Source organism: Pseudomaricurvus sp. ABR4_320 (genome assembly GCF_056159445.1).
Window position 1 is genome coordinate 1 of the sequence record NZ_JBSWVF010000009.1, and the last position, 115,343, is coordinate 115,343.

Here is a 115,343-nt window from a genome sequence, read left to right on the forward strand (position 1 = left end):
GAATTCTCCTTAGAGTCAGTCTATAGTTAATACACTTACATCGTTAAGTCGATAGTAGCAGGGTAGAAACAGAGGGAGGTTTGAGCTTCCCGCTGATTGAGGCGCCGATAGTTACAGGGCTCTGGAGGCGATTTGGGCGGGGCGTATGATGAAAAAATGCCATCGGAGGATTGTTTGAGATGAGAATCGTGGCATTCCTCGGATGATAGAATAGTAACGTGCTAAGCGGGTGTTGGGTGTACGGGTCAAGAGTGTTCCAGAAAGTACTTATTTTATTACTTTTCTTGTCCTATGACGCTTTCGGCCAAGAGATCTATAAGTATAAGAACGAAAATGGCAAGTGGGTATTTACCGACAAGCGGCCTGTACATCTTGAAGACGATACTTTTGAGAGTATTGAATACGAAAGAGCAAAGCGAAAGCCAAGTCCGCGAGTCTTTCATCGCTATTCAAAGGGTAAATACACGATTGTCGCAGATAATCCACTCTATGCTCCCGTCGAGTTTAAAGTAAAATCAAAGGAATTTTCTGAAGGCTTTAAAGGCTTCGTTGTGCCTTCAGCAAGCCAAAAAGTCCTATTTGAAAGCCAGAGTAGAATTGACGGATTTCGCTATGGTTGGTGTCTCGGAGATCCCAGCGCGGTCGAGGATGAATATATCTACAAGGTGCCGATTTCATCGATGGCTTCTCATAAAATCACCCAATCGTTCAACGGGCGTTTTTCACATTCTGAACCGCCAAATCAATATGCTGTCGATATCGCATTACCGGTTGGTACGGATATTAGCGCAGCCAGAGGCGGCACTGTTATTTGGGTGAAGGATGATTATCACATGGGTGGCAGAAATGACTTTTTTCTCGATAAAGCCAATTTTGTCAAAGTACTTCATGATGATGGCACCTACGCCACTTATGCACATATTCTCAGTGGTACGGCTAAAGTAAGTGCCGGAGGAGTGGTCGAGACTGGTGATCTCTTGGCGAGATCGGGCTCATCCGGATATTCGACTGGCCCTCATCTTCATTTCGTCATTCGCAAGAATTCGAATTTTAAAAGTATCTCCACGCCATTTAAATTTGGCTCAAATGAGGGCGACGTGTTTATCCCAAAGGCGGGTATGAAAGTTGAAGGCCTGGGTAAGGGGTTTTGATTTGCCAGCAAAAAAGTAGTCTGGTCCAACATTACTAATGTCTTTAGTAGCAATGGTCTGAAAAACTTCTTAAGCAAGGAGGCAACTGATTGAGAAATGTAAACGCTCTTGTGCTGATGGTGATGTCGTTCTGTTGTATGGCGAATGACAGCAATCAGCCGGTTATCCCGATTGAAATTGATGAGGTAATCTCAACATCATGGCCAGAAGGGGGCGGCTTTTTTCGTGCCATCGTGAGTAATTCTGAGATCAATCCGTGCATTGTGATCGAATCACTCAGTCTATTAGAGGGTAAACGGATTGCGTTTGCTCAGCTATGTCCTACCGATATACAGATCGCAGATTATTATTTTGAGGGAAAAGACTTAGTCATTACAGATGACTATGCAGGCTTTTATGAGGAGGGGACTTACTTTAGGGACGATTCGTTAATTGTCAGGTTTGAAGTATTCCTAAATAGGGGCCCAAGTTTTCTCGGTCATTGTAAAATTCCCTTAGCTCCCGCCACCATCGGTGTGGCCCAATGTGAAAAGGGGAGTACTGAGCAATAGAGATGGTAGGTCATCCGGCGCTGTTTGATTTCTGCGAGAGGTTTGGTGGCATAAGGTAGCTACCCATGGTCATCTGACGTTGGTGGTGGAATTGCCGCTCTAGAGCTTCGTTCCAATGAGGACGCCACTGCCGGGGCTGCAAGAATCACGTTCGCTTGTCGCTGGGAAAGCATCAACTTCGGATGTTTCATTATCAGCCGGAGCTCTAGGGGCTGCGCTTTTCCCCGGTGAAAAGCGATTGACTGGCTCGCCGTCCGGTGTCTCAAGGGTGATAGGTAGGCATACTTTCATCGATACGTTGTATTTTTATGTGCCTGCCGTGACAATGCGGCTCCGCTTATTGTCAAAACGTCGCTTTTCCTGGAGTTATCCTTGACGAACGCTACCGATAACCGCGCTACCCAGATTGGCGTAATCAGTGCTATTGCTGCCTACTTAATGTGGGGGCTCGCACCGCTGTATTTCAAGCAGCTGGGAGCAATGCCGGCAATGGATGTCCTGATGCACCGCATTGTGTGGTCGGCCGTGGTGCTTTTTGTTTTGGTGATCGCGCTTGGACAATGGCTAAAGGTCAGGGCGGCGCTGGCGTCGTTCCAGGTCATGAAGGTGCTTTTCTTTGCCGGGTTATTGTTGGCGTCAAATTGGCTCTTGTTTATCTGGGCGATAAACAACGACCATATCCTGGACGCCAGCTTAGGTTATTACATCAATCCGCTCATTAATGTGTTTTTTGGTCGGGTTTTTCTTGGTGAAAGGCTTCGGCCTTTGCAACAGATTGCGGTAGGGTTGGCGCTCATTGGCGTGGCGATTCTAATCCTGTCGTACGGCGAAGTACCCTGGATTGCACTGGTACTGGCGTTTACGTTTAGTATCTACGGCCTATTAAGAAAGCGTGTGGCGGTTGAGGCTATGCCAGGGTTGTTTATTGAGAGCCTGATATTATTACCCGTTGCGCTGATTTATTGGGCTGGATTTGCCAGCGAGCAGAGTAACATGTTGGCGAATACGATGTCCTTCAACGCCTGGATCTTCGCTGCTGGTATTGTGACGACGGCCCCGTTGCTGTGCTTTACGATCGCCGCGCGACGAATCTTGTATTCCACTTTGGGATTCTTTCAGTACATAGGTCCGTCATTGATGTTTATGTTAGCGGTCTTTCTTTACGGGGAGCCGCTGGATGAGTCTCGGTTGGTAACCTTTGGCTTTGTGTGGTGCGCCCTAATCTTGTTTAGCGCTGATTCTCTGCGGGCCTATCGAATGCAGAGAAGAACCCTGCAGCCACTGTGATTCAACGCTTAGCGTTTGCTAGTAACTTAACGTCACAAAACGATTCATTGGAAGTTCCCATGTTTGAGCCTCTGATAAGCGAAGAGCATTATCCACTAAGCGTTAAATTGGTCGAATGTGACGGTATAGTCACGTTTGAGGATCAAATCGACGATATATCTCAACGTGATCTCGAATTTCTGGGTAGTATTCGTGACTGCTATTGTGCTTATGGTGCTATGGATAGCAGCATTCTCCCGTTTACATGCGGGTTAGCTCATGCCCTCGAGAGGAATTTGCCGACCTGTGAACAGGTGTTGCATTCCCTGTCGGTTACTCATTTTAAAAGTCAGCATATTTCACACCTAGCTCAGGTAAATATTGATTATCCCGGATATCAGCCAAATACCGAGAACGATGAAATCCATACGGATAGTGTTAATCAGTATATTTTTAATTACGAAAACCCTGAGGAATACAGCTTTCGTTTGCACCAGAAATTAAAGGACTGTGTTATTGACGAACATTTGTATTATGTGCTGATTCACGATCTGGTGAAATACGAGCGGTCTGTTGGGGCGCGGTCCAATGAACGTTTAGGCTTCAGCAGCGGGGTGGTGCTTTTTGCTGTTGGAGTCTCGAAACGCTCGGGCCGTTTGATGGGCGTTGTTACAAGTCAGGCTTGCCACAACTTATGTGATTAACCGATGAACACCTCTTAATGTAAGCCTTTTGGATTTTGGCTCTGGCGAGGTGGTACACGCGAAGACTCTTATTTCAGTATATGGTTTGCTCACTGTACGCAGTCGCTCCTTGTCGACACTATCTTTCAGCATTTCTCTAATACCCATTTGCATGAGTCAATAGATTGTCCGTCTACTGTATTGATTGAAAGTCACCATTTGCAAAACCATAGAAAATTATGATCGAAGAACGTATCAAAAAAGACATTATGGCGCGAATCCGCGCTGCAGAAATGGAGCATGGAGTTCGGGTTCTATACGCAGTGGAATCCGGCAGTCGGGCGTGGGGTTTTGAGTCTCCGAACAGCGATTATGATGTCCGATTTATTTACGCGCATCCAAAGGATTGGTATGTCGCTGTTGATCTTGAGGAAAAGCGAGACGTTATTGAATATGAGATTATCGACGAAATAGATATCAGTGGTTGGGATGTTAGAAAGGCTCTCAGATTATTTTGGAAATCCAACCCTGCGTTCATAGAATGGCTGCAGTCACCGATTGTGTATGTTGAGGAGGGGCGTTTTGCGCAAATGGCTCGTAGTCTGGTTCCTGCGACCTATTCCACGGAAAAGGGAATTTACCATTATCGAAGTATGGCTAAGACGAATTATCGTGGCTATTTAAAAGGCGATATGGTGCCCTTGAAGAAATACTTTTACGTGCTTCGTCCGCTGCTCTCGATCCTGTGGATTGAGCGGTACGGCTCACCTGCACCGATTGAGTTTCATCGCTTAAAAGCCCTGCTATCGGATGATAAAAGCCTTAGCGCGCGAATCGACGAGCTGCTACTGCGGAAGAAGCGCAGCCTTGAAAAAGAAACTGCACCTCCGATTGTGGAGCTTAACGAATTTATCGAAGGCGAACTGGCTCGCCTAGACGACTACCGTGAGCATCCCGGCTCACGAGACCAAGAAATGTCGATGTTGAACTGCTTGTTCCACGATGTCTTGGAGGTGTAAAACGTGCGTTCGAGCCGAAAGTCTAAGCTAATGGCAAGAATAACGACAAATTTTGCATGGATATACTGACCATTGCTTAACTCCGCTTTTTCGTTTTACCTTGCACTGATTTGAAGCGGGGATTGGATTTACAGATAACGTATATGCGACCTCTGCGCTTTACCACCTGACAATCTGGATGCCTTGATTTGGCGCTTTTGAGCGAGCTTAAAACTTGCATTACCGTTTCATCCCTCGATTAAATCGTTTTTTGAATTTGGCGATTCGGCCATCGTTTTGAGCAATCCGCTGTTTCCCTGTGTAAAACGGATGTGATTCGCTTGAAACATCAAGCGTCATATAGGGGTAGGTTTTACCCTCGAACTCCGCAGTGTGTGACGTTTTTAAGGTGGAACCTATAACAAAGTAACTATCAGACGTAGTGTCGTGGAATAAAACATCTCGATACTCCGGATGAATATTAGGTTTCATGAGTTAATCTCTGACCGTAAAAATGAAACATTATAACATTACGCCACTTAATGCAAATGTCTCTCATTAGCATTAAATTTGAAGAGGGGTTTGCTTCGAAAATAAGAGGCTATTTAAATTGAACTGGGAAGTACCAGTGCCTTCTGATGATGAAATAAAAAGATTGCCAGTTTAGGGCGCGGTTTCTGACCTGTTCATGGATGCAGAGCTGGACGATATCGACGATTATTATGTTGACCGTATTACAGGGGCATCCGGCTACTCACTCGAAGACATCAATGATCCCTTTAGGAATGAGCCGTTTCCCGTCTGTGGCGACAATCTGCAGATTATCGCTGGCGAATGGACTGGGCTCCGACCCGTTTAGCTGAGAGAAAGCATCTTGTCCATCCTATCGCGAAAGAGTACGCCTTTACTTGATGCTGGAATTATTTCAAAAGACGTAATTGTCGAAATGATGATGCAAGAGCTGGTTAACCTGTGCCAGTAATTTGCCGAAAGCCTATAGTGAGGCTGTGTTTCATGAAGGCAAACCGGTATCTATAAAAACGGGTCTGTCATCTTGGCGATTTAGGCGATTTCCCTATAAATATGAGTCCCGCTAATGCTTTGATGAATTAATACCACTTTTTTTCATGGTTCAGTCCCAGTATAAAGCATCTGCCGCTTTTAACTGGATACGATTGTTCTTCGGTTGCTTTGGTCGCCACGAAGTCAAACGTTGTGGATAAGGTGAAATCGAAGGAATAGCAGATCCAGAAAAAGCCATTACGACATTCATATTTTCTTAGACACAGTATACGTGATCACTATGAAAAAAGACTTTGTGTTTTCCATAAAAAAAATGTTTTCGATGAAAACTATCAGCCATCGAACAGTACACGCATTACGACGAACTTTGCTAATCTAGCCCGGGGTGATATGCGGAAAGAGAATCTGCGCAATACCTTGAGGATGATCGACAATCGTTTTAACGCTTTGGCAGCTTGGGATAATCCTAAAGGTGATCGCTATTCTCTCCAGTTAGAAATTATTTCCGTTGATATGGATGTTGAGGGCAGGGGCTATACCTTCCCATCAATCGAATTACTTAAAACCACTATTGTTGATCGCAAAACCAATGATCGTATAGAAGGCATCTTAGGCAATAATTTTTCATCTTACGTGCGGGATTATGATTTTAGCGTATTGTTGCTAGAGCATAATAGGGGTAAATCAAAATTTAGTGTTCCAGATAACTTTGGTGATCTCCATGGAAAGCTCTTTAAGTCTTTTGTGAGTTCCGAAGTTTATAACCAGCATTTTAATAAGCCACCGGTAATATGTTTGAGTGTTTCGGATAATAAAATTTATCATCGTATTGAAAATCAGAATCCAGTGTTGGGTTTTGAATATCAGCCAAATGAATCTTCGTTAACTGAACAGTATTTTAAAAAATGGGGTTGCAGGTTCGTTATTTTATGCCGCCCGATACCGCTGCACCTTTAGCGTTTTATTTCTTTGGTGATCTACTCAATGATTACGCAAATCTAGAGTTGATTAGCACCATCAGTACTATGGAGACTTTTCAAAAAATCTATCGCCCTGAGATTTACAACGCGAATTCTGTTGCTGGACATCGATATCAACCCAGTTTAAATAATCGGGATCATTCGTTAACTCAAATAATATATGATCGAGAAGAAAGGAGCACTCTGGCTCTAAAGCAGGGACGTTTTGCCGAAGAGAACTTTATCAAACCATACCAAAGAATATTGGAAAGTTGGTCTGAAAATTACGTTCTTTAGTTCTGGTTATCACTTTAAATATCCACTTTTTGCAATCAAATCTCACCAGTTTCTAGGTTAGGGCGTCTTGGGTACTATCTTCCATTCACTTCATTTTGCAACAGCATCTACTATGAAAAAACTATTACCGACATCGACGGCAGGTAGCCTGCCTAAGCCGTCTTGGCTTGCTCAACCCGAAACACTTTGGTCGCCCTGGAAATTACAGGGCGATGAGTTGATCGACGGCAAAAAGGATGCGCTCATTTTGGCATTGCAGGATCAGCAAAGGTCGGGTATCGATATTGTTAGTGATGGCGAACAAATACGGCAACACTTTGTTACAACGTTCATCGAACACCTCAACGGCGTAGATTTTGACAGGCGTAAAACCGTTAAAATTCGCGATCGCTATGACGCGAGCGTGCCGGTAGTTGTTGACGCTGTTTCTCGTCAAAGACCAGTTTTTGTCAACGATGCTACTTTTTTACGCCAGCAAACTGAGCAACCTATTAAATGGGCACTTCCTGGGCCAATGACTATGATAGACACGCTTTATGATGATCATTATAAAAGCCGTGAAGAGTTAGCTTGGGAATTTGCAAAAATCCTCAATGAGGAGGCCAGAGAGCTCGCAGCGGCTGGTGTTGATATTATTCAATTCGACGAGCCTGCTTTTAATGTCTTTTTTGATGATGTGAATGACTGGGGTATTGCTGCATTAGAGAAAGCTATTGAAGGTTTGGAATGTGAAACAGCGGTACATATTTGCTACGGCTATGGTATCAAGGCTAATACAGAATGGAAAAAAACTCTGGGGTCAGAGTGGCGGCAATACGAAGAAATATTTCCGAAACTACAAAGTTCTCATATCGACCTGATCTCTCTGGAATGTCATAACTCCCGTGTACCGATGGAACTCATTAACCTTATTCGTGGTAAAAAGGTGATGGTTGGAGCTATCGACGTGGCAAACAGTTCTATTGAGACTCCAGAGGAGGTTGCCAATACGCTGCGGCATGCGCTTGAGTTTGTCGATGCGGAAAAGCTCTATCCATGTACCAACTGCGGAATGACACCATTGTCTCGCAGGGTAGCATCTGCCAAGCTTAATGCCCTAAGTGCCGGCGCTGATATCGTAAGAAAGGAGCTTAATTCCTAGTAGGAAAGAAGAGCGTTGAGTAAATTATTGAGATTTTAGCATTCAGGCAACTAAAGGCTGAGCAAGCGCAGCCCTTAGTCGTCAGCAATCTAAAGGGGAAGGTATTCGATACCTTATCTCAAACTGGCCAAAATACCTTCAATCATCTCTTTCGCCGCTGTATCCTCAGCAGGGTAGCTGTATCGAAAGGTGATGCGAAAATACTCTGAGTCAGTATAGGAATATTTGAAAGCCAGGGCGCTGGCCTCAATCTGTTTAGCCCCCTGCTGGCTAACCGTAATATAAACTGGAGAGGGGCCAGTCCAATGTAAAAGGTCCGCCATAGACTAAAGGGATTGTTCAATGTAAAAGCTTTAAACTGTGGAGGACATACTCATGCAATGCCGCCGTTTGCGTAAATGGCTTGTCCGTTCACCCGATAAGACTCTTTGTCGCAAAGTTGAGCAATCACCTGGGCGATGTCCTCGGGTTCACCCAAGTGGCCATGTGGGGTGCGCTGGATAAGGGGCGCTATCTGCTCCTGAGTTTTGCCATCCGTAAACAAGGTGGTATTAACAACCCCCGGGAGGGCGTTCAAATTTTACGATTGGGCGTATCATCGTTGGCGATAGGCTGCTCTTGTTCGGCTTGTAGCGCAGCCTCGGTGATCTGCTTGATCAGAGGGGTGAGTAAGCCATCCTTGCCGTTGAGTGGCTTTCCAGCTTTGATATGGGCGATGGCTTCTTCAAGGTCGAAGGGCTGGTCTGTGTTGGGCATGTGTCGTCTCCTTTGGAGTCCAGTCTAAGGGATGACACAGAAATTTGAACACTACCACCCCCGGCGCTACCGCATTGACGGAGATATTCCGTCCGGCGAGCTCCTTGGCCAACACGGTTGCGTAGATCTCCTGAGCCATTTTGGACGCGGCATAGGGGCCGTAGTTTGCGGTACGAAATTTATTGATGGCCGACGAGAGGGTAATGATTCTGCCGCCATCACGAGTTCGTCTGGCAGCTTCTCTCAGAGTTTGAAAGCTGCCCAGAATATTGACATCCATCATGTGGTGGAATTCTTTATCGGTCATCTCTGCGAAGGGCGCTAAGTGCATGACGCCGGCATTGGCGACGACGACATCGATTCCGCCAAAGGCTTCCTCTCCTGCATCAAAGAGCGCCTTTACTGCCTCGGGATCTCGCACATCGGCTTGTCGCCAGATGGCGTGACTTCCACTGGCTTTAATCTCCTCAACCACCTGTGCCGCCAGATCCTTGTTAACTTCGCAGTTAACCACGACCCGATAGCCCATGCGACCCAGATGCTTCGCGGTAGCCGCACCGATGCCACGGGAGGATCCGGTGACGAGTGCGACCTTATCTTGTCCGCTGTCTGCGGATGTATTGGTTCCTTGCTTCGTGCTAGCGTCCGCTCCCGCAGTACGTGCCATTGCAGCTGTTGTCGCAATGGCGCTTGCACCTGCTAGAACATTTCGACGCGACAGTCCGTTCGTTTTGGGTTCATTCTCGTTTTTGGTCATGGTAGATTCCTCTCTACGTTTGGTTTTGCCATGGCGTGAACTCGCCCAATACCAAAGAAATATAATCGCTCATCGCGCGCTCGCATCGGTAACACTGAGCGATTTATGACATTCTGGCCGGTGAGCTCTTAAGAGCATTTTTATCCTTCTGGTGGTGAAAAGCTTGCCAGAGACTGCGTAAAACTTGCCTTTTTCTGCGGCTTTGAGAGGCGGCCTATGCGAGACTGCGAATGTCATTCTGAAGTTTTAAAGAGATCGCCATGAAGATGCTAAAACACAAAGTCAGCCGCTATGGACGTCGTCACCGGAATCGGGATGGGTTGACGTTTACGCCCGTGTCAGGCTTGAGAATGATGGTTGTGGATGCGCCGGGCAAGAGCATGCATTCTGTCTATCGGCCTCTAATCTGTTGTGTCTTGCAAGGCGCGAAACATATGGTTGTCGGTAACGAGGAGCGGGTTTTTCACGGTGGTCAAACGGTCATCGTCGGTGCGGATATGCCGGTTGTTGGTCGTATTGTTGAGGCGAGTGTCGATCTTCCTTATCTCGCGGTGGCCGTGGAGTTGCAAATGACGTTACTGCGTGACATTGTCATGGATGTGCAAGCTCACAAGGATGTAGACACGTCATTTGGTGTCGATACGCTATTCTCTGAGCCGACAGAAAACGAAGTGTTAGATTGTCTGTTACGGCTGATAAATCTATTGGATCGTCCTTCTGCGGCGCCGATCCTGCAACCGTCCATCATGCGTGAATTGCACTATTGGCTGCTGGCGGGTCAGCATGGTTCAGCGTTAAGGGATCTTTCTGACCCCGCTAGTTATTCTGGTCGTCTTGCCGCTGCGGTTTTGATGCTGCGTGAAAACTACCGCTCCCGCCTCTCCGTGGATGAACTCGCAGAGGCGGCGACTATGGGAGTGACCGCTTTCCATAAGAACTTCAAAAAAATGACATCGCTGACGCCTGGGCAATTTCAAAAAGATTGCGTCTGGTGGAAGCTCGTCGCTTAATGTTTGAGGAGGGCGTTTCGGCCAGCAACGCGGCTTTTGATGTAGGCTATGAAAGTGTATCTCAGTATACTCGAGAATATCGACGGCTCTATCAAAGATCGCCGAAGCAGGATGCCTTACAGCATCGATCAGACAGCACACTGAAGAGAGAATCGTCTGAGTCTTAATGTTCCATAGTCCCTTTATCACCTTATTACTAAAATCTTTAGCTTAACGTTATTGTTTTTCAGCCCTAGCATCACGGCGTTGAGTACTGCACATCGAATACAGCAGTTTTACGTTACCTGAAGGCATATCATGGGGCTAAGGACACTCTCCACAGTGGTTATGAGATCTCGTATATTTACATCGGTCCGGAATAGAGCAGTGCTTTCTGATGATGATATTGAAAAAAGGCTGCCGGTTTGGGAGGCGCTTTCTGACCTGTTATTGGATACAGAGCTGAGCGATATCGACTATCAACATATCGGCCGCACTATAGTGGCATCAGGCTACTCACCCGAAGAGATCAGTGATCTGTTTTGGAATGAAGTGTTTCCCGCCTGCGGCGACAATTTACGCAGCATCGCTGGTGAATGGGCGGGGTTTAGTCCCGATTGGTTACGAGAGAGGATCTTGTCCGTCCTATCACAAGACAGAGTGCCTTTACTTGATGCCGGCATTATTTCGAAAAATGCAGTCGTTGAAATGACGAAGCAAGAGCTGTTCAAGCTGTGGCAGTATCTGCCGAGAGCTTACTGTGAGGCCCTGTTGGCCGGTAGCGAACCGGTGCCTGTAAAAACGGCTTTGTCATTTAAGAAGTGGTGGCGCTTTTGGTAGTCTATTCAATGAAAAGTGTTTGTTCGGGCGCCGTTGGCTTGGATGATTGCAAGCACCGTTTACAAAAAAATATACGCAGGAAAGCCGGTAAGCAATTGAGAGCGATATTGGTTAAACATCTACCACGGAGCCTTTACGAAAGCTGCCTTAGTTGCGATCCCGACATCAGTCTTCTTAGTCATGTATCTTGCAGTCAGTAAAACCGGCTTGGATTTTCTCTCTGCGTAAAATTTTCAGGTATAAATTCCAGAGTGCCTTTTCAGCGGCTGACCACAAAGCGCTAAACAGTTGAATCCTTCATGGTTAGCACTTTGCTGGCTATTTTTACGCCACTGTTTATCTCAAACTGGCCAAAATACCTTCAATCATCTCTTTCGCCGCTGTATCCTCAGCAGGGTAGCTGTATCGAAAGGTGATGCGAAAATACTCTGAGTCAGTATAGGAATATTTGAAAGCCAGGGCGCTGGCCTCAATTTGCTTAGCCCCTTGCTGGCTAACCGTAATATAAATAGGGGAGGGGCCCGTCAAATGTACCTCGTTGGTCAGCTCCAGGTCATGCGGAAGCGCTTTCTTCTGCTTCTCGTTCAACGACGTCGCTGGTGACTGACAGCCATACATTGCCCATTGACCCCTCGTAGGCGTAGGAAATATCAGCACTTCTTGCGTTGGTTTGTTCGCCGGCTTCTTCTTGAAACGGAGTGTCTTTAAGACGCATACTAAATAGGGGCAAAAATCCTCTACCGCCTGCGTAGACGTCAATGTACGGGTCCCGCCATAGACTAGCGGGATTTGTGGCGGGGGCGAGAGACTCAACGGTTGATTCCAGAATGACCTTGTCATTCGGATTCATGACTTTGACAACGTCTTTCAGCTTGTTGAGTACTTCGTCTTCACTGTGTTCTCCAAAAGGGATGCCGATCTGGCCAACGAATTGGCCGCGCTGAAAAAAATACTGTAGGTACTTCTGAGTAGTTTGATTGATATAAACGGCTGAATTGCTACTGTCGGCTTTCGTGACTAGTTGGGTTTCTGTCAGATAGGATGAATCCCGCTGATAGATGCTATTTGCTCCACTAAAAACAACGTTTCCAGAAACAGTTTCACTTTCGCGAAGAAAAAGGGGTTCATAGTCATACAACAGCATACCGTGAACGAAGAGTTCCCCTCAGGTGGGATCTTGGTAAACAACCGTTTCCTTTTCGTAATAGTCGTTTGGTTTATCATGTTTTGACTCAGAATTGAAGGTATCTGAGGCGTTGCGAAATTTGCCCAGGTTTGGAAAAACATTCTCGATGTTAGTGATGACGATTCTGTCTTTGTCGCCTTCATCTGGTCGCCATTCATTGGCAAAGGGGGCGTTCCGTAGAAATGCTGCAAGATCCGTGGTTGCGGCTGGTGGTGTGGGTTCCGCGGGTGTAAACGTTCGGCTTGGCTCCTTTGAGCAGGACGCCGTAACGATAATTAAAAGTAGGACGATCAGTTGTTTCATTTATAACCTTTCAATAAACGTGCAGTTGATCTGTTTACAGTTTTCCAGAGACGAAAACTGTGCGGTGATTCAGGAGTGAGGTGATTTGTTCAATAAAGCCTTCACTCAGGGGCGGCCAATTCCAGAATTCGAAACCAAGACAACCAAACCCCCAGGCCGGATCGTGTTACCAGTGATCTATGGGTTTATCTGCGCCGCAGTGAGGGCATGGCAAAATTCCTGGGCCTCGGTTGCTGTACCATTCATCCACGGCGTAATCCCAGCTTTTAGTTCCCACTTCAAATCGAGTACCACAGGTGGAACAAACAGCGTCACCACCACCCTGACCAGGATGAAACAGGCTACGCGTTGTAATGACGGCAAGTCCATTTGTGAGAAGTGATAGGAAGTGTGAATCTTGGCCGGTGGTTGCCAGATGGTAAGCTTGGCCGGGCGGGTAGCCCAGTTCTGTTTCGCTGAGGATATTGTCCATTTTATGCTTGCCCATGATCTGTTGGTCAAGAAGCCAATGGCACACGCGCTGGCTCAACATTGCAGCTTCGCTTTCCGAAGCATCACAGTCAACGATGGTCTGAAAGAAGTCACCCATGGTTTGCTGCCTTATTCGTATCTCTAACTTTGCTGCAGTGTAGGCCCATTCATTACTCTGCTCGCTTCAACTCGCGGCTGTTAATATGAACGACCTTTAGTACTGAGGTGGGATGGTTGAATCTGGGTCTTCATGTTGAAGAGAAAACTCACTGCTGTCTTAAACATTTACTCTATACAATAATAGTCTGAACGTACTTTTACGTGGCAGGTATTTTAAACATGTTTCACGATAGGCGCCTATTCTTTGACGAAAGATTTCGCTGAAACAGTCCAAATCGCCGATAACCTTCGTTTATTGACGCTTTCTAAAACGGATATATTTTAGCATGTTGTACTCTAAGGTTTGACTGCCGACATAACCTGCCGTACCACATGGCGGAACGCTCATCCTTTTTCGTTCCATTGTTGAAAGCCACAGATATATGACCTATCGCCCAAACCAATTAGAGATAGAAAATAACCCTATATGGGCTTATTTGGAGGCTTCGGAGATTCCCTGGTTAGAAACCAAGCAATCTCTGATTGAGCGCTTCGGTGTGTCTGAAGAAAGGGTATCGAAGCGACGTAAAATAACCATCGCCCATTCAGCGAATGTCTTCAAGAAAATGTATCTGGATTTGAGCTTTACTGATTCGGCAGCGCTGTTGTATTTGCCTCCCAGTGAATTCGATGGGATTTTTAAGAAAATCAAACCGACAGCTTCTGAAGAATTCGATTACTGGCAAGCACAGGTGAGTAAAATACTTGGCCCGCCAACTCATTCATCTGGGGCTGATATTGATACCATAAATACCAATGTGTTTAGGTGTGAATGGCATTATCCGCCGGCTCGTCTTCAGTTGATCATTTGGCCTAAAATTCTACAAGACAAAAACACAACATACGCTTGGATTGATCGCAAGCGGGAAGAGGCATGTCATGTAAAAATCGAAACGGGCTTGACGAGTTTTGCCAGTCCACAGGACTTAGCAGAATTTGCAGGATCCTCCGCTCTTGAGCTGCCTTATGTCATTGGGGCTAATTACCAGGCGAGGGCGTCTGCCTATATCCGGCAAAGTCCCTTCTGGCGAAGCTTTCGTGATCAAGACCGGGAGCGAGATATACATGTGGTCCAGCCTGATTCGCCGATACAATTGTATATAAGCCGCGATAAGGAGAGCCTCTTTTTATTACAGGATTGTGGCTTTCAACGATGCGACGTTAATCGCATTGAGAAGGTTGCCGTTGGCCGAATTTTGCCAGCCAAGGGAGGTGGAGGCAGCTATCTCTACCTAAAGCTCAAGCCGGATTTGAGTGAGGGTCAGACCTGCACTATCGCGAGTTGTAGCCATCCAGATGGTTTCAATACCATTGCTGAAACCCTTGCCAAAGCGCTAAATTGTCCGTATGAACTCGGTGAATACCAGTATGATTGTTAGGCGCGAGCGTGTTGTAATGAATATATTGTGTCATGAGCACGCCGTAACGACATTCATGTAGACTTGGGGCGCTAGCCCTACTGCATTGGGTTTGGCAATTTGCGTATTCGTTTATCCTAGCTGCATCAATCGGCGACAATCATTCCATCAAAAAATAAGCGAACCTAGCTACTTTCTTGGATACGCGTTTATGCGCATAAAATTGACTATCAACGAATAAAATAGCCATGATCAAAGACACTATTGAAAGAACCTTCCATCTTGGCCAGCGATTGCCAAAGGCAATCGTGCATATTTGTGAGTATCTGGACATTCATGGCTATCCGATCAGCGGCTGTTTCGAGCTATCTGACTTCGGGATGAGTGATTTGCGTCTCTGGTTTAAAAAGCATCCTGATTGTGTTGATCGCTTCATGCCGTTTGGAAGGGGAGCGTGCGGTGATGTCTATGCGATCTGGCTCGTTGACGACTTGGATCCGGAAGAGGCTCCAATTGTCATGTTCGGATCCGAAGGTCAATTGACGGTTCTGGCACTCAATGCCCGGGAATTTTGTATGCTGTTATGCCTTGGGTATACCGAACTTGGGCTGGAGGATCATACCGAGGTGGGGGAGGATTATGATGAGACAGAACCCTTTCGGTGTTTTGTTCAAAAGATCTACAATTTTCAGTTGCCGGAAACGGCGGAGGAAACGATTCGACGCGCGAACTTATCTTATCCTGGTTTTAAGGAATGGGTTGAAAATCATTCATGGTAGCCTGAAGGTTGAGGATCGCCGAATTTTCCAGTTTCTCTTTGATGTGCAATATGTTCAGTAAATTGGGTCAATTTTTCACTTACCTACTGGGTAAAAGGTCGGAAGTCAAAGATCTCGAAAAAAAGGATCTTTTGTTAGCGAAAACGGTGCTCGACATTCATCGAACGAAGATGTCCTCTTCCTACAGTATTATTCCGTTATTTTCTATAAAACAGATTCATGCGATTGACCGTGAAAACGCTATCCGTGCAACAGAGCATAGAGCCCATATTTTACGCCAGTCAAAATCAGAACTATTGCGAAAAAAGGTGTTGACCAGAGAGGTGTTGTTTCACTACATCCCTTCTGTTTCTGGCGTGAAAGTGGTTAAAGATCGTGATGGTAGCTACATCGCATTCGAAGGCAATGGACGCCTCGTTGCTCTACAGCAGGTTTTCACGCCCAGTGATGATATGTCTATTGAGGTGGAAGAACACCATTTCAATCACTCTAAAAAGATACTTCGGCGGATGAATCGAGTAAGAAAGTATAATAAACTGCAATGACCTTTCGTTCTGTTGAATTCCCTGACAAGAACCAATCGCTCGGGAATTCGATGGAGAGAGGTTCCTTAGTTTTGATTTTATAGTCGTTCTATTGGTGAAAGGGAGGTGCCATATTATGGGAAAATTAAGTGCTCGTGAGCGTCAGACTCTAGAGCGAGTTATGGACCGCTTACCTTCCAACAATCAAATACGGATACAAATGCGCCTGTATTCGACGTTTCTCGTATTTGGCGGACTCGTCTCGATAGCGGGGATCATCCTTACCCTTCAAAACTTTCATCAAGAGTCGTTGACGTTTATTTTGGTTCCTACGGCGATTGTTGGATCACTGATTGTTTTTATATCGTCGATTGGCTTGTACATGTCGAAGAGAAACAGAGAACACGCCGTATTAAAAGGCATATTACGTAAGCTGGTTCCCTAGGGGGGCAGCTGTATCGTCAACCCACGTTAAATCCCTTACAGGCTGCGCGTTATCGGACGTTTCTTATGGCTCTGTAATAACGCAGTCGTATCAGCAGCGAACGCAAGGGTTCAAAGAACGAGTAGGGCTTGCGTTCACGACGAATGTTGCAACTCTTCGTCCGATCTCTCGATCCTTTTTGGATTCTGTCCGTCGTACCATAAATCTGGCATCTAAAACAGCCTGTATATTCGTTTTAAGAAGCTCTACAGTTGCGCCTGCGATGGGGCGAGCGCCCTGTTTTGAAAGGATTGAGGTAGAAAAACAATCATGGAGTTTTCTCTGGAAGCCGTACAGGATCTCGCTCCTGATCAGGCTTCACTAAATGCCGCAAAAAAACTGTTGAAGCCAGGCAAGTGGCCGGTGTTAGGCCAGTCTAAAACCGTCACGTCAATATGGGGCCAGTGTCAGGGATCTGGCTCCAACCCTTATTTGACCATGGCGGATGTCGTGGATCGGGGATACAAATGTACCTGCCCCTCCCGTAAATTTCCGTGCAAACATGTCTTGGCGTTATTGTGGCAATTCGCCGACCGGCCCGACGATTTTGGTGAGGGCGAGCCGCCAGAATGGGTTCATGAATGGTTGGGACGTCGCAAGAAAAAGTCGACCAATAGTGATACCGAACCCGCTAAGTCGATCCGGGGAGCCAGTATCGCACGGGCAGTGGAGCCACAAACACCGGAGCTTTCTGCTGAGGAGCAAGCAAAGAAAGACCTGGCTCGCCAACGTCGCGCAGAAAAAACACGAGCGGAAACCGATGCACAGATTGCCGAAGGGTTGGTTGAACTTCAGCGTTGGGTGTGTGACCAATTGCGTGTCGGTATTGGCGCTCTGTTAAAAGAGGTGTCCTCCAAATGTCGCCAGATTGCTGCTCGCCTGGTCGATGCGAAGGCCATCAATTTGGCATCGCGGCTGGATGAATTGCCCGCTCAGGCGCTGTCTCTAGAGAGCCAACGGCAAGCCAGCTTTGTGATGAAGGAGCTGGGCCAATTGGTGTTGCTCGCGGAAGCTTGGTTGGCCAATCGTGAGGATGCTGATGCCCGTCGTGGTGTGGGTGCCACTGAGCCAAAAGATCAACTTATTGAGGCTGAGGGCGCAACGCCGGTTGCCGGTGTGTGGCAAAAGGTTGGTGAGAAAATACAAACTCGACGCGATGGTTTAATCAGTCATGAAAGCTGGTTTCTGAAGTTGGACAACAAGCCAGGCGAGGCGCCCGTATTTGCGCAATTGCTCGATTTTTATCCTGCCTCTGCGGGGCGTAGAGAATCGGCCGGGGGCATCGGGCAATGCTTGCAAGCAGACCTGCTGTTTTATCCCAGTCGTGTACCCTTGAGAGCCCTGCCGATACAGCAATCGATACTCTCTGAATCCCAACTTGAATGGCCGCCGGGCCAGCAGTCGGTAGCAAAGGCGTTGACCAGTGCCCTGTCGACGTTACCTTGGATTCGTCAGCTGCCCTGCCTGTTGGGTGCCGGGCGGGTGCTTGGTGACGGGGAGGGGCGCTATTGGTGGCGTGATGCGTTCCAGACAATTCCCCTCGCAAACCAGGAGTTGATGCCGTTAATCCTTGGCAGTCAACTGACGGGAGCGGTGGTGTTATGGAATGGTCACCAGGGCGAATTGTTGAGTGTTCTGGCCAATCCATGGGGGATGCTGCAATGTTAACACCTGTAGATGTCTCCGAATTGGAAAAAGAAGCGCGGCAAATCGCCATTCTACAGCGACGTTGGATGGTCGGCGCTGCCGACGCCTTGCCGATCGACCAGTATCCCGCCAGTTGGCAACCTCTGTTGACAGGGGCGGATGCGGAGCGTGCGCTGCTGGTGAGTTTGGCGCTGGCCAGTCAGCAGTCGGCCTTTTTAGAATCCCTCACACAACCAGCGGGTTTGACGGAGTTTACCGAATTACCATCGCTGCCATTACCGACACTACCCGATTCTCTGCGAGGTGCCTTTCGACGTGCGCTGAGTGGCTTTACCGGCGGTGAGTATGGGGTGGATGTTCGCTATTTGTTGGCAATGTTAGAGCGCCGAGGCGTGGTGGCGCATCCAGCAGATTGGATGCCGACGGGTATGCAAACCAATTTTCCAGAAATCTATTTGCCCTGGAGCAGTTGGCAGCAGAGCAAAGCGACCTTGTCGCGCTCCCAGGATGTGTCGCTGACAGAAGAGAATTGGGATGATTTTTACCCGGCTGAGCGGTTATTTTTATTGCGCCAGATGCGCTTGCGAGAACCCGATCTCGCTCGGGAGCTTATCTCTGTGTGTGCTGCAAGAGAGTCTGCCGACAAACGCCTCAAAATTATCGATGTGCTATCGATTCGATTGTCTGAAGCGGATGTTGAATTTCTGCAAGGGCTACAGGGTGATCGTTCGAAAAAGATTGCCGGGTTGGCCGGGAGCTTTCTCGCCCGATTGGGCCAGCCGACATCAGTTCTACAAAACCCGTCGAATACTGAGGCTGCGGCAACTTTGGCAGGGTGGCTCTCAATTTCCGCGGCGGGCGCTGTGGAATCCGTCAAACTCAAAAGTGGCAAACAACGCAGCCAGCGCGCGGAGCTACTAGAGCTGTTGCCTCTAACCATGGTTGCTGCAGAATTAAAGCTGCCGTTGGACGCACTGGTGGTCGGCTGGAGCTTTACCGCCAACTCAGCTGCGGATAACAGTGCGTTTGTGCAGAACGCCAGTCAAACGCTGAACGATGACCTGATCGCCCGTCTACTGGCGTCGCTGCTGCAACAAGACGTGCCTGGTACCCATTTGCTGATGTGGAGCCTGCCGCTGTTAGAACGTCTCGACGTCAGTCATAACACGCAGGCCGCTCAGCGGTTGCTTTTACAGGCGTCCGCGGAATTTGATTTCTTTCAGTGCCTGCGTATGGCTCAGGGTGAATTGCCGGATTTGGATCTCGTGACACTACAGTCAACCTACGCCTGGCAAATTCTTTCTGACCAATTGCGAATCGACTTGTCGGAAGGCGGCTATGTCAATAACAGCTTTTCTGAAAAACAACTGGTGTCGCTTGGCGTGTTGGCGACCAGGGAGTTGGCGGAGGCGCTGTTGGCGCCGCTGCAGGAGCTGGGCATGCTGCTGGCAGATCCAGCACTGGAAACGCTACGGCTCAACAGTCAGTTATCAACGTGTGAATTAAGGACCTCATAAATGCAAGAGATACTTCGCCAGCCGGCAGAGGTGAGCTATCGCGCGGAATTGGATGCGCTCAAGGAAAATGACAGCGGCAACAAGCCCACTAATTGGTATCTGTCGCCGCAGTCGGTTGTGACCTATTTGATGGGCGGTGCCACGGTAAATGGCGTTGAGATATCCGCCAAATACGTGGGTAATCGTCGTTTGATTGAAACGGCGGTAGCGACTCTCGCAACGGATCGCGCTCTGTTACTTTTGGGTGTTCCCGGAACGGCGAAATCCTGGGTAAGTGAACACCTCGCCGCGGCGATCAGTAACAACAGTACCCAGGTGATTCAATGTACTGCGGGTACCGACGAGAACCAGATCCGGTACGGTTGGAACTATGCACAGCTGTTGGCGAACGGCCCCAGCAAAGAGGCTTTGGTGGCGACGCCGTTGTTCCGCGCGATGGAAGCGGGAACTCTGTGTCGACTGGAAGAGTTAACCCGCATGGGTTCCGATGTGCAGGACACGCTGATTACTGTTTTGTCGGAGAAAATGTTACCGATCCCCGAACTCAACGAGGCGGTTTTTGCCCAGCGTGGTTTCAACATTATCGCGACGGCCAACAATCGCGACAAAGGCGTTAACGAGCTGTCGTCTGCGCTAAAACGTCGCTTCAATGTGGTGGTGCTGCCGCTACCGGATGATCGCGATGAAGAGGTGAGTATTATCAGTCGTCGGGTCGAGCAAATGGGCGATTCTCTCGAGTTGCCGGTGCCCACCAACACGCGTGAAGAAATTGAAAAAGTTGTCACCATATTTCGGGAGTTGCGCGGTGGCGAAACCCAGGATGGCAAAGTGGTTCTGAAAAGCCCGTCCGGAAACTTATCCACTGCAGAAGCCATTGCGGTGATGGTTGGTGGCATCAGTCAGGCCAATTGGTTCGGTGGCGGCACGCTGGCAGCCGAGGATTTGTCTGCAAATATTGTCGGCGCGGTTGTGAAAGACCCCGTACAAGATAAGGCGGTGCTGGAAGAGTATCTCGAAACCGTGCTGAAAAAGCGTCCGGAATTCGCTGCCTATTATCGATCTCTGAATGATGCGCTCTAATCGGTACCTGTCGCATGTCCGCTGATCAGATTCACTATTTCGGAATTCGCCACCACGGACCCGGCTCGGCAGAGCGTCTGGTCGCCGCGTTAAATCGACTGCAACCGGCGGCGGTGCTGATTGAGGGCCCTGCCGATTGTACGGAGCTGTTTGCTGAGCTGGCGAACCCGCATATGGTGCCGCCTGTGGCGCTGTTGTCCTACGTCGCTGATGACGCCAGCCTGTGCAGCTATTTCCCGTTTGCGGAATTCTCTCCGGAATATCAGGCGTGTGTTTGGAGTCAGAGCAACAACGCTCATCTGGAGTTAATCGATCTGCCCGTCGCCATTCGACTCGCCGCGGATCAGGCGGATGCGACCCTCTCCCTCGACGCAGAAGAGGATACCGAAGAGGGTGCTAAGCAAGCCGAGACTCTCGCGGCGGAGTCTGCGGATCCAAAAATGACCGCAATCATTAATGATCCCATTGGCGCTATTGCTCAATTAGCGGGGTACGACGATGGTGAGTCCTGGTGGAATGATGTTATTGAACAGAATCGCGATGACGACGCGAATCTGTTTGAGACGGTCGCCATGGTCATGTCGGCGTTGCGAGACGAAGTTCAGCAGCAACCCGGTTACGAAAGTCATCCTGCAATGCAGCGAGACCTTCCCCGCGAAGCCCACATGCGGTTGGCGATTGCGAAGGCTGCCAAAGATATTGACGGGCCCATCGCCGTGGTGTGTGGCGCCTGGCACCTTCCCGCTCTGAAGGAAAAGCATACAGCGAAAAGTGATCGCGCGCTATTGGCGACCTTGCCGAAAAAATTACCGCCCAAAAAGTTACGTAATACCTGGGTGCCCTGGACGTTTCCCCGATTGGCCAGTCGGTCTGGTTATGGTGCCGGTGTGGATGCGCCCAAGTGGTATCAACACCTCTGGCAATACCGAGGTCAACACAACGGGTTGGAACACTGGTTGGCGGCGGTTGCCTGGGCGTTACGATCGGCAGGACACATTGTATCGACGGCGTCCATCATTGAAGCTGTACGCTTAAGTCAAAGCCTTGCCGCTTTGCGAGGACGGCCAGCGGTGGGGTATGAAGAACTTCGCGAGGCGATCGTCGCCTGTTTGTGTTTTGGTGAAACGCTGCTTTGGGAGCAGCTGGAAAACACAATATTGCTGGGCAATGAAGTCGGGGAGATTCCACCGGATTCTCCTCTTATGCCGCTGCTAGAAGACCTTCAGAAGTTGCAGAAAACGCTTAAGATGAAACCGGAGGCTCTACCAAAAGAGTTAGCTGTCGATTTACGCAGTCAAGCGGGGACGGCCAAATCTGAGCTCTTGCATCGCTTAAATCTATTAGGTGTTCCCTGGGGAAAACTGCAGGATAGTGGCAGCAGTCGCGGTACTTTTCGGGAGCGTTGGTCCCTATCCTGGGAGCCGGAATACGCCGTCGCCCTGGTGGATAATCTGGTGTATGGCGGCACCATCGCTCTGGCGTCCGCGGCCAAGTTGTGCGAAAGGCTGCGCACGGAAACTCAGTTGGGCGAGCTCGCACTGGGTGTGCAACAGGGATTCGATGCCTGTCTCGATGAGGCCATTGATGTTGGCCTGTCGCGTTTAGAAACCGTGGCGGCAGAAACAGCGGATTGTCTATCACTATTGAATGCGATTGCACCGCTGGTTGCGATTAGCCGTTACGGCACTGCGCGTGCAGTCTCTCGACAGCAGGTTGCCACGCTCGTTCAGCGTCTGGGTATTCAGGCGGCGATTGCGCTGCCTTACGGTTGTCGCAGTCTCAATGAGGAGGAGGCGACCCGGCATCGTCTTGCCCTGGCTGATGCTCATCAGGCCATATTATTGGCGGAGCTTGACGACAGCTTTATGGAGGGCTGGTGGCAAGCGTTTATGGATGTGGTTGATAGTCCGTTATCCGCCCAACAGTGTGCGGGTATTTGTGCGCGATGTCTGTATCAGGCGGAACGCATAGACGCGGAACAGCTGCAGACACTGTTACAAAAAATGTTGTCCCCGGCAATTCCGGCTGTGTCTGCAGCGGCCTTTTTCGAGGGCTTCTTTGATGGGGCTGTGGATCGATTGCTTTATGATGACATTCTTCGCCATGCAGTGGAGGACTGGTTGGTTGCCATCGACGACGAAGACTTTAGTCAGTTCCTGCCATTGTTGCGCCGTACGTTTGCGTCACTGGATGCCATGGAGCGTAAACGTTTGATGGATGCGGTGGCCCGTGGGCGGTCTACTTTACATGACGATTCTACCCCGATTATCAACACGCAGGCGATTGATGACTGGCAGAGCCAACTGCAGCGCTTGGCCAAGCTATTGAATAGAGAAAAGACGTGGAACCTGTAAATTCCGATGCCGATACGGCGGCAGCCGACGGCACCTCAACACCTATCGACCCGATGGAAAGTGATCGCCGTTGGCGCTTGGTTTTAGGCGAGGACAGCGAGCAGCTGGCGTCTGACCGAGATCGGCGCTTAAACGCGTGTCTACAGGCTTTGTATAACACGGATGTCCGGCAGACCCAGAGACGGGGAGGTTTGGGAGGTTCTTCGCCCAAGCTATCGCAATGGTTGGCGGACATTCGAGAATTTTTCCCGAGCTCGGTGGTACAGGTGGTACAGCGTGATGCCTTTGACCGCCTGGGACTAAAGCAAATGTTGATGGAGCCGGAGTTTCTCGCAGCGATCGAGGCCGATGTGCATCTGGTGGCGGATTTGGTCAGCCTGCGTGCGGCCATGCCTGAAAAAACGCTCGATACCGCACGGGAAGTGATTCAAAAAGTCGTGGCAGAGTTGATGGCTCGTCTTGAATCCAAAACCAGCGAGGCGATACGCGGAGCGATCAACAAAAGTAAACGCACTTACCGACCACGTTTTAATGATATCGACTGGCATCGCACCATTACAGCGAATTTGCGTCATTATCAACCTGAGTTGAAAACCGTTGTACCGGAAAAGCTCATCGGGTTTATGCGACAGCAGCGCCGACTGGTCGATCTGGATGAGGTCATTCTGTGTGTTGACCAAAGTGGCTCCATGGCGTCTTCGGTGGTTTATAGTTCGATTTTCGCCGCCGTGATGGCATCGATCCCAGCGGTGAAAACCAAGTTGATTTGCTTCGATACGGCCGTGGTGGATTTCACGGAAGATTTGGCGGATCCGGTGTCGGTATTGTTCGGTATTCAACTGGGCGGAGGAACCGATATCAATCAGGCGGTTGCCTATTGCGAGTCTAAGATCGAACGGCCTTCGAAGACCCATTTGATTTTAATTACCGATCTGTATGAAGGTGGGGATGAAAGCGAGCTGAAGAGGCGCATCGCCAACCTGATTCGACAGGATGTTAACGTCATTACGCTGTTAGCGTTAAACGATGATGGAAAGCCCAGCTTTAGTGCAGAGTTGGCGGCAGATTTTGCAGCGATTGGTTCACCCGTCTTCGCCTGTACGCCAGATCAGTTTCCTGACTTAATGGCGACGTCCTTAAAGCGAGAAGATATTCAAACCTGGGCGGCGGATCAGGATATCAAGACAGTATTGCCTGGCGTTGACAGCGCGTTATGATTAAAGCCTGAACGAGGGTTAATCAGAGGTTCTCCAGCCTGAATACAGGAGACTGTCATGGAACCAAAAGCGGTTGTTGAGGCCTGGGTCGATGCGTTTAATCGGGCCGATGCCGATTTGATAGCCAGTTTTTATGCAGACGACGCCATAAACCATCAAGTCGCCAATCGAGAAGTGAAGGGACGAGAAGCGATTCGCTCGATGTTTCTGGATGAATTTGCCGAGGCAGAGATGGTCTGTATTGTCGAACAGTTGCTTCAAGATGGCGAATGGGCCATTTTAGAGTGGAAAGATCCCCTAGGACTCAGGGGGTGTGGTTTTTTTCAGATTCGCGACGGTAAAATCGTTTTTCAGCGAGGTTACTGGGACAAGCTGTCGTTTTTAAGACAGCATGGGCTTCCGATACCCTCTTTGTAGCTTCATTTCTAACCGCTGGAGCCTAAGGTGCCTACTGAAAACTCGTTTTTTGACATGAACCGACAGGGATGGGATCTGCGTGCGAGAGTTCATGCCGATTCCGCCTTCTATGATGTTGAAGGTTTCTTGGCTGGCAAGTCCTCTTTGAATAATCTTGAGTTGGCCGAGCTGGGACCTGTAGAAGGTAAACGATTGTTACATCTCCAGTGTCATTTTGGTTTGGATACCTTGTCTTGGGAAAGGCTTGGAGCACAGTGTACTGGCGTTGATATTTCCCCTGTTGCCATTCAGAAGGCGCAGGCACTCGCTGCACAGGTCGACAGTAATGCGGAATTTGTCTGTGCGGATGTCTATTCTTATCAGGCGTCAGCACCATTTAAGTATGACATTGTCTTTACGTCTTATGGTGCCTTGTGCTGGTTGCCAGATCTAACCCGTTGGGCAAATGTCATTGCCAGTAACCTGGCAAAGGGAGGGAGGTTTTATATCGTTGAATTTCACCCAATCTACGATATCTTGGCAGGCTACTCCTATTTTACTCAAGCTAAGCCAGACATAACCAAAGAAGGTACCTATACCGAAAATGGAAACGATGTGCTTGTAGATTTGGCAACCTGGGCACATCCGCTGTCCAGCGTGGTAAATGCTCTGATTCGGGCGGGAATTCGTATTGAGCAGGTGAATGAATTTCCCTTTAGCCCCTACAACTGTTTTGACGGCCTGGTCGAGCGTGAAGCGGGGCATTATTATCTAACCCACAAAGGTCAGGATGTCCCTTTGGTTTATAGCATTTTGGGACGCAAAGAGTAAATGTGGTTCGACGTGGGGTAGGCGCCCCACGTCGTACGCAATCCCGACCATTAGCGTGGCTTAAGTGATTCCAACTCGGTTAGGCGCTTCATGGCTGCCTTTTGCTCGATGAGTCCATAGTTAATATTTCCTGCATTCAACGATGAACCGGCCTGATAAGGGTATTCGCTGAAATCCGAAAAGAAATCTTTAATCTGCTGTTGAATGGGGACCAACAACCACATTTGCTGTGCGTACCAAGTCCAATAGCCTCCACCTTCCTCCATGGCTTTTTCATAAGGATCCATACGTAGGTTGGTGATGCCAGCCCAGTTGGTAACCTCCCGACTACCTGTCGCGATATTCCCTTTTTGCACCGCGAAGCTAACCTTCCAATCGTTCCAGCGCACGGCATTTAAATTGCCAGATTGATCGAAATAAAAAATTCTCTCTCTAGGACCTTGCTCCGCTTTGCCCGTCATGTAGGGCATGAAATTATATCCGTCGAGCTTTACGTTGTACTTTTTGCCACCCAGCCGTGTTCCCGATGCGAGATCTTCTTTGATTGTCTCATTGCCGCTCGCCGCCAAGAGTGTTGGAAACCAATCGAGGTTTGAGATGATCTCATTGGACACACTGTTAGGCTTAATTTTGTCCGGCCAGCGAATCATCATGGGGATGCGGAAGCCACCTTCCCACGTGGAGCCTTTTTCGCCGTTAAACTGGGGCATGGCGCCATCTGGCCAGAGAGCCAGTTCCGCCCCGATATCTGTGCTGTAAATAACGATAGTGTTGTCCGCGATCTTTAATTCATCGAGAAGATCTAAAAGCTCTCCAACATGGCCGTCGTGTTCAACAATGCCGTCGGCGTGCATGCCTTTTCCTGTCACGCCAAGAGACTCGGGTTTTAGGTGCGTAAAGACGTGCATGCGTGTCGCATTGAACCAAGTAAAAAAGGGGCTTTCCTTCATCGACCTTTCGTTCAATAAAATCTTTGGCGGCGGCCAGGAATTCTTCATCGACAGTTTCCATCCGCTTGGTGTTGAGTGGACCCGTATCTTCAATATCGCCATCAGCTGCAGACTTTATCACGCCACGCGGGCCGTATTTTTCTCTAAATTCAGGGTCTTTGGGGTAAAAATAACCTTCGGGTTCCTCTTCGGCGTTTAGGTGATATAAGTTGCCAAAGAATTCATCAAAGCCATGTTGTGTGGGCAGATGTTCATCTTGATCGCCAAGATGATTCTTGCCGAATTGACCGGTGGCATAGCCTTGCTCTTTCAGGGCCTCTGCAATGGTTGGCATCCAATCTGCGATGCCATGAGGATCACCGGGCATACCAATGGTGAGTAGCCCTGTCCGAAATGGCTCTTGGCCGAGCACGAAGCTGGCCCTACCCGCAGTGCAGCTTTGCTGACCGTAGGCGTCTGTAAACATCATGCCTTCATTGGCAATTCGGTCGATATTCGGAGTTTGATATCCCATCATTCCTCTGGAATAAGCACTGATTTGAGGAATTCCAATATCGTCGCCCCAAATTACAAGTATGTTGGGCTGAGTTGGCTGTGCATGCGTGCCATGGCTACAAAGAATTGTGAATAGAAGGGTGGCAGAAACAAAATTAAGTATCCATTTGGGTGATCGACAACGCGTTTTCACGTTAGCTCTCCTTTAACCTTTTAAAAAAGCAGACAAGGTTCTATGAAAAGGTTTTCGTGTTTCCGATGTCTGCGACAAAAAGGTCTTGTCGATTTGAATGCTCTATTGAAAGGCAATCTCTGTTAAGTTTGCCACTGAGTATGCGCGTACCGGCGTAACTTAGACGAGCGTTAGTCATTGTTGTTACGCCTTGCATTTCCTCCATATCTGGTTTGCAAGTAGGTCGCTGTCGGAAAGAGTACCTGCATCATGGCGAATCGCCTATGCAGATCACGACAATAAGAAAACGGGAATTTTAAAATCAAAAAGCTGTCGGTTGGCACGCAGGTTTGCAGACAATGCCGATATTTTAAGATAGCTTTTGTTGTCGATATCACTGCCACGGTGATTTACAGTTTGAATGTATAACAGGGAGGTTTACGTGACTGGCATGGCGCTCGGCAGTCAATGGGATAGAGTCCACGCCAAACGTATCGAGCAACTCAACAGTGTCATCCAAACATTGGGGTTACAGGCACTGCAGCATTCTCAGGGAGAGCTGAACAGCTTTTTTGCGCGCTCCGAATACGCGGACGTGCTCTATTTCTCTGGTGTTCTTGGGGCCAAGCTAACCTTTAGTGGCTCTCAACGTGAGAATCGGGTTTGCTTTAGCACCGGCGTTTGTTTTCCTGAAGGGTGTCGATTAAGGGGGGAAAACAGATTGGCGGGCAATGTGGCTTTTTGGGCAACTGAGGATGAGCTTGATGCGATTTATATGCCTGGAACCCAATTTATTGCCGCGTCACTTGAGGTCGATGTGTATGAAAGGTTCGCGTCGCTCTATGAGAAGGTTACCGATCGTCATTGCCTTAGCCGCTCAACCGTCAGTATTGATCGCTTATCGACCGAGGTACAACGCTGTTTAATCTCTTATGTAAGGTGCCTCCATCAAGGCCATATACCGGTATTAACGTCTCAGTTTCATGCTATTTTTCTACGTGAAATTCTGAATTTCTTTTCTCGCAATCCTCAGGTCCAGGTTCGCCGTTTTAATTACAGTGGTCACGCAAGAGTTGTTTTTCGTGCCAGGGAGTATATTGCTGACAACCTACACAATAAAATGTCGTTACAGGAAATTGCCCTTGCTGCGAATACGTCCGTTCGTACACTTCAGCGGGCGTTTGAGAAAATTCTGGACAGTACACCCATCGAATATATCCTGCGCCTTCGGTTGCATAGAATCAGAAACGATCTTATTTCTGAACGAGAGATTTTTAGCACCATATCGTTGGTTGCCGGACGTTGGGGGATGTCTGAGCCCGGAAGGTTTTCTGGCTATTACAAAGATCTGTTTGGCGAATCACCGATACAAACCAGAAAGTTAATTATGGACGTTTGGCAATCCGCAAAAGAGGAAAATAGGCGTCAAATGGCGTCGCCGTTGGCGTAATATGCATAGACGTCGAATGGGAGACCTTTTAAGTTAATATGTAAGCTAGGTTTTAATACCAGGCTAACGACAAAATGTCGCAGGCTTGTCATTTGAGCCTCATACAATAAGTGCTTAGAACCCAAGTTTTTGCGTTCTACTAAAGCAGGGTGGCTTTGCATAAGAATCAAGAGATCGCAGGGAACGCGTAATGATGAACGTTGGTAGTCTCAGATTTTCCCTTCGGTGGCATAGTTTCTCTCTACTGGTACTGGTTGTTCAGCAGGCCTGCGCACAAGAGGGACGTTCAGACGCCAGTTCCCAAGCCAATAATCCATTGGCAAATATGACGGCGTTCAATATCCAAAACTACGCCATAGGCGAATTGACGGAATCTGATGAGTCCGCCAATCAAGTCTGGTTTCGTTTCGCTCGGCCCGTCACTGTTGCTGACTCGGATTGGCTGATGCGAATTTCTCTGCCTATCAACACCTTCCCGACGTCCGCTAATGGTGATAAGGAAACAGGGCTAGGCGATCTCAACGTATTTGCTGCTTATACATTGAATACGGGGAATCCTGCGGTCAGCTTTGGTATTGGCCCCCAATTGACGTTGCCTACCGCGACTGATGACGCGCTCGGTAGTGAAAAATGGTCGGCGGGCTTTGCCAACGTACTGTTCAATGCGTCATCTCCGGTTCTTCAGTATGGATATCTTCTGACGTGGCAGCACAGTTTTGCCGGTGACGATGATCGAGATACGGTCAATGCCGCCGCATTTCAGCCATTTACTTTTTTTCAACTCGGTGGAGGCACCTACCTCAGAGCAGCACCCATTTGGACGTACAATTTTGAAAACGATGCTTACAGCCTTCCCTTGGGGCTTGGTGTTGGACAGGTATTTAAAAAAGACAGAACCGTCTATAACGTGTTCATAGAGCCTCAATTTTCCGTATTCGATGATGGCCCTGGCTTGCCGGAGTGGCAGGTATTCTTGGGCTTTAACATGCAGTTTACTCAATAGTGAAGCGACGGTTAAACCGTTACGTGTAAGAGGGAAAATCCATGATTCGTTTTTATTTATGTCTCTTATTGGCTGGCGGTTTCGCCGCTTCGGTGGGCGCTCAGGAGTTTAGTCAGCCGTCAAAGCGGGCGCATGCCTGGGAGATGGGGTTTTTGATCAATCAGGTTGACAGCTGGGATACGAATGCGAGGAATGGTTCTTCCATCGATGTCGATAGCGATACTGGATGGGGATTTAGTATCGCTTATAACGTCAATGAGTACTTCAATATTGGATTTGAGTTTGCTCATAACGAGCAATCGTACGACGCTCTGGTGATTCCCGACACGGTATTGGCCATACCTGAAGAAATCAGCCATGAACTTACCAATGATTTTTATTCGTTCAACTTTACGTACAACATTTTACCAAAAACGTTTACCCCGTTTGTGGTTGGAACCTTGGGCTGGAACTACCTTGATAGTAACGTTTCCGATGGCGATATCAGCGTCGCTTGCTGGTGGGATCCCTGGTGGGGATATATTTGTAACGATTATTTTTCTTCTTATGAAGATACGTCATTCAGCTATGGGGTAGGAGCCGGTGTGCGCTGGGAAATATCCGGTAACTTTTTGATGAAGGCGAGCATTAATCAACGTTGGGTCGATCTTGATGCAGCAGGTGATACGCCAGACATGCTGTCCGGAAAGTTGGAATTTATTTGGTCTCTGTTTTAAAAAACGAGAACAGGAAAATAATTCGTTTTGAGAGCCTAGAACCTATTGAGGCCTTATCAGAAAGGAAAATCAAGGAATGACATTCTTAATAACCGCATTAAAACCCGCTTCAATATTATCTTTTGTCCTCTGCATAGGGGTTGTTGCCGGATGCGCCAGTATGAGCGAGCCCCTGCCTGAGACGTCTCCAGACGGTTTGCAATTGGTGCACGATACCAAGATGGATGCCGTTTATCGCTTACCTGCGGCGGACTTTTCCGACTATAAGGCGATTGAATTGGACTCTTGTACCGTTGCTTTCCGAAAGAACTGGATGAGAGACCAAAACGACTACCGGCTGGATTTGACCAGCATGGTCACCAAAAAGGATATGGAGCGAATCCAGACCAAGTTGGTAACGTCTTGCGATGAACACTTTGCGAAAGCCTTTGATGGTGACAGTCATTTCACCTTGGTAGATAGCTCGACCGAATCCGAACTGACAACATTAAAAGTTAAACCCTCGATAGTGAATTTAGATATAACCGCGCCCGACACATTATCGGCCGGCATGCGTCGTTCTTACACAACGTCGGCGGGAGAAATGACGTTAATTCTTGAGGTCTATGATGCCACTACCGGAGCGATTCTCGCGAGGGTGGCGGATCGACAGCAGGATCCCGATGACTTCAATTTGGAATGGACCAATAGCGCTACCAACAGTCAGACTGCGAATCGTATTTTTAATCATTGGACGAGCCTGCTCAAAGAGGGACTGGATGAAGCGGTTTCCGGCACTTAGGTTATTTATCCTGCATTAGACGAAGGATTCACGATACCTATGGCGGATAGAGCATGGACATGTATGCGCTTAATATCCGTCATTATACTGAGTACGTTTTTAAATGATGTCTCGCTGGCAGAATCATTTTTTCGTGAGTACCTGATTGACCCCCAGGATGGAAAACTGGATGCCAGTCGCTACCTCAGTGAGATTCCCATGGGATTTTTGCCCGTCCCCGCGCTGATCACAGAGCCGGCTGTTGGGACAGGGTTGGGGGTTGCCGGTATCTTCTTTCATGAAAGCGATGAACAAAAGCGTATTCGACTGGAATCCATACAGGAAACCCACAAAGCGATCTTGCCCAACAGCATCAGTTTCATCGGTTTAGCCGCTACCGACAATGGTACGGTTGCCGGTGGATTGGGACACATTGGGTTTTGGCAGCAGGATCGTGTGCGTTACAAAGGGTTTTTACTGTATCCCGATGCCAACTTAGATTTCTACTCACTGAACGGTCAGGCACTTCCCGGTGATCAGGGAATTGAATTCAGTTTAAAGGGGCCGGTTGTTTTACAGGAACTTAAAGCACGCATCGCTTCGAACAGTAATGTCTTTATTGGCGCTCGACAAATCCATCGCAAGGTGGATTTGTCCCTGGCTAACGCCGAGAGCTTTGCTCCCTTTGAATCCGAGCAGGAAAATCAGCAACTGCAGGAATTTTTGCATCAGACTGCCCAGGCCGATATCACAACCTCTGGCATTGGTGCGTTATTGGAATACGATAGCCGCAATAATCCATTCAATCCTGAGCGCGGCCATTTTTTACGGGCTCGTTATCAATGGTTTGACGACGCTTTGGACAGTGACCTCGATTACGCGGATTTCAATCTGACGTCTATCAATCATTGGGCTCTCTCGTCGACATGGCTGTTGGGATTAAGACTGCAGATGGATGGTGTTATCGACAACGGAGACAGTGTGCTGCCACCATATGTTCTCCCTTTTGTTGATCTTAGAGGGATCCCCAAGGCTCGCTATCAGGATGAGCGAGTCGCAGTTGTCGAGGCGCAACTCGACTGGCGGGTGACACCCCGCTGGAAAGTGAGTGTTTTTTCCGGTTCAGGTAAGACCGCTGCACATACTTCAGATTTAGTGGATGGTGATTCCTCTGAAACGTTTGGCACCGGCTTTCGCTATCTGCTGGCGCGACGTTACGGCTTTACGATGGGGGTGGATGTGGCGGCGGGCCCTGAAGAAACCGTGTTTTATATACAAGCCGGATCTGTATGGTGATTCCTCGAATCGATGAGAATACTGATTATTTATCAATTGGTCACACTCTATTCTAAACAGGCAATGTGTTCCTGCGGGCAACCCTTGGAGTTGTTATGACCAGATCAAGAGTTTTTCATTCCTTTCTTCTGTGTTGTCTCGTTAGCCTTTACGCCGTAATGGTCGTTCAAACAACGGCCGATACTCTCGATACCCGAATTGGGCCGATAGAGTTGGATCTTGGCGTGCCCGTAGAAAAAAGTGCGTAACAACTGTTTGATACCCTGGATTTTCAACGGGCGTCCCAGGCTTATCTGTGGGCACTGCCCACGGTGGGGTTTGAATATGTTTTGCGAGAACAGAGGAATCAATTGGGCGCAAAGAACGGTGATGTTGTCATTTACAAAGGCTATCAAGGCGTCAGCCGGTTTTTAACCGCAAATGTCACAACGCCCTACATTATTGGGTTTATGGACCTTGCTCAGTCGGGGCCGATGGTATTGGAAGTTCCCGCCGGAGCGATCGCTGGATCCGCTATGGATTTTTGGCAGCGGCCGCTAACGGACTTCGGCCTCACCGGTCCGGATAAAGGCAAAGGCGGCAAATTTCTGCTACTGGGACCAGAGCAGAGCATACCAACAGATTTACCTGAGAATACACGCGTCGTTGAATCCCCGACCTTTGGCGTTGGCTTCTTTTATCGGGCCTTGGATGAGGATCCCAAAAAATCAGCGGCGATGGAAAAGGCCATACAGACCTACCCCTGGTCGGAACGGAAGCATTCTGGGGCAACGCAGCACATTATCCCCAGTGTCGTGCGGACAGAAACTCTGCCACAGGGGATGGCGTTTTGGGAGCAGCTGGCTGCTGTCATTGAACGTGAACCGGTCGATGATCGGGATCGCTTTTTTGTCGCTATGCTCAGACCGCTGGGTATTGAGCGTGGCAAACCTTTCAAGCCAGATGCTCGGCAGCGGGCGCTGCTTCTTGAAGGTGCTCAGGTGGGTGAGCTGATGGCGAAAACAAACTCCTTCTACAAACGCTTCGAAGGATCCCAGTATCGCCCGGATGCGAACTGGGATTATCTCATTATGGCGGACCCGGATCAGGATCTTGACGATTACAGTCAATTGGATGAGGGCGCGGCATATTTTTATGAAGCGGTGGCGTTGTCCAAAGGCATGGTAACCCGTCAGCCTGGGGTAGGGCAGGCATATTTGGCCAGTTATCACGATGCGAATGGACACGCCTTTGATGGTGGTAAGCATTACCGGCTGCGGGTTCCCGCCAATCCTCCAGCGCGGCAGTTTTGGTCGGTGACCTTATACGATGTGGAAACACGAGGCGTGTACCAAAATAGCGAGGAGATTGCGGACAGGTCTTCCCGGCAGAATTTGGTGCGCAATGACGATGGTTCGGTTGATATCTACTTTGGTCCGACTGCACCTGAGGGATATGAATCGAATTGGATTCCGACCGTTGCGAACCACGCTTGGTTTACCTACTTCCGTCTCTATGCTCCGTTGCAGGGATACTTTGATCAGAGTTAGCCGCTGCCGGATATCGAACCGCTAAATTGAGGAATATCCTATGTGGTTATCACTCGGTAAATCATAAATACAAGGTCGCGTTGCGATTATTCTGGCGTTCACCTTGGGGATGTTTGCCACTGTAGGATACGCAGGCGATGCGTCTGATGAACAGGCGGTCAAAGATGCCTATGTCTATCTTCTCGGTCGAGCGATTGTGATACGACAGGAGCATACCGATATCCGTGAGCCAGGTGTCTACTACAACGTGATTAAATACAACCCCTTGGGATCAGCAGATTTTGTAAATCCTAATCTCGACGTGGCTTATCTGGAAGCCTGGATTGCCGTTGATCAAAAGACACCGTTGCTTTTAGAGGTGCCGGATATTCGGGATAGATACTATGTCGCTCAAATTTGTAATGAATGGGGAGACGTCATCGTCAATATTAATGAGCGGAATTTTCCTAATGAGGGCAGTGGTCAGTTCGTGTTTGTTGCGCCGGGCTCTGATGTCGAGATTCCAAAAGGCGCACGTCGAATAGAGCTACCGTCGTATAAGGCGAAAATGTTAGCGCGAGTGGAGTTGAAAACCGATGTCGCGTCAGCGGTTAAGCGTCAGCATGAGTTTACTTTGAAGGCGCTTGGCGAGCCGGTGATTGAGCCGGCCGTAGAAATTCCTGAATTTGGCAACCAGGATCTACCTGGCGTCGAGCTCTTTGACCGGGCGGATGACATCATCAACAGTGCTCTGGATATTTCTCCTATTGCCCCCGGAATGCAAGCACAAGTCAGATCGATACAACGGTTGGCCGCTGACGACCACTATCGAGCGCAGCTCGACACTCTATTGACCTCAACAGTTGTCCCGGCATTTTTACAGTACGCCGTAACAAAATCCGGCGTTTTTAAAAACAACTGGTTGGGGACCTTGGGTACCGGCAACTACGGCAAAGATTATTGGATGCGTACTTCCGCGAATCTGGTGGGGCTCTGGGCGAATACCAATGACGAGGTTGTCTATTTTGTGATGAAGATGGTCAGCCTTTGAATGGCGCCAACGACTATGTGATTGATTTTCCTGCCAGCGAGCTACCGGATTCTGTTGTCTCGGCTTATTGGTCCATCATTTTAGTGGATGTTCCCAATTATCGGGTCGTACCAAATTCCTTGAACCGCTTTAATTTCAACAGTTATTCTGGTCTGGAGGCTAATAGTGATGGGGCTTTATCGCTGCTGATTGCCAGTAAACCAAGCGAATCTCTACCTGAATCCAATTGGCTACCTGCCCCCGAAGATAAGAATTTTTCGTTGACCCTGCGGACTTACGTTCCCAAGGATGCGGTCAAACAGGGGCGGTGGTTTCCTCCAGCCGTTAAGAAGCTGGGTGAATAAGTTTGGGGCTTGCCGCTGTATTCTGCGAGGCATTTTTCCTGCGTAGAGACGTGTATCTATGGCCGTTTAAACGACTGGGTTCACAAGCTATAAACCCAGTCTGGAGGTTATGAGTAAAAGAGAATTTCTAACGGTGCTCTCAGCGGGTTGCCAGTGCTCTGTGGCGCTTATTTTTGTAATATTCTGCATGCACATAAGCCGGAAGAAAGAGCAATAAAGCTGCGCTGAGTACCAAAAGTGACCTTACCAATTGTGACATTTCTGCGAATTGTTCACCGAGCATAAAGTAGGCTCCGTAGAAAAGAAACACATGGAAAGCATAAACCTGGAGTGAATGCTGGCCGAGGAAGACAAGTGGTTTCCAGTTCATTACTGCGCTGATTCCTCGTGCAACCAAGTGGGTGATTTTCCAACGTTCACCACAGTGCAGTAACCAGATGACCGCGTAAGCATCTGCCGCGAAATTTAATACTCTAAGAAACGAGATGGATTCTCGATCAAACAATGATCTATAAAATCCTACAAATTCGCTCTGTTTGAGGTAGCTGGTAGAAGCAAATGCTTTGGACGCGAAAAACAAAATAACTAAAGCCAGCGAAAGAAAGAACAGCCTTTCACCTAGGCGAGTTTTTAGAATACTAAGGTCGAGTCGGTCAGCTGCCATGTAAAAGCCACCGATTAACCCGAAAAAGTAAAATACCTGCCAGGCTAAACGATCAAATGAGAGACCCAATTGGATACTGGAATCAGCGAGCCCGGACACTGCAGACAAGTAATCCAGACCCGCTCCGAAGAGGCCTGTTTGTGAAAAACACCAAACAATTATAGATATCACTGCTACCTGAGTTGCTTTACCTGCGACCAACATCCGAAGAGCTATGGGAGTTATGGCCATAAAGACGATATACATAGGCAGAATATCGATAAATTTAGGCCCTAAAAAAAGCCCAAGGGATAATATTGCAGTGGCCCAGGGAGAGTTCCACTCTTCTCCTAATGCAATAGCTTCCGTGGGCATATTAAGTGCGCACAGCGTGATGAAAATGATTAGGCCGGCGTGGTAGTAGAAAATTTTTGTGATTCTAGCCCATAATTTTTGGGAACTTGCAGCCAACGAGTGTCTGATTGCCGATTTACCATAAACAATTCCGATTACCAGACCAGATAGGAAAACGAATCCTTGTGCATCCTCCACCCAACCAAACTTGTGATGATTGGTCTCCCAAATGCGTGCGTGAACAAACGCATTCAGATGCACAATCATCATGTTTATCAGAAAAAAACCACGGAAACCGTCGATTACCTGAATACGCACAATAAAACCCTAAAGAAGATGCCAAGAAATGAATGGGGCGAGCGAAAATTCGCCAGGTCAGATAGTAAAATAATTGAATTGGGCTTTATTAATGGCGCCAAATTCACTTTGCAGCATACTGTTGAATAAAGAACGGCAAACTCTTGCAAAGATGGGGTAGTACAGAGACACGATAACGCGATTCTAGTTCAGCGATTTGTGCGAAATTATGAAAAAAAATCTAAACATTAATGGAGCTGGCGGGTTGGAGTGACGATATTGTTAACAGCTGTCGTGTCAATTTGAAATTTTTCTGATTCTTCGATAATTTTAGTTGCTCAGTTTGTTAGTGAGGAAAACGTGAGAAATTCCGCGCGCCCCCAATTTTGGCGAGATAACCGTATCCCTCATATTGAGTTGCGATATGTCGAAGACGGCCGCGAAGTATGTTACGCACCTCATAGCCACACTCAGTGGTCCTTAGGAGCTATTGCTGGCGGTCGCAGTTATTTTCACTACCGAGACCAAAATACAGAGGTTTGTAACGGTGACTTGGTGGTGATTAATCCAAATTGGGTCCACGCCTGTAACCCCATGGATAAAGGGAGCTGGTCTTACTGGATGCTCTATGTCGATACACTTTGGTTGGCTCAGCTCAGGTGTGACATCGGGCTATTGAGTGAACCCTACTGGTTAGATTTCAACACATCGGTGGTTTCCAGTCCCGTTTTCTTTAAAAGTTATCTGCAGATGGCTCAGCGTCTCATGTCTGATGACGTTAGTATTGGGGAAAAACAGTCCAGTGTGGTGTACTACCTCAGTGATCTGATGAAAACGCTGACTACTGTGGCGCCAGGTTTAGACCAGGGGACTCCCAGTCACATAGAGGATTTGGCAAATTATTTAAAAACCCATTGTACCGAGGACGTTGCAATCGAAGCCCTATGTGATCGTTGGGGTTACAGTCATGGCCATCTGATTAAGTCATTTAAGGACGCCTATGGGCTGACGCCTCACGCCTACCGAATAAATGCTCGTGTTCAGCAGGGACAACGAGCATTACGAGGTGGGGCCTCAATTGCCGATACGGCTCTATCGGTTGGATTTGCCGATCAACCTCATTTTCAGCGGACCTTTAAGCGCATGTTTGCTGCGACGCCACGTCAATACCAGCGACCGTTAATCACTCAAAAGGAACAGGCAACTGACGGCCAGTAAAACCGCCAGTACACGATTAATTGGTACCAACAGATTGGATCTGGAAACGTAGCGACGCAGGAAACCTCCGGCATACACCCAGCAACCCAGTGATAACCAGCATATTGGCAAATATAAGCCAGCAAACCAGAGTAGCTCTGTGATATCTCCACCGGATGTATAGGCACCAATCCCAGAGACAGATGCTAACCAGGCCTTAGGGTTCAGCCACTGCATGGTGGCCCCGGTCATAAATCCCGGCCTCTTATTATTATCAGTCTCTGGTAGCCTTCCATCATCAAAAAATATTCGTGCGCTCAAATACAGCAAAAATCCAACACCGGCCCAGTGCAATAATAGGTTTAGTGTCGGAAATTGTTCCAGAAGGGAATAGAGCCCAGCACCGATAGCCAGAAATAACACGATAAAGCCCAGAGTTGCTCCGGTGACAAAGCGAAGTCCTACGAAGAGTGGGTAGCGGCTACCACAACTGAGGCACAGAATGTTTACTGGTCCGGGTGAAATGGATGCTACGAGAGCGAAGGCTGACATGGAGAGCAGGAGTGAAGTGGTCATTATTCGGGCGCTGCGGGGATTTATACCGTGATCAAGGCCCTCAAGCATGTCTGATCAGTGGCGTAAAATATTGAACAAAATTGCGATTTACTTTTTTCGAGACAGCCTTTTGAAGACCAAAACCCGCACCGGTCGAGTCGTTATCGTCACAATTTGACCGGAGAAATCGCTGTATTATTCGGTCAAAGAACCTTGGGATAAGATTAGCAGGGAGACCACATGGAAATTACAGGCATCTTTGATGTGAAAATGGCGCCAAAGTCATCAGAGTTTCAGGGGAAAGACGGCATGACAATGGCGGCTATGTCGTTGCGCAAAACCTTCCATGGCGAATTGAACGCCAGCAGTGAAGGAGAAATGCTGAGCATTATGACTCAGGTTCAAGGCTCCGCTGGTTATGTGGCCATTGAACAGGTTACTGGCAAACTCTGTGGCAAGGCTGGCAGTTTCGTTCTGCAACATTTTGGCATTATGGATAAGGGATCTGACCGTCTCATTCTAGAGGTGGTTCCGGATTCAGGCACGGGGGAGCTTACCGGCCTCGCGGGTACGATGGCCATTGATATCGAGGATGGAAAACACATTTATACCTTTGAATATCGTCTGGCACCTTAGATTTCTGTCTTTATTTAAGGAATTGATAGGAAGGATTCGATGAAATATTGCCTCTTTGTCTGTTGCATACTGCTGTCTCTGGTGGCCACAGCTGATTGCTTGCAAAACGCCACCGGAGACGTCATCTGTGGTTACGGTCAGTGTGCGATCAACAGTCTGGGGGATATCAAGTGCTCAAAACACCGAGACGGTGGTGCGGTCAAAAACAGCCTCGGCGATGTCATGTGTGGTAAAGGACAATGTCTTCGCAACAGCCTTGATCAAGTGATGTGCTCGTCGATAGAAGGTGGGGCTGCAGCCCTTAATCGACAGGGCGATGTCAAGTGCTACGGTGGTTGTGAAAAGGCATCCAAAGCGATGTGTGAAAGCGTTCGAGGCAGTTAGAGAGGCTTGGATTAAACTAACGTCTAAGTCTCTTTGACGCGATTAGCTGAGTAGACTCTTCTAACATCTTGTCGTGAATTCACGATTTCTAAAATATCTCAAACTTGGATTTTCTTGAGGGTATGACCATGAATTTTCCGTTATCGGGCGCTTGTCAGTGTGGTGGTGTAACGTACAAACTGTTATCTGAGCCTGCCATGGTGGTCGCCTGTCACTGCAAAGAGTGTCAAAAGCTATCGACCAGCGCTTTCAGCATTACTGCAATGGTCAATGCAGATCAGGTTCACTTTAAAGGTGATCTGCAAGAATGGTCTAGGGTGGCGGATAGCGGTAATGTGAGTGCGGCTAAGTTCTGTCCAACCTGCGGCAATCGCATCTATCATTTCAATCCAGCAGAGCCAGACAAGGTCAAGCTTAAAGCTGCGTCTCTGGACGATACCTCTATTCTAAAGCCAACCGCACATGTTTGGGTGAGCGAAAAGCAGGATTGGTACGAGATCCCTGAGGGCGTTAAAACTTTTGAGAAACAGCCTTGAGCGAGGGAGGTGAACAGCCCTGAGCGAGGGAGGTGAACAGCCCTGAGCGGGGAAGCAGCCTTGAGCGGATGAGGTGAACAGTCCTGAGCGGAAGAACAGTCCTAAACGAATCAGGTAAACAATTCTGAGCAGATAAAGGACCTTTCGCGGATCAAAAGCCTTGTGCCGATAAAGGACTTGAGCAAATAAGTAGGAAAGTCGAATGACGGGACTGACAAATATTCAAGCGATACTCGCGACTATGAGCCCGGAACTGTCGCACGCCGAATTCGTCTTTTGTTCGGTTTCGGGCAGTATTGCCGACTATGTATCATTGGATCCAGTGGCAACCCTCGTTGAACGCGAAGGCTTAACCTTGATTTTGGAGGCTTCTCGAGCTCGTTTTGCGGGGTTAACCTACGAGCAGGTCTTTCGGCGTATCACGCTCCAGGTCCATTCCAGTTTGGAGGCAGTTGGCTTGACGGCTGTGGTTTCGACGAAACTCGCTGAGCACGGCATTAGCGCCAATATGATGGCGGGGTATTATCACGACCATATCTTTGTGAAATCTGCGGATGCAGAAACGGCGCTGACAGTGCTGTGTGAGCTCTCAAAGAGCTAAAATTGTGTGTCGGTAGATCTCTAAAACTACCGCTGGGTGTTATAGGGATCTCATGGATAGCGCGATCATAGAGCGAAGGCTGATACCCTTTTTGATGTTAAAAAGCCGATTTTGCCTCTTATTGTCTTTAATGATTTTGGCGCCTTGGCTTTCCGTGAAAGCAGACAGTCTCGACGCAGAGTGCCGCGAAAGTTTGGCCATTTTACCTAATTTTCTTTTAGAAAATGATGCCGGTGCTCGCGACCAACTTGAACGACGGGGGCAATCCTATTTCGATAAAGCATTCAGTATCGCTTCAGAAAAAATCGCTAATGTTAGGGATGTCAGTGATTGTCGCGCTGTGTTAAATGATTACCTGTCCGCATGGCGTCAGGGGCATTTGTGGATTGAAGAGCGGGATCAACCGCACGGTGATGAGGAAGGCACAGCAAAGCCCGATCTATCGGAACCTGCTTTGAGGCCCTTTCTTGAAGAATTATCAGAGACTACCCTGGCCGTAACCTTACCCAGTTTTAAACCTGCGTATAAAAAATGGTTGGAAAAACTGTTGCAGGATCATCGAGATCTACTGATGTCGCACCCTAATTGGATAATCGATGTTCGCAACAATGCTGGGGGCTTTGACAGCACTTACTATCCACTTCTGCCGTGGATATTGGCGGCAGAGAGAATTGATATTGGTGCTGAGTTTTTGGTGACGCCCGTCAATATCAACGCGCAGAAGACGGTTTGTGAGCGCTACGGTGATACGTCATCAAATTGCGCCGAATGGACTGAGCAAATGGTGCATCGAATGACCGCTGCAAACGTGGGCAGCTATGTTGGTAGTCCTGGTGATGCCTCTTCCAGACAAGCGGTCGCCAGACCTGAGTCGGTGCGTCCAAAGCAAATCGCGCTTTTGATTGACAAGAGCTGCAGCAGCTCCTGTGAGCAATTTGTTTTGACAGCACGCCAGAGCTTTTCTGTTAAAGTCCTTGGTCGCCCAACGGCCGGGGCGTTGGATTATTCCAATGTAAGAGCTTATGGATTACCTTCAGACTCGCTAGAACTTTTTTATGCGACATCCCGCAGTCAAAGATTGCCGGAAATGCCCGTCGACGTTACGGGAATCACGCCTGATATTTATTTAAAGAAAACACAAGATAAGGTCAGTCAGCGGCAAGAGCTTTTAATGATCAAGACTTGGTTGGAGACAGGAATGTTTAAGGAGCATTTCTAATGGGGGGTGTGATGAGGTCTTATCGCGAGAGACGTTAGATCCGTCAAATGAAAACATGCGTCGAGGGATGACGATGTATTTTATGAGAGCTGCGTCATTTTGGGTGATGCATAATCAGTACAGCGCTTACCCAGTTTTTTGACGTTCGTTCGATTAAGCGTGAAATTTTAGAAGCAGTAAATCTATGCAAGTCTCTTTAAAGGCAGTCGATAAAAGCAATTACGAGGCGGTGTTTGATCTGGAAGTCGCTAAAAGCCAGCAGAATTACGTCGCGCCGAACTCCTGGTCGCTTGTTGAAGCTGCGTATAACGAAGGTTACGAAACTCGCGCCATTTATCTTGTTGATCAGCCGGTCGGATTTCTTATGTGGGTCCAAGAGACAGAGACAAAGGTCTCGATCTGGCGTTTTATGGTAGATGTAAAGTTTCAGCGAAAAGGCATTGGCCGCCGCGCCTTAGAATTGGCCTTAGATGACATTAAATCTGATCCAAAGGTGGTCGATATCGAGATCTGCTACGACCCCAAAAACCCCGTAGCGAAACCTTTCTATGGTAGCTTCGGTTTCGTCGAGCAAGGGCTGGATGAAGAGGGCGAGGAAATGCTGGCTCTCATTCACAGATAAATTTTACCGTTTACATTGAGAAGCAATGTTGTATGACATTTTCGGACAAAGAGCGTGACGCACTGTTGGCGCTTAAAGGTGTCGGCCCGACAGTAGTACAGCGCCTAGAAGAATTAGGTATTGATTCGTTCCCAAAATTGGCAGGTTATACGGCGGACGACATAACCGCAATGGTTGCGTCTAAATTGCGCTCAACCTGTTGGAAAAATAGCCCTCAGGCAAAGCGTGCCATCATTGCGGCGATCGAGAGGGCTAAACAGGGATAAATATCTTCACGTAAAGAGGTTGATGTATGACGAATTTCGACGATCGAGGATCAACAGTACGGTATTTGTCAGAGGCCGATGACGAGGCGAAAACTGGCGCTCTCATCGGCTATGGTTTGATGGTCGCTGGCCTATTTACAGGAATTTTCTGGATAATTGGTGCCGTCTGGGCAATGGTAAAAAAGCCAGATGCTCGCGGTAGTCTGTTTGAAGATCACTATAGTAATATCATAAAGACGTTTTGGTGGGGGCTCATTCTGACCATTATCGGCGCTATTTTATGTTTGATTTTCATCGGTTATTTATTTCTGTTTTTGGTGTGGGTCTGGTCTGTCTATCGAATCGTCAAGGGTTTATCCAAGATTACCTCAAACAAACCGTTTTATTCGTAGTCTGCCTAACAAGCGGTAACTAATCAGAGGTTCCCTAGGTTTCGTTGCTGGCGCCTCTTTTGCTAATAATCAATTGGTCCTGCGTGTTGGTCATATCCAGTATAACCATGGTCAGAGTATGTGCACGCAGGTCAGTTTTGCACAGCAAAAGAACAGAAGGACTCAATGCAAAGACGTCATTTTCTACACAGAGCCACGGCTTTGGCCAGTGGTATTGCACTCAGTGGATGTGCCAGCAGTACAAAAAATGCTCAGATGAGTGATTCAACGATTCCCGAGGATGGCAGCCCGCTGTCTATTACTGTTCCTCCCCTCGCAGCGATTGATGCGCGACCAGATCGTATTGTTACGATGAATGTGTGCACGCGACCATTCCGTGCGTTAGGCCCTAGAATCGAATTGGAAAGGGTCGGAAAAAAATCCATCGTCCACAGTTATGGCCATGGCGGCAGTGGTTGGTCGCTCTCTTGGGGTTCTGCGATTGAAACGCGCAAATTGGTTGAGGGGACAGGTGCACAGAATATTGCGGTGATCGGGTGTGGGGCGATTGGATTGACCGCAGCCATTGAATTACAACGCTCGGGGTATGCAGTTACCATCTACGCGAAAGAGCGCCCCCCGTATGTGCGCTCCTCCTATGCAACCGGCATCTGGTCGCCGGATTCTCGGATCGTCTCAATGGCTCACGCGCAGCCGTTTGCGGATCGCTGGGAAACCATGGCTAGGTCTTCCTATCGCAAGTTTCAAACGCTGCTCGGTTTGACCACCATGCCTGTTGAGTGGACACACATTTATGACCTTGCTGACAAACCGTTTGGTTCAGAAAGTCATCATGGGCCCGAAGGCGAGCCAGAATACCCGAATTTCTCCGGCACCTTAGCCAAAGGCCTAACTCCTGATCCGGTGATGATTCCTGCATCGGAAAACCCCTTTTCGGCGCCTTATGTCAGGCGTCATCCGTTACTGATGTTTAACATCAGTGCTTATTCGCGACTCTTGCTCGACGAATTCCACCAGAATGGTGGGCGAATCGTGACGGCGGATTTCGCCTCTAAAGAGGATCTTCTTAATCTGGATCAGCCTACCCTTGTGAACGCAACGGGGTATGGGGCTCGCGCGTTGTTAGACGATGACAGTCTTACGCCTGTGCGGGGTCAAACGTGTAAGCTTATCCCGCAACCGGAAGTCAATTACGGTATTTGGTATTGGGATAAAGACGTTTCTGTGTATCCGAGGCGTGATGGACTGCTGGTACAAGCGCAGGCGTACGGGGACTTTGGCAACGAGCTGGCCAATGTCGACCCTGCTGAGTCCATCAGTGCTGTCGAGCGCTTGGCTGACATTATCGCGACGATGAAAACGGTCTAACTTATGGCCTTACAGATCTTCGCCAGCATCCTTTGCTTTTTCTACTAAGGTTGACGTTTCTTTGTGTAATCTCAGTAACAGGGCGACCGACAGCAGTGCAATGATCGGCGATAACCAGTAGAGGTTTTTGATGCCCTGGGCAAGATCTCCGCCGTGGGCATCGCTCATTAATCCGACAGCATAGGGCCCTAATCCCATGCCAAAAATGGTCATGGTTAAAATATAATAACTCATGACCGAGCCGCGCATTCTCGGCAACACCAGCTCCATCAAAGTGGCATAGAGCGGCGGTAGCCACATGGTTAGGATTACGCTATAGCAGGCAAACCAAGCGTAAAATGCGGTCGGCGTTTGTGCGTTAAATGTTGCGAGTCCGAGGAATGGCCCAATCACCAGCGACGCCACCGTCACGTAGAGGCGTCCACTTTTTACCCGTAGGTTAGCCCAGTCCGACAGCGGCCCTGCGATGATGGGGCCAAGCATTCCCGTGACAATCATAAGAATGCCAAATTGGGTTCCCACCACTTGGGCGCTCAATTCGAATTTGGTTAGCAGGAAGGGTGCGGCAAAAGCCATAACACCATAATTGATCACCGTCTGCAGTGCGATAAGGACAATGAGGATGATCATCGACGGGCTGGTGGCGATCAGGGCGAATGCGGGCTTATCTCTGCGCCCCAGTGATTGTAGCCAGTTGAGAACGACATAGCTGCCCAGGCCGATGATGCCCCACTGCAGTTGATTGCCAGTGACCAAAACGCCGCCGAAATTCAGTGCTGGAGGGTTAATCGCACGCAGACTGTCGGTCCAGCCAATCATAAAGCGAGCGATAAGAATGATGGCGAGCAATCCGGCAACATTGATCAGCCATTGTCTTAGAGGCGCTTTCTCTTGCAGCATTTGCCACCAAACGACGAGCGGAAGAACACCGCCAAGCGTTGTTGCGCTTTTGCGAAAGGGATGGGGCTCCGCGGGTGAGAAAATTCCATCCGCCAGTCCCCGACGCGGTTCCTTCTGAAACGCCAGCAGGATACCGAGAAGAATACCGGGAATGGCTGCGACAAAAAATGCGACCTGCCAGCCTCTCAAATCCAGAGGTGCAGTCGCATCGATGTAACGATTATCCCAGGCATCCGCGACGAAACCGCCGACCACAATGGCGGCACCCAGCCCCAATGCAATGGCCGCCGCCATAAGAGCCATGACCGTGCCGCGCATTTTCTTGGGAAATATGTCTGAAAGGATCGACATGCCCGCCGGCTGGGTACTGGCTTCGCCGATGCCGACACCGAGACGTGAAACGGCCAGTGTTGCGAACCCATTCGCCGTGCCGCCGAGGGCAGTTGCACCCGACCAGGCGATGATGGAAATCGCCAGCTGTTTGGTGCGGTTCCAGCTGTCGGCGAGTTTTCCCAGGGGCAGAGAAAAAAGTGCGTAAAAAAGGGCGAATACTGTGCCGTACAGCAAGCCCATTTCCGTATCACCGATGTGCAAATCTGCCTTTATCTTAGGCATTAAAATGGTCAAAATCTGACGGTCGACCATCGACATTGCCTGACAGGCACCGATCAGTATCAGCAGATACCAAGCGGCTTTACCGCCCAAGGCATAGTCGTGACCGATGGGTGCGAGCGTTGGGTCAGTTGAGTTTGTTAAGCCGGAAGACGTGTTCGGCATTGGTTTGCATGAGTCGGAGCTTGTCGTTGTCGGAGAGGTCGAGCTGGTCATATACGGCTACTTCATCGGAGGATTGCTGATAGGGGTAGTCCATGGCGTAGAGGACTCGGTCGGCGCCCAGAACGTCCATACAGAATTTGATGGCCGGTTCCCAGCCAACACCGCTGGTGGTTACCCAAATATTGTGGTGAAAGTAGTAGGAAACCGGGTGCTGAAGTTTGACAGCAGGCTGCCCGCCCCTGAATCCGGGGATGCCGTCGGCATTGCTTTGCATCCAGTCAAAACGATACAGGTGTAAAGGTAAGCATTTACCCAGGTGGCCCAGTACCAAGCGTAAGCGTGGGTAGCGATCAAACGCGCCTGAGAAAATTAACCCCATGGCATGTATCCAGACGTCGTGTGGAAATCCACCGAGCGAACCGGTGAGGCCGCGTTCCTGATAGTGAGCGGCGGCAAAGGGCGCGGTGGGATGGATGTAGAGCGCAGCGTCTAAAGATTCCAGAGCTTCCAGAATGGGTTCATATTCCGGCAGATCCAGATAGCGGCCTTGAAAGTGGGAGTTGAGTACCGCTCCGTTGAGGCCAAGGCGGGTGATGGCGCGTTCAAGTTCCCGTACAGCACCTGTGACGTTTCGTGGATCAAACGCCGCCAGTGCAGAAAATCGATCAGGCCAACGTTGGCAGCTGGCTGCCGCCAGGTCATTAGCTTCTTCAGCCAAACGGTTTCCCTCTCGTTCCCTGACGACCTGAACACCTGGCGCGGTCAATAACAACAGTTGATGATCGATGCCAAGCTCGTCTATATGAGCGATACGCCCTGGACCAATATCTTGCAACATGTGTTGCAGCTTGGGCATACCGGCAAACATGCCAGCCATCCTCAGGGAGGCATCGTCCGGCGCATTGGGATCGTTCAAATAATCCTGTTGGGCTTTGACCAGTGCAGGAAACGTCCAGGCTTCCTCAGTAGCAATGCGGCGGTAGGGCGCATGTCGATTAATGGCACCGGATGCTGGTGCGAGACCCGTGCGGGTGCGTTGGCCACGCTCGTCGGCGTGGCCACGCAGCCCCGGTTCGCTGCCATCGGGCAGTAAGCTCATTGGGCGTCTTGACCCGCCAAAATGGCGCCGAACCTGGGGTGGGCAAAATGCATGGGCACATCCTGACGATGAGGCCAGGTTTTGCGAATATCGGCTGTGGGTAGAATGCGATCAGGGCCGAGAGGGTTTTCGGGGAAGGTTTGCATCAGTGGTTGCAAGTGTGCTGTTGTTTTTGACCAGCCACTCTCATAATCACTTTGCCATTGCATCATGTAATCTAGGCGCTTGATTTTCCAAACACCGTTTTCTTTGACATAGTCATTTTCATAGATGCCGGCTTCCATAAATTGTTGAGGCAAACCCTCAGGTTGAAAATCCCGGCTCTCGTGACTGCCACCAAATAACATGCCGCGAAAACGGCCTTTGGCGGTTTGCCCATCCGGTGCAACCGTTATGATGTCCTGCATTTGAAAATGGTCGAGGAGAAAGCCATAGGCCGGGCCTTCTTCACCGGGTGCCAAAAAGAAATTCTTGAACCAGGTTCCGTAGAGACGTTTTACGCCCTCTTTTCCGACGTAAACACCGGAGAGGAAAGTGACTTCGCCATCTTCAGCAAAAAGCTCGGCGACATCCTCCGGACGGTTAAAATCAATGTAGTAGCCGTATGCCCAATGGATACGACGAATTGCCTGAATGTCTTCCAGTTCAGTAACGCGATTTTCCAGTTGCGCGAGGCGGCTTTCCAGTTCGGACATGGGTAAACTCCTGTTCGTTATTCTTATGGATTGAGCGGTTTAAAAAATAGAAATCAGGTCATAGAGATTCCGCACTGTGTGCATTCGCTGCGTCTTGCAGCAAGGTGCAGTGTTCTTCGATCATGTGCTGAACCGAGCGGGCGGGATTGCCGGTAAGGCGTTCGACATCATCTGTGCATATGTCTAGATAACCCTCGCGAATAGCGCGGCCGAAACTGACCATGTCGTCGCTGTTCCAAGGAATCCCTTTAATGGATTGATCATCGACGGGGCGGCGGGGCACGCCCATTGCGTCGAAGATGTCATACATTTGCTGGTCATTCACTTGGATGACCTCTAGAGGACAGCCGGTAATTTTCTCCATCAATATGCCCACCTCTTTGAAGGTCTGTAAATGCGGGCCGGTGATGTTATAAATCTTGTTTCGATGTCCTGGGGTAGTGAGTACCGCCACGGCGGCGTTTACGCAGTCGTCTCGCCAGACCATGGCTTCACGGCCTTGTCCGCTGTTGGTATACCATTGCCCTTGGGCCATGTGGTTGGGCCCGGCGTTGATGATCATGGCGTCGGCGTAGTGGGCATCGCGGAGCATCGTCCAGGCCATTCCCGATTCACGAATAAGCGCTTCGGTGTCAATATGGTCGTGGCGTACTTCGGCCGGATTGGCGGGATCGTCAATACCGATAAAGCTGGTGTAGGCAATGTGCTTGATTCCCGCTTGGCTGGCGGCGTTTATCGCCGCCTGATGCTGCAGGACTCTGGCGCCGACGCGGGTGCCTGATATAAGCAGCATGCTGTCTCCACCGGAAACAGCGCTAACAAGTGTATCGGGATGATCAAAATCTCCATAGCGTACCGTACATCCCTGACGTTCACGTTCCGCCAATTTTGCCGGTGTTCGGGTGATTAAGATCAGATCTTCCGCACGCCCTTGGGAAATCAGTTTGTCGGTAAAGCTGCGCCCGTATTGACCGGAGGCGCCGGTCACGACTATCCGGGTCATTGGGCCGCATCCAACTTTTCTTGAGGCACCCACCAACCATGCACCTGCGGGCGCAAACGTTTAGGAATACCGATTCGCGCGACGGGGCCCTTGCCGAGGTCGCCAGCATCGATAATCCAGGCTTCGCTGGTGAATTCGTTATCGCCAACCTGGTGGTTGACGATAGTTAGTAGCCATCCCTCATGTTCTGGCTGTGCCGAGGGAATATGAACTGGCTCGTTGTAGCAACTGGAGGGCGGTAACGGCAGAGCTTGTATAGGACCGCCAGCAAAATTGAGGCGCAGTAGCATGTTGAACATAGCCGCCACTGGGCCTCCCATGATGGGGGGACCCTGCATATCTGGATTCATGGTCAACATCCAGCCATGATCGTAGGGGCGGCCCTGCCGGGCGGCTGGTATGACGGGGAAGTCGCCCGGCGGGCCGATTTCAGACGAGGCTACTGTGTCGATACTGCTGTGGTAGTTTACTGTCCAACGGGTCAGAGCACCTTGAACATCTTGGGGATTCATGTGAATACCAGATGCCTCCTGAATAAAGGGAAATGCATTGACATTGGAGAGGCATTGGTCGAAATGGATATTGCCTTCGCCATCTTCAAAGGCACCCATCATGTGATAGCAGGAAACGCCTTTGGGACCTTTAAACCACTTGAGTTCAGAGACATCTCCATAGCGAGGCATGACCCCCAGCCAGCTGTCGGTGTCCATCTCATGAATCCAATGGTCGCCACCCTCACGCAAACGGTCAATGCTCGCAGTCGTTGGGTAGATGGGGAATAGGGCGTAATTTTCAGTGATGGTGAAGTCATGCATCATCGCGCAGTAGGGGGCATCAAACCACTGCTCGCGGATGAGCTCACCCGCCTCGTTGACGATGCAGTAGGCAATTTTGGTCGACGCCAGACCGTCAGCTTCATAGCCGTAAAAGAACAGCTCGCCGGTTTCGGGATCAATGCGCACATGTGCCGTCATGGTTTCCGATTTTAGTTTGCCGCCGAAATCAAAGCGCCCCAGGGTTTCGAGTGTGTGGGGATCGACTTGGTAGGGCAGTCCATCTTCTTTGGTCATTAACAGCCGGCCGGCGTGCCAGACCGGTGTGGTATTGGCAACGGTGCGGTCGACGCCTCTTACGGCGTCGTCGTCGGTATAGGGATTTCGATAGCGCCCAAACAGTGCTCTATTGGCTTCGACTTCTGCCTGGTGGCGGGCGGTTTGTACATAGGCCATATCGAAGCTGGCTTTGCCGTTTTTTATTCGCAAGGCGCTGATCATGCCGTCCCCTGAAAGCACATTGTCGTCGGGGATAAACGGCGGGAAAGCGGGATCCGGCGTCGCGCGAAAAAATACGCCCTTTACGTCGGAGGGGATGCTGCCTTCGATCGGTAAGTCCTGCAGTGAATACTCTTCTCGCACAGGCTCATTCAAGCCCACAAAATGCATGGTTTGCGGATATCCTGACATGCTGAGTTCCCTTTTTTCTTATGGTTTGGGCCGCTGCCAACGTATGAGTTTTGAGGTGCGCAAAGTCGCTTTACTAAGGCGGACCTACTGGGTTAACGCGTTTGGCGGCGGGTTTCACGGAGCGGTCACATCATCGCGGTTCATGTCATTCTAACGAAATTAAATCGCTGCTTAAGAGGTGCAATTTTGCAACTGGCTGTTCCAGTTTCGACAGGTAAATCGCGACGAAACGCCTAAAAATCAAAGACTTCGCTGTTTTATTCTGATGTTTCTGGCGAATAAATGTCGTGGTGCTAAGGAATCTCAGTTTGTGTAAACAATAACATCTGGTAGTTTTCCACGACCAAAATAATGTTAATAACAGGGATTCAACATGTCAGATTATCAGGCGCTTGAAGATCGCATCGTAAAACTTGAGCACGAGCTCGCCATACAACAGGATATTCATCAAATCCGCAGAATCCAGTATTCCTACGGTTATTTTATTGATAAGTCACAATACAATGAATGTGTGGATCTGTTTGCGGAAGATGGGGAAGTGTGGTTTCTCGGTGGTATTTACAAGGGTATTGCCGGCGTGCGACGTCTATACATCGAGCGCTTTCAAACGCGTTTTACCCAAGGCCACAATGGTCCACGCTACGGTTGGTTGCTGGATCATCCTCAGCTACAAATGGTCATTGATGTTGCCGAAGATCGCAACTCTGCTAAGGTGCGTGGCCGCTCGATGATGCAGGCGGGTTTGCACGAATCTGCTGAGGGCGATCAGCGAGCCTGGTGGGAGGGCGGTATTTACGAAAATGAATATGTGCGCGAAGGGGGCGTTTGGAAAATTAAAGCGCTGCGCTACTACCCGTTTTGGCATGGCACCTTTCAAGATGGCTGGTCTAAAACGCCCATCGATTTTATTCCCATGTCGACGCAAACCTTTCCCGAGGATCCCACCGGGCCGGATGAGCTTATCGATCCGGCACCGCGTCTGTGGCCCGCAACAGATACCGTGCCTTTCCACTACGATCATCCCGTCACGGGCAAGTCGATAGAGCTGGATAATTCACGCGCACGAGAAGGTTTTAAAGACTAGTCCGTGCCAAACGACGCAAAGTGGGCGTGGCAGCTTTCTATCCGTTGGCTGCCGTTTTAGCTTGCTAAACTTGGTTCGAGTATCGCTTGAATTTCGGCTTTTGCTTTCAAGAGTTCCGTCAGCAGTCGGGGTTTGTTTCGCTTAAACCTCTGCACAGGTACTGCAATCGAAATGGCATAGACACTATTGTTTCCATAGGTTACTGCGAATCCGAGTCCACATACCCCCTCGGCGTGTTCTTCTAAGTCGTGGGCAAACCCATGTTCTCTTGCGTGATCGATGTCTTTTTTAAGGGCCTCAGTATTAACACCCGGTAACGAGGCTGGTTGAAGATCATCGTTTAAAAAGCGGCAAAGTGTCTGATCGCTGAGTAGCGAGAGTATTGCTTTTCCATGCGCGGTCGTGTGGACCGGGAATGCGGTTCCCACTGGCGAGACCACGCGCAGTTCTTGATCGGAAGAATACTGGTCTACTGAGATTGCGTGAACACCTCGAAAGACACTGACATCGACGGTTTCTCTTGTTCTTCGGCCCAAGATTTCTACAAACGGTCTGGCAAGGGCCACAAAATCAGTGTGCGCAGCTGTGGCGAGAATTAACAGCGCTGGGCCAAGACGTATTCCATCTTTTGTGGTTATGACGAGGTCCTGCTCTTCTAATGTCGAAACCATTCTATGAACTGTTGTTCTGGGAAGTCCGCTTTCACGTGCAAGCGCTGACATGCTGATACCAGATTGAAACTGACCGAGAACCTTTAGGATTGTCGCAGCGCGAGTGATGACTTTCTTGCTACTTTTTTCGACTTCCATTTTTACTCCTTTTCTTACCCATAGAGCACGCCATTGACTCTAATGTCGTCAAGCTTGATACTACTACCACTATACGGAATATATGTCCATTGTGTGGGCAGTTGGTGAGTTAACGATACTTCATGCATAAAATTTCTCACGCCGGTGGTGCGACGCTTCTCGCTGTTGCCTGCCTTACCATCATGGTTGGCTGCGTTATCGTACCCGGACTACCCTCAATTGCGTCCAATCTTCACGTCGAGAAAGCTTCGGGCTGGCTGGTGACCTTGCCTGCGTTGGGGGTGGTGGTTTTCGGACCATTGACGGCAAAACTTATCTCGAGAGTTGGGTTATATCAGACACTTTGCTTAGGGCTTTTTTTGTATGGCCTAATTGGTTTTACCGGCGCTTTCCTTTCTGGATATGGTCCAGTTTTAATTGATCGCTTCCTGCTCGGTGGGGCGACATCTTTTGTCATGACTGCTGGAACCGGACTTATTTCCGAATTTTATCAGGGCAATGTGCGCCTCAAAATGATTGCTCTGCAAGGGGTCTCTATTGAATTGGGGGGAGTGATTTTTCTTTTTGTCGGAGGGTTACTGGCTGAGCTGTACTGGTCTATGCCATTCACGCTCTACCTTTTTGCCTGGATTCTGTTGGTCTTCGTTTATAGGTTCGTACCCAATGATAATCCCGAGTCGGCAACGCCATCTCGAGAGAGTTCCTCTACAACCCAGGCAAGTGCACCAATACAAATCACTTGGGCCGCCGCGTTGGGCTCAATGGTTATTTTCTTTACGGCGATTATTTTACTGCCGCTTCATTTTGCATCCCTAGAAATTAACGCATCTCAGACGGGAATGTTCTTGTCGTTTATTTCTTTGGTCGCGGTGGGGGCGGCATTTGTCATGCCGAAAGTGGTTAATGTCTTATCCGAACCTCAAACTCTTGTCCTTGCGTTTGTGTGTTACGGTTTGGGGCACTTTGTTTTCAGTTTTGCGAGCTCTGTTGCGTTGATGATTCCTGGTGGTGTAGCGCTGGGATGTGGTTTTGGGTTCTCAATTCCGGTGGTTAACCACATAGTTGTTGATTTAAGCCGAGCCCATAGTCGAGGAGAAAATTTAGCAAAGTTATCGATGGCAATTTTTATGGGACAATTCTTGGCATCGTTTATGACTTATCTCCCGGGAACACGAACAACAGTATTTACTATGACCGCAGTGCTTGCGGTGCTCATAGCAATGGCGCTCTTTTTGAGCAGAAGCACATTTACTCACCCGGCAAGTTAAATGAACACACCGTGTGGCAAACCCGATGCGGCAGGGATGCTGAATCGTCAGTGTGTTTATGACGTCTCGTATCGATTGAGATTTACCCAGTAATCGTGTGATCCTGAATGAGCCTTCAGTTGGCTGCCGATTTAGCCTCATCCTCACGCTGCCCGGTGCGTCGCATATCGGCAAAGCGTTCCAGATAAGTATCTCCCCATTTCTGAAGTTCCTTCAAAATCGGCATCAGGGTCTCGCCAAAGGGGGTCAGGTCATATTCAACTTTTGGTGGCACTTGCGCGTATACATGGCGGGAAACGATGCCATCTCTCTCCAGATCCCGCAGTTGTTTGGTCAACATGCGTTGCGTCACATGGGGGATCAGCCGCCGCAATTCGTTGAAGCGCTTGGTGCCATCGGCTAAATGATGAAGGATAACGCCTTTCCATTTGCCGCCTATGGCCTCAATGGCGGCCTCTACGGAACAGCCGAAACTGCAATAAGGTTCTCTGTCGGACACTTTTTTGGTCATGATCGACTCTACATTTGTGTTGGTATCAGTTTCACTCAGTAACGAGACACTCGGCCTATCAGGCTCAAAGTATGCAAGCTCTAAGTATACAAAAAGGTACTACAGCACAATATAGTGCGTACTTGTTGTCTGAGGATGTAACTCTATAATCGGATGTCACTTATAGCAAGTCCAGCCACTCTTTAATTAAGAAGGAAATCACTATGCGCGCCGTTGGCTATTCATTGTCGCTTCCCATTGATCATCCAGATGCGTTGCTGGATATCGAACAGTCAGATCCCTCTCCAACCGGGCATCAGATACTGGTACGCGTCGAAGCCGTTGCCGTCAATCCAGTCGATACCAAGCTCCGTATGCGTATTCAACCTGAGGCGGGCGAGTATCAGGTGTTGGGGTACGACGCCGCTGGAGTGGTGGAGGCGGTCGGTGACAAAGTCACGCTGTTTCAGCCGGGTGACCAAGTCTGGTACGCCGGTGCCATGGACAAGCCGGGCAGTAATGCCGAGCTGCAACTGGTCGACGAGCGTATCGTTGGTCGCAAACCGGAGAGCTTGAGCTTTTCAGAAGCCGCTGCCTTGCCGCTGACGTCTATGACCGCCTGGGAACTGTTGTTTGATCGTATGCGTGTTGCTCGAGAGCGAACCGATGACCTGTTGGTCATCGGCGGTGCGGGTGGTGTTGGCTCAATACTGATTCAGTTGGCGAAACGTTTAACGAAGCTGCGTGTCATCGGTACCGCCTCACGGCCAGAGACGCGTGACTGGGTGAGCAAAATGGGCGCTGATTTGGTCATTGATCACAGCAAGCCGTTAGATCAGGAGTTGAAGGCAGTCGGCATCGACAGTGTGCGTTACATTGCGAGTTTGACGAATACCGGCGCCCACCTGCCAGCGATTGAACAGTGTATTGCACCTCAGGGCGCGATGGGCTTGATCGACGATCCTGAATCTCTGGATATTTTGCCGTTTAAGCGACGTAGCGTTTCGGTGCACTGGGAGTTTATGTTTACGCGTCCAGTATTTCAGACCGAAGACATGGTAGAACAACATAAAATTCTCAGTGAGGTTTCCGCGATGGTTGATCGCGGCGAGTTGGTGACGACTCTGGCGGAAGATTTTGGTCCTGTAAATGCTGCAAATCTAAAAAAGGCTCATCAACTGATTGAGTCGGGTAAGGCCCGCGGCAAAATTGTTATGACGGGTTTTGGATATTAAGTACACGTCAGAATATGTTTTTGGAGTAAGTTATGTCGAAGTTGTTTCAACCCTTGCCTTTGGGTGAGTTGATGTTACCCAACCGTATGATCATGGCGCCGTTAACCCGCTGTCGCGCATCGGCAGGGCGAGTGCCAAATGCGATGATGGCGACCTACTATTGTCAGCGAGCCAGTGCAGGATTGATCGTGACGGAAGCGACCTCGGTAGATCCTATGGGCGTGGGTTACCCAGATACGCCTGGGATCTGGTCCGATGAGCAAGTGGCTGGATGGCGTCATATTACCGATGCGGTGCATGCCGTCGGAGGGCGTATTTTTCTCCAATTGTGGCATGTTGGGCGCATTTCCAGCAGTCTCTACCTGGATGGTCAGCGTCCTGTCGCACCGAGCGCCATAGCCGCACAGGGCCATGTCTCTTTGGTTCGACCAATGCGTGGCTATGAAATCCCGAGAGCTCTGACCACGGAAGAAATTCCTGGAGTGGTAGAAGCCTATCGAAAGGGGGCTGAAAATGCGCTAAAAGCAGGTTTTGATGGCGTCGAAGTGCATGGTGCCAATGGGTATCTGTTAGATCAGTTTCTACAGTCGACGACCAATCTGCGTACCGATCAGTATGGTGGTAGTTTGGAAAATCGAGCCCGACTGCTGCTTGAGGTAACGGATGCGGTGATTGGCGTCTGGGGCCCTGGTCGAGTCGGCGTGCATCTGGCGCCCCGGTGCGATACCCATACCATGGGTGACGCCAATCCTGCCGAGACGTTCGGCTATGTGGCTCAACAACTGGGTCAGCGCAAAGTCGCCTTTATTTATACCCGTGAGAATTTTGATCAACCGCCATTGACGCCGATGATGAAAGAGAAGTTTGGTGGTGTGACCATCGCCAATGAAAATTTCGATTTAGAAAAAGCTGAAGCGGTGTTGTCATCCGGTCAGGCGGATGCCATTGGTTTTGGGAAAGCGTTTATTGCCAATCCTGATCTTGTCTACCGCTTTCAGACGGGGGCCGCACTTAACGATCCGGATTTCGGCACCTTTTACGGCAGTGGTGCGAAAGGGTACATTGACTATCCCGCGTTATATTAATGCCTGATTGGCGGCGTTATTCTGACCTTAGCGCCGCCTGAGAGAGCTGCTATGCATCGGATCAAAGTAAATCGGCAAAAGTCGTTGGCAGAACAACCTGAGGTGGGCCATAACCGGTTCCACCCAGACCTAACACCGACCTTGACGGTCAAGCCTGGGGAAGACGTTCTTATCGAAACCCTGGACGCTTACGATGGTCAGATTCAATTTGGTGATCCATCGTCCGCGTTGGAACAGCTGGATGTGGGGCGTGTGCATCCTCTGACCGGACCCATTCATATTGAAGGCGCAGTACCCGGTGATGGCTTGGAGGTCGAATTTCTTGACGTGATTTCTGAACCCACCGGATTGACCGGAGTTTTTCCCGGTTTGGGGCTTCTGCAGGAAAATTTCCGAGAACATTTTTTAGTTCACTGGAACATTGAAAATGGCTGGGCATCATCGCCACAGATCCCAGGAGTCAGAATTCCGGGCGATCCTTTTATGGGGATTGCGGCCACAGCACCATCCATAAGCTATGTGCAACGCTGGACGGCTCGCGAGCAACGACTCATCGACCGTGGCGGTGTTGCATCACCGCCGGATGCTCACAGTTCCGTCCCTCATGGCGCGTGTGCGCTGCACGGTTTGCGTACGATTCCGCCGCGAGAAAACGGTGGTAACTTTGATGTCAAACAACTAACAGCAGGCTCACGTTTGGTGTTGCCCGTGTTTGTCGACGGTGCTCTGTTTTCGCTGGGGGACGGTCATTTTTCCCAGGGTGACGGCGAGGTGTGTGTCACCGCTATTGAAATCGGTGCCACCGCACTGGTGCGCTTTAAAATTCACAAAGGCGCGTTTGCAAAGAGATCTTTTCAGGGACCTGTTTTCTACCATGACAGTTTTCTGTCGCCAGCGCAGAAGCAGCTTCAGGATCGATTTATCGGTGTGATGGGATATCCCATCACTGCGGATGGCGAACAAGACACTGAGAACCTGCTACTGGCGTGTCGTAATGCTGCAACCCATATGATCGAGCTGCTACAGGAGCGGGGTTTTTCCGCATTGCAGGCGTATGTCATTTGCAGCGTGGCAGGGGACTTGCGTATCGGTAACGTGGTGGATGCCCCCAACTATACCGTGTCAATGGTGATTCCCGAGGCGATCTTTGCGCAATAAGCATGTTTTGCGATCGTGTTCACATCTGGCTTTCAGGGGCTATGCGAGCCAAGCACGCAAGCCGTCGTCTTAGCCAATGGGTATCCGGATCTTTTGTATAGATGACGGCCCTCTGATCTGCATTCTTCGTCCACTGAATCTGCCCATCCCGAAGCTCTAATCGATACGTAAAGTTATCGAGCAGATTTTCTGCATCTCTCTGCAGTTTTTCAGTGATGGCGGCACTGTTCACTAATAATCCCATTTCCGTATTGATGGCGTAAGAGCGGGGATCGAGATTCAATGAGCCTGCAAATACCCGCTTTTGGTCGAAGAAGGCAATTTTGGTATGCAGCGTGATGCTGTCGGTAAAGCCTCCTGGCAGTTGATCGGTGGCTGATGCGCGAACTTCGAACAGATGTACGCCGGCTTTCAAGAGTTCTGTGCGATAAGGAGCGTAGCTGCCGTGAGCGGTGAGGTGATTGTTGGATGCCAACGAATTCGTTACAACCGTAATTTTTACGCCGCGATCTCTCGCGCTTCGGATAACCTCCATACCGGCATCGCCTGGAATAAAATAGGGGGAGATGAGAAAGACTTCCGTCTGAGCTTGATCGATCATGCGCACAAATTCCCGTGTGACGGCCATATCAGAAGCTTGAGATTTGCGCGTGGATGGACGAAAAAGAGTGTAGGGGTCGTCCGCGATCACTTGTACATCTGCGGTTTTAGGTACCATGTCGCCCGCTAGGAATTGTTGAAAGAGCTGGCTCTGACTGGCCTGTTGATACAGTCGGCTGTTGTTGTCATCCAAAGCAGACCGGTAAAACGTTCGCGCTGCATTCAGATCCCATTTTAAGTCTGCTTCCAGAAACGTTTTGATCGGCAGTGAGCGGGGGTGGTTCCAGAAGTCGTCAAAAACGACAGACACATCTTGGGCAATTTCACCTAAGGCGAGAAAATCAAAATCCGTAAACAGACTGTTCTGATTCAGTTGGAAGTATTCATCGGCCAGATTGCGTCCTCCGACAATCGTCAAGGTATTGTCTACGGTAAACGACTTGTTGTGCATGCGGCGGTTGGCGGCGTGATAATCGCCAAGGTAGTTGAGCCATTTGCTGCCAGTACGGGACAGGGGATTGAACATCCTGACTTCGATGTTTGGGTGTTGATCCAGCAGTAAGAGATCTTTTGCAGTTGTCGTTGTGAATACATCGTCTAATAAAAAGCGAACTCGCACACCCCGATCGGCTGCATGCAGCATTCCGTTAGCGATGGCGTAGCTGGAGGCGTCGTCTTTCATCAGAAAACTTTGAATGTCGATGCTTTTTTCAGCCCTCTCAAGGGCCAGCAGCCTGACGCCCAGTGCATCTAATCCATTGGCCAGTGGAAACAGGGCTGAGCTGTCGTCATCCATCTTCAGTGTGGATGTCGTTGCCTTATAGATGCGAGTACTGCGACGGTCGTTATCATCAATGTGGCGGGTAAGTTCCGTTTTTGTCGGAAAATCCAGCGTTGAGCAGCCCCCCAGATTAAGGACGAAGGTGACAGCCAACAGTAGACAGGCAGCTTTAAGATACTTTCGCAGAGATTCCTTTCTCATCAATGACGCCTCATGGAGCGTTTGGTGACATTCCCATACTACTCAGTCAGCCGCCTATTTGCTCGAGTGAATTGCGAAGAAGATGCTTTTGGCATTCCCTTCATTTCGTGATTGCCAGATTCCAAATGTATACTTTTCTTTTCAAGTAGCGACGTAGAACAGACTTTTTCCTCCAGTGAAAGGATTGCATTATGGAAAAATACGGTGCGGAGTTTTTTGGTACTTTCTGGTTGGTTCTCGGTGGTTGCGGCAGTGCAGTTCTGGCGGCTGCGTTTCCCGATGTCGGGATTGGATTGCTGGGTGTTTCCCTGGCGTTTGGTTTAACTGTTCTCACGATGGCATTCGCCATTGGTCATATTTCCGGCTGCCATTTAAACCCCGCTGTATCGATAGGGCTCTGGGCTGCCGGGCGCTTTCCGTCAAAAGAGTTGTTGCCTTATATTGGCGCGCAGGTCGCCGGTGGGTTGGTTGCTGGTGGAATACTGTTTGTGATCGCGACGGGAAAAGCAGATTTTACGCTGGCAGCAGGTTTCGCAACCAACGGCTATGGTGAGGCGTCACCAGGTGGTTACAGTTTACTGTCGGCCTTGGTAACCGAAGTGGTGATGACGATGATGTTCTTGTTGGTCATTCTAGGGGCGACCGATAAAAGAGCACCGGAGGGTTTTGCGCCTATTGCGATTGGTCTGTGTTTAACCCTGATTCATCTGATTAGCATTCCGGTGACCAATACCTCAGTTAACCCAGCGAGAAGCACTGGCGTCGCAGTTTACGCAGGAGGTGCAGCGATCAGTCAGTTGTGGTTATTCTGGGTGGCGCCACTGATCGGTGCTGTCATCGGCGCATTAGTCTACAAAGTTATTGGCAGTGAAAAGCCCGAACCGACAGGAAGACCTGCGGCCGCCGCTGTGTAATACGGGCGTTGCGACAGACGTTCGATTACTGATAGCGTTTGCCATCGAGTTCCAACCAGCCGTCTTCGTGGCGGTTGGCTGGATCGTGGTGAGTCCAATGGATGACGCCGCCCCGGTCGTTCCATTCGTACTCGCCGAAGAATGAGACTCGGTCGCCGGCTTGCAGATCCGGTAACCTCGGTGCCAAGTCGATATTGTGCGCTACCAATACGGTTAAGTCTGGGCTGATATCCAAAATAAATCTCTGATGACGGCTGCCTTGGTTGTCATCGGAGAGAACTCTGGCTACGGTCCCACTCCCTTGAATTTGTAGATCGCTGGTGCGGTTTGCAAAGGCTTGTTCAAGCACTTTAGCGGTATGCTCGACAGCCGCTTTGTGTTCGCCGGATAGCTCTTCTCGAATTTCATCAAGCAGACCTGCTTGTTCGCCGCCGAACAGCGCGATCGCAATTAAAATGAGCAGGCTGATCCATTTATTTTTTGGCATAGCAAATAACGTCGTACGTGTCGGATGTTGAGCTGTGCGTCAGATGGCAGGGCGCAAGAATACTGGTGTGGGGTTGCGATGGGAAGTGTTAGATGACAAAAAGTGCATCAATGCTGATGTAAACGAGCAGTTTTTAGAGTTTGAATTGACCGACATCACTTCGCAGACGAACGACGGCTTGCTGCAGTTCTGTGCCTGCTTGAGATAATTTTGAACCACCTAGTGCCGTTTCAGTACTGAGCTGATTGATTTCTTCTAGGCTTTCGCTGATAGCATTTGCAGACTGAAGCTGACTGTTGGCAACATTTGCGATGTTGGCATTGTTTTTTTCTGTATCGCGAATCAGCAAGAGAATTTGATCAAAGCGAGCACTGATACTTTCCGTAAGCGTTACGCCTTGAGCCACGCTGGCTTTGCTGGACACCATCTGATTCACGGCTTTTTGTGTGTTCATTTCAAGCCCGTCAATCATGCCGCAGATTTCACCTGCTGAGGTTTGAGAGTTTTGCGCCAATTGTCTCACTTGATCGGCGACAACCGCAAAACCTCTTCCTTGCTCTCCAGCTCTCGCTGCTTCAATCGCAGCATTCAGAGCCAGTAAGTTAGTTTGTTCGGCAATTGTGCGTATGACGCCAAGTACACGGGTGATATTCTCTTTATCGTTTTCAACTTGATCGAGGGTGTTGCAGGCTTCATCAACCGCGATAGCCAGCTCTTTCGTGGCGCTATCGACCATCATGATCAGTGCGACACCTTCCTCTGCGCGATGGTGGGTGTCGGCGGTATTTTTTGCAGCGGCCTCTGCAGTTTGAGCCAGTTCTTTGGCACCTTTTCCGGAAAACGCAACGGCATCTGCAACGTCAGAGATTTTACTGTGCTGCCTTTGTACATTTTCACTGTTGCTGTTAGACAGTTGTGTCAGTGTTTCACGAGTCACCTCAATGGTACTTAAACTGTCGGATATCGAATTTATTAAGGTTCGAAGCTGCTGTGTTGCAGATCGAAAATTTCTCGACAAAATATGGATTTCATTTTTGCTTTCTATAGGTGTGTTGGATTCGTGGCCTGAGGCGTCAATACTCAAATCGCCCGATCCAAGTGCGACAACCCGCTTAGTCATTTTTTTAAGGGGTCTAAGTTGGACAGTAACGAGCCCGCCGACAAGAGCGATAAAAATGAATATGGAAATGCCAGAAAGGAACAGCATTATGGTTCCCAGGTAGCGGCTTTGTTCGAGGTATTCCTCTTCGAAGCTGCCGGCGGCGATAGTCCAACCCCAACCTGGCAGCTCTTCAAATGCTACGATTTTGTCGGCAACTTCGCCATTTTCTTTGTACCACGGATAGTTGAGAATTCCGTTGCTTTCTACCAACATCCTTTCAATGACTTGTCGTGTTTCATCGCTCAACGTTTCCATTAAACTCTGCCCCTCGAAGCGAGGATGGTAGACAAATCGGGCATAGTCATGTTTATTTCGCGAAGAAATAAAAATGTAGCCTGTTTTACCCGTAACATATTCTTCCATTTGTTGCCTTAAAAAGGCCCACTGCACTGACATGTCGATGCTGGTGGCTAGTAGTGCAATGGTCTCCTCTTTACGGACGATGGGATGATAATAGGTTATGACATTTTCGGAGAAAGGAATTCCAACACTGATGCTTTCCGCGCCATTCAACGCATCTGAGTATGACGGATTATTCTCAGATATGACTAAATCTGTCAGGGGATTACCTTTGCTGTCCTTTAACGACGTGCTAACAAGAACGAAAGAATCTTGGTTTCTTACAAATATTGAAGCATCGTGGCCGTGAATCTGCGCGAACTGGTCGACTAACTGATTGTTGTTGTTAACCTGATAACCCATACTGGTTGCTAATGGCGCTGACAATGATCCGGATTCTACGGTAACGGACTTGTCGATCATAATTCGAAATAAAAAGAATTTTTGAAATTCCTTACTAAGCCGTTTGCCTTCGCTTTCTAAAATTTTATAGGTATCTGAAAACTCTGAGGCGAGACGGTGAATGTCATTCTTGAGCTGCTCTTCGACGCTGAAGAGTGCGCTCTTCGCTGAAACTTTGTAGATGGAGTAGGTAAAACAGCCAAATACGAGGATACAGACGACAGCCAAGGACACGACCAGTTGTGTGCTGAGCGACAATTGGTGAAATCGTTGCATTGATGCAGTCGACCTTTAAACGGAGATGAATGGTTATCCAAACCAACACCTCTAGTTTAGGTCGAATGATGGTTATTCGCTGTGGCTTGGCGTCTGAGTTGTCTTATTGCCAATCCGTCGGAATTAATGAATGCGCTGTTTGGCAAATCGTATGCAGCAAAGATACTGCATCGAACCTACAAGGATGTAATGACGGCGTGTTTGCAACACAAGGTATTCGTGGGAACTTACTCGAGAATATGAGCTTATCGGCACGACTGAATGAGATACGTCTCTTGTTATAAGGTCAGAATACCTAAATTCCATGTATGAGTCTGCGCTCACAAACTCATACATTTAAGCCAAAGAATTACTTTGGAACTGACTCTGACATAACGTCTATCATCAATTTTTCCATTCCCTTTACGTCAACGGTACGAACCACCGTCTGCAGACGCTCGCCCAGATCCGGTTGATAACCCGGCGCCCACGATAGGGTGTCACCGTAAGATGGGCCGAATTCAGTGGCGGCATCGACATAGAGTTCACTGGATTCATCGATCAACTCAGGATCCAACCAGACCGCGGCGGCGATTTCATCCCAAAGTGGAAATCCCGCTTCGCGATTTCGTATATTTTCCGCAAGTTCCGAGTCGCCTTGGCCCATTGCTTGTAACAGGTCTTTGCGAAGTTCAGTGCCGGTAGATGGATCAACGGGTACCATTACAATTTTTTTCCAGGGGGCACGTAGGGCGATTCGAGCCCCTTCCGGATCAAAGCGGAAATTGAATTCGCGACGTGGCGAATTTTCAAATTCGCGAGCGTATTGAGATGCGGATACGCTATCCAATTGTTGGTGTGGATTGAGGCTCCCGCCCATATAAATCAACTCTTTTGCCAAGCTGGCAAATTCAGGATCCAAGCTTTGCGCCAGTGCGAGGTTTGTCAGCGGACCCGTCGCGATGATGCTGACTTCTCCAGGAAATTCGCGAACTTTTCGAATCAGGAAGTTGGCCGCGATTTCATCGGCAGCTTTGATGCTTGGGTTGCCCTCTGGAAGATCCGGTACGACGTCCCAGCTGTGATAGGGCAAGAGCTCTTCTTTCGTATCTTCGACTCGGGCTTTGGTCCAGGCGCCTTTCCAAACTAATCTTCCATAAAGGGTTTCCCAGAGCTCTGTGGCTTTTTCTGTGTTTACGAGGGGAAAAGTCGCGCCGGGAATCACCGGAATATCGGTACGTTCGGCCAGTTCCAGCCCCCGCAGCGCAGTTGCGACGTTTACGCCCAGCCAGCGGTTGCCACTGACACTGGTGACGCCAAGCACCTCAGCATCAGGCGATTTGATTACCATGTATTGCGCGATGGAGAAGCCGTCATCGTCGAGAATCACTTTGCGTTTTTCCGCAAAGGCAAGGGTTGCGCTGGCGACCAGGGTAGCTGCAACAAAGGTTCGTGTGCTGGCGTGTAAAAGTGTTTTGAAAGTCATTGTGTCGTCTATGTTAATGAGAAAAAGGGTGCCCAGGTAGGACAGAATTTGATGCAAAAAAAAGCTCCCGGTTAGGGGAGCTTATCGACGTTCTATGCCATTAGAAAGACGCTTTAAACTGAACTCCGACGATACGCGGATCATTGATAAAGCCGGTTCGGTTATCAAAGTCGATTGCGCCGGTAACGCGGGTGGTGTTTGAGCAGTTGCGGCAGAAGAGCGCTGCGTCATACTGACCGCCATCCCAGGAGTAGCCTAAACGCATTCCTGTTTCCAACAATCCCTGGCTGGTAAATTCCTTCGAATCATAGAGGAAAAAACTGACTTCGCTGGTGTAGGCGATGTCAGAGTAGAAGTACATTTCAGAGCCATCGGCAAGGGGGTAGCCGTAGCGCAGCGTCGCATTACCGATCCATTCAGCCGCCTGTGGAAGGCTATTGCCATCGATCGAATAGAGGCCGCTGGCCAGTTGTGGGTCGGTAATGGTACACAGTTGCGAGCCATCGCTGTCTGTGCCACATCCGGCGACCGCAAGAGAATCGTCATCGATTTCGGTGTCATTGTAGCTGCCACCAACGGTGACTTTGAGGTTGTCGGTCAGCAGTGCTTCGAAATCGAATTCAGCCCCTTTACCAATGGTTTTGTCCGCATTGATCAGTGCGGTTTCGTTGGCCGTTCCACCTACGGCAGTCAGTTGCTGATCGCTGACTTCGTAGTAGTAGATATTGAAATTCAAGCGTGCCCGGTTGTCCCAAAAGTCAGTTTTAATCCCTGTCTCGTAAGAGATAATGGTTTCAGAATCGGCGACGGTAATTTCTTGATCGGTTGCAGACAGTGAGCCAAAACTCGGCGCCCGGAAGCCTGTGGCAACGCGGGCATAAAGCGCTGTGGCATCGGTCAGTGCATAGTGAGCGCTGGCGTCCCAGGTAACTTTGGACGCCGTCTCGCTCTGAGTATAGGTGATTGCCGCTGGATCCGAAGAGGCGACGGGTAATTCGAAGTCCTTGTCATCGTGGGTGTAGCGGATACCGGCGGAAACCTGCAAGCGATCCGAAACGTCATAGGTGGCGGAGCCAAAGACCGCCCAGGCGGTATTTTCCTGACGACTCTGCTGCCAGGTGGCAGGAGTGCCGCCCAGGGTGTCATAGGTAAAAGAATCGTCAGTCACATCTTCATAAAAATAGAAGACGCCCGCCTGCCAGTTCAACGCGCCAGCATAGTCAGATTCGATGCGCAATTCCTGGCTGATTTGCTCGTGATCGTCAAGTCCGCCCGCCGTTTCGACAGGGAAGGGAATGTAATCAGGACCCGAATAACCGGCGAACGCCGCCCCATATCCGCCGTCGATGTCGCCGCGGGTAAAATAGTGGGTGACACTTTCGTAACCGGTGATTGAATGAAGCGTGTACTGGTCTAGGTCCCAGGAAATTCGGGCATTACCGCCGACGCTGGTGTAAGACTGTGTGTTTTCCGCGTCCACGTACATTTGGTCTGGATCATAGTCGGCCGTCGTACTGTTGGTGCCTTTATCAATAAGGTTGGCACGGAAGAGACGGGCGGTTCCATTGTCAATGTTGCGGGCGTGGAGATTAAACAGCGCGGTCATACTGCCATCGGTGGGCTCGTAGAGAACCTGCAGACGGCCAGCGCTGTCATCGTAGCCCCCGAGGGCATCGCTTTCGCTGATGCTTTCGCCGGCGGGATTAATGTAGTCATTGTCGACCCAGTCGTCACGATGGTTATAAAGCAGGGAAAATCGTGCGGCCCATTCGTCGTTGATGGGCATATTAAAGGCGCCCTCGACATTGGATGTCATATAGGTGGCCAGTGATAGGTTTACATAACCTTCTGTGGAGCCAATAACAGGCTTCGCGGAGTTAAATTTAACCACGCCGGCCGGTGTGTTGCGGCCAAACAAGGTTCCCTGGGGGCCACGTAAGACTTCGATACCAGCCAAATCAAACGCAGGGAAGCCTTTAAGTGCAGGGTTTTCCAGAACGACGTCATCATAGACCAGAGACACTGGTTGAGATGCAAAGCTGGAAAAGTCGGTGTTGCCATAGCCGCGAATATAGAAGCGGGGGAAGGTGCGGCCGTTCGAAGATTCAATGTTCAGGCTGGGCGCTTTATTGGCCAGCATACGCACGTCGCCACCACCAACAGCGATGGCGTCCAGATATTCGCCACCAATCATCGTGATGGAAATGGGCACGTCCTGAATATTTGCCTCACGGCGTTCAGCGGTCACCACAATCGTCTCCAGAACAGGCTTGGCTGTACTTTCGGTCTGAGCCAGAGCTGACTGAATAGTCAGGCTGGATCCGGCGGCCGCGAGCGCCAGACAGCTTTTCTCGATGAGATTTGCGAGGGGATACTTCTTCACCATGGGACTCCTTAAGTTCAATCAGGCTCTGCCAGAGCAAGGCTTGTGCCGATATCCGGTAATTTACCCAATGTTTGCGGTAGGACGTTGGTTAATGCCGCTTGTAAGATGGACGTTGCCTACGATGCTTGCCCTATCGCGATGGAGTTATGCCCAATAGTTGACCATTTGGACAGATATGGTGTGTTGAGTGCCCCAATTTGGTGTTTTACGGCCATGAATCCACCGAGCCTCGCAAGTGGTATCGGTGCCGAGTCGGTTATGGTAGTGATTGATCTATGGGCGTACTTGGGGGAAGACGGTCCCGACTGAATCGGATTGCCGGAGGGAAAGCGGAGGACTGAAAAAAGCAGCCCACCGGAGGTGGGTCCGGGGGCTGTAAGTGGCTATCTGGTCTTTAGAACTGGTTCATGGTGTTGTCTTTTCCGGAGGCTTTAAGAGCCGCGTCGCCGGAGAAGTACTCTTTGTGATCGTCACCCATGTCGGAGCCAGCCATGGCCTGGTGCTTAACACACGCAATGCTTTGACGGATTTCCTGGCGCTGTACCTGAGCAACATAGCCCAGCATGCCTTCTTCGCCGAAGTAACGCTTAGCCAGGTTGTCGGTAGACAGAGCCGCAGTGTGGTAGGTCGGCAGAGTGATCAAGTGGTGGAAGATACCCGCTTCACGAGATGCATCTCTCTGGAAGTTCTGGATACGAACATCGGCTTCCTGAGCCAGCTCGGTAGAGTCGTATTCAGCGCTCATGAGATCGGCACGGCTGAATGCGCTCATGTCGCGACCTTCTTCACTCCAGGCATCGAAAACTTGCTGGCGGAAGTTCAGCGTCCAGTTGAATGAAGGTGAGTTGTTGTAAACCAGCTTGGCGTTTGGACACACTTCGCGAATACGATTAACCATGCTGGCAATCTGGCCAACGTGTGGCTTCTCAGTCTCGATCCACAGGAGGTCAGCGCCGTTCTGAAGTGACGTGATACAGTCCAGAACCACGCGATCTTCACCAGAGCCTTTCTTGAACTGGAACAGGCCGCTAGGCAGACGTGAAGGCTTGAGAAGCTTGCCATTGGCTTTAACAACGACGTCACCGTTTTCAATGTCAGCAGCGCTTTCAATGTAGGTGCCGTCGAGGAAAGAGTTGTACTTGTCGCCCAAATCGCCTGGCTCGTTGGTGACTGCGATTTGCTTGGTCAAGCCAGCACCCAGAGAATCGGTACGAGCAACGATAACACCATCGGGGATACCCAGCTCCAGGAAGGCGTAACGTACGGCGCGAATCTTAGCCAGGAAGACATCGTGAGGCACGGTCACTTTACCGTCTTGGTGACCACACTGCTTCTCATCGGAAACCTGGTTTTCGATTTGGATACAGCAAGCACCCGCTTCGATCATTTGCTTAGCCAACAAATAAGTGGCTTCTTCGTTACCGAAACCGGCATCGATGTCTGCAATAATGGGGACAACGTGCGTTTCGAAGTTATCGATTTTAGTTTCTATCTCTTGAGCTTGCGCCGCGTTGCCAGCTTCGTTAGCTGCGTCCAGTTGACGAAACAGATTGCCCAGTTCACGAGCATCGGCTTGACGCAGGAATGTATACAGTTCTTCGATCAATCCGGAAACAACGGTTTTCTCGTGCATGGACTGGTCAGGCAGAGGACCGAACTCTGAGCGCAATGCTGCAACCATCCAGCCAGACAGGTACAAGTAACGGCGATCGGTCGTGTTAAAATGTTTTTTGATCGAAATCATTTTTTGCTGACCGATAAATCCGTGCCAGCATCCGAGAGATTGAGTGTATTGCGCGCTGTCAGCGTCGTAACGCTCCATGTCCTTGCGCATGATACCTGCGGTGTATTTGGCGACGTCCAAACCTGTTTTGAAACGGTTTTGCACGAACATACGTGCAGCGTGTTCCGGGTTAATTGAAGACCAGGTTTCACCATTCGCGAGAATGGTTTTGGAGTTTTCGTCAATGAGTTCGCGATAAGTTTTCATAGTTTTGTATCTCTACTCAACTGGATTTATCAGGCCGCGTTCTATGTCGTGGCTGTTTATTGCTCGAGTTCCGAATGTTATTCATTCTTGCGTAGGATGCTTTTCCTTCGCAGGTATGAGGGTGCTTCCAATTTGCTTTTCTCGATCCCCGATGCGCAGACGCAGTGTACTTTTACTGACCAAAATAAAACTAATACTAAGTTTTTATTTTCATCATCAATTAGATGAATAGTGGTTTTAACGGTTTAAATATTCCATTAAAAACAGATGGTTATAGTTCTTTCGAGCGTCTTGTTCGTCTGCGTTTGACGCATTACCTTTATCCGGGTCTGCTCATGTTTGATCAAATTAGAGGGGTTTATGAAAAGATTGTTATTGCTGGTAATGTTTTTCGCCGAATAGGATATCTGCAAAAAAAGATGAAAAATCGAAGAAGCAAAAGCGAATCAATTGATCCCAATAAAAATCGACACTGCTGCAGGAATTTAAACGCTTTGTTTTTTTCTTGGGACATTCATCGACGAATGACCTTCGGTGATAGTACATTTTTCGGTTATTGGCGTATCGAGGTGAGCTAAGAATTTTATAAGCGTTAATTAAGCGCGGAACTATGACAGCGCTGGACACTGTTTATGAGATATAGAAGTAAGGTGGCTTTTGCAGGAAGGGCCTGTCGGCGTCATAAAATTATCGTCATTTTTAACAAGAAATGTTTGTGCCATATACACTGTCAAAAACTGTGTACGAAACGGGTAACTTCCTTCTTTAAGAGCATTGTTTTATTCGCTTAAATCATGAACTATCCGGCGCGAAGGTATTCTTAAAGGATCGGTTAATAACTTTTTATGATAGTGCCAGAGGGTACTATTTGATCCATGAATATTGAGAATAATCAGCGGGTGCTGTTCAGCGTCAAGCCCTGCTTCTAGAATGCGAGCTGTTAGTGGATTGTATGGACGTTTTTCGCGTCACATCCCATAACCCCAATAAAAGAGGCGAATAAAATGACCCAACGAATCGACCGTGCAGGACTGCAAGTTACTGCATCTTTAGCAGACCTTATTGAGCAAAAGATTCTGCCTGGAACAGAGGTCTCTGCTGAGACTTTCTGGCAGTCATTCGCCGATGTGGTGGAGGAATTTACGCCAATCAATCGTTCTCTTTTAAAGCGCCGCGATGATTTGCAGCTGCAAATTGATCAATGGCATCGCGAGCGGGTGGGGCAACCTCAAGACTCTGCAGCGTATAAAGCGTTTCTTCAAAAGATTGGCTACCTTCTGCCCGAGCCAGAAGATTTTACGGTTTCCACGACAAACGTCGACACGGAAATTGCTGAGCAGGCTGGCCCGCAATTAGTGGTTCCAGTTAAAAACGCACGCTTTGCCCTGAATGCCGCCAATGCCCGCTGGGGAAGCTTGTACGATGCTCTTTATGGTACAGACGCCATCTCTGAAGACGATGGCGCCGAGAAAGCCGGCGCCTATAATCCTGTGCGTGGATCTAAGGTTATTGCTGCGGCAAAGGCTCATTTGGATCAGGCGGCGCCATTGGTTCAGGGAAGTCACGCAGATGCCACCGGCTACCAGATAAATGCGGGTAAGTTGGACGTCAGCCTCAGTGACGGCTCTACCAGTCAACTGGCGAATCCTGCTGCGTTGAAAGGCTATCAGGGTGCTGCTGATGCACCTACAGCGATTCTTTTGGTAAACAACGGCCTGCACTTGGAAATTCAAATCGATGCGGAGCATCCGATTGGAAAAACCGATGCTGCCAACGTAAAAGATCTTTTGGTTGAAGCTGCTGTTACTACGATTATTGATTGTGAAGATTCCGTTGCTGCTGTCGACGCTGAGGACAAAGTTGAAGTCTACAGTAACTGGTTAGGACTTATGCAGGGTACGCTGGAAGACACCTTTGAAAAAGGTGGCAGAAAGGTAACCCGTGCACTTAACGCCGATCGCACTTATACCGCCATTGATGGTGGTGAAATAACGTTGCACGGTCGCAGTTTAATGTTGGTTCGTAACGTTGGCTTGCTGATGACCAATCCTGCGATTTTAGACAGCAATGGCGATGAAGTCTTCGAAGGCATTATGGATGCGATGGTCACCAGTCTGGCGGCGAAACACGATTTACTGGGCCGTGGTCGTCACAGTAATTCCCGCACCGGCAGCGTCTATATTGTAAAACCCAAGATGCACGGTCCCGCGGAAGTGGCTTTCAGTTGTGAGCTATTCAGCAAAGTCGAAAAAGCTCTGGGGATGACTGTTAATACCTTAAAAATCGGTATCATGGATGAGGAGCGCCGCACCACTGTGAACTTGAAAGCCTGCATTGGTGAGGCTCGTGAACGCGTGGTGTTTATCAATACCGGGTTCCTGGATCGTACCGGTGACGAAATCCATACCTCAATGCTGGCCGGCCCATTTGTACCAAAAACTGCAATGAAGCAGCAGGATTGGATTAACGCCTATGAGGATTGGAATGTCGATTGCGGCCTTGCGTGTGGACTTCCGGGGCATGCTCAAATTGGTAAAGGTATGTGGGCAATGCCCGATGAAATGGCGGCCATGTTGGAACAAAAAATAGGGCACCCGAAGGCCGGTGCTAATACTGCGTGGGTTCCTTCGCCGACTGCGGCTGCTTTGCACAGTATGCACTACCATCAAATTAATGTGATTGAGCGGCAGACCGAGTTGAAGGACAGGGCCCCAGCAAGTCTGGACAAGATTCTCACCATCCCTCTGTTGTCTGACGCAGCGAGCCTCAGCGCTGAACAAGTTCGCTTTGAATTGGATAACAACGCCCAAGGCATTCTTGGTTATGTGGTACGTTGGATTGATCAGGGAATCGGGTGTTCAAAAGTACCGGACATCAATAACGTTGGATTGATGGAAGACCGAGCGACTCTGCGAATTTCGTCTCAGCACCTCGCCAATTGGCTTGAGCATGGTATCTGTACTCAAGAGCAGGTTATGGAAGCCATGAAGCGCATGGCTGCCATTGTCGATGAGCAGAATGCTGGCGATTCGGAGTATGTACCAATGGCTAAAGACTCTGAATTGGCTCCTGCATTTGAGGGTGTTGCTTTTAAAGCTGCTTGTGATCTGGTCTTTAAAGGCAAAGAGCAGCCATCTGGTTATACGGAGCCTCTTTTGCACGCCTATCGCTTGCAGCGCAAAGCTCAAGGATAAAGTTTATTCGGATTTTCTGAGCCGCTGAGGGTTAACCTCGGCGGCTTTTTTTTGCCTAAAGAATTCTGAAACGACTTTTTCTCCCTTCGACCTTTATTTTAACGGTATTCCGAAAAGGGCTTTGGGGCTCGCCTAGACATGTAAAGCATGCTTGACGTTTCTGCGTGTCGATCATAGAGTGCATGTAAAGCGAGCTTGACATGGGAGGGTTGTATGCTGAATTCCAAAAAATACCTGGTTGAATTTGGTAGCTGTATGTTTCTTTACTCGGTGGCGGTGATAGGGAGTGTGTCATTTCTTATAAGAAACCCGGATGCTAGTGGCAAGGTCTGGATATCATTGATGCCGGTAGTACCTGCTAGTATGGCGGTGATAGCCGTGTTAAGGGGGTTGTCGCGATTGGATGAGTTGCAGCAGCAAATTCAGTTGCGCAGCTTTGCAACCAGTTTTGCCATTGTTGGCTTATCGACGTTTTCCTATGGTTTTTTGGAAAACGTAGGCTTCCCACACATACCTTATGTGTGGATCTTTCCCTTTATGATCACCGTGTGGGGTATTTGTACCCCGATTATTGCACGTCGTTTTCAATGAAAAATTGTCTTCGTGAATTACGCGTAGAGCAGGGTATTTCCCAGGTTGAACTGGGAAAAGTTCTCGAGGTTTCTCGACAAACGGTCATTTCTATTGAAAATGGCAAATACGATCCGAGTTTGCCGTTGGCATTTAAAATTGCACGGTATTTTAATCTGTCCATCGAAGAGATCTTTTCACCGGAGTGAATGTCTGGTGGCATTCTGCAGGTGTTGATTTTGCGTTAGTGTGTTGTTCTCCATGGGCGCCGTCTTCAAAAAGAGGTAAATGGTATGCATTGGAATATGTTATGGGTATAGAAATCGAACGAAAATTCTTGGTTGTTGGCGACGGTTGGAAGCGTGGTGTCGCATGCGAGTTTCGGCAGGGGTATTTGTCGACAGATCCCGCTCGAACGGTGAGGCTCCGGGTAGCTGGAGATCAAGCATTTCTTACAATTAAGGGCAAGACCGAGGGCGCTACCCGAGCAGAATTTGAATACAACGTTCCAGTCGCTGACGCGAACAACATGCTGGATGCTCTGTGCGAACGCCCGCTGATCAGTAAAGTTAGGTTTACGCTCGAATACTGTGGGTTAACGTGGGAAGTTGACGAGTTTCGAGAGGAAAACTCAGGCCTGGTTATCGCAGAAGTGGAGCTGACCAGTGAACAGCAAAAGATCAGTCTTCCAGACTGGATTGGCAAAGAGGTAACAGGCGATCCTCGCTATTACAATGCGAATCTCATTAAACATCCGTTTCGAGCCTGGTGATCCCCGGACTTATGATCGACGGCCGGGGAAACCATCGGGCGCTACAGTGCTGGCATAATGTCGCAATTACTTTTTAAGATTGCCTGGCAAGCTTTACGGTGAGCTTGCTGGGCCTGGCGCCAGGTAAAACTGCCGGTACCATGGTGTCGGCTACCATCGATAATTCGAGTAATAAAGCTGACTTGGTGCTTATCATTGTCGGCAGCCCAAGGATTGCCAGACCCTAAAAAATACGTTCGAACAAATACCGATTCTTCGTCGTCGTTCTTGGCGAAATGGTCTTCGAAGACAATTTGATTATGTGCGTCATACCAGTCTACGGTGTCTTCAAGGTGTACCGTATGTCGGCGTTCCGCTTGTGAGGATCCCGTTGCCTCTAGGCGGTTGTTTGTCGAGGTGATTGTGGTGGCACTGGTCTTTTCTGCACTGCCCATTGTTTTACTTCCCCCATAGAGTTAGCCATACATCTGCGAGCACAACATATGCTCGCGGCGGCGCTCTGGTCGGTATCTCTGCGGGGGATTGTTATTGTTGTTCCCGTTATTTTTATTGGCGTACGTATACCTGAACCTAAGGCACCGAAAGTCTGTCGCCAGCTCCCTACAATGGGAATTTGCTGGCGGGATAGTGACTTTTCGCTGGTCGTTAGTAGAGCGCACTTTGACAGTTTTGTGAAGGTGCAAACAAGCCTAATTTAAGAAAAAATCAAGGAAATAATGCACATTTTTTTCCTGAGTGGCGTTGAATGGTTTTATCGCATATTACGCTGATAACTTAACCGATTAAGTTGCGGGCTTTGTGGCTAGGTGCCGCGGCTTAACGGCAAACCGTTAGTTCAAACTTGTTACGAAGAAAGTTGATCGCTTGATCAGGTTTTGTATGGCTTTTCCGTGAATATGCGTCTCTAGGTTCGCGGTCTTAGCAGATCGTAAATCGGCGGCGCCAAATAAAATGTCTTGCCATTATCAAGGCAACTGGCCTAGACTCGTCGCCACTTGTCGGGGTGCCACATTGGCTGAGATTTTACCCGTAGAACCTGAACGGGCTAGGACCTGCGTAGGGAACAAGAAGAGTGCTACCGCTCTTGTCGGCTGTGTCTGTTGTTTTTAGCGACAGAAGGCTGTTCTCTGTATGTCAAATTTCCCTCCGATCAGTTCTACCCCCGACTTAGCCACCGTTGGGGGATACAATGAGCTCAGTTGCAACAGCACAACCAAAATCAAAACCACAATTAGATTCGACCACCCGTGAACCCTTAAGCGGATCCCGTAAAATCTATATTCCTGGTCATGAGCATGATGTTCGTGTTGCTATGCGGGAAATAGCCTTGTCGGACACATTAATCCGGGACTCAAAGGGCAGGGAGTCATTTCAGCCGAACGCGTCATTACGGGTATACGATACCTCTGGCCCTTACACAGATCCCGATGTTGGAATCGATGTCCAGCGAGGATTGCCGCAGATGCGTCAGTCTTGGATTGCCGCTCGCGACGACAGCGAAATTTTACCCGCGGTTAACTCTAAATATACTCTTGAACGCCGCGCGGATGCGTCACTGGATGCTCTGAGATTTCAGCTCAGTCGCGCGCCTCGTCGGGCGCGTTCGGGGCAGTGTGTTACCCAGATGCACTATGCGCGGCAAGGCATCATCACGGCGGAAATGGAGTATGTCGCCATTCGTGAAAACATGAATCTTGATAAGCTTCAGGGTGCTGGCAAATTGCACGCAGGCCATCCTTTGGGAGCTCAGATTCCTTCCGCCATAACGCCTGAATTTGTTCGCCAGGAAATTGCCGCAGGTCGAGCAATTATTCCTGCCAACATCAACCACCCAGAAATTGAACCGATGATTATCGGTCGTAATTTTCTCGTAAAGGTCAACGGTAATATCGGAAATTCCGCGCTGGGTTCATCAATTCACGATGAGGTTGAAAAGCTCATTTGGGCAATTCGCTGGGGATCAGACACCATAATGGATTTGTCCACCGGTAAAAATATCCATGAAACCCGGGAGTGGATCATCCGCAATTCTCCGGTGCCCGTTGGTACCGTCCCCATCTACCAAGCGTTGGAGAAAGTCGGTGGCGTTGCGGAGGATTTAACGTGGGATATCTTTCGGGATACGCTGATTGAGCAAGCCGAGCAGGGCGTGGATTATTTCACCATTCATGCCGGTGTTTTGTTGCGTTACATTCCTCTGACTGCCAACCGGGTTACGGGTATCGTCTCTCGAGGCGGTTCGATCATGGCCAAATGGTGTTTGGCTCATCATCGTGAAAATTTCCTATACACTCATTTTCGGGAAATCTGTCAGATTATGCGACAGTACGATGTCAGCTTTTCTCTCGGAGATGGATTGCGTCCCGGATCGATTGCCGATGCAAACGATCAAGCTCAGTTTGGAGAGTTAAAGACGCTGGGCGAATTGACTCGCATCGCCTGGGAATACGATGTGCAAACCATGGTTGAAGGTCCTGGCCATGTCCCACTGCACATGATTCGCGAAAATATGGATGAGCAGTTAACGCTTTGCGATGAGGCGCCGTTTTACACACTTGGCCCATTGACCACGGACATTGCTCCCGGCTACGACCATATTACATCGGCCATCGGTGCTGCGACCATTGGCTGGTATGGCACCGCGATGCTGTGTTATGTCACACCGAAAGAGCACTTGGGGCTACCCGACAAAGATGACGTCAAAACCGGCATCATCACTTATAAACTTGCCGCCCATGCGGCGGATTTAGCAAAGGGGCATCCGGCTGCGCAACTGCGGGATAATACCCTCAGTCGTGCTCGTTTTGAGTTTCGCTGGGAGGACCAGTTTAACCTTAGTCTTGACCCAGATACCGCTCGCTCTTTCCACGACCAAACATTACCCAAGCAGGCCGCCAAAGAAGCCCATTTTTGTTCTATGTGTGGTCCCAAATTTTGTTCTATGGAAATCAGTCGTGAAGTTCGCCAGCTCGCTGACCGTCAAGCCGAATCGGGTGGCAGCGACGAGCTACAAACTTTGACACTGGAGGATGTTAACGCAGGCATGGCCGATAAGGCTCAAGAGTTTCGCGGTCTTGCAGACACAGCCTCTAAGTCATGAAGCTCATCGTCGTAGGAGCAGGGCTCTGTGGCCGCTTGTTAGCCTGGCGCCTGGCGCTGGCTGGCTACACGGTGACGCTGGTGGACCGCGATGATGGGTGTGGCGGACAGTCTGCTGGCTATGTCGCTGCAGCTATGTTAGCGCCCTTAACTGAGGCCATCGGTTGTGGCAATGCATTGCTGGCACAGTCGGTGGTTGCCCGTGATCTGTGGCGTGATTGGATACCCGAACTGTCGCGGCAGACGGGTCAAGACATCGCATTTTATGAGTCGGGGAGCCTGTTGGTGGCGCACCGCCAAGATCGATCCTTGTTGCGCGATGCCGAGAGACGGTTGGCCTCGTTACCCCATAGCTGGCAAGGTCATGGGCGCATGATTGATCGTGACGGTTTGTACAGACTTGAAGCTGAACTTAAAGGGTTTGAGGCGGCTTTGTATTTTCCCTGCGAAGGTTGTATTGATAACCGTGCTCTCTACCTGGCCCTCGCTCAAGCCCTATCTGATCTCGCAGTGGATTGGTATCCAGGGTGCACTGTTGAATCGATTGAGGGGCGGCAGCTACTTGCCCAGTCTCAAGACACCCAGCTGTTGCTGGATGCGGACTTTATCTTCGACTGCCGTGGCGTCGGGGCTGCTGCCTGTGATGATCGATTGCGGGGGGTGCGGGGAGAAGTGTTGAGGGTCTTTGCACCGGAAGTTAATTTGTCCAGACCGGTTCGATTGATGCATCCTCGCTATACCCTCTATGTTGCGCCGCGACCAGATCACCACTATGTGATAGGGGCTACCGAAATCGAAAGTGATTCCATGGCTCCGGTAACGGTAAGGTCTTCCCTTGAGTTGCAATCGGCGTTGTACACCTTGCATTCCGGTTTTGCAGAGGCTCATGTTATTGAGGCGAGCGCTCATTGCCGTCCTGCCTATCCCGATAATTTACCTTGGATTCGTACCGCCATAGATCGGCTCTCTTTAAATGGGCTTTACCGCCATGGCTATTTGTTGGGGCCAGCATTGGTGGCCAAGAGCTTGTCGTTGTTTCAGCAGGGTTTTACGCCAGATCAATATCTGCCTTTGTGTCTTAAAGGTGAGTCATCATCAGCGGCAGTGCATTCCGAACTCATGCCGACTATTTAATGGGAGCTACTGGCCTCATGTCCAATTCCAATGATTCTTGGGTGGCTTACGGTGTCACCTTAAAAAAGCGTTTGATACTGGGGACGGCGTTGTACCCGTCGCCAGAAATTATGGCTGCCGCTATTGATGCTGCCGAAGTCGAAGTGGTTACCGTGTCGCTGCGACGTCAATCACCAGAGTCGCAAGGGGGGCACAACTATTGGCAGGGTATCCGTGAACTAGGGTGTCGGTTATTGCCAAATACAGCAGGCTGCCGAACAGCACAGGAAGCCGTTACTCTTGCCAAAATGTCCCGTGAATTGTTTGCCACAGATTGGATCAAGCTGGAAGTCATCGGCGACGATTATAATTTACAGCCAGACCCGTTCGAGCTGGTTGATGCCGCACGAGAATTGATTGCAGAAGGGTTTGCTGTCTTTCCCTATTGCACGGATGACCTCATTTTATGTCAGCGCTTGGTCGATGTCGGGTGCGAACTCTTGATGCCTTGGGCCGCGCCTATCGGTACGGCACTGGGGCCGATTAACCCTTATGCTTTTGAGGTTTTACAGCAACGTCTACCGGGCATTCCAAAAATTATAGATGCCGGACTTGGACGACCTTCCCATGCTTGTCAGGTTATGGAGGCCGGTGCTGCAGCAGTGCTCCTCAATACGGCTGTTGCCGAAGCGGGTGATCCGGTAAGGATGGCCAGAGGATTTGCTGCCGCAGTAACGGCCGGTCGACATGGATTTCTGGGGGAGATGCTAACCGCAAGATCGATGGCAAAGCCCAGTACTCCTGTTGCCGGTGTGCCTTTTTGGCATCAGGAGGCGCCGAACTGATGATTGCAGATAAACAGCGCATCAGCGCTTCGGTATTGACCATCGCAGGATCGGACTCCGGCGGTGGTGCCGGTATTCAGGCTGATCTACTGACGTTTCGGGATTTTCGCATGCACGGCTGCTCCGCGATAACCGCCCTGACGGCACAAAACAGTGTTGGTGTTCAGCGAATAGTGCCAACGGATCCGAATCACCTCGATGCACAACTGCGTGCAGTGGTCGAAGATATGCCGCCCGCTGCGATCAAAATCGGCATGCTGGCAACGGCTGAAATCGCGGAACGGGTCTGTCAGTTTTTGCAACAGCAAACGGTGCCGAAAGTTCTCGATCCTGTTTTGCGTTCAAGCACAGGGGCGATGTTGAATATGGGAGACAGAAAGCATCTTTGGGCCCTGCTAGGTTGTGTCGATCTTATAACCCCAAATCGGCAGGAAGCCGAATGGCTTTCTCAGCGCCCCATTCGTGATGCGGGTGAACTGATGTCTGTCGCTTCTTATTTACATGAGCGAACAGGTGCAGGTGTGCTGATCACCGGCGGTCACTTTCAGGAGGACGGAGGTCATGCGGATGATTATTTCTTTAATGGAGCTCAGTCGTTTTGGCTGCGGTCACCGCGTCAAGCCACGCCTCACAGTCACGGTAGTGGCTGTACACTGTCAGCTGCCACTGCTGCATTGTTGGGGCGTGGCATGGGGGTGGCGGACAGTCTGGTGCTGGCCAAAATGTATGTCAATCAGGGGCTCCGATTGAGTTACGCTATGGGGCAGGGCGCGGGCACTCTAGCTCGGTGTGGGTGGCCAGCAACACTCCAGGATGTCCCTATGTTACTTCGGGATCCGTTTTCGCCAGTCCTTACATTTGGTGCCTGCGATACTCAGTCGCTTGGTCTTTACCCGGTGGTTGATCATGTTAATTGGCTACAGCCGCTGTTGGCATCTGGTGTAAGAACGATCCAATTGCGAATAAAAAATGCGAATGAGGCAGAACTGCGCCAGCAAATTTTACAGGCTGTCGAATTGCAACGTCGGTATCAGGCGCGGGTTTTCATTAACGATTACTGGCGTTTGGCGCTGGAGTGTCGTGCCTACGGCGTACATCTCGGCCAGGAAGATTTGGATACTGCCGATTTACCTCTAATCGCTCAGTCTGGCTGCAAGTTGGGCACGAGTAATCATGCTTGGTATGAGATTGCACGCAGCCACAGTTTGCGGCCTTCGTACATGGCGTTGGGACCTGTCTTTGCGACGACCACAAAGACCATGGCGTTTGACCCCCTGGGCTTAGAGCAGTTATCTGAATGGGCGAGTTTATTGAAGCAAGGCTATCCGATAACGGCTATAGGCGGCATTGATGGCGATAACATTAACAGCGTCTTGTCGACAGGGGTTCCGAGTGTTGCTGTTGTCAGAGCGATTACCCAGGCTGCGGATCCCATCGCGGCAACGCGTCATTTATTAGAGCGTGTGGCTCAAGCGCTGCCTGTTGGTACGAATAGGTCCGCTGACCCCCACCTGCAGAGTGGGGTAGTTGAGGCGAGCTGTCCATGAAAATTAACATTAACGGTGTAGTTCATGATGTTCAGGCAAGAACTGTCGCTGAATTGTTGGATGAGCTGGATCAGGGGAGGGAGTCGGTGGCAACCGCTGTGGATGGAATTTTTGTTCCTCGGGAAGAGCGGGGTGACAGGGTGTTGGCAGTGGGGTGCCGCGTCGATATTGTCGCGCCGATTCAGGGCGGATAAGAAAGAAGAGTTGCTCAACGTCGATAAAAAACAAATAATGTGTGCCTGTTTTACAGGAGTTGTTGCTTTTGCTTAAGGAAAAACCAAATAGGGATAAGTAATTCGCAAAAAAACTTGCGGAGTTCTCTCACCCGTTCGTCTTTTGATGAGGGGTCTTGTCTGCTGTCGCCAGCTAGAGGCGGAGCAGTAAGCGTAGTCGCTCCTACACTCTCGCCTGGAATCGATTTTCCCGTTTTCCGGCTCAAGTTTTTTACCGATGGAAAGGAGGCATGATGGATCTGCCCTGGAAAGGAATAGCCTGGCTTGGCGGCCTAGCGTTCAGTTTGTCCTATGTAACCCCACTTCAAGCAGCTGATATAGCCAGTAAGCTGCGTATTCCTGAATCTGCGGTCGCGGAAATACAAGACCAGAAAGCACAGGAATATACCTATATCGTGCGTTTGGTCGAAGAACCCCTGTTATCGTATCAGGGTGAAATCTCCGGTTTGTCTGCCACTCGGCCAAGTGCCGGTAAAAAGCTGGATTCGTCGAGCGATTCCGTAAAGAGCTATCGTAATTACCTCAAAAACCGACAGCTGGATGTTATGAGTGCGGCGGGCGTTAGCGACAGTCTCTATCATTACACGGTTTCGTTTAACGGGTTCGCCGCCAAAATGACGGAAGCTCAAGCCCAGGACCTGGAGCAGATGTCCGGAGTGCTGCGGGTTACCCGAGATAAAAAATTGAAAATGGACACCGTCAGTACACCGGAGTTTCTTGGGTTACGTGGCAAGAAAGGTGTTTGGGATGGATACGGCTTTAAAGGTGAAGACGTCGTCATTGGCGTTCTTGACAGCGGTGCCTGGCCAGAGAACCCCAGTTTCTCGGATCAGTTAAGTGTTTCATCTGGAAAGAAAAAAAAGAAAAAAGGCCCCTATTCAAATTTGGCGTATGAGCCACTGGAAGATTGGAACGGTGAATGTACTGCCGGTGAAGAATTTGAAGCCACCGACTGTAACAATAAATTGATCGGTGCTCGTTGGTATGGCGCCGGTTACGGTGGCCCGGAAGCCATCAAAGCTGAACTGCCCTACGAGTTGATTTCCCCTCGGGCCGTCGATGGCCACGGTGTTCATACTGCAGCGACCGCTGGCGGTAATGATGGTGTTGAAGTCAGTGTCGACGGTGTGGATCTTGGTGTTGCCAGTGGTATGGCGCCACGTGCTCGAATTGCATCTTATAAAGTGTGTTGGGGCATCTCTCCTGAAGGTGGATGCTTCTCCTCAGACTCTGTCGCCGCGATTGATCAGGCGATTATCGATGGAGTCGACGTCATCAACTTCTCCATATCGGGTACGAGTACCAACTTTATGGACCCAGTGGAAGTTGCCTTTTTGATCGCTGCAAACGCCGGTATCTTTGTTGCGGCATCTGCCGGTAACAGTGGACCGACCGAGTCCAGCGTTGCGCACCCAAGCCCTTGGATTACCACCGTTGCGGCGGGTTCTCACAATCGTCTTTTTGAAGCTGAAGTCATTTTGGGCAATGGTGAAACTTTCACCGGTGCATCTCTTCAGGAGACGGGTACCAGCGAGCTGCCATTGGTGTATTCGGCGACGGTTGGGTTGGCCGACGCAGATCCTGAAGAAGTTCGTCTCTGTTACCCAGGTACCCTGGATCCCGCTCAAGTGTCAGGCATGATGGTTTTGTGTGATCGCGGCGACATCGCCCGGACCGATAAGAGCGAGGCCGTTGCCGAGGCGGGTGGGGCTGCCATGGTGCTGGCGAACACGGATCCCAATTCCGTCAACGCAGATTTGCACTCGGTGCCGACTGTTCATGTCTCTGATGTCGATGGTGAAGTGATTCGGACCTATGTCGCTTCAGCCGATGCGCCGACGGCTTGGCTGACTCCTCGTGTCGCAATCGATGATGAATCTGCACCACAAGTTGCCGACTTCTCGTCGCGCGGGCCTTTGTTGGCGTCTGGTGATGTCTTGAAGCCCGATATCATGGCTCCCGGCGTGGACATTTTGGCGGCGGTTTCGCCCTACGAGAGTGGTCGCAATTTCGACTTCCTCAGCGGAACATCGATGGCCAGTCCGCACATTGCCGGTATTGCCGCCCTGATGAAGGAAGCGCATCCAGATTGGTCGCCTATGGCCATTAAATCTGCGTTGATGACGACAGCGAAAGACACGCAAGCCCATCCATTTGCAGAAGGTTCAGGTCATGTGAATCCTCGCAAAGCGCTCAACCCGGGGCTGGTTTACGACTCAGACATTCTCGACTGGTTCGGTTTCCTTTGTGGTACGGGTCAGCTGGATTCTGAGCTGTGTCCTGTGCTGAGTATTGATCCGAGCGATATGAACACGCCAAATATTGCTATTGGCGCCATGGCGGGTTCCCAGACGGTAACTCGTCGGGTAACCAACGTTCTGGAGCGTACGGCGACCTTTTATTCAAAGTTGAAAGCGCCGAAAGGTATGGAAGTACAGGTATCGCCAGCCTCTCTCACTTTGGAGCCAGGCGAAACCGCGAGTTTTGACGTGACCTTTACGGCCAATGAAAAAATCTGCCTGGATCAGTACGCATTCGGCAAACTGGTGTGGACTGATGGTAAGGGGCATAGAGCCACCTCAACAATGATCGTTCAGCCGTTGCAATTGGCCGTTGCCGAATCCGTGTCGGGCAGTGGTCCAAGTGGAAGTTTGAGCATTGATCTGCAATTCGGTTACACCGGTGACTATGCTGCGGTTACCTTGGGGCTTGAACCGGCGCATACTGAATTGGCGATTGTGCAGGATGATCCATCTAACGATATCGACACGGCACTGTCGACCGGCGTTGGCTATTTCCTTCATGCTGTAGATGTTCCTGCCGGAACCGCTCTGACGCGCTTTGCGTTGTTCGATGAGTATACCGACGGTGATGATGATCTGGATCTCTATGTCTTCGATCCATATTTCAACTATTTGGGTGGTAGCGGTAATGGAACGTCCAACGAGTCATACGATGTTGTGAACCCAGAGGCTGGTACCTACTACGTGGTTGTTCACGGTTGGCAGACTGACGGCGAAGATGCGCTTTACGCGCTGTTCGATTGGTCCGTCCCTGCAAACAGCGAAGACGCCAGTTTACCTCTGCAGTTGGATTATGCTCCGACCTCAGCGACTTCCAGTGCAACCGACAGTGTTGGTATCAGTTGGGATGTCAGCGAGGATGAAACAGCCTTTGGTCGCAAGTATCTGGGAGCGGTTTCTCATCGTGAGGGCAGTGAAGAAATTGGCCTGACGACGGTAGAAGTCAGTGACGAGGACTAGTTGATCCTTCTGATGCGCCACAGATCCCATGGATCGGTGGCGCACTGGCACAGGGATGTCCCGGTTTAAGGATGTTGGCCAAGAATCTTGGTGTTACAAAAAAAACCTCTGACGCTCGTCCGAGGGTTTTTTATGCTGTTAGTAAAGTAGGGGCTTTAAATGACCGCAGAAAAGCACTCTAGCTGTGGCGGGCCCAGATAGATGTCTTTTTTGGGGCCGCCGGCATTGGCGTGGGCTTTACGAAAAGCTTCGGACTTAGTCCAGTCGATAAAAGCGGCCTCAGACTCCCAGATCGAATGGGAGGCAAACAGGGTGTAATCCTCGTTAGAGGGCCCTTGCAGCAGGTTAAAGGATTTGAAACCCGGAACTTCGCTTAAGAAAGTATCCCGCTGCTTCCAGATCTCAATAAATTCCGCTTCTCTGCCGGGGGCTATACGAAACCGGTTCATGGCAATGTACATAACTATTCCTCGCTGTGCGGCTTGGCGGTATAGCTCCTGATCCAAATAAGTCATTTCGATAATAACATCGAAAAAACAGGACCAAATGAGCGCCGCGGCAAAGTATGCAGTCGCTGGCTGACAAGTGCCAGTGCTAATTGTGGCGCGCTTTGGTAAAAGAAAAGTTGCGCGCCAGAGAATGGTGCCATCGGGGCTGAGCCCCTGATCGGCTCACTGTGCAGCGAACGATCGGTTAACCGGCGCTGACCAAGTGCTCTATGGGGAGCTTGTCGGCGCGAGCCGACTTCAACAGTTTGCTTTCGACCACCAGTTTGCCCTCCTGGTTTTTCACCAGATTGGACTCCAGGTTTTTCAGGTCATAGCCATAATTCACCATCATACCTGCTGCATTGCGCAGGCCATTACTGGATGTGTCACCCATAAAATTGATTTTCTCGATAAACGCGCCATTGCGGAGATGAAAGCGAGCCACCGGATTGATGGGCTTACCGTCTTTGGTTGTTGTCAGATACTGAAGACATTTGCGCAGCAGAATCTTTTCGATTTCGGGTCGCCAAACGGGTTCTGCGCCCGAGGCGATTTTGTGCAGGGCTTCTTCCAGACTTTCTGGAGCGAAAGGCATCTTTTTAAAGTCGTCACTGCTGATATTGTCCATAAGCCAGTTGCGAAAGCCGGGAATGGGGGACAGTGTGGCGAATTTTTCCAGATGGGGAAGTTCTCTCTGGAGCTTGCCGACGGCTTCCTTGATCAAAAATTCCCCAAAACTGATGCCTTTTAAGCCTTGTTGGGTCGAGGTGACGGAATAAAAAATTGCGGTATTTGCGTCGGTGGACGGCAGCGGAGGGGTATCCTCTTGCAGTAAGGTTTGCACGTTGGTTGCCAGATCGTCGGTCAGGGCAACATGGAGAATACCCAAAGGCTCTTCGCGCATGCGTGGATGGAAGAGGGTATAGCAGCGACGGTCTCTGTCGAGACGATTTTTCAAATCCTGCCAGCTGATGATGGAGTGAATGGCCTCGTATTCCATCAGTTTTTCTAAGAGTGCTGCGGGGGAGTGCCAGGTGACTCGATGAATCTCGAGAAACCCCTGGTCGAACCAGAGCCGAAAGAGGTCGCGCAGATCGTTATCAAGGCTTTTCAATGCCGGGTCGTCTCTCAGATAGCCCAGCAACTCTTCGCGCATATCGACGAGGAACTTCAATCCGTCTGGAAGGCTGGTAAAGCGTGTAAACAGCGCCATACGCCGGGGCTTAAGCGCGTCTCGGAGGTACGAGGTGCTGACATTGTCGCGACCACTGGCCACAGCAGTGCGATAGTTTTCGATTTCAGTGTCGATTCGCTGGCGATCCGGGCCAAACTCTTCCGCCAGCAGTTTAAAAAATACTTTTTTGTCGGTGTCACTGCTTGCCAGCCAGGTGGAACCCAACTCTGCGGCTCGTTTGCGGGCATCGGTCTCTCCGACAGGAGCCCGGACGCAGAGGTCGATTTTTGTTTGAAACTCATCTTTGGAAAGATGCTGGCGTTCGTTGCGGTTAAACCCGGGTGACGTGAAAATGTACTCACTGACGCTGGCTTTCCAGCGGAGAAACGTCTCATTGACGGATGACATAAGTTACTGCCTTTTACTGGGGACCGCCGGCTGCCTTGCGCGTGGCCGGGGCCGTAATCGTATGGTCTCTATACGGGTCGCAAACCCGGGTTTGTGTCTCTTGCGGCGCTCAGGACACGGTGACCAGGGTATAGGTTAACGCTCTGAGCTTCGCCAGTCCTATATCCGTTCGTTATGGGGGCGAGCGAGACGCCGACCTTATATAATGACTATAAACCATTACCACACTTTTACGTCGGATGCGGCTGCCAGAATTGGTGCTCGCCTCGCCACTGTGACCACAGGCTCGTCGGTTTTCGCCTCTCATTTTCACGTATTTTCCGTTAGCATGCCGGTTTTGATTCGGAGAGCTGCGTGCCTCAGTTTTTGACTCTGTACTATGTGGCCATCGCTTTTGCCGCCATAGGGACAGGTATCCAAATGGTTTCTCTCCCGTGGCTGGCGATGGGAGAGTTAAACCTGAGCGCCGAGGGATTGGGTTGGGTGCAATTCTGCCAACTTCTGCCCGGTGCCTTGCTTCTGCCCATCAGCGGAGTTTTTGCAGACCGGGCTGGCAGTGAGCGCTATTTACCGATCGTCTATATGCTACTTCCGTTTGCACATTGGACGATGGCCGGAGTTATTAGCGGCCAATGGATGTCGCTGCCTTTGGTACTCATCTATGCGGCCATTCTCGGCAGTGGTTTTGCGCTGATTCAGCCTTTACGGGACAGGATTCTGCCCGGATTACTTGGCGTCGAGAGACGCCATTTACTGCAGCGGGCGGTAGTTCTTGCGAGTGCTTGTATCTACAGCGGGCAAGGGATTGGGGTTATTCTCGGTGGCAGGGTTGCGCAAATAGGGATCCAAGGGGTGTTGATTGGTCAGGGCGCATGTTTGCTGTTGGCGGCATTGCTATTGATGTCACTGCAGCGCCGCCAGCAGCGAGATGTGACGTCCGTTTCTCAGCCATCGATTGCTTTGGGGGGGGCAGGAGTCCCCGCTCAGTCCTCATCTGATCAGCGTCAAAAGCCGGGCATTCGCGCGGGTATTCGCTACAGTTTTCGGCATCCGGTTCTTCGCCATTTACTCATCTTGGTGGCGTTTAACGGCTTTGTAAATCTCGGCACGTTTATGGTGGCAATGCCGCTCTTGACGCGCGACGTGTATCACCAGGAGGCGGAGTTTTTTGCCTGGTTGCAGCTGTGTTTTGTGGCGGGCAATGTTATCGCCACGCTCGCACTGCTGCGTCGAGGTACCATTGATCAGCCCGGTCGCAGTGTGCTCTTTTGTCTGGTGTATACCGCAATGATTATGCTGGCCATCTCGTGGCGGCCGACGGCAGTTGGATTGTTGGGGCTGGTATTTTGTTGGGGAGTGGTTGCTGGTGTTTCTGCCAGCCTTGGTAAAGCGCTTCTTCAGCAGCAGGTGAACGCGGCCTATCGGGGGCGGGTGCTTTCGATCTATTTTCTGGCATTACTGGGCGGGGCGCCGCTCGGCGCTTTAGCGTGTGGTCTGGTGATGCATTCCTACAGTGAACTCGCGCTCTTTCGTATCACTGGCGTCGTCAGTCTGCTGTTTTTTATCGCATATCTTGGTGTGCCCAACCTCTGGAAAGTCGCTCCTCCCCGGCAGTCTGTTTAATGTCCTTTCCGTCATCGGAACAAACCTCTTGATATGTTCGAGATATAAATATAAGTTCGTAATGAGAATTTGTGTTGCGGTGATGTCGCTGGGGGAGCGTCCGTTATGGGGAAGGTTAAAGGATTATTAAACAACATCATTTCACGGCAAGTCCTGCGTGCTTTACGGGCGGCGGCGTTGTCCATCTGTCTGCTGGCGTCGCCGGCAGACGCTGCACGGTCTGCGGATTTGGTGTTTTTAAATGGCGCCGTCTACACCGTTGAAAACGATGCTCCCTGGGCGCAAGCAGTGGCCGTACAAGACGATGAAATCGTTTTTGTCGGTAGTGATCGGGACGTGCGCTCATATATCGGACGAAAAACGTCTGTTGTCGATTTGAAGGGACGTATGTTGATGCCGGGGTTTGTCGATGCTCACGGTCATATCGGTTCTGCGGATACGCTCTTCGATGCGTCTCTCACATTTCGCGAACAGCCTCCTGAAGTGGTCATCGACGCCGTACGACAGTATGCAGAAGAGCATCCAGACCTGCCGTTTGTTCGCGGTGGTGGTTGGATCATGGAAGCTTTTGGAAAAGAAGGTCCAACCGCTGCGATGATCGATTCGTATCTTCCCGATCGTCCGGCCGTATTCAAAGCCATCGATGGTCACCACATGTGGGTGAATTCAAAAGCATTGGAGATTGCCGGCATTGATGCAGACACTCCCGATCCGCTGCCGGGTAAGAGTTGGTTTGCGCGTGATCCAGAAACCAATGCACCTACCGGTTTTATCATCGAACACGCCGCGATGGAACTGCTTAAAGAGCGTTTGACGGAAGCGGGATACGCCTTTGAAACCCGCGAGCGCTTGGAGCGAGGTGTCCGCGCTGGGGTGCCCATGTTAAGTGCCGCGGGTATTACCACGCTCTATGATGCCGGGATGAAAGATCGGGAGATGACCTTTTCGATCCTGCACGCTATGGAGCAGTCTGGTGAGTTGGGGGTGCGAATTTACGGAGCTTACGTTTACGATCCGAATGCGCCCGAGAAGCAAGATGAAGACCCCATCGAGCAGTTTGCAGACTTGCGCAAGCGCTACCATTCCGAATTTCTGGGTACGGGTCAGATTAAGCTGTTCCTAGATGGTACAGAAACCAATCACACCGCTTATATGATGGAACCCTTTTCAGACAAGCCTGACGATCACGGTGAACCACTTATCTCCATCGACCAGCTTAATCAAGTGGTATGGCGAGCAGAGCAAGCTGGGTTTGACATGCACATACATGTGGTGGGTGACGGCGCGGTGCACGCTGTCTTGAATGCCATCGAACTGGCACAGGCGAAAAACGGACCACTGGACAGACGTCACGCGGTAGCTCACACCATATTGGTGGCGCCTGAGGATATCCCGCGTTTTCGAGAAACCGGGTTAATCTGGCAGACAACGCCAGCCTGGGCCGTCATGAATGACCGCAATCGCACCGTCGAACGCATTGTTGGCGAAGAGCGTTTTAACGGAATCTACCCCTTGCAGGATGCGGTGGATCAAGGTGTTACTCTTGCCAGTGGTTCCGATTTTACGGCACTGAATCCCGGTATTATTTACCGGCCACTGGATCAAATTGAAATTGGCCACAATCGTCAGCCGATAGGTTTTCCCGATACCCAGGTCATGCCCTCGAAAGAAAATCGCCTTAACCTGCCGGATTTGATTCGCAGCTATACCATTAATGGCGCTTACATGTTGCGGCGCGAAAATGAGATCGGCTCGCTGCGGGTGGGCAAACAGGCAGATCTGGTGATTCTCGATAAAAACCTCTTCGATGTTCCCCGTTATGAAATTCACTCCGTTAAGGTGGAGGCGACTGTCATGGATGGCCGTGTACGCTACGCGAACGACAGCATGGCCCCGTTGCTTAAGGAATCAGGAGTCAATCTAGATGTTGCCGCACACTAATCGCTTGTTTTGGCGGGACCTTTTTGCCGCAGTGCTTTTGTGGTCGGCTTGCCTGCCAATGACAATGGCGGAGCCGGTATGGGAGCGATTGCGCCCACTCGACACCAATCCTGAGCTGGATTCCGGTGAACCTCTGGCGAGAGCCTGTATTCCAGGTGAGACGGTTGTTCTGCGTGAACCGATTATCGCCGAAGGAGATTCCCGCAACCTCGCTTCCGGGGAATTCTTGGTGTGTATCGGAACCACCTCTTCGGGGACGCTCGAGTTGGTTGACGGTATCGCCAGGAAGTGGCAGCTTGCTGCCGATAAGGTAAATTCAACACAGGGTTTTCCGGCCAATTGGGTCGCTATGGACCGCGATTATCTGGTGTGGGCTTACAACCGAGATACCCTTGTGATCCGAGAAAGTCTGGTCAACAGTTTTGAAGGCAATTTTCTATATCTGTTATTGGATCGTGATGATCAAGGGCAGGTGAGTGATGGTCTGCTGATCGATTCCGGGACCGGCCTAGTAGACCTAGAGCCCTACATTTTGTCAGTGATGGCAGACAAGCCGTTAACCATCATCAGTACTCACAGCCACTGGGATCATTTTGGTGGCCATCGACATTTTATGGACAACCCCCAGGTACGGTTGCTGGGGTATCAACCGGGAAATGTGTATAACCCTTACCCTAAGCCTCCGGAATACGATATTGATGGTCTTGAACAGGCCGCTGGCATTACTCGCTGGCCAAGTGGGCAAGGACAATTGCAGATTGGAACCCGCGCCATAACCGTTTTACCGACGCCAGGCCATACTGGCGACTCTATTTCTTTGTATGATGTCCGTGAGCAACTGATGTTTACCGGTGACATGGTCTGCCCATGTTTGCAGTTTATTGAGCTTTGGCCAGAGTTTACAGAAAGCTTAAATCGGCTTGAGAATTTCGCCGAACAGCATCCCGTGAAGTGGTTTTTGGGCAGTCATATTGAAATGAGCCGCAAGAAAAGCTGGAATCAACAGCATGAGTATTTCTACTTCGGTAGCAATTACCACTGGGATGAGATGCCTCTGCAAATGGACCTAAGCGACGTGACCGCGATACACCAGCAGGTGGCTTCTGTACTGGTCGAGGCAGAAGGCGAGGGGCCGGTTTATACATCAGATACGAATGATCGCCCTTTCCAGCCACTGCCGAGTTTGCCTATCGCGTTTCCCGGCATTCCCAGCTATTTTCGAGAAGACTCTGCCCGGTTAGTGAATCGTATTGTCGAGCACCAAAAGCACCTCGACGAGGCACGCAGGCAAAAGCAGCAAGATGAGGAGGCTGGCGATTCTTAGCAGACTGTTAAGGTTGCAAAGAGGGTATGGTGCTGGTCAATCCATCAATCAATTTGTCTAGCACAAGCGGTTTGGCAATAAAGGCGTCAAAACCGTGATCCAGACAACTCTGTACATGGTAATCCATAGCGCTCGCGCTGAGAGCTATTATGGGAAGTGTCTCGGCCTTGGCTCGCACTTCTGTAAAAACTTCATAGCCATCCATATCCGGCATTTGAATGTCTAAAAGAATAAAATCGTAGCGATTATTAGCAACCATCTCGATACCTTTCACGCCAGACTCGGCTAAATCGAGGTGGATGTTCAAGTGAGATAAGAGGGTTTGCGTGACGATGCGATTGTCCTGAAGGTCGTCAATATAAAGTCCTTTTAACGCGGCGCTCTCAACACGCTTCAGACGTGCTTGGGATGATCGTTGTGCGTCAGCGCTGTCATCGGCTAGATTATGTTCTTCTGTCAGCAGGCTGCCAAATCGAAAGCTGGCTTGAAACACGCTGCCAATTTTTGGCACGGATGAAACCAGAACGAGATCTCCGCCCATCATCTGACAGAGCTCCCGGGAGAGGGCAAGGCCCAAACCCGTTCCACCGAAACGGCGGGAGATGGATATATCCGCTTGGCTGAAGGGTTGGAACAGCCGGTTTTGATGCTCCTCGCTGATACCGATACCGGAATCTTTCACTTGGTAAACGAGCCGGTTGTGTTGCATGGAAATCGCGACGGAGATCGCTCCCTGTTCCGTAAACTTGATCGCGTTGCCAAGAATATTGACGATGACCTGGCGAATGCGGGTTTCGTCTGAGACAAAATCCGTTGCCGGCAGAGGGGCGATATCAATGTTTAAGCTCAAGCCTTTACGTTTGGCGTCGGCTTCCATTTGCGCATGAACGTCATCAAGTAATTCCGGCAAGTGAAAAGGGGCAATTTGCAGGTGGAATTGACTGGATTCAATGGTCGTGAGATCGAGAACACCATCGATGATGCGCGTCAGGTCATTGGCTCTGCGGACGATCGCCTGCGAGAATTCTTTCTCTCGAGAAGATTGTTGATCCGACAGGCGCATTAATTCCGCGTAGCCGATGATGGCGCCGAGTGGAGAGCGCATCTCGTGGGAAATATTGGCCAGGAATAAGGCTCTTGCCTCGTTTGACGATTCGGCGGCGAGGCGTAAACGTTCTTCCCGCTGATACTGGAGTTGCAGGGCTTTACGCTGTTTATCCAGTTCTAAGAAAATATCGACTTTGGCGCGAATAAATTGCGGGTTGATTGGCTTATACAAGACATCCATAGCGCCGGCATCATAGCCATCCAACGTAAAGCTTTCAGAGGGCGCGTGAGCCGTCAGAAATATAATGGGAAGGTGGCGGTATTTTTTGACGCCGCGAATCAAACTGGCAAGTTCGAAACCGCTGACCGGAGCCATTTGAACATCGATAATGGTGAGAAAAAATTCCTGTTCGGTCAGCAGGTTCAATGCTTGGTCCGCATCCAGAGCGGTGAACACGCCAATATCCAGATCTGCCAGAATGGCTTCCAGTGCTTCAAGATTTCTGGGATTGTCATCGACCAGAAGAATATTGCTGGCGAGCATAGGATCAGTCATTGCTGCGCTTCTGATAAAGACGTAGTTGATCTTGCACGGTGATCAGATCGGTGTTTGGCTGACAGCCAAAAGCTCTTTCCGCGTTGCCCAACAATAAATAACCTCCCGGCGCGATAGAATTGATCAGTAGTTGCAGAATCTTTTTCTGTTGTGATCTGGAAAAATATATCAAAACATTGCGGCATAAGACGATGTGAAAATTACCGGGCGAGGGTTCTGCGCATAGATCGTGCCGCCTGAATTCTACGGAGTTCATCAGCCTTGAGGCAATTCGCGCTTGGTCGTAGGCATAAGTGAAATAGGTCGAGGCCGGTTGACGTCCGGAAACCGCTCGGTAGCCGCTGGTAAATTGCTGAATTTCCTGGCGAGTGAATACGCCATCCTGTGCGGCCTGTAAGGCGTGTTCATTGATGTCCGTTGCCAGAATCTGGCTTTGGTCAAGCAAACATTTTTCGTCCAGTAATACCAACAGGCTGACAAGCTCTTTGCCGCGGCTGCACCCTGGTGTCCAGATTTTCAAAGATTTTACGTCAGATAGTTTCGGCAGCACCTGGTTCTGTAGTGCCGCAAAAACATCGGGATTGCGAAAAAATTCGGTTGTGCCGACGGTCAGAATGTTCAAGACATCCGTTAGCGATATGTCGTGGCAGCGCAATCCATCCAGCACCGCCGACAGAGATGGAACACCAAGACGACGGGTCAACGATTGCAGTTGTTGCTCTCGAAACTCGTGGGAGATCCCTCGGTAGTCAACACCATAGTCACGCCGTAGCGTGTCTAAGAATCGCGATCGATCCAGCTCGGGCGGTGCGATCACAAGTTTAATCCCGTTTCAGGCAGCCAGACGTGAATAACCGACATTAACGCGGGTAGGTTAACTGGCTTTGACAGGTAGTCGTTAGCGCCAGCGGCAATAATCTGCTCGTGATCTGTTTTACCGGCTTTCGCGGTTAAGGCGATGATCGGGATATCGCTAAAGGATTCTTGAGCGTCTCGAATACGATCGATCAATTCCAAGCCGTCCATTTTGGGCATCATGATGTCTGTCAGAATTAATTCGATGTCCGGGTGGTTGTGCAATATTTCCAAGGCTTCCTGGCCGTTGCGCGCAGTAATGACGTCCAGTTCACGGTTTTCCAGTGCGCTGGTCAGTGCAAAAACGTTGCGGATATCATCGTCCACCAACAGCACTTTATGCCCGGCAAATTGGGGCTCAATGGCGTGCATTGGGATTGCATTGCCGGGCTCAGACTGTACGCTACGATGCAGAAACAGGGTGACTTCATCCAGCAGTTGTTCGCGGCTTCTTGCCCCTTTCAAGACCAATCGATCAGATTGTTGCAGAATGGTCTGCTCTTCCTGTTCGTCCAGAGGTCGATCTGAGTAGAGAATGATAGGAGGTACGTTTGATTCCAGCTGATTCAGCTGTTCAAGAAATCTCAGTGCTGTGACATCGGGGAAATTGAGCGTGACGATAATGGCGTCGATGGGCTTTTCCTGCACTAATTGCAGGGCTTCACTGGCATCGCTACACAGTAATAAATGGGTTTGGTCCTGTGCAACCAAGGTGGCTAATTGTTGCTGGTGTTCAGGATTGTCTTCGAGGATGAGCAGCTGACGTTCCTGGCTGGTCATGAGCTCAAAGAGTTTGTCCAGCGATGCACTAATTTTGTCGATGGTCACAGGTTTGTTCAGGTAGCCGATGGCGCCGATTTTCTGAGCATTTTCGTGGTAGTCAATCGCTGAAACCATATGCACTGGAATATGCCGGGTAGTCGGTTGGCTTTTCAGTCGGTCGAGAATGGCCATACCACTCACCGAAGGCAATTTCACATCCAGAATGGCTGCGTTGGGGGGATAGCGGTTGACCAGTTCCATGGCAAGCTGGCCATCGTTGACCACGATGGCTTGAAGTCCTCGCTGTTTAACCTGCTCCGCCAGTATTGTGGCGAAGGACTTGTCATCTTCAACGATCAGTACTGAGGGCTGTTCAGGGTCCAGGGTTTCCAGCAATTGATCGGCCAGCGTACTGATCTGGCGGTTCGCTGAGTTGGATGAATCTGTCGCGGGTTGGGGAATCGGTTCGTCCGCTGCGGCAAAACCCGCATTATTGGTAATTCTGGGCGCTTTGTGAGTCACCGAATTCGCCACTCGTGAATCCATACTGGCGGGGAGGGTTTGAGGCAGATTCAAGGTAAAGCGGCTACCGCCGCCCAGGCTGGATTGAAGTACGATATTTCCGCCGAGCATGGTGGCCAGCTGTCGAGAGATGGTAAGCCCGAGGCCCGTACCTCCATATTCGCGATTTATGGACGTATCTGCCTGCTCGAAGGCGTCGAAAATTCGGCCCTGTTTATCCTGAGCGATACCTATTCCCGTGTCCTGAACACTGATGGACAGTTGGCGGGTGGAAACCGAAGATGCGCTGAGGGTCACTGTGCCTCGCTGGGTAAATTTGTGAGCATTTGCTAACAAATTACGTAAGATCTGCTTCAATCGGTTCTTATCTGTGTGTAAAGACAAGGCTGCCAACGCCTCGGGAAGGTCGACGATCCACTCGACATCAGACTGTTGGAATATGGGGGCGAAGATCTGGTCGATTTCGTGAAAGAGATCGCCGAGCGTAAACGTATCCAACAGCAACTGAACTTTGCCGGCTTCAATTTTGGTCAGATCAAGGACATCTTCGATTAATACCTGTAAATCCTCACCAGCCTGTTGGATCGACTGGAGGTAGGCTCGCTGTTTATCGGTAAGATTGTCATGACTGGATTCCTGGAGCAGTGTTGAAAGCACCATCAGGCTATTCAGCGGAGTGCGGAATTCGTGGGACATACTGGCTAGGAATTCTGACTTATGACGGCTGGCTGTCTCCAGCTGTTCGGCCTGTGCTTCCAGGTCGTTTTTGATGGTTAGCAGCTCTCGATTGGTCATATCCAGTGTTGAGCTTTGGACTTCCAGATCTCGCGCTTGCACTTCCAGTTGTTGGTTCGCTTCTTCGAGTTCACGTTGCTGCACTTCGAGCGTGCGTGCTTGTGTTTGGCTTTCGGTAAGGAGTTTTTGGTTTATCTCCTGGGTACAAAGAGAGTTAAAGCCAGTACCGAGAATCTCCGATAAGCTGTCAAGCAGGCCTTTATCCTCATCATTTAAGCGCCGCAGCCCGGCAAGCTCGATAATTCCGAGGCCCTTGTCCTGATAGCGTATCGGTACAAAGATCAGGGTTTCCGGAAAGGTCTCACCAAAAGGGGTGCTGATTTTCCAAAAATGTTCTGGCACTGGGTGAAACTCTGTCCAGCGGTTTTCTTCCATGAGGTCGTCCAACAGCGCCTGATACTGGCTGGAGGTCTGGCGGTCACTACCCGCCAAAAGTCCCCAAGAGATGGTTTCTTGCCAGCCATCGCTATCCCGCAGGGATAAACGGCCTGCATTCATCGACATGTGGGTTGTGAGATGTTTTAAGACGGCGCGAGCCGCGTCTGCACTGGAGGTATTGTCCGTTAAAAGAAAGGCGAGAGTGCTCAATTCCCGGTCGCGATGGGAATGCTGTCGCAGCTCAAGCACCTGCGACTGAAGTCTTGCGCCAAGATCTTGCAGGTACTGATAGAGTTGGTTGAGTTCGTCATTTCCCAATTCCGGAGTGGCTGTTGTTTCGGAATCAGGAGAATCCTTTTTAGACGAAAAATACCCTCTCGCCATTTGTTCTGACGTGTCGACAATGGTCGCCATGGCGTCAACCAGGCGGCGTGCGAGTAATCGGTTCAACAGCAAGGAAAGGAAGACCACAGCAACCGCTGCAGACAAAATGATCGTAATGCTCAACCAACTGGAGCGGGTTAATCTTTGTACGATTCCAAGGTTGGTCTCTTGCAGGGACAGGTCGATGGCGTTAAGTGCCGCGATCGCGGGGTCGTCATCCACTCTGACTTGAGCATCGATAACACTGGAGTCCTGATCCAGGCTGATAAGCCGTTCGGCAAGTTGCAATCGCTCGAGGTAAAGGCCAATGGTGCTCTGCACAATTGCCAGATGCTGTCGCTCTTCCTCTGTGACATTTTCAAGGTTCCAATAGGCTTGAGTCGCGGCACTGGCTGCATTCAATTTAACCAGAGCTGCCTGGCGATAGGCATCTTCCTGGCGTAAGACATAATTTTTAAACGCGTGAATCCCGCCGCCATAACCCAGATTGTTGTAGAGATCCTTGAGATAGGATTCACGAATGACATAGTCATTGACCGAGTCTGTTACAGATTTTTGACTGAGGAAAATAAGACCGGATCCAAGAGACGATCCCAGGAGCATCAAGAGCAGGGGAATCCAGCTTATGGATCTAAGTTGTTGGGATAAACGCATAGGGGACATCTTTGGCAGGAATCTGAATACGGTGCAATGTCGAGAGAATTCAAAAGCTCGGGTATCCAACAGAGGTATCGAATGACTGAACACAGTCCGTGAAACCGTTGGAGTGAAATTCCGTTTTCAGACGTGACAGCAGGAGGAGGGGATGCCGACCTCCCGGAAAAACCGACATTCCTGTTTATTGCCCGACGAGCAGATAATAGGTGTTCCGCGCCGGAGCGGCAAGAGGTGGTGAGGGTCTCCAGCGAATCTGCCGGGGCCACGGTCACTGACCGAGAGGCGAATCCGTCAGGAAAGAGCGGGCCTGTTACCGGCAGGCCCGTTGGATTTGTTGCAAGTCGCGCCTTGGAAGGGCTCTCAGTTGGCGAAATCTGTGGAGCGAATGTTCAATGCCGCGATACCCGCCAATACTAACGGAATCGAGAACACCGCGAAGGTCACGGGCAGGCCCGCGCCGGATTGTAGCAGGTAGCCTCCCATCAGCGGGCCCATAACGGCACCTGCACGCCCGGCCCCGACAGCCCAGCCGACGCCGGTGGTGCGAATGTCAGTGGGGTAGAGTCGTGCTGCGGTCGGCCAGAAGCCATTAAATCCACCATTGAGCGTGATGCCGATGCAAAAGGTGCACAAGAGAATCAGCATCACGCCCATGTTTATCGACGCAAATACCATCAGTAATATGGCCGCGATCATGAAGAAGCAACAGATCATTTTCTGTAGACCATATCGCATGGAGATCCAGCCCAGAAAAATACTGCCTGCAAAGGATCCCAGATTGTAGGCAGTGCCGGCATAAATCCCTTTTTCGAGGGGTAGGCCGGCATCAACCGCAATTTTGGGAATCCAGCTGATGACAAAATAGAGCGTAAAAAATCCAAGAAAAACGCCGCACCATAACATCAGTGTCGAAAAACCTCTGGGTCCTTCAAAAAGCGCGCTGACGCGAATTTTGACGAATCCATTTTCCTGTTTGGTTGGCAGACGCTGCAGTGGCGATGCCTGCATTTTCGTCAATGTCCGGTTAATTTTTTTCAGCGCGTTCCGGGGTTGCTTTTTAACGAGAAATTCCAGGGATTCCGGTAAGAAAACGTACACCACAGGTATCATGATGGCACTGAGGAATGCGGCGATAAAAAACATGATTCGCCAGCCGTAGATGGGCATAAATTCAGCGGATAGCAAGCCGGTAACGACCGCGCCGATTGGGTAGCCAGCCTGTAAAAACGCGACGCAGAAATTGCGTCGATTTTTCGACGAATATTCCGATGTCATGGCCGCCATCGAGGCTAAAATGGCGCCGACGCCCAGGCCGGTAAATACTCGAGCTGCTGCCAGCTGCAGGATGCTGGTACAGAAACCGGATACCAACATGCCAATCGAAATCACCGTAATCGCCAAAAGAATCATTCGGCGGCGTCCAATCGCGTCCGCATAGGGTGCGATGGCGAGGCAGCCGATGGTCATACCGATCAGTGCAGCACTGAAGACTGCACCCAACGCCGCCGCGGGAATGCTCCAATCATCGGCCAAAACCGGTGCGGCGTAGGACATCATCACAACGTCCATGCCGTCGATCATATTGAGGCTAAAACAGATCATAATGACCCAAATCTGCAGTCGCGACATTGGGCGATCATCAATTAGGCGATTGAGCCGATCGATGCAGGCCTGTCCGTCAGATGGGGGAGAGGAAGACGTGTCGAGGTCGGACGGGAAACTGCCCGCCTGGGTGTTTGAAGCCATAATGCGCCTGTGTTGTTATCAAGTTAATCGATCCGGATGTTAGCGGATGTTTGGCGTAAATTTTTTTGTCATGGTAGGCACTGGCGAACTGAGGGCACAAATACCCAGTTTGCCAACAGCTATAACCTGCGATTATGGGGCTGCAATACCAAGTTTGCTACATAGGGTGGTATGAGACATCAGTTGTCGCCGTCCATTGCGCGAATTTCTGAGCGCGCCAGATCGTAAAACTGTCTAGCTCCGTGAGGTAAAGACACGCCGTTATGACGCAGAAAATGCAGTCGTTGGCGATGATTCGGCATGGGCACGCTGACGAGTTCCGGAAAGCGTTGCGGGATTGCGGTGTATTCAAAAGCAACGGTAACCCCAAGACCTTGTTCCACCATCGCGCAGGCTTCATCCGCATAACGTATGGTGACAGCGACATCGGGTTCTTGCTCCAGCTTTTCAAACGCCTGAACGATCAATCTCCCGAGGAGGGTTTCTGGATAGTAGCTGATCAGGGGATAGTCGAGGAGTTGTTTAAACGAGATTTTATCGGCACTCGCGAGAGGGTGGTGTTTAGGAACAACGCATTCCAGCCCTAGCGCAATGGATGGCTCGGACAACACCAGTGGGTGTTCCGGATCATAAAAAGCAAGTGCGAAATCGACTCGTCGTTGAATGATATATTCCGCGATCGTCTCATTGGGAAGACTTTCCAGTTTAACCGTCGATTGAGGCATCTGTTTTTTAATCCGAGCGATGAGATTGGGCAAGACGTAATTTGCCAGGCTCGGTGTGCAGGCTATTTGCAGCTGCTGATTATCGGGGCGGGTGATACGTTCAATCACGATATCCAGATCTTCGATACTGCGATAGATAGGTTCCAACTCCCGGAATAACTCTTCTCCCTCCGGCGTTGGAATTAATCGGCCTTTGTGCCGCTCAAACAAATTAATGCCCAGCTTATATTCCATATATTTGAGCAACCGACTGATACCCGGTTGAGACACATGCAGCAGCTCAGCAGCGCCACTGACTGTTTTCGCGATCATGATCGCGCGAAAGACTTCCAGTTGTCGCAAATTTAGAATCATAATTTTACCGACATATCTTAGTTATTAGGGGGCTCTGATTCATGTTAGCGATAGCGATGCCAGTCATAAAGCAGACGCTCACACAATGAGCTTGGCGGCATAATATCAAACTGTCTGTTCGGGAATAACCCGATGTTATAGAACGTCGATATCTAATTATTGTACAAAACCCCGCCCCCTGTCTTTAAATGCTGAGTGTCTGGGAACAGACTGCACAACTGTAATTTAGGGAACTTTTGATTAATGTCGGCGAGGCGGCCTGCGCAAGGCAAAAATGACCGAAAAAGCGGAGTTTACGTGTTGTAAATGAGTATTTTGAGATCATTTTTAACGCAGCGATGGCAACGCAGGTAATTAAATCAGAGGTTCCCTTAGGTGATACAGCTGCCACATGACATCCAATAAAATGGCAACGTAAGGTTCAAAATGGCAATTAAACTGGCTCTGTTGGGGGAAGGCATTTCCCGCTCTAGGATGCCGAAACTTCAAGAGTATCTTGGCGCACTTACGGGTATAGATGTGTCTTATGGATTGCTCGACGGTGAAGTCACCGGGCAGGATCCAGTTGCAGCAGTTATAGACGCTCGCAGCAGAGGGTATCAAGGGCTCAACGTTACGCATCCGTATAAGCAAAAAATTATAGATTTGGTCGATGATTTTTTGCGTCCGGACGATCCCAATATAGGCTCATTTAACACACTCAAGTTTGTCGACAGCAAACTGTTAGCTGCCAATACCGATTACAGCGGCTTTATTCGTGGCTATCGGTATCGTCGTGGCGATGCGCATCCTGGCCGGATTCTTTTGTGTGGTGCCGGTGGTGTTGGGCGCGCCATTGCGCATGGCTTATCCACGCTGGCGGCGGAACATATCGACATCTTTGATCCGGTTGCTGCACAGTCTGAATCGCTATGTTCAGATCTTCGTGGACGGGGTGTGTCTGCTCGTGCGATTTCGATTGAGGAAATACCCATTGCGGCCGCAGCGGCCAAAGGTTTGGTTAACTGCACGGCGCTCGGAATGGTCAATCATCCGGGCTCTGCGTTTCCCGCTTCACTGATTGGCGGGCAGGAGTGGGCGTTCGACGCCGTTTACACGCCGCTGCAGACAGAGTTTTTGCAGCATTGCACCGCCGCAGGGCTGACCATCGTATCAGGATTTGATTTGTGGATTTTTCAGGGACTGGATGCCTTTTTTCTTTACACCGGCGTCAATGTGGATGCCGATGAGACGCTTATCGGGACGGCCTTGAACTGGCTGGACTAAACCGACTTGACCTGAACCAGGTGTTTCCATGAAACGATCTATCGCTACCGTTTGCTTATCCGGCGATCTCCATCAAAAAATCGAAGCTGTAGCGGCCGCGGGTTTTGATGGGATCGAACTCTTTGAAAATGATTTGATGTTGTTTGACGAATCTCCGGCTGTGGTGAAACGTATGGCCGAAGACCTCGGGCTGGAGATCGTCGCCTTGCAACCGTTTCGCGATTTTGAGTGCATGTCCGGTAGCCGGATGCAAAAAAACTTTGACCGGGCTGAACGCAAATTTGATTTAATGGAAGAGCTGGGCACTGATCGACTGCTGATATGCAGTAATGTGTCACCGCAGGCCATCGACAGTTTTGAGCGCGCGGTGGAGGACTTCTCCGAGCTGGCGGAACGGGCACAAAAACGCAGGTTTTTGGTTGGCTACGAGGCGCTCGCCTGGGGACGCTATATCCGTGATTATCAGCAAGCGTGGAATATTGTTAAAACGGTCGATCACAAGCATTTCGGTATTATCCTCGACAGCTTCCATATTTTTGCCCGCGGTCGAGATTTGAGTACGATCGAAGACATTCCCGGTCATAAAATCGCATTGATTCAGGTTGCCGACGCCCCCTGGATGGATATGGATGTGCTGCAATGGAGTCGACACTTCCGCTGCTTTCCCGGCCAGGGAGATTTTCCCAATGATGAGTTTATGGAAGCGGTGATTCGCACCGGGTATGACGGGTATCTGTCCCATGAGATTTTCAATGACGAATTTCGTTCATCGCCCTGTAAGCCCACGGCAATTGATGGCATGCGCTCTATGCTGTGGTTACAAGAGCGTATTGCGATAGTCGCCCCTGATCTCGCCGGGCCTATGGCTCGCCCAGGTGACTATATTCCACCAGAGCCCAGCGTTGAAAAGGTTGAATTTATTGAATTTGCTGTCGAATCGACCGCGCGTGATCAGCTCATCAAACTGATGACCGCTTTAGGTTTCGAGCAGACACATAAACACCGGTCTAAGGATGTCGCACTGTATCGTTTGGGCGACGTCAGTATTGTCGTCAATGAGGAACCCGACAGCTTTGCTCAAAATTATTATTTGTTGCACGGCGTTTCTGTCTGTGCTGTCGCTTTTTCCGCAACGGATGCAGACGGAATGGCAGAGCGAGCGGAATACTTTGGGTACCGAAAATTTGAATCCGACATCGAAAGCGGTGAATTGAATATTCCCGGTATAAAAAGTGTGTCTGGTGGGCTTATCTATTTTGTGCAAAACAGCCACGATGGTCAGCGCTTTATTGATGTCGACTTTATACCGTTGGACGAGACTCAAACTCCGTCGTCGACGGTAAAGTCATCCATGACGGTGGATCACATTACCAGTGGTATGGCCGAGTCAGAGTTTTTATCCACGTCCATGTTTTACCGAATTTTATTTGGACTGGATATCGCGCAGCCTCAGGATTTGATTGATCCCTACGGTATTGTTGTTAGTCGTACGGCTACGAGCCGCGATAAACGAATTCGTTTACCCTTTAATATGTCTCGTTCCTGGGGGGCATCGACAGAGCGTTTTCGAGAGGAGCATAAAGGCTCAGGAGTACAACATATAGCGCTTCACTGTGAAGACCTATTGGCCTTGGTGCAAAATATTGATCCTCAAATCGTTCTACCGATACCGGCGAATTACTACGACGATTTGGAAGCGCGTTTTGATCTCGATAAAGCGCTGATGGCAAAAATGCGCAAATACCATGTGCTTTATGACCAGAGCGAGACAGGCCATTTTCTGCATTTCTATACCCGTTCAATCAACGGTATTTTCTTTGAAGTCGTGCAAAGAGAGAAATACGGAAACTATGGAGAGGTCAACGCTCAAGTTCGAATGGCAGCCCAGGCTCGATTACGTAAGCGCAATGTATAGCGGCCAGGGTGAAGTTACGGTTGGTTAGATGCGTTGCCGAGTGGGGTGGATGTCGACTAGTCTTTGAATAGTTCTGAAAATGCTCTGGCCACACCATCGCGAATGTCTGACGGACATTCCTTACTTGCTACCAGTACCGTATAAAAAGGTGTAAGTGACCAAGGCAGTTTGATAAGTTTGCCTGCTTCCAAATGGTCAATACAATGGCAGTCAAGAAGTACTGCCATTCCACGACCGTTGATAACCTCTTCTAGCATTGACCAACCAAAGGGTTGCACGTCAAGAATCGCAGATGGTTCATAGAATTCAGACAATGTACGCAACCGCATCAGGATTTCCGATCTGAGAGACGCGTAAAGGATAGAGTTTCCTCGAGGTGCGAGAAAGGGTATATCATTTAAACCCAATTGATCATTGTCGAGTTGGTCAGAGAGTTCCTTTGCGACATAAACAGAACATGGCGCTTCAGAGAGGCTGACCGGCTTTAGTAGGTGTACGTTCGGCGAGCCTATACGATAAAGACCAAAGGTAGCTTTTCCTTGGGAGACCATTGCCGCGATATCATTAGAATCGTCGAGCATCACGAAATCGATATTTTCTGGCATACCCCATTCGTGTAAGGCATCTAGATTCGGGAAAATAGATTTTTCGAATAGCAGTGGCTTAACGTAAAACTTAATAGCAGGTTTCACTGGAATCAGTTGCGCTCTGATGGAACTATGGAGCTCTTGTATTTCCACAGCTTTCTTGAAAGTCTGTTGTCCAAATTCCGATAATCTGACCGAGCGTCCTTTTTCCCTCACGAAAAGTGAATCGCCAAGGGAACGTTCTAGAGCATTGATGTGATTGCTGACAGACGCCTGAGTAATCCCCAACTGATCTGCAGCCCTGCGAAAATTACCTCCTTGGGCCACCGTAATAAAAACCTGTAACTGTCTTGGTGTTGTCATTATTTTACCAGTGATAGGTATTAGGCTATAACCATGATAGGTATTCGATAGGTTGCTATGCAAGTCATTAAAATGAATATTGATGCCCTAGTGAAATAACAATAACGACTCGGGCAATACTCATGTTTACTTTTCGGACCTTTGACAGGCTCTCCGTTCAGAGCCTTTTGTGTGCAAAAACTGCGGTTATTCTGGGATTAGCTCTCAGTTGGAGCATGAACTGTCATGCCGCCAACAACTCCGTAGCAGGCAATGATTCTAGTTTTCAACACTATCCGGAACGTCCTGTTCCACCTATGGAATCCCCCAATATACTGGTGATCATGACAGATGATGTTGGCTTCTCTGCGACCTCTACCTTTGGTGGCGCTATTCCGACGCCGACACTGAGCTCACTGGCGCAGGAAGGGCTTAGGTTTACCCAATTTCATACCACTGCCATGTGCTCTCCCACTCGAGCCGCCTTGTTAACTGGTCGCAATCACCACGCCGTTGATACGGGCGCAATCCTTAATATTGCCGATGATCGCCAAGGCTATACTGGCGTATTGCCTAAAAGTGCAGCGACGGTTGCTAAGGTGTTGCAGGATTTTGGCTATGCCACAGCATTCCTCGGTAAAAACCATAATACACCATTGTGGGAGAATACACCGGTGGGGCCTTATGACAACTGGCCCAATGCTTGGGGTTTCGATTTTTTCTACGGCTTTAATGCCGCCTATGCCGATCAATTTCATCCTTCTTTAATTCGTAATCGAGATCCAATTGATCCGCCAAAAGACGGTGAATATATGTTGGATAAAGATCTCTCAAATCAGGCGATTCACTGGTTGCAAATACAAAAAAATCTAAAGCCCTCCCAGCCATTCTTTATTTATTGGGCTCCGGGTACGGTACATTCTCCACACCAAGCGCCGGATGAGTGGATCGCTAAATTCAAAGGAAAATTTGATGGTGGGTGGGATCAATTGCGCAAGGATACCTTCGAGCGCCAGCAAGCGGAAAGAATCATTCCTTTAAACGCAGAACTTACTGAGCGACCTAAAGAATTTCCTTCCTGGCAAAGTCTTTCTAATGAAGAACGTCGAATCTATGCCCGTATGATGGAAGTGGCGGCAGCACAGTTATCGTATAACGATTTTCAAATAGGTCGGGTTATCGACTGGCTCAAAGTATCCGGTGAGTTCGACAATACATTGATATTTTTTATTCAAGGTGACAATGGTGCGAGTATAGAGAGTTTTACGGGAGCTACCAACGAACTGCAAAGCCTGTCGGGCAAAGAGCCTACCCTTGAAGAATTAACCAAGAATATTGATGAGCATGGCAGGGATGGTTCTTTTCCAAATTATCCGGCAGCCTGGGCGTGGGCAACTAATGTTCCCTTTAAGTGGGGCAAGCAAATGGCCTCGCATCTCGGCGGTATTCGCAATGGACTGGTTGTAACCTGGCCACAGGGGATTTCCCGTCAACAGAACGGGGGGGTTAGAAGCCAATTTCACCATGTGATTGACATAGTCCCAACCATTTATGAAGTGTTGGATATCACTCCGCCCTCGACCATTGACGGGATTGAGCAGAAGTCTCTTGACGGTGTTTCAATGGCCTACAGTTTCAATGATGAAGATGCCCCCGATCGTAACACCAGTCAGTACTTTGAAATGTTGGGAAATCGCAGTTATTACCGAGACGGTTGGCTGGCCTCAACAGTACCCCAAGTTCCTCCCTGGGATCGTGCCCACACCGTAGATCCGGAATCCTTGGAGTGGGAGTTATATCATTTAGATGAGGATTTTTCCCAGGCCCATAACGTTGCTGCCGAATTCCCGGAAAAACTGGCTGACCTTAAGCAGGAATTTCAAATCGTCGCTGAAAAGAACCACGTGCTACCGGTACAGGCGAATATGATGGAAAGATATCGGCATGGTCATCGACCCAGCTTGATCAAGAGGCGCGATAGCTTGTCCTACTATCCAGGAAAAACCCGTTATTCTGAGGCCGCTTGGCCCGACATGTCGGACAATAGTGAATGGCGTGCGCAGGTTACTGTTGAAAAGAAACAATGTTCCGGAACAATTTTTGTTAAAGGAACACAATCCAGTGGTGCAACACTGGCGCTAGAAGATTGCCGTCCTGTTTTTTATTTTGATCCTCTAGGCTCGGACGAAGGTAGGATGGTGCTAAAAGGCAAACAGAAATTAACGGAAGGCTCATCCCTTATAACGATTGCGTTTTCACGCCTGGAGGATGGTTCACGGGTAGAGGCGCAGCTGTTCGTAGATGGCAATGTGGTCGCGGAATCTGCCGTCCCACGAGTGTTTCGGGTTTTGGGGGATGCATATGTGGGTGACCCAGGGCAGCAGACGGTTACGGGAGGAGGGCAACTGCATATGACTGAGCCGACTCATTTTTCTGTTGATCGTATCGACTTTATACGCGATTAGCGAAAAAACATTCTAACAATAAAATCATAAGAGGAATTTATTCATGCAAAATTCTATGCGCTATTTAAGTATAGTGACAGCAGCGCTGGGGGCTAGTGATGCTTTTTCTCAAAGCCAATCCGGATCCACTGGTGCAATCGAAGAGATTGTTGTTACGGCTCAGTTTAGAGAGCAGTCGCTACAGACAACACCCATCGCTATATCTGCTTTCAGTGCCGAAAATATGGAGGCTCGCAGCTATAATACGATAGCCGATCTGACCAACAGTTCTCCCAACGTTGTCCTCAAACCAACTGGATCCGCTTTCGGTCCAGGTGCTGCGATTTTCATTCGTGGCGTCGGGCAGTCTGATACCAATTTTGCCTTGGAGCCGGGGGTCGGGGTTTATATCGATGATGTTTATCATGGCACTGTATTCGGCTCCCAGTTAGATCTACTGGATCTGGATCGTGTCGAGATTCTTCGTGGTCCCCAAGGTACTCTTGCTGGTAAGAACTCTTTGGGTGGGGCCATCAAGTTATTTACTCAAAAACCGGGAGAGGGAACAGAATATCTGCACGTAAAGGTCGGCTCCCGTGATCGTATGGACGTCCGCGGTGGAGCCGATTTGACCCTGGTCGAGGATAGTTTATACGCTCGGGTTTCTGGCGTGTCCCGTAAGCAAGATGGCTATTCGAGACGTTTTGATTTTGGCTGTAAAAACCCGGGTAACATTGCTGGAATTAGCGCCGGTGCAGCAAACAGTGGCAATTGTGAGTTGGGGCGACTCGGCGGGACTGAATACACGGCTGCCAGGGTCGCGTTGCGTTGGATCGTTCATGAAGACATAGAAACTAATGTCTCTTTCAGCACGCTGTCGGATGATTCCGAAGGTGCGGCTACCAAATTGCTTGGTCTGAATGTTAATCCGCTAATGACGCCGGGGGTGACGGATCCGTCCATATTTTTGACACCTAACGATTCCTACGATAATTACGCGACCTATACCACACCGGCGTACACTGACGCGGACGGTGATCATCCGGCGACTTATTGGGATCCTGACACTCATTTGCGGAGTTGGTCAGCCACCGCCAGTATCGACTGGACGCCACGGGACAACCTAAGTTTTAAATCTATCTCTGCCTATCAGGATTTAAGTGGTCAGTATGGGACTGACTATGATGTAACGCCCTTTGGAATTAATACCTCGGTGTTTACCAATGCTCACCATCAGTTTACTCAAGAATTCAGACTCAATGGCAGCAGTATGAGTGATCTCTTCGATTGGACATTAGGCGTTTTCTATTACAAAGCGACAAGTTATATTGAAGGTTCTGACATTATCGCTCCAGGGCAGGTGTTCTCATCGGTGTTTTATACGAATGATGTGATTCCCTCGGAAAACCTGTCCGGCTTCGCCCATGGCGTTTATCATGTTACTGATAAGCTAGACATCATCGTTGGTGTCCGTCATACGGACGATCAAAAATCCTACCGTTTTGTGCGGCGCAATCCTTTCGATACTTCCGAGCCCAGTTATACCGCTCAAGCAGCGATAGATGGGGTTAGTAGCGAGTATAATGGTAGCAGTTGGGATTATCGACTTAATCTAAGTTATAACGTGACCGATGATTTAATGGCATACGTGCAGTATTCAACGGGTCACCGGGGGGGAGGTGTCAATCCTCGGCCTTTTGTATCACAACAGGCAGTGCCGTTTTTCCCTGAAGTTTTGGATGCTTACGAAATTGGTGTAAAAGCCGATATTTTTGATCAGCGTATGCGCTTGAATGTATCGGCATTTACCAATATCTATGATGATATTGTATTCAATGATAGATCGCCGACAGTTGTTGATGGTGACGTCGTTAGTTTCGTGAATTCTACACCGACCAATGTAGGGGAAGCTGAACTCAGCGGTGTTGAGGCGGAATTAACCTTGTCTCTATTCGAAGGTTTATCGATAGATACCTCAGTGAGCTTGCTTGACTTTGAAATGAAAGAAATTGCTGTTTCCGAAGGACAGACCATCGGTGTGACTATAGATTCTATGGCGCCTTATATCACCGACAAGAAAGCCAGCCTGGGGATTCAATATGCTTTGTCTCTCGGCTCCCTGGGAACAATAACTCCAAGATTCGACGTGGCTTATCAATCAGAGTTTTACAATAACATTGATAACAATCCCAACGGACTCGTTGATGGTTATACACTGCTTAATGCCCGCATCGGTTGGTTATCTGCTGATGAAACTTGGGAGGTCGCTCTGGCGGCGACCAATCTTGCCGATAAATTCTACTACGCCAATAAGCTGACCCTACCGATCGGGGTTACATCGGGACAACCCGGCGCGCCGCGGGAATGGTCGCTATCTCTGCAGAAAAATTTCTAAAAGTTATCTAAAGCAGTCGCTACCAGAGCAGAGTTTGGTAGCGACTATTTTGGAACTAGCCCTAGTTATCCGTTAATTAACGCCAACCCTCAATTCTCCTAAAAACTCATTATGAAAGAGAGAATCACCTGTGAAATATCGTAAATTTTATTGGTTGAGTATTGGTATCGCTATCAACATTTGCTTGATGGTAGCGCCGTCCTCAGCGATGTCACCGTCAGATTTGAACGATGACAGTCAAGGAAGTCGGCCGAATATCCTATTAATTATCGGCGATGATATAGGTTTGGATGTGACGACCGATATGTATCCCGGTTTGATCGATGAGCTCCAGTCTCAGTACGGACCTCAAGGTCTCAATCATCCAGATTACCAACGGATTCGTGGACGTCCAGCATCCACGCCGTCATTGGATCAGATCGCTGCCGGTGGTATGCGCTTTAATCAGGTCTGGGTGCAGCCTTTTTGTTCGCCAACTCGTGTTTCAATGTTGACGGGTCTCTATGCATCGCGCACCGGGGTGCTGGATTATCGTGACTGGTTATCTCAGAACCAACATTCCTTCGTTAAAGATCTCCAGCAGGCCGGCTATCAAACGGCGGCCTTCGGTAAATGGCACATGGCAGGCTTGAATGAATATCCGGGCATGAAACCGAAAGAAGCCGGCTTTGATCTTTTCCAGGGAAATCTAAATGGGGCTATTGAGACTTACTGGAATTACGATTACCAGGTCCAGGATGACAGTACCGCTGAGGATGTATGGATTGATGAGTCACCACCGCGTCGATCTCTGGAAGGAATCGCTGCGACTACCTTTGCACCTGTGGTTAAAGTTAGCGACGCTCAACAGTGGATACTAAAACAACGCCGAGAAAAGCCGAAAGCTCCCTGGTTTGCCTGGCTGGCGTTCAATCTTTCCCATATTTCTGTACAGCAGGAGCCCAATCCGATGGCTGTACCTAATGTAGATACATTGGACGAGACGTCTCGCGCTGAAATAGAGGCCTGTGGTGGACAATTCGGGTCAGCCAATGTTGGCGATTGTTCTTCTGAAGCCTTGATGCGGGCGATGACCAATGCCATGGATACCGTCATTGGGAAATTGCTAAAGACTATCGAAGAGGTCTCTCCAAATACTTATATTATTTATCTGGGAGACAATGGCACGTGGATGTTTGGCCCCCGGCGCGAATTTATTGACAATATGTATATTACCCGGCAAGGCCGTGGTAAAGGCACGGCTTATGAAAGCGGCGTGCGCGTGTCTATGGCGGTTAGTGGACCGGGTATCGCATTGGGATCTCAAAGTAACGCTTTTATCCACGGCGTCGATCTGTTTGCCACGATTCTGGAAATGGCGGGGCTAGAGGTTCCGGACTCTGTACCGGATCGCAGCGGACAACACAAGATCGACCTAGACTCGGTTTCTTTAATGCCATTACTTACCGAGCAAGCCTCCGAGGTAAGAGATAACGAAAAAGACTACGTCTCCGCAGAAACCATAAATCCGTTACAAAACGAGCTGCGACAGGTCGCGGTACGTAACGCACGCTATAAGGTTTTATGTAGTCACAATACAGAGATCCAAAACTGTCATTGGTTCGATTTGGTTCGAGACCCTTTGGAGGAGTTTCCCTTAGAAAAACCAGACGCCTGTTCAAGTGTTAGTCTGCAAGAAGAGAGTGTCTCCCAAAAGGAAGACGCTGACTTTTGTCATCTCCTGAAAGTCATTACGCAGGAAACGATTTTATCAACCCAGTAGGCTGCGATAGTTTCAGGGGTCAGGGCGCGTGACTTGTTGAGTGCAAATCCCAGACATAAAAAAGCCGCGATAAATCGCGGCAAAAGGCTCTGGATTCATTGGTATAAGCCGAGAAGGTCGGCTTATTTAATAAACAGCATTTCCGAGTAGCTGGGCAGAGGCCAGTACTTGTCGGCCACCAACCCTTCCAGGGTATCTGCGTAGGTGCGTGCTTCATCCATCAATGAGCGAATGTCTTTGGCACAGTACTGAAGGTGGGCTTCTGTCGTAGGGAAATTATGTTCTTCAATGGCTGAGGCGAGTTTGTCCACGGTCGACATTAGGCTGTCAGCTGTGGATGCAACCTTACCAGCCATCGCGGCGTCCATTTTGATCCCTAGGCCAGAGGCTTTTTCCATGGTTCCGGTTAATTCGGATAAATAGGAAACGGCAGCCGGATAGATCAAGGTGGTCGCCATTTCAATCACCAGTTTGGCTTCCACTTCGATGGATTGGATATACTGCTCTGAATAAACTTCGTAGCGGCTCGCCAGCTCGACAGGGGTCAACACACCGGTGCTGGAAAACAGCTCTACCACTTCTGGCGCCTGGAAGACGGGCAGAGCTTCGGCACTGGTGGGCAGATTTTTAAGGCCGCGTTCTTCAACGGCCATTTTGTGCCATTCCGCAGAATAGCCATCACCGCCAAAGACCACATTACCGTGTTCGGCCATCACTTCTTTCAGCACGCCAACGACCGCTGCCGTTAAATCGGTGCCGCCGTTCAACGCCGTATCCAGTTTGTCGGCACACCAATTCAGGGAATCGGCCAGCATAGTGTTCATGGCGACTAGGGGGCCGGATACGGATTGTGAAGAGCCGACGGCACGGAATTCAAAACGGTTGCCGGTAAAAGCAAACGGTGAGGTGCGGTTGCGGTCACCGGGATCGCGCTTGAAGGGCAGAATCTGAGACAAGCCCAAATCCATCTGGCCGCCGCTTTCCGTTGCTGGAATATTGCCTTCTTTAATGTCCATAAAAACTTTTTCCAGCTGGGTGCCGAGATAAACCGACAAAATCGCTGGCGGCGCTTCGTTAGCACCGAGACGGTGGTCGTTGGACGCAGTGGCAATAACGGCGCGCAAAAGAGGGCCGAATTTATGCACGCCGCGAATGACTGCACCGCAGAACATCAGGAATTTCAGGTTCTCTTCCGGGGTGCTGCCAGGATCCAGCAGGTTACCCTGGGTCGCGTTGCCCACAGACCAGTTGACGTGTTTACCTGAACCATTCACACCGGCGAAAGGTTTTTCGTGCAGCAAGGCAACAAAGCCGTGGCGTTTGGCGGTCAGTTTCATGACGGTCATCAACAGTTGTTGATGATCCGAGGCAACGTTGGCCGATTCGAAGTAGGGGGCGATTTCGAACTGGCCGGGTGCCACTTCGTTGTGGTGGGTTTTCGCGGGAATACCCAAACGATACAACTGGTCTTCGAAGTCCTGCATAAAAACCTGGACTCGCTCAGGAATCGCTCCAAAGTAATGATCATCAAACTGTTGGCCTTTGGCAGAGGGGGCTCCAAACAGAGTGCGACCGGCCAGCAGAAGATCCGGACGAGCATAGGCAAATTTTTCATCGATCAGGAAGTATTCCTGCTCGGCACCACAACTGCTATTGAGGGTGGCGATTTCGGTCTCGCCCATCAGCGACAAAACACGTTTCGCTGCTTTGTCCATAGCGGCGTTGGAGCGCATCAAAGGGATTTTTTTGTCCAGGGCTTCACCCGTCCAGGACATAAACACACTGGGGATCATCAGCGTCGCACCGTTCGCCGTGTTCATTACGTAGGCGGGACTGGTGGGATCCCAAGCGGTATATCCGCGGGCGGCGTTGGTCATGCGCAGGCTGCCGTTGGGGAACGACGAGCCATCAGGTTCGCCTTTGATCAGCAGGCTGCCGGTAAATTCGGTAATGGCATTGCCATCGGCGTTAGTCACGATAAACCCATCGTGTTTTTCAGCCGTGGCATTGGTCATGGGATAGAAGATATGAGAGAAAAACTTTACGCCTTTGGCCAGGGCCCAGTCTTTCATGGCAGCTGCGACGACATCGGCGGTCGCGGGATCCAGAGGCGCGCCTGTCTGCACGGTTTTCTTCATGGCCTTAAAGGCATTTTTCGACAGGCATTCTTCCATGGTAGCCAGGTTGAAAACGTCGGTCGCCCAAATCTTGCTCAATGGCTTGGGCATCTCAACGTCCATGGGTTTGCTTTGGGTTATAGCGCTGATCGCGGCGAGCCGGGACTCACATCCACTCATAATTTCTTCCCTTAAAGAGATATTGTCATAGGTTGAGGCAGTGCTAATTGTCGATCAGCATACCTCGCCGTGGGAGCTGCAAGTAATGGAAAGCGAGAGGGCAATTCGTCGAACGCCCTGTCACAATAATCCTCTTCCATGGTGCTGTAAGAGAGAGGTTTGATCTTTTCCATTACCAGAGCTTCTGTGGTGTTTTCGCAATAGTCAGACCAACTCCTTTTACTTCCGTGTGCGTTCGTGTTTTGCTCTGTCCTGGGGCGAATTGTCGTTAAACGTTGCCTTTATCGATCAATTATGGGAATTGAATTTAATCGGTCATCGATGTAGACGGCGAATGACTGTTTAAGTGACAGAAATTGCTCTATTTTAAAGCGTCGATTCTCTTTGCGTCTGATCGGTGGGTGCCCGGAGCGGGAATGACTCGCCTCATCATTGTTTCTTAAAATGAGACCAAATAGAGGTTTACGCTTCAAAGAGGCGCGTAGCCAATAAAGTCACTCTCATTTGGCTCTTTTCTGGTGCATAACAATAGGGTTTTGTCATTGTCTTTGTTGAATAAAAATTGGGTATCAATATCAGTGTTAAAGAATAAGTGGGTTGTGTTTGTTTTTCGGGTGGTAAGTCTTCTGAGTTTTTCTGTCGTGTTGAATGCTCACGTTTTTGCATCAGAGGTGCCGTTCAGCGTTCGAGCCGATCTTTTTGATTCGCAAGACCGTGAGCATCTTGGTCTGGATGTTCTTGCCTCTGCCGAAACTCATCGCGTCTATTCCTCATCCGATGGCGACGTCAAATACAATCACGGTGCAACGACTATTGGCTTTAAGGGCAAACTCTACGTCCAGTGGCAGGCGTCATTGCGTGACGAAGACGCGCCTGAAACCCAGGTTTTGTTTGCGTCAAGTGAAGACGGCGCTAGCTGGGGGACGCCTGAAACCTTGGTGGAGGCGCGGGAAGACGCATTGGTCACCAATGGTGGTTGGTGGACCGACGGCGAAACGCTGGTGGCTTATATCAATGTCTGGCCCCACGATTTGGAGCCCAAGGCAGGTTTCACGGAAGTCATCACCAGTCGTGATGGTATTGCATGGACTTCCCCACGTCGCCTTCGGTTTGGGACTGATCTGCTTGTTGACGGGGTTATCGAGCAGGATGTCCGAGCCTTGCCCAACGGTCGATTAATTAGCGCTCTGCATCGGCAACCTGGATTGATCGCCGTGCCAATCTATACGGATTCACCGCTTGGAATTGATGGTTGGCAGCTCGGCGAGATGCCGGTTCACAAACACCAGCGCGGTATGAGCCGAGAGTTGGAGCCCAGTTGGTTTCGACAGCAAGATGGTGATTTGGTTATGACCTTTCGCGATCAGGACGGCAGCTTTCGAATTCTTGCCAGCGTGAGCCAGGATCAAGGCGAACACTGGAGCGCGTCAGTCGAGACGGATTATCCCGACAGTCGGGCAAAGCAGAGCGCGGGTAATCTTCCCGATGGAACGGCTTTTATCGTCAACAATCCCAGTGGCAATAAAACGCGCATTCCTCTGACCATCAGCCGCAGTTGCGATGGTGAGATCTTTGATAAAGCCTGGATATTGCGGTCGCAGTCTGATCTGCAGCCCATGCAGTTTGATGGTCGCTATAAGCGAGTGGGTTACAGTTATCCCAAGAGTCGCGTGTGGGGTGACTCCATATACGTGAGCTATGCGACGAATAAAGAGGACATTGAGGTAACGCGAATTCCGATAGATGCCATCGAATGTACATCAAAAGCTGTGTCAAAATAAGTTCACAATAAGAACAATTGACCGTAATGCGAATATGTGAGATGTTCCTGGGTTTGGTGATCGGTGCGTAGGGCCTTTTAACGGGCCTGCCACCAGACCCCAGGGAGTAACCTACATGCAAATTGTGATTGCACTCGGCGGAAATGCATTGTTGCGTCGGGGTGAGCCTCTGACGACGGAAAATCAACTCGCGAACACGCGACTTGCCGCAGTGCCTCTGGCGGCCGTTGCCCGGAAACACAAGGTGGTATTAACTCACGGTAATGGGCCGCAGGTTGGCTTGTTATCGCTGCAGGCTGACGCCTACGCCACCTCTCACGAAGAGGTACCTGCCTATCCGCTGGATGTGATGGGGGCGGCAACCGCCGGAATGATCGGCTATATGCTCGAACAGGAATTGGGCAATCAACTCGGTTATTCGCAGCCTGTTGCCACCTTGCTGACACGAGTTGTTGTCGATCGTAATGATCCCGAGTTTCAGAACCCGACCAAATTTGTTGGCCCTGTTGTCGATGAAGAACAAGCGCAGCAGCTGAGCGATCGCAAAGGCTGGACCTTTCGTCAGGATGGCAACGGATGGCGCCGCGTGGTGCCTTCGCCACAACCGCAGCAAATTGTCTGGCACAGACCCATTCGCTGGCTACTGGCTCAGGATGCACTGGTGATTTGCGGTGGCGGTGGCGGTATTCCCATGACCTATCTGCCCGGTGGTCAGACGATGGCGGGGGTTGAGGCGGTGATCGATAAGGACCGGGCATCCGGATTGTTAGCCAGTGAGCTGCCGGCAGAACTGTTCGTGATGGCGACCGATGTGGATGGCGTCTATGTGGATTTCGGCAAGCCCTCGGCGCGTCGACTGGAAAAAACCTGTCCGGCAGAATTGGAAGCGCTGGGGTTTGCCAAAGGCAGTATGGGGCCGAAGGTCGAGGCGGCCTGTGCGTTTGTGCGTGCCACGGGCAATCCGGCGGTAATCGGTCAATTGGAAGCTATCGAAAACATCGTTGACGGTTTCTCAGGAACCTGGATTTATCCGGATGACGAAGGTTGACGTCAGAGAATACAGCGACTGGCTGACGCCTTATTTTTTACGGAACACTCCCGGCGTCATTCATTCGGTTTTTAATCGGGTGCTGAATATCCAGGTTGAGCCATCCCACGATCAACCGAGCTTGATCAGCCTCTGTCATGCCGGTGTTGATCCCGGTGCGTTTGCCGTTATTCTTTCTGGTCGAGTCAACTTCGCATCGTTGAATGTTGGTCAGCCGGTGCGCTTATCGCCAGCCGGTATGCAACTGAGTTCGAGTAAAGATCGGTTTCAGTTTGGCATCGTAAATGCTGCAGTTTACGAGCATCAACCGGCATGGGGTGAGATTCAACAGCTTTGGCAGGGAAGGGCGCTGTCGGCAGCAAGGGCAGAGCTTTGTCGCTTGGTGGCTGCTGAAAAGGACAAGAGTCTGGCCCTGTCTTTGGTCTTGGAGACCTTGTCTGAAAATCACTCCACCGATCTTCACGCCTTGAGTGACGTCCCGTTTTCTATAGAGCAGGTTTTTATCCGGGAAGCACTGGGTGTCGCCATGT

The 115,343-nt window shown here is 49.9% G+C and carries 104 protein-coding genes, 2 pseudogenes and 1 riboswitch (1 of these 107 running past the window's edge); of the genes and pseudogenes, 69 read left to right on the top strand and 37 right to left on the bottom strand.

The genetic code is table 11. From position 1 onward, the window contains the following. Positions 1–251 precede the first annotated feature (251 nt). From ACXAFR_RS17520 to ACXAFR_RS17540, 5 genes are all read left to right on the top strand, one after another. Positions 252–1,151 (top strand): peptidoglycan DD-metalloendopeptidase family protein, encoded by a 900-nt coding sequence (locus ACXAFR_RS17520; RefSeq protein WP_475179057.1) that lies wholly within the window; start codon positions 252–254, stop codon positions 1,149–1,151. Between the two features lie 89 nt (positions 1,152–1,240). Continuing rightward, positions 1,241–1,702 (top strand): hypothetical protein, encoded by a 462-nt coding sequence (locus ACXAFR_RS17525; RefSeq protein ID WP_475179059.1) that lies wholly within the window; start codon positions 1,241–1,243, stop codon positions 1,700–1,702. A 372-nt stretch (positions 1,703–2,074) separates the two neighbouring features. Next, positions 2,075–2,989 carry an EamA family transporter RarD gene (rarD, locus tag ACXAFR_RS17530; RefSeq protein ID WP_475179060.1) on the top strand — a complete coding sequence of 305 codons (915 nt, stop codon included), beginning with the start codon at positions 2,075–2,077 and terminating at the stop codon, positions 2,987–2,989. Between the two features lie 59 nt (positions 2,990–3,048). Next, complete coding sequence (locus tag ACXAFR_RS17535; RefSeq protein ID WP_475179062.1) at positions 3,049–3,672, top strand: hypothetical protein; 624 nt, start codon at positions 3,049–3,051, stop codon at positions 3,670–3,672. A gap of 218 nt (positions 3,673–3,890) precedes the next feature. Beyond that, positions 3,891–4,670, top strand: a complete 780-nt coding sequence (locus ACXAFR_RS17540) for a nucleotidyltransferase domain-containing protein (RefSeq protein ID WP_475179063.1) — start codon at positions 3,891–3,893, stop codon at positions 4,668–4,670. 76 nt (positions 4,671–4,746) lie between these two features. On the opposite strand, the gene ykgO is transcribed toward ACXAFR_RS17540, so the two are convergent. Both ykgO and ACXAFR_RS17550 read right to left on the bottom strand, forming a co-directional pair. Continuing rightward, a complete protein-coding gene (gene ykgO / locus ACXAFR_RS17545; RefSeq protein WP_475179065.1) occupies positions 4,747–4,890 on the bottom strand; it encodes a type B 50S ribosomal protein L36 in 144 nt (47 codons plus the stop codon). Next, a complete protein-coding gene (locus ACXAFR_RS17550; RefSeq protein WP_475179066.1) occupies positions 4,890–5,141 on the bottom strand; it encodes a type B 50S ribosomal protein L31 in 252 nt (83 codons plus the stop codon). The genes ykgO and ACXAFR_RS17550 overlap by 1 nt, the downstream gene beginning before the upstream one ends. 190 nt (positions 5,142–5,331) lie before the next feature. Here ACXAFR_RS17550 and ACXAFR_RS17555 point away from each other — a divergent pair, with 190 nt between their 5' ends. The 3 genes and pseudogenes from ACXAFR_RS17555 (at position 5,332) to ACXAFR_RS17565 (ending at position 8,069) form a co-directional block, all read left to right on the top strand. After that, a complete protein-coding gene (locus ACXAFR_RS17555) occupies positions 5,332–5,508 on the top strand; it encodes a DUF7079 family protein (RefSeq protein WP_475179432.1) in 177 nt (58 codons plus the stop codon). A gap of 518 nt (positions 5,509–6,026) precedes the next feature. Then, positions 6,027–6,928 (top strand): annotated as a pseudogene (locus ACXAFR_RS17560) (putative oxygenase MesX). A gap of 112 nt (positions 6,929–7,040) precedes the next feature. After that, positions 7,041–8,069: a methionine synthase gene (locus ACXAFR_RS17565; RefSeq protein WP_475179068.1), complete on the top strand. Its 1,029-nt coding sequence runs from the start codon at positions 7,041–7,043 to the stop codon at positions 8,067–8,069. Between the two features lie 113 nt (positions 8,070–8,182). Here ACXAFR_RS17565 and ACXAFR_RS17570 read toward each other — a convergent pair whose 3' ends face one another. The 4 genes and pseudogenes from ACXAFR_RS17570 to ACXAFR_RS17585 form a co-directional block, all read right to left on the bottom strand. Further along, the gene (locus ACXAFR_RS17570) at positions 8,183–8,392 is read right to left on the bottom strand and encodes a hypothetical protein (RefSeq protein WP_475179069.1); all 210 of its coding nucleotides are present in this window, start codon (positions 8,390–8,392) and stop codon (positions 8,183–8,185) included. A gap of 50 nt (positions 8,393–8,442) precedes the next feature. Next, entirely contained in the window at positions 8,443–8,646 is a 204-nt protein-coding gene (locus ACXAFR_RS17575; RefSeq protein ID WP_475179070.1) for an SDR family oxidoreductase, read from the bottom strand. A 2-nt stretch (positions 8,647–8,648) separates the two neighbouring features. Beyond that, positions 8,649–8,825: pseudogene (locus ACXAFR_RS17580) on the bottom strand (IS256 family transposase); the annotation flags it as partial. Continuing rightward, positions 8,794–9,582, bottom strand: coding sequence for an SDR family NAD(P)-dependent oxidoreductase (locus ACXAFR_RS17585; RefSeq protein ID WP_475179072.1), 789 nt, complete (start codon positions 9,580–9,582; stop codon positions 8,794–8,796). The gene ACXAFR_RS17585 and the pseudogene ACXAFR_RS17580, both read right to left, overlap by 32 nt. A gap of 260 nt (positions 9,583–9,842) precedes the next feature. Here ACXAFR_RS17585 and ACXAFR_RS17590 point away from each other — a divergent pair, with 260 nt between their 5' ends. The 3 genes from ACXAFR_RS17590 (at position 9,843) to ACXAFR_RS17600 (ending at position 11,411) form a co-directional block, all read left to right on the top strand. Beyond that, positions 9,843–10,592: an AraC family transcriptional regulator gene (locus ACXAFR_RS17590; protein ID WP_475179074.1), complete on the top strand. Its 750-nt coding sequence runs from the start codon at positions 9,843–9,845 to the stop codon at positions 10,590–10,592. After that, on the top strand, positions 10,592–10,759 hold the full coding sequence (locus tag ACXAFR_RS17595; protein WP_475179435.1) for a hypothetical protein: 168 nt from the start codon (positions 10,592–10,594) through the stop codon (positions 10,757–10,759). Before ACXAFR_RS17590 ends, ACXAFR_RS17595 begins: the two co-directional genes overlap by 1 nt. A 199-nt stretch (positions 10,760–10,958) precedes the next feature. Beyond that, positions 10,959–11,411, top strand: a complete 453-nt coding sequence (locus ACXAFR_RS17600) for a DUF7079 family protein (RefSeq protein WP_475179076.1) — start codon at positions 10,959–10,961, stop codon at positions 11,409–11,411. A gap of 336 nt (positions 11,412–11,747) precedes the next feature. Here the strand turns inward: ACXAFR_RS17600 and ACXAFR_RS17605 are convergent, their stop codons facing one another. The 4 genes from ACXAFR_RS17605 to ACXAFR_RS17620 form a co-directional block, all read right to left on the bottom strand. Beyond that, a complete protein-coding gene (locus ACXAFR_RS17605) occupies positions 11,748–11,939 on the bottom strand; it encodes a hypothetical protein (RefSeq protein ID WP_475179079.1) in 192 nt (63 codons plus the stop codon). A gap of 25 nt (positions 11,940–11,964) precedes the next feature. Then, positions 11,965–12,555, bottom strand: a complete 591-nt coding sequence (locus tag ACXAFR_RS17610; protein WP_475179080.1) for a hypothetical protein — start codon at positions 12,553–12,555, stop codon at positions 11,965–11,967. Between the two features lie 21 nt (positions 12,556–12,576). After that, on the bottom strand, positions 12,577–12,900 hold the full coding sequence (locus ACXAFR_RS17615; RefSeq protein ID WP_475179082.1) for a hypothetical protein: 324 nt from the start codon (positions 12,898–12,900) through the stop codon (positions 12,577–12,579). A 166-nt stretch (positions 12,901–13,066) separates the two neighbouring features. Further along, positions 13,067–13,489: a hypothetical protein gene (locus tag ACXAFR_RS17620; RefSeq protein WP_475179084.1), complete on the bottom strand. Its 423-nt coding sequence runs from the start codon at positions 13,487–13,489 to the stop codon at positions 13,067–13,069. A 424-nt stretch (positions 13,490–13,913) separates the two neighbouring features. Between ACXAFR_RS17620 and ACXAFR_RS17625 the strand changes: the two genes are divergently transcribed. The 11 genes from ACXAFR_RS17625 (at position 13,914) to ACXAFR_RS17675 (ending at position 25,717) form a co-directional block, all read left to right on the top strand. Further along, complete coding sequence (locus tag ACXAFR_RS17625) at positions 13,914–14,909, top strand: hypothetical protein (RefSeq protein WP_475179086.1); 996 nt, start codon at positions 13,914–13,916, stop codon at positions 14,907–14,909. Between the two features lie 227 nt (positions 14,910–15,136). Beyond that, on the top strand, positions 15,137–15,667 hold the full coding sequence (locus ACXAFR_RS17630) for a hypothetical protein (protein WP_475179088.1): 531 nt from the start codon (positions 15,137–15,139) through the stop codon (positions 15,665–15,667). 50 nt (positions 15,668–15,717) lie between these two features. Further along, positions 15,718–16,212 carry a hypothetical protein gene (locus ACXAFR_RS17635; RefSeq protein WP_475179089.1) on the top strand — a complete coding sequence of 165 codons (495 nt, stop codon included), beginning with the start codon at positions 15,718–15,720 and terminating at the stop codon, positions 16,210–16,212. 115 nt (positions 16,213–16,327) lie between these two features. Continuing rightward, complete coding sequence (locus tag ACXAFR_RS17640; protein WP_475179091.1) at positions 16,328–16,636, top strand: TRADD-N-associated membrane domain-containing protein; 309 nt, start codon at positions 16,328–16,330, stop codon at positions 16,634–16,636. Between the two features lie 309 nt (positions 16,637–16,945). Next, positions 16,946–18,343 carry an SWIM zinc finger family protein gene (locus ACXAFR_RS17645; protein WP_475179093.1) on the top strand — a complete coding sequence of 466 codons (1,398 nt, stop codon included), beginning with the start codon at positions 16,946–16,948 and terminating at the stop codon, positions 18,341–18,343. Continuing rightward, positions 18,277–19,839, top strand: a complete 1,563-nt coding sequence (locus ACXAFR_RS17650) for a DUF5691 domain-containing protein (RefSeq protein ID WP_475179096.1) — start codon at positions 18,277–18,279, stop codon at positions 19,837–19,839. Before ACXAFR_RS17645 ends, ACXAFR_RS17650 begins: the two co-directional genes overlap by 67 nt. After that, positions 19,840–20,919: an ATP-binding protein gene (locus ACXAFR_RS17655; RefSeq protein WP_475179097.1), complete on the top strand. Its 1,080-nt coding sequence runs from the start codon at positions 19,840–19,842 to the stop codon at positions 20,917–20,919. It abuts the gene before it with no gap. Between the two features lie 14 nt (positions 20,920–20,933). Next, positions 20,934–23,273 (top strand): DUF5682 family protein, encoded by a 2,340-nt coding sequence (locus tag ACXAFR_RS17660; RefSeq protein ID WP_475179099.1) that lies wholly within the window; start codon positions 20,934–20,936, stop codon positions 23,271–23,273. After that, positions 23,261–24,490, top strand: coding sequence for a VWA domain-containing protein (locus tag ACXAFR_RS17665; RefSeq protein WP_475179100.1), 1,230 nt, complete (start codon positions 23,261–23,263; stop codon positions 24,488–24,490). The genes ACXAFR_RS17660 and ACXAFR_RS17665 overlap by 13 nt, the downstream gene beginning before the upstream one ends. 57 nt (positions 24,491–24,547) lie before the next feature. Then, a complete protein-coding gene (locus tag ACXAFR_RS17670; protein WP_475179102.1) occupies positions 24,548–24,907 on the top strand; it encodes a nuclear transport factor 2 family protein in 360 nt (119 codons plus the stop codon). A gap of 27 nt (positions 24,908–24,934) precedes the next feature. Then, positions 24,935–25,717, top strand: a complete 783-nt coding sequence (locus ACXAFR_RS17675) for a class I SAM-dependent methyltransferase (RefSeq protein WP_475179103.1) — start codon at positions 24,935–24,937, stop codon at positions 25,715–25,717. A 50-nt stretch (positions 25,718–25,767) separates the two neighbouring features. On the opposite strand, the gene ACXAFR_RS17680 is transcribed toward ACXAFR_RS17675, so the two are convergent. After that, positions 25,768–26,571: a sulfatase-like hydrolase/transferase gene (locus ACXAFR_RS17680; RefSeq protein ID WP_475179105.1), complete on the bottom strand. Its 804-nt coding sequence runs from the start codon at positions 26,569–26,571 to the stop codon at positions 25,768–25,770. Further along, positions 26,549–27,355 (bottom strand): sulfatase-like hydrolase/transferase, encoded by an 807-nt coding sequence (locus ACXAFR_RS17685; RefSeq protein WP_475179106.1) that lies wholly within the window; start codon positions 27,353–27,355, stop codon positions 26,549–26,551. The genes ACXAFR_RS17680 and ACXAFR_RS17685 overlap by 23 nt, the downstream gene beginning before the upstream one ends. Before the next feature lie 430 nt (positions 27,356–27,785). On the opposite strand from ACXAFR_RS17685, the gene ACXAFR_RS17690 reads away from it, so the two are divergent. The 9 genes from ACXAFR_RS17690 to ACXAFR_RS17730 all read left to right on the top strand — a co-directional run bounded on the left by ACXAFR_RS17690 (position 27,786) and on the right by ACXAFR_RS17730 (position 35,462). Then, positions 27,786–28,784 (top strand): helix-turn-helix domain-containing protein, encoded by a 999-nt coding sequence (locus ACXAFR_RS17690; protein WP_475179436.1) that lies wholly within the window; start codon positions 27,786–27,788, stop codon positions 28,782–28,784. A gap of 190 nt (positions 28,785–28,974) precedes the next feature. Beyond that, entirely contained in the window at positions 28,975–29,787 is an 813-nt protein-coding gene (locus ACXAFR_RS17695; protein ID WP_475179108.1) for a hypothetical protein, read from the top strand. A 41-nt stretch (positions 29,788–29,828) separates the two neighbouring features. Next, the gene (locus ACXAFR_RS17700) at positions 29,829–30,503 is read left to right on the top strand and encodes an outer membrane beta-barrel protein (protein ID WP_475179110.1); all 675 of its coding nucleotides are present in this window, start codon (positions 29,829–29,831) and stop codon (positions 30,501–30,503) included. Between the two features lie 160 nt (positions 30,504–30,663). Further along, positions 30,664–31,284 carry a DUF3313 family protein gene (locus tag ACXAFR_RS17705; RefSeq protein ID WP_475179111.1) on the top strand — a complete coding sequence of 207 codons (621 nt, stop codon included), beginning with the start codon at positions 30,664–30,666 and terminating at the stop codon, positions 31,282–31,284. A gap of 63 nt (positions 31,285–31,347) precedes the next feature. Continuing rightward, positions 31,348–32,559 (top strand): BamA/TamA family outer membrane protein, encoded by a 1,212-nt coding sequence (locus ACXAFR_RS17710; protein WP_475179113.1) that lies wholly within the window; start codon positions 31,348–31,350, stop codon positions 32,557–32,559. A 95-nt stretch (positions 32,560–32,654) separates the two neighbouring features. Further along, the gene (locus tag ACXAFR_RS17715; RefSeq protein ID WP_475179114.1) at positions 32,655–32,807 is read left to right on the top strand and encodes a hypothetical protein; all 153 of its coding nucleotides are present in this window, start codon (positions 32,655–32,657) and stop codon (positions 32,805–32,807) included. 102 nt (positions 32,808–32,909) lie between these two features. Then, positions 32,910–34,088 (top strand): DUF1214 domain-containing protein, encoded by a 1,179-nt coding sequence (locus ACXAFR_RS17720; RefSeq protein WP_475179115.1) that lies wholly within the window; start codon positions 32,910–32,912, stop codon positions 34,086–34,088. Positions 34,089–34,197: 109 nt separating this feature from the next. Next, complete coding sequence (locus ACXAFR_RS17725) at positions 34,198–35,118, top strand: DUF1254 domain-containing protein (RefSeq protein ID WP_475179117.1); 921 nt, start codon at positions 34,198–34,200, stop codon at positions 35,116–35,118. Beyond that, positions 35,115–35,462: a DUF1214 domain-containing protein gene (locus ACXAFR_RS17730; protein WP_475179118.1), complete on the top strand. Its 348-nt coding sequence runs from the start codon at positions 35,115–35,117 to the stop codon at positions 35,460–35,462. Before ACXAFR_RS17725 ends, ACXAFR_RS17730 begins: the two co-directional genes overlap by 4 nt. A gap of 139 nt (positions 35,463–35,601) precedes the next feature. Here the strand turns inward: ACXAFR_RS17730 and opgC are convergent, their stop codons facing one another. After that, on the bottom strand, positions 35,602–36,777 hold the full coding sequence (gene opgC, locus ACXAFR_RS17735) for an OpgC domain-containing protein (RefSeq protein ID WP_475179119.1): 1,176 nt from the start codon (positions 36,775–36,777) through the stop codon (positions 35,602–35,604). Between the two features lie 339 nt (positions 36,778–37,116). Between opgC and ACXAFR_RS17740 the strand changes: the two genes are divergently transcribed. Beyond that, positions 37,117–37,974 (top strand): AraC family transcriptional regulator, encoded by an 858-nt coding sequence (locus ACXAFR_RS17740; protein WP_475179121.1) that lies wholly within the window; start codon positions 37,117–37,119, stop codon positions 37,972–37,974. Here the strand turns inward: ACXAFR_RS17740 and ACXAFR_RS17745 are convergent. Beyond that, positions 37,936–38,529 carry a LysE family translocator gene (locus tag ACXAFR_RS17745; protein WP_475179122.1) on the bottom strand — a complete coding sequence of 198 codons (594 nt, stop codon included), beginning with the start codon at positions 38,527–38,529 and terminating at the stop codon, positions 37,936–37,938. The genes ACXAFR_RS17740 and ACXAFR_RS17745 overlap by 39 nt on opposite strands. A 219-nt stretch (positions 38,530–38,748) precedes the next feature. Here ACXAFR_RS17745 and ACXAFR_RS17750 point away from each other — a divergent pair, with 219 nt between their 5' ends. The 9 genes from ACXAFR_RS17750 (at position 38,749) to ACXAFR_RS17790 (ending at position 44,532) form a co-directional block, all read left to right on the top strand. Then, entirely contained in the window at positions 38,749–39,144 is a 396-nt protein-coding gene (locus tag ACXAFR_RS17750) for a DUF3224 domain-containing protein (protein ID WP_475179124.1), read from the top strand. Between the two features lie 39 nt (positions 39,145–39,183). After that, the gene (locus tag ACXAFR_RS17755) at positions 39,184–39,528 is read left to right on the top strand and encodes a hypothetical protein (protein ID WP_475179126.1); all 345 of its coding nucleotides are present in this window, start codon (positions 39,184–39,186) and stop codon (positions 39,526–39,528) included. Positions 39,529–39,656: 128 nt separating this feature from the next. Next, positions 39,657–40,064, top strand: a complete 408-nt coding sequence (locus ACXAFR_RS17760; protein WP_475179127.1) for a GFA family protein — start codon at positions 39,657–39,659, stop codon at positions 40,062–40,064. A 202-nt stretch (positions 40,065–40,266) separates the two neighbouring features. Then, positions 40,267–40,665 (top strand): ACT domain-containing protein, encoded by a 399-nt coding sequence (locus ACXAFR_RS17765; protein ID WP_475179129.1) that lies wholly within the window; start codon positions 40,267–40,269, stop codon positions 40,663–40,665. 154 nt (positions 40,666–40,819) lie between these two features. Then, positions 40,820–41,884 carry a S41 family peptidase gene (locus ACXAFR_RS17770; RefSeq protein ID WP_475179130.1) on the top strand — a complete coding sequence of 355 codons (1,065 nt, stop codon included), beginning with the start codon at positions 40,820–40,822 and terminating at the stop codon, positions 41,882–41,884. Positions 41,885–42,068: 184 nt separating this feature from the next. Further along, the gene (locus tag ACXAFR_RS17775; protein WP_475179132.1) at positions 42,069–42,506 is read left to right on the top strand and encodes a GNAT family N-acetyltransferase; all 438 of its coding nucleotides are present in this window, start codon (positions 42,069–42,071) and stop codon (positions 42,504–42,506) included. A 32-nt stretch (positions 42,507–42,538) separates the two neighbouring features. Next, positions 42,539–42,772, top strand: coding sequence for a helix-hairpin-helix domain-containing protein (locus ACXAFR_RS17780; RefSeq protein ID WP_475179133.1), 234 nt, complete (start codon positions 42,539–42,541; stop codon positions 42,770–42,772). Between the two features lie 26 nt (positions 42,773–42,798). Beyond that, positions 42,799–43,164, top strand: a complete 366-nt coding sequence (locus ACXAFR_RS17785) for a DUF4870 family protein (protein WP_475179134.1) — start codon at positions 42,799–42,801, stop codon at positions 43,162–43,164. 165 nt (positions 43,165–43,329) lie between these two features. After that, a complete protein-coding gene (locus tag ACXAFR_RS17790; RefSeq protein WP_475179136.1) occupies positions 43,330–44,532 on the top strand; it encodes an FAD-dependent oxidoreductase in 1,203 nt (400 codons plus the stop codon). A 9-nt stretch (positions 44,533–44,541) separates the two neighbouring features. Here ACXAFR_RS17790 and ACXAFR_RS17795 read toward each other — a convergent pair whose 3' ends face one another. Genes ACXAFR_RS17795 through ACXAFR_RS17815 form a run of 5 tightly spaced genes read right to left on the bottom strand, consistent with a single transcriptional unit; the run spans position 44,542 to position 50,469 of the window. Beyond that, positions 44,542–46,209: an MFS transporter gene (locus ACXAFR_RS17795; protein WP_475179137.1), complete on the bottom strand. Its 1,668-nt coding sequence runs from the start codon at positions 46,207–46,209 to the stop codon at positions 44,542–44,544. Beyond that, the gene (locus ACXAFR_RS17800) at positions 46,172–47,308 is read right to left on the bottom strand and encodes an amidohydrolase family protein (protein ID WP_475179138.1); all 1,137 of its coding nucleotides are present in this window, start codon (positions 47,306–47,308) and stop codon (positions 46,172–46,174) included. The genes ACXAFR_RS17795 and ACXAFR_RS17800 overlap by 38 nt, the downstream gene beginning before the upstream one ends. Then, positions 47,305–48,003, bottom strand: coding sequence for a nuclear transport factor 2 family protein (locus tag ACXAFR_RS17805; protein ID WP_475179140.1), 699 nt, complete (start codon positions 48,001–48,003; stop codon positions 47,305–47,307). The genes ACXAFR_RS17800 and ACXAFR_RS17805 overlap by 4 nt, the downstream gene beginning before the upstream one ends. Before the next feature lie 58 nt (positions 48,004–48,061). Beyond that, the gene (locus ACXAFR_RS17810; RefSeq protein ID WP_475179141.1) at positions 48,062–49,006 is read right to left on the bottom strand and encodes an SDR family oxidoreductase; all 945 of its coding nucleotides are present in this window, start codon (positions 49,004–49,006) and stop codon (positions 48,062–48,064) included. Then, positions 49,003–50,469 carry a carotenoid oxygenase family protein gene (locus ACXAFR_RS17815; RefSeq protein ID WP_475179142.1) on the bottom strand — a complete coding sequence of 489 codons (1,467 nt, stop codon included), beginning with the start codon at positions 50,467–50,469 and terminating at the stop codon, positions 49,003–49,005. The genes ACXAFR_RS17810 and ACXAFR_RS17815 overlap by 4 nt, the downstream gene beginning before the upstream one ends. A gap of 373 nt (positions 50,470–50,842) precedes the next feature. Here ACXAFR_RS17815 and ACXAFR_RS17820 point away from each other — a divergent pair, with 373 nt between their 5' ends. Then, complete coding sequence (locus ACXAFR_RS17820; protein ID WP_475179144.1) at positions 50,843–51,553, top strand: nuclear transport factor 2 family protein; 711 nt, start codon at positions 50,843–50,845, stop codon at positions 51,551–51,553. 56 nt (positions 51,554–51,609) lie between these two features. Here the strand turns inward: ACXAFR_RS17820 and ACXAFR_RS17825 are convergent, their stop codons facing one another. Further along, entirely contained in the window at positions 51,610–52,362 is a 753-nt protein-coding gene (locus tag ACXAFR_RS17825) for an IclR family transcriptional regulator (protein ID WP_475179145.1), read from the bottom strand. A gap of 122 nt (positions 52,363–52,484) precedes the next feature. Here ACXAFR_RS17825 and ACXAFR_RS17830 point away from each other — a divergent pair, with 122 nt between their 5' ends. Continuing rightward, positions 52,485–53,630: an MFS transporter gene (locus ACXAFR_RS17830; RefSeq protein WP_475179146.1), complete on the top strand. Its 1,146-nt coding sequence runs from the start codon at positions 52,485–52,487 to the stop codon at positions 53,628–53,630. 115 nt (positions 53,631–53,745) lie between these two features. Here the strand turns inward: ACXAFR_RS17830 and ACXAFR_RS17835 are convergent, their stop codons facing one another. Then, the gene (locus ACXAFR_RS17835; RefSeq protein ID WP_475179148.1) at positions 53,746–54,141 is read right to left on the bottom strand and encodes a winged helix-turn-helix transcriptional regulator; all 396 of its coding nucleotides are present in this window, start codon (positions 54,139–54,141) and stop codon (positions 53,746–53,748) included. 203 nt (positions 54,142–54,344) lie between these two features. On the opposite strand from ACXAFR_RS17835, the gene ACXAFR_RS17840 reads away from it, so the two are divergent. The 3 genes from ACXAFR_RS17840 to ACXAFR_RS17850 are packed head-to-tail and all read left to right on the top strand — an operon-like array spanning position 54,345 to position 57,598. Continuing rightward, the gene (locus ACXAFR_RS17840; protein WP_475179149.1) at positions 54,345–55,355 is read left to right on the top strand and encodes a zinc-binding alcohol dehydrogenase family protein; all 1,011 of its coding nucleotides are present in this window, start codon (positions 54,345–54,347) and stop codon (positions 55,353–55,355) included. 32 nt (positions 55,356–55,387) lie between these two features. Next, on the top strand, positions 55,388–56,440 hold the full coding sequence (locus tag ACXAFR_RS17845; protein ID WP_475179151.1) for an alkene reductase: 1,053 nt from the start codon (positions 55,388–55,390) through the stop codon (positions 56,438–56,440). A gap of 51 nt (positions 56,441–56,491) precedes the next feature. Then, positions 56,492–57,598, top strand: coding sequence for an acetamidase/formamidase family protein (locus ACXAFR_RS17850; protein WP_475179152.1), 1,107 nt, complete (start codon positions 56,492–56,494; stop codon positions 57,596–57,598). 19 nt (positions 57,599–57,617) lie between these two features. On the opposite strand, the gene ACXAFR_RS17855 is transcribed toward ACXAFR_RS17850, so the two are convergent. Next, complete coding sequence (locus ACXAFR_RS17855; RefSeq protein ID WP_475179153.1) at positions 57,618–59,180, bottom strand: phospholipase D-like domain-containing protein; 1,563 nt, start codon at positions 59,178–59,180, stop codon at positions 57,618–57,620. 191 nt (positions 59,181–59,371) lie between these two features. Here ACXAFR_RS17855 and aqpZ point away from each other — a divergent pair, with 191 nt between their 5' ends. After that, positions 59,372–60,094, top strand: coding sequence for an aquaporin Z (gene aqpZ / locus ACXAFR_RS17860; RefSeq protein ID WP_475179154.1), 723 nt, complete (start codon positions 59,372–59,374; stop codon positions 60,092–60,094). Positions 60,095–60,119: 25 nt separating this feature from the next. On the opposite strand, the gene ACXAFR_RS17865 is transcribed toward aqpZ, so the two are convergent. From ACXAFR_RS17865 to ACXAFR_RS17885, 5 genes are all read right to left on the bottom strand, one after another. Next, positions 60,120–60,581 (bottom strand): DUF3465 domain-containing protein, encoded by a 462-nt coding sequence (locus ACXAFR_RS17865; protein ID WP_475179156.1) that lies wholly within the window; start codon positions 60,579–60,581, stop codon positions 60,120–60,122. A gap of 133 nt (positions 60,582–60,714) precedes the next feature. Next, complete coding sequence (locus tag ACXAFR_RS17870; RefSeq protein ID WP_475179157.1) at positions 60,715–62,760, bottom strand: methyl-accepting chemotaxis protein; 2,046 nt, start codon at positions 62,758–62,760, stop codon at positions 60,715–60,717. A gap of 349 nt (positions 62,761–63,109) precedes the next feature. Then, positions 63,110–64,225: a nucleoside hydrolase gene (locus ACXAFR_RS17875; protein WP_475179159.1), complete on the bottom strand. Its 1,116-nt coding sequence runs from the start codon at positions 64,223–64,225 to the stop codon at positions 63,110–63,112. Positions 64,226–64,325: 100 nt separating this feature from the next. Next, entirely contained in the window at positions 64,326–66,611 is a 2,286-nt protein-coding gene (locus ACXAFR_RS17880) for a TonB-dependent receptor (protein ID WP_475179161.1), read from the bottom strand. A gap of 394 nt (positions 66,612–67,005) precedes the next feature. After that, the gene (locus ACXAFR_RS17885; protein WP_475179163.1) at positions 67,006–68,601 is read right to left on the bottom strand and encodes an isocitrate lyase; all 1,596 of its coding nucleotides are present in this window, start codon (positions 68,599–68,601) and stop codon (positions 67,006–67,008) included. A 224-nt stretch (positions 68,602–68,825) separates the two neighbouring features. Here ACXAFR_RS17885 and ACXAFR_RS17890 point away from each other — a divergent pair, with 224 nt between their 5' ends. The 5 genes from ACXAFR_RS17890 to ACXAFR_RS17910 all read left to right on the top strand — a co-directional run bounded on the left by ACXAFR_RS17890 (position 68,826) and on the right by ACXAFR_RS17910 (position 73,137). Further along, positions 68,826–69,179 (top strand): hypothetical protein, encoded by a 354-nt coding sequence (locus ACXAFR_RS17890; protein ID WP_475179165.1) that lies wholly within the window; start codon positions 68,826–68,828, stop codon positions 69,177–69,179. A 426-nt stretch (positions 69,180–69,605) separates the two neighbouring features. Beyond that, positions 69,606–71,795, top strand: a complete 2,190-nt coding sequence (locus ACXAFR_RS17895; protein ID WP_475179167.1) for a malate synthase G — start codon at positions 69,606–69,608, stop codon at positions 71,793–71,795. Positions 71,796–72,008: 213 nt separating this feature from the next. Beyond that, the gene (locus tag ACXAFR_RS17900; protein ID WP_475179169.1) at positions 72,009–72,386 is read left to right on the top strand and encodes a hypothetical protein; all 378 of its coding nucleotides are present in this window, start codon (positions 72,009–72,011) and stop codon (positions 72,384–72,386) included. After that, positions 72,383–72,574 carry a helix-turn-helix transcriptional regulator gene (locus ACXAFR_RS17905; protein WP_475179171.1) on the top strand — a complete coding sequence of 64 codons (192 nt, stop codon included), beginning with the start codon at positions 72,383–72,385 and terminating at the stop codon, positions 72,572–72,574. The genes ACXAFR_RS17900 and ACXAFR_RS17905 overlap by 4 nt, the downstream gene beginning before the upstream one ends. Before the next feature lie 101 nt (positions 72,575–72,675). Further along, positions 72,676–73,137, top strand: coding sequence for a CYTH domain-containing protein (locus ACXAFR_RS17910; RefSeq protein WP_475179173.1), 462 nt, complete (start codon positions 72,676–72,678; stop codon positions 73,135–73,137). A gap of 41 nt (positions 73,138–73,178) precedes the next feature. Here the strand turns inward: ACXAFR_RS17910 and ACXAFR_RS17915 are convergent, their stop codons facing one another. Continuing rightward, positions 73,179–73,571: a hypothetical protein gene (locus tag ACXAFR_RS17915; protein ID WP_475179175.1), complete on the bottom strand. Its 393-nt coding sequence runs from the start codon at positions 73,569–73,571 to the stop codon at positions 73,179–73,181. Positions 73,572–74,126: 555 nt separating this feature from the next. Next, positions 74,127–74,217: riboswitch (TPP riboswitch) on the top strand. 109 nt (positions 74,218–74,326) lie between these two features. Here ACXAFR_RS17915 and thiC point away from each other — a divergent pair. The 6 genes from thiC to ACXAFR_RS17945 all read left to right on the top strand — a co-directional run bounded on the left by thiC (position 74,327) and on the right by ACXAFR_RS17945 (position 83,237). Then, the gene (gene thiC, locus ACXAFR_RS17920; RefSeq protein ID WP_475179177.1) at positions 74,327–76,237 is read left to right on the top strand and encodes a phosphomethylpyrimidine synthase ThiC; all 1,911 of its coding nucleotides are present in this window, start codon (positions 74,327–74,329) and stop codon (positions 76,235–76,237) included. After that, positions 76,234–77,370, top strand: coding sequence for an FAD-dependent oxidoreductase (locus tag ACXAFR_RS17925; protein WP_475179179.1), 1,137 nt, complete (start codon positions 76,234–76,236; stop codon positions 77,368–77,370). Before thiC ends, ACXAFR_RS17925 begins: the two co-directional genes overlap by 4 nt. 17 nt (positions 77,371–77,387) lie before the next feature. After that, entirely contained in the window at positions 77,388–78,194 is an 807-nt protein-coding gene (locus ACXAFR_RS17930) for a thiazole synthase (protein ID WP_475179182.1), read from the top strand. Then, positions 78,194–79,741: a thiamine phosphate synthase gene (thiE, locus tag ACXAFR_RS17935; protein ID WP_475179183.1), complete on the top strand. Its 1,548-nt coding sequence runs from the start codon at positions 78,194–78,196 to the stop codon at positions 79,739–79,741. Before ACXAFR_RS17930 ends, thiE begins: the two co-directional genes overlap by 1 nt. Further along, positions 79,738–79,935 (top strand): sulfur carrier protein ThiS, encoded by a 198-nt coding sequence (gene thiS / locus ACXAFR_RS17940; protein ID WP_475179186.1) that lies wholly within the window; start codon positions 79,738–79,740, stop codon positions 79,933–79,935. Before thiE ends, thiS begins: the two co-directional genes overlap by 4 nt. Before the next feature lie 269 nt (positions 79,936–80,204). Then, the gene (locus ACXAFR_RS17945) at positions 80,205–83,237 is read left to right on the top strand and encodes a S8 family serine peptidase (RefSeq protein ID WP_475179187.1); all 3,033 of its coding nucleotides are present in this window, start codon (positions 80,205–80,207) and stop codon (positions 83,235–83,237) included. Positions 83,238–83,392: 155 nt separating this feature from the next. On the opposite strand, the gene hmuQ is transcribed toward ACXAFR_RS17945, so the two are convergent. Further along, positions 83,393–83,698, bottom strand: coding sequence for a heme-degrading protein HmuQ (gene hmuQ / locus ACXAFR_RS17950; RefSeq protein ID WP_475179188.1), 306 nt, complete (start codon positions 83,696–83,698; stop codon positions 83,393–83,395). 232 nt (positions 83,699–83,930) lie between these two features. Then, the gene (locus tag ACXAFR_RS17955) at positions 83,931–85,307 is read right to left on the bottom strand and encodes a malonyl-CoA decarboxylase (RefSeq protein ID WP_475179191.1); all 1,377 of its coding nucleotides are present in this window, start codon (positions 85,305–85,307) and stop codon (positions 83,931–83,933) included. 354 nt (positions 85,308–85,661) lie between these two features. On the opposite strand from ACXAFR_RS17955, the gene ACXAFR_RS17960 reads away from it, so the two are divergent. The 3 genes from ACXAFR_RS17960 to ACXAFR_RS17970 all read left to right on the top strand — a co-directional run bounded on the left by ACXAFR_RS17960 (position 85,662) and on the right by ACXAFR_RS17970 (position 90,195). Then, positions 85,662–86,930, top strand: coding sequence for an MFS transporter (locus ACXAFR_RS17960; RefSeq protein WP_475179192.1), 1,269 nt, complete (start codon positions 85,662–85,664; stop codon positions 86,928–86,930). 105 nt (positions 86,931–87,035) lie between these two features. Next, positions 87,036–88,871 carry an amidohydrolase gene (locus ACXAFR_RS17965; RefSeq protein WP_475179195.1) on the top strand — a complete coding sequence of 612 codons (1,836 nt, stop codon included), beginning with the start codon at positions 87,036–87,038 and terminating at the stop codon, positions 88,869–88,871. Further along, positions 88,855–90,195, top strand: a complete 1,341-nt coding sequence (locus tag ACXAFR_RS17970; RefSeq protein ID WP_475179198.1) for an MBL fold metallo-hydrolase — start codon at positions 88,855–88,857, stop codon at positions 90,193–90,195. Before ACXAFR_RS17965 ends, ACXAFR_RS17970 begins: the two co-directional genes overlap by 17 nt. A 7-nt stretch (positions 90,196–90,202) precedes the next feature. Here the strand turns inward: ACXAFR_RS17970 and ACXAFR_RS17975 are convergent, their stop codons facing one another. The 5 genes from ACXAFR_RS17975 to ACXAFR_RS17995 all read right to left on the bottom strand — a co-directional run bounded on the left by ACXAFR_RS17975 (position 90,203) and on the right by ACXAFR_RS17995 (position 98,976). Continuing rightward, positions 90,203–91,798 (bottom strand): ATP-binding response regulator, encoded by a 1,596-nt coding sequence (locus tag ACXAFR_RS17975; protein ID WP_475179200.1) that lies wholly within the window; start codon positions 91,796–91,798, stop codon positions 90,203–90,205. Continuing rightward, on the bottom strand, positions 91,791–92,615 hold the full coding sequence (locus tag ACXAFR_RS17980) for a CheR family methyltransferase (RefSeq protein WP_475179201.1): 825 nt from the start codon (positions 92,613–92,615) through the stop codon (positions 91,791–91,793). The genes ACXAFR_RS17975 and ACXAFR_RS17980 overlap by 8 nt, the downstream gene beginning before the upstream one ends. Beyond that, positions 92,612–96,148 (bottom strand): response regulator, encoded by a 3,537-nt coding sequence (locus tag ACXAFR_RS17985; RefSeq protein ID WP_475179204.1) that lies wholly within the window; start codon positions 96,146–96,148, stop codon positions 92,612–92,614. The genes ACXAFR_RS17980 and ACXAFR_RS17985 overlap by 4 nt, the downstream gene beginning before the upstream one ends. 363 nt (positions 96,149–96,511) lie before the next feature. Then, positions 96,512–97,897 carry an MFS transporter gene (locus ACXAFR_RS17990; protein WP_475179207.1) on the bottom strand — a complete coding sequence of 462 codons (1,386 nt, stop codon included), beginning with the start codon at positions 97,895–97,897 and terminating at the stop codon, positions 96,512–96,514. 179 nt (positions 97,898–98,076) lie between these two features. Then, positions 98,077–98,976 (bottom strand): LysR family transcriptional regulator, encoded by a 900-nt coding sequence (locus ACXAFR_RS17995; RefSeq protein WP_475179209.1) that lies wholly within the window; start codon positions 98,974–98,976, stop codon positions 98,077–98,079. Positions 98,977–99,402: 426 nt separating this feature from the next. Between ACXAFR_RS17995 and ACXAFR_RS18000 the strand changes: the two genes are divergently transcribed. Next, complete coding sequence (locus tag ACXAFR_RS18000) at positions 99,403–100,242, top strand: shikimate dehydrogenase family protein (RefSeq protein ID WP_475179211.1); 840 nt, start codon at positions 99,403–99,405, stop codon at positions 100,240–100,242. A gap of 28 nt (positions 100,243–100,270) precedes the next feature. Next, entirely contained in the window at positions 100,271–102,157 is a 1,887-nt protein-coding gene (locus ACXAFR_RS18005) for a bifunctional sugar phosphate isomerase/epimerase/4-hydroxyphenylpyruvate dioxygenase family protein (RefSeq protein WP_475179213.1), read from the top strand. 56 nt (positions 102,158–102,213) lie between these two features. Here the strand turns inward: ACXAFR_RS18005 and ACXAFR_RS18010 are convergent, their stop codons facing one another. Next, entirely contained in the window at positions 102,214–103,107 is an 894-nt protein-coding gene (locus ACXAFR_RS18010) for a LysR family transcriptional regulator (RefSeq protein ID WP_475179214.1), read from the bottom strand. Positions 103,108–103,229: 122 nt separating this feature from the next. Here ACXAFR_RS18010 and ACXAFR_RS18015 point away from each other — a divergent pair, with 122 nt between their 5' ends. From ACXAFR_RS18015 to ACXAFR_RS18025, 3 genes are all read left to right on the top strand, one after another. Next, positions 103,230–105,551: an arylsulfatase gene (locus tag ACXAFR_RS18015; protein ID WP_475179217.1), complete on the top strand. Its 2,322-nt coding sequence runs from the start codon at positions 103,230–103,232 to the stop codon at positions 105,549–105,551. A 43-nt stretch (positions 105,552–105,594) separates the two neighbouring features. Further along, positions 105,595–107,925, top strand: a complete 2,331-nt coding sequence (locus ACXAFR_RS18020; RefSeq protein ID WP_475179220.1) for a TonB-dependent receptor — start codon at positions 105,595–105,597, stop codon at positions 107,923–107,925. A gap of 130 nt (positions 107,926–108,055) precedes the next feature. Beyond that, positions 108,056–109,687 carry a sulfatase-like hydrolase/transferase gene (locus ACXAFR_RS18025; RefSeq protein WP_475179222.1) on the top strand — a complete coding sequence of 544 codons (1,632 nt, stop codon included), beginning with the start codon at positions 108,056–108,058 and terminating at the stop codon, positions 109,685–109,687. Between the two features lie 122 nt (positions 109,688–109,809). Here ACXAFR_RS18025 and ACXAFR_RS18030 read toward each other — a convergent pair whose 3' ends face one another. Then, positions 109,810–111,984 (bottom strand): glutamine synthetase III family protein, encoded by a 2,175-nt coding sequence (locus tag ACXAFR_RS18030; protein WP_475179223.1) that lies wholly within the window; start codon positions 111,982–111,984, stop codon positions 109,810–109,812. 578 nt (positions 111,985–112,562) lie between these two features. Between ACXAFR_RS18030 and ACXAFR_RS18035 the strand changes: the two genes are divergently transcribed. From ACXAFR_RS18035 to ACXAFR_RS18045, 3 genes are all read left to right on the top strand, one after another. Further along, a complete protein-coding gene (locus tag ACXAFR_RS18035) occupies positions 112,563–113,765 on the top strand; it encodes a sialidase family protein (RefSeq protein ID WP_475179225.1) in 1,203 nt (400 codons plus the stop codon). A gap of 115 nt (positions 113,766–113,880) precedes the next feature. Next, positions 113,881–114,813 (top strand): carbamate kinase, encoded by a 933-nt coding sequence (gene arcC / locus ACXAFR_RS18040; protein WP_475179227.1) that lies wholly within the window; start codon positions 113,881–113,883, stop codon positions 114,811–114,813. Further along, positions 114,800–115,343: the 5' portion of an oxamate carbamoyltransferase subunit AllH family protein gene (locus tag ACXAFR_RS18045; protein WP_475179229.1), read on the top strand. The gene runs 398 nt beyond the window's last position; the window shows 544 of its 942 coding nt (coding positions 1–544); it begins with the start codon at positions 114,800–114,802; its stop codon lies beyond the right edge, outside the window. Before arcC ends, ACXAFR_RS18045 begins: the two co-directional genes overlap by 14 nt.

Excerpts from the sequence above, each read along its gene's own strand:
- ACXAFR_RS17645 (WP_475179093.1), top strand. The coding sequence starts at position 16,946 with ATGGAGTTTTCTCTGGAAGCCGTACAGGATCTCGCTCCTGATCAGGCT.
- ACXAFR_RS17630 (WP_475179088.1), top strand. The coding sequence starts at position 15,137 with ATGATCAAAGACACTATTGAAAGAACCTTCCATCTTGGCCAGCGATTG.
- ACXAFR_RS17655 (WP_475179097.1), top strand. The coding sequence starts at position 19,840 with ATGCAAGAGATACTTCGCCAGCCGGCAGAGGTGAGCTATCGCGCGGAA.
- ACXAFR_RS17965 (WP_475179195.1), top strand. The coding sequence starts at position 87,036 with ATGGGGAAGGTTAAAGGATTATTAAACAACATCATTTCACGGCAAGTC.
- ACXAFR_RS17745 (WP_475179122.1), bottom strand. The coding sequence starts at position 38,529 with ATGACCACTTCACTCCTGCTCTCCATGTCAGCCTTCGCTCTCGTAGCA.
- thiE (WP_475179183.1), top strand. The coding sequence starts at position 78,194 with ATGATTGCAGATAAACAGCGCATCAGCGCTTCGGTATTGACCATCGCA.
- ACXAFR_RS17590 (WP_475179074.1), top strand. The coding sequence starts at position 9,843 with ATGAAGATGCTAAAACACAAAGTCAGCCGCTATGGACGTCGTCACCGG.
- ACXAFR_RS17915 (WP_475179175.1), bottom strand. The coding sequence starts at position 73,571 with ATGGGCAGTGCAGAAAAGACCAGTGCCACCACAATCACCTCGACAAAC.
- ACXAFR_RS18000 (WP_475179211.1), top strand. The coding sequence starts at position 99,403 with ATGGCAATTAAACTGGCTCTGTTGGGGGAAGGCATTTCCCGCTCTAGG.
- ACXAFR_RS17805 (WP_475179140.1), bottom strand. The coding sequence starts at position 48,003 with ATGTCCGAACTGGAAAGCCGCCTCGCGCAACTGGAAAATCGCGTTACT.
- ACXAFR_RS17820 (WP_475179144.1), top strand. The coding sequence starts at position 50,843 with ATGTCAGATTATCAGGCGCTTGAAGATCGCATCGTAAAACTTGAGCAC.
- ACXAFR_RS17775 (WP_475179132.1), top strand. The coding sequence starts at position 42,069 with ATGCAAGTCTCTTTAAAGGCAGTCGATAAAAGCAATTACGAGGCGGTG.
- ACXAFR_RS18030 (WP_475179223.1), bottom strand. The coding sequence starts at position 111,984 with ATGAGTGGATGTGAGTCCCGGCTCGCCGCGATCAGCGCTATAACCCAA.
- ACXAFR_RS17680 (WP_475179105.1), bottom strand. The coding sequence starts at position 26,571 with ATGCACGCCGACGGCATTGTTGAACACGACGGCCATGTTGGAGAGCTT.
- ACXAFR_RS17755 (WP_475179126.1), top strand. The coding sequence starts at position 39,184 with ATGAAATATTGCCTCTTTGTCTGTTGCATACTGCTGTCTCTGGTGGCC.
- ACXAFR_RS17725 (WP_475179117.1), top strand. The coding sequence starts at position 34,198 with ATGTTTGCCACTGTAGGATACGCAGGCGATGCGTCTGATGAACAGGCG.
- ACXAFR_RS17690 (WP_475179436.1), top strand. The coding sequence starts at position 27,786 with ATGGCGCTCGGCAGTCAATGGGATAGAGTCCACGCCAAACGTATCGAG.
- ACXAFR_RS17930 (WP_475179182.1), top strand. The coding sequence starts at position 77,388 with ATGTCCAATTCCAATGATTCTTGGGTGGCTTACGGTGTCACCTTAAAA.
- ACXAFR_RS17615 (WP_475179082.1), bottom strand. The coding sequence starts at position 12,900 with ATGAAACAACTGATCGTCCTACTTTTAATTATCGTTACGGCGTCCTGC.
- ACXAFR_RS17970 (WP_475179198.1), top strand. The coding sequence starts at position 88,855 with ATGTTGCCGCACACTAATCGCTTGTTTTGGCGGGACCTTTTTGCCGCA.
- ACXAFR_RS17705 (WP_475179111.1), top strand. The coding sequence starts at position 30,664 with ATGAGCGAGCCCCTGCCTGAGACGTCTCCAGACGGTTTGCAATTGGTG.
- ACXAFR_RS17855 (WP_475179153.1), bottom strand. The coding sequence starts at position 59,180 with ATGAGAAAGGAATCTCTGCGAAAGTATCTTAAAGCTGCCTGTCTACTG.
- thiC (WP_475179177.1), top strand. The coding sequence starts at position 74,327 with ATGAGCTCAGTTGCAACAGCACAACCAAAATCAAAACCACAATTAGAT.
- ACXAFR_RS17815 (WP_475179142.1), bottom strand. The coding sequence starts at position 50,469 with ATGTCAGGATATCCGCAAACCATGCATTTTGTGGGCTTGAATGAGCCT.
- ACXAFR_RS17565 (WP_475179068.1), top strand. The coding sequence starts at position 7,041 with ATGAAAAAACTATTACCGACATCGACGGCAGGTAGCCTGCCTAAGCCG.
- ACXAFR_RS17975 (WP_475179200.1), bottom strand. The coding sequence starts at position 91,798 with ATGACTGATCCTATGCTCGCCAGCAATATTCTTCTGGTCGATGACAAT.
- ACXAFR_RS17905 (WP_475179171.1), top strand. The coding sequence starts at position 72,383 with ATGAAAAATTGTCTTCGTGAATTACGCGTAGAGCAGGGTATTTCCCAG.
- hmuQ (WP_475179188.1), bottom strand. The coding sequence starts at position 83,698 with ATGTACATTGCCATGAACCGGTTTCGTATAGCCCCCGGCAGAGAAGCG.
- ACXAFR_RS17650 (WP_475179096.1), top strand. The coding sequence starts at position 18,277 with ATGGAATGGTCACCAGGGCGAATTGTTGAGTGTTCTGGCCAATCCATG.
- ACXAFR_RS17535 (WP_475179062.1), top strand. The coding sequence starts at position 3,049 with ATGTTTGAGCCTCTGATAAGCGAAGAGCATTATCCACTAAGCGTTAAA.
- ACXAFR_RS17900 (WP_475179169.1), top strand. The coding sequence starts at position 72,009 with ATGCTGAATTCCAAAAAATACCTGGTTGAATTTGGTAGCTGTATGTTT.
- ACXAFR_RS17550 (WP_475179066.1), bottom strand. The coding sequence starts at position 5,141 with ATGAAACCTAATATTCATCCGGAGTATCGAGATGTTTTATTCCACGAC.
- arcC (WP_475179227.1), top strand. The coding sequence starts at position 113,881 with ATGCAAATTGTGATTGCACTCGGCGGAAATGCATTGTTGCGTCGGGGT.
- ACXAFR_RS17710 (WP_475179113.1), top strand. The coding sequence starts at position 31,348 with ATGCGCTTAATATCCGTCATTATACTGAGTACGTTTTTAAATGATGTC.
- ACXAFR_RS17870 (WP_475179157.1), bottom strand. The coding sequence starts at position 62,760 with ATGCAACGATTTCACCAATTGTCGCTCAGCACACAACTGGTCGTGTCC.
- ACXAFR_RS17885 (WP_475179163.1), bottom strand. The coding sequence starts at position 68,601 with ATGAAAACTTATCGCGAACTCATTGACGAAAACTCCAAAACCATTCTC.
- ACXAFR_RS17640 (WP_475179091.1), top strand. The coding sequence starts at position 16,328 with ATGGGAAAATTAAGTGCTCGTGAGCGTCAGACTCTAGAGCGAGTTATG.
- ACXAFR_RS17845 (WP_475179151.1), top strand. The coding sequence starts at position 55,388 with ATGTCGAAGTTGTTTCAACCCTTGCCTTTGGGTGAGTTGATGTTACCC.
- ACXAFR_RS17835 (WP_475179148.1), bottom strand. The coding sequence starts at position 54,141 with ATGACCAAAAAAGTGTCCGACAGAGAACCTTATTGCAGTTTCGGCTGT.
- ACXAFR_RS17955 (WP_475179191.1), bottom strand. The coding sequence starts at position 85,307 with ATGTCATCCGTCAATGAGACGTTTCTCCGCTGGAAAGCCAGCGTCAGT.
- aqpZ (WP_475179154.1), top strand. The coding sequence starts at position 59,372 with ATGGAAAAATACGGTGCGGAGTTTTTTGGTACTTTCTGGTTGGTTCTC.
- ACXAFR_RS17715 (WP_475179114.1), top strand. The coding sequence starts at position 32,655 with ATGACCAGATCAAGAGTTTTTCATTCCTTTCTTCTGTGTTGTCTCGTT.
- ACXAFR_RS17670 (WP_475179102.1), top strand. The coding sequence starts at position 24,548 with ATGGAACCAAAAGCGGTTGTTGAGGCCTGGGTCGATGCGTTTAATCGG.
- ACXAFR_RS17995 (WP_475179209.1), bottom strand. The coding sequence starts at position 98,976 with ATGATTCTAAATTTGCGACAACTGGAAGTCTTTCGCGCGATCATGATC.
- ACXAFR_RS17765 (WP_475179129.1), top strand. The coding sequence starts at position 40,267 with ATGACGGGACTGACAAATATTCAAGCGATACTCGCGACTATGAGCCCG.
- ACXAFR_RS17830 (WP_475179146.1), top strand. The coding sequence starts at position 52,485 with ATGCATAAAATTTCTCACGCCGGTGGTGCGACGCTTCTCGCTGTTGCC.
- ACXAFR_RS17625 (WP_475179086.1), top strand. The coding sequence starts at position 13,914 with ATGACCTATCGCCCAAACCAATTAGAGATAGAAAATAACCCTATATGG.
- ACXAFR_RS17695 (WP_475179108.1), top strand. The coding sequence starts at position 28,975 with ATGATGAACGTTGGTAGTCTCAGATTTTCCCTTCGGTGGCATAGTTTC.
- ACXAFR_RS17570 (WP_475179069.1), bottom strand. The coding sequence starts at position 8,392 with ATGGCGGACCTTTTACATTGGACTGGCCCCTCTCCAGTTTATATTACG.
- ACXAFR_RS17840 (WP_475179149.1), top strand. The coding sequence starts at position 54,345 with ATGCGCGCCGTTGGCTATTCATTGTCGCTTCCCATTGATCATCCAGAT.
- ACXAFR_RS17700 (WP_475179110.1), top strand. The coding sequence starts at position 29,829 with ATGATTCGTTTTTATTTATGTCTCTTATTGGCTGGCGGTTTCGCCGCT.
- ACXAFR_RS17790 (WP_475179136.1), top strand. The coding sequence starts at position 43,330 with ATGCAAAGACGTCATTTTCTACACAGAGCCACGGCTTTGGCCAGTGGT.
- ACXAFR_RS17635 (WP_475179089.1), top strand. The coding sequence starts at position 15,718 with ATGTTCAGTAAATTGGGTCAATTTTTCACTTACCTACTGGGTAAAAGG.
- ACXAFR_RS17620 (WP_475179084.1), bottom strand. The coding sequence starts at position 13,489 with ATGGGTGACTTCTTTCAGACCATCGTTGACTGTGATGCTTCGGAAAGC.
- ACXAFR_RS18005 (WP_475179213.1), top strand. The coding sequence starts at position 100,271 with ATGAAACGATCTATCGCTACCGTTTGCTTATCCGGCGATCTCCATCAA.
- ACXAFR_RS17850 (WP_475179152.1), top strand. The coding sequence starts at position 56,492 with ATGCATCGGATCAAAGTAAATCGGCAAAAGTCGTTGGCAGAACAACCT.
- ACXAFR_RS17540 (WP_475179063.1), top strand. The coding sequence starts at position 3,891 with ATGATCGAAGAACGTATCAAAAAAGACATTATGGCGCGAATCCGCGCT.
- ACXAFR_RS17780 (WP_475179133.1), top strand. The coding sequence starts at position 42,539 with ATGACATTTTCGGACAAAGAGCGTGACGCACTGTTGGCGCTTAAAGGT.
- thiS (WP_475179186.1), top strand. The coding sequence starts at position 79,738 with ATGAAAATTAACATTAACGGTGTAGTTCATGATGTTCAGGCAAGAACT.
- ACXAFR_RS17585 (WP_475179072.1), bottom strand. The coding sequence starts at position 9,582 with ATGACCAAAAACGAGAATGAACCCAAAACGAACGGACTGTCGCGTCGA.
- ACXAFR_RS17925 (WP_475179179.1), top strand. The coding sequence starts at position 76,234 with ATGAAGCTCATCGTCGTAGGAGCAGGGCTCTGTGGCCGCTTGTTAGCC.
- ACXAFR_RS17865 (WP_475179156.1), bottom strand. The coding sequence starts at position 60,581 with ATGCCAAAAAATAAATGGATCAGCCTGCTCATTTTAATTGCGATCGCG.
- ACXAFR_RS17990 (WP_475179207.1), bottom strand. The coding sequence starts at position 97,897 with ATGGCTTCAAACACCCAGGCGGGCAGTTTCCCGTCCGACCTCGACACG.
- ACXAFR_RS17610 (WP_475179080.1), bottom strand. The coding sequence starts at position 12,555 with ATGCTGTTGTATGACTATGAACCCCTTTTTCTTCGCGAAAGTGAAACT.
- ACXAFR_RS17810 (WP_475179141.1), bottom strand. The coding sequence starts at position 49,006 with ATGACCCGGATAGTCGTGACCGGCGCCTCCGGTCAATACGGGCGCAGC.
- ACXAFR_RS17795 (WP_475179137.1), bottom strand. The coding sequence starts at position 46,209 with ATGCCGAACACGTCTTCCGGCTTAACAAACTCAACTGACCCAACGCTC.
- ACXAFR_RS17595 (WP_475179435.1), top strand. The coding sequence starts at position 10,592 with ATGTTTGAGGAGGGCGTTTCGGCCAGCAACGCGGCTTTTGATGTAGGC.
- ACXAFR_RS17945 (WP_475179187.1), top strand. The coding sequence starts at position 80,205 with ATGATGGATCTGCCCTGGAAAGGAATAGCCTGGCTTGGCGGCCTAGCG.
- ACXAFR_RS17985 (WP_475179204.1), bottom strand. The coding sequence starts at position 96,148 with ATGCGTTTATCCCAACAACTTAGATCCATAAGCTGGATTCCCCTGCTC.
- ykgO (WP_475179065.1), bottom strand. The coding sequence starts at position 4,890 with ATGCAAGTTTTAAGCTCGCTCAAAAGCGCCAAATCAAGGCATCCAGAT.
- ACXAFR_RS17800 (WP_475179138.1), bottom strand. The coding sequence starts at position 47,308 with ATGAGCTTACTGCCCGATGGCAGCGAACCGGGGCTGCGTGGCCACGCC.
- ACXAFR_RS18020 (WP_475179220.1), top strand. The coding sequence starts at position 105,595 with ATGCAAAATTCTATGCGCTATTTAAGTATAGTGACAGCAGCGCTGGGG.
- ACXAFR_RS17880 (WP_475179161.1), bottom strand. The coding sequence starts at position 66,611 with ATGGTGAAGAAGTATCCCCTCGCAAATCTCATCGAGAAAAGCTGTCTG.
- ACXAFR_RS17890 (WP_475179165.1), top strand. The coding sequence starts at position 68,826 with ATGAATAGTGGTTTTAACGGTTTAAATATTCCATTAAAAACAGATGGT.
- ACXAFR_RS17875 (WP_475179159.1), bottom strand. The coding sequence starts at position 64,225 with ATGACTTTCAAAACACTTTTACACGCCAGCACACGAACCTTTGTTGCA.
- ACXAFR_RS17660 (WP_475179099.1), top strand. The coding sequence starts at position 20,934 with ATGTCCGCTGATCAGATTCACTATTTCGGAATTCGCCACCACGGACCC.
- ACXAFR_RS17785 (WP_475179134.1), top strand. The coding sequence starts at position 42,799 with ATGACGAATTTCGACGATCGAGGATCAACAGTACGGTATTTGTCAGAG.
- ACXAFR_RS17895 (WP_475179167.1), top strand. The coding sequence starts at position 69,606 with ATGACCCAACGAATCGACCGTGCAGGACTGCAAGTTACTGCATCTTTA.
- ACXAFR_RS18010 (WP_475179214.1), bottom strand. The coding sequence starts at position 103,107 with ATGACAACACCAAGACAGTTACAGGTTTTTATTACGGTGGCCCAAGGA.
- ACXAFR_RS18015 (WP_475179217.1), top strand. The coding sequence starts at position 103,230 with ATGTTTACTTTTCGGACCTTTGACAGGCTCTCCGTTCAGAGCCTTTTG.
- ACXAFR_RS17750 (WP_475179124.1), top strand. The coding sequence starts at position 38,749 with ATGGAAATTACAGGCATCTTTGATGTGAAAATGGCGCCAAAGTCATCA.
- ACXAFR_RS17910 (WP_475179173.1), top strand. The coding sequence starts at position 72,676 with ATGGGTATAGAAATCGAACGAAAATTCTTGGTTGTTGGCGACGGTTGG.
- ACXAFR_RS17825 (WP_475179145.1), bottom strand. The coding sequence starts at position 52,362 with ATGGAAGTCGAAAAAAGTAGCAAGAAAGTCATCACTCGCGCTGCGACA.
- ACXAFR_RS17760 (WP_475179127.1), top strand. The coding sequence starts at position 39,657 with ATGAATTTTCCGTTATCGGGCGCTTGTCAGTGTGGTGGTGTAACGTAC.